The organism is Dolichospermum compactum NIES-806, assembly GCF_002368115.1.
In the GTDB taxonomy this organism is placed as follows: domain Bacteria; phylum Cyanobacteriota; class Cyanobacteriia; order Cyanobacteriales; family Nostocaceae; genus Dolichospermum; species Dolichospermum compactum.
Genome location: NZ_AP018316.1, coordinates 268,522 through 383,864, shown reverse-complemented (window position 1 = coordinate 383,864; position 115,343 = coordinate 268,522). Strand labels below are relative to the sequence as shown.

Sequence of the window (115,343 nt, the reverse complement as noted above, 5' to 3'; positions counted from 1 at the left end):
CCCAAGTCCACTCAGAAGCTAATCCTTCAGAAAATCCACTAAATGTTCCAACTTTGTCCAAGGGCTACCGCTTTGTAAAATTTCTTTAGCTACAGTCACCCCTTGACCATGATTTAGCCAGGGAACAGCACCTGCCACCTGCAATGCCAGGGAAGCATTTAACGCCACTATATCCTGTTGCGCTTCTGTGCCTTTCCCTTGCAAAACTTTTTTAAGAATCACCGCATTTTCTTGTGCGTCACCACCCTTAACAGCGGTAATGGGAGCAGGAATCACACCAACTTCCTGGGGATCAACAGTAGTTAACAATACTTTACCATCTTTTAAAGCTGCCAAATCGGTAATATCGCCCAAACCAGCTTCATCTAATTTTTCTCGTCCATGCAGAACCATTGCTGTTTGTGTCCCCAAGAGATTTAAAGCTTCAGCAACGGTTTCTATCAGTTGAGGATCAAAAACACCAATTACCTGACCAGTAGGATTCAGGGGATTTACCAGGGGTCCTAGTAAATTAAACACAGTCCGCACTTTGAGATTTCGCCGTAATGGGGCAACTGCTTTCAGGGCTGGATGCCACCCAGGGGCGAATAAAAATGTAATTCCTACCTCTTGTACTGCTGCTTGTACCTTATCACTCGCAGCAGTCAAATTTACTCCCAAGGCTTCTAAAACATCCGCGCTTCCCGTGAGACTGGAGGCTGAACGACTACCATGTTTAGCCACAGGTACACCAGCAGCAGCCACTACAAAGGCTACAGCAGTGGAAATATTAAAGGTTGATGCCCCATCACCACCTGTACCACAAGTATCAATTAACCGTAGGGGCGGGGTCTCCCCGCCCTTGTTTATGGGTACGGAAGACAAGGATTTTAATACTTCTGCCATTCCTGTTAATTCTTCAGCACATACGCCTTTAAAGTTCAACGCCATTAAAATTGCCCCTGACAGTTCTAGAGGAATCGTTTCATTTATCCATCCTTGCATCAATTCTGCGGCTTGAGTCCGGGATAATGATTGCCGTTCTAATAATTGTTTGAGTAAGTTAGACCAAATAGTAGAATCCATTGTTCGGCTTTTTTATGATGTTGAATGTGATTTTATCAGGTTTAGAGGTTTAGATCACCGACTTCTTAAAGAAGTCGGGGATCTGATAATTACTAATAAATAGTTCTTTCCCTTTTTCGGCTTTTTTTTGTTTATAATTATTCATGCCATATTGTAATTCCCATTCAATGATATTTGCCCATTTAAAGTTTTCTCTGATTTCTAGGCAATCATCATAGGTAATTAACCAGTTATGGGGGCATTGTTTTAAATTTGAAGCAAATCTTTGATGATCAAATCCTGTATGTAAATCTCCTTTTCTACCATATAATTTAGATTTTTCAGCTTTAACATAAGGAGGATCTAAAAATATGAATACTTCTTTTCCTGGTTCATTAATCAGATGGCTATAATCTAAATTGGTAACTTTGATATCTTGTGTTAGTATATTTTCTAATTTCTCTAGTCTATCTATTGATGAATTTGTAAATCTTTTATGAAAAGATTCTAAAGAAAATCCACCGGATTCTATAGTTCCAGAAAATGTAATTCTATTCAGAACAAAAAACCGGACTGCTCTTTCTAAATCTGACAATGTATTAACATTTACATGAGCTAATTCGGCAAAAAGTAATTTTCCATCTTGAGAATTTTCTTTAACTTGACGAACTGCGGAAACTAATTTTGATAAATCAGATTTTGCCAAATACCAAAATAAAAATAATTCTGGATTTAAATCGTTAATGGAAATCTTTAAATCGGGAAATTGTTGTTTGAGATAAATGAAAACTGAACCACCACCAACAAAAGGTTCTCTAAATTCGGAAAACTTTTCTGGAAGACATTCAGCAATGCTTTTAATTGCTTTTGATTTTCCACCAGGATAACGGAGAGGACTTTTGATCATAAAAAAATTATACCTTGGAATTTCCTGACACTTGTATTTTTAATTTTTGATTATTTTGGGCTTCTAAAGCCAATTTTCTGATAATTTCTTTTTGCTTTTTCGTAAAAATTGTCTTGTTAATTTGTAAAAAATTATCTAATTCTTCAACTGTTGCATCAGGAAAAATAATAGAACTAACTACATTTTTACCAGTAAGCTTTAATTTTGTTAGAAAATTAACTGATTCTCCATTTAGCTTTAATGAATCTAAGTTGGAAAATAAAATCAACTTAAATAAACTATCTTGAATATCAGGAAGTTTAGGTAAAGATTCCTTTGAAGAATTTTTTGATTCTTGAATTATGTACTCATTATTATAAACAAATATTTCATCAGCAGTCAAGTGATAAACTCCTCCTAAATAATTCTCAATACTAAAAGTTGCTTTTAGTCCATCTTCTAAATATTCCATTTTATGAGAAGTCATCGCTTCTCGTTTACTGGCACTTAGAGAACCTTTAAGAGAAATATTTTTAAATTCTTCAAACTCAAGAATGATTTTTCGTAAATAGTTATCCATGCTTACTCGTGAGTGAATAGCCACTCCAGTTTGACTAGCAATAAAATCGTAAGAATTCAGTGCTTTCTCAAAAATTGATAAAAACCTTTCTTCAAATAAATTTTTATTCCAATGTAAAGCACTTTGCCGATATGCTAGTATTTCGTTGATTTGAGATTGTACAAATTCATTATTGAACTTTTGATTGGAAAGTTTATCTTTGTTTATCTGTCTTTTTTTATGACTTTTCTGGGCTGTTTCATAATAAGCAAGCACAATATAAATATTTAATAAGTTCATCCAGGAAATTGTAGAATATTGAATTATATCTCTATCTCCATCTTTACCTTCATCTTTAATTACCGGAATAATGGTGATAATTTTAGATGAGTTGTATGTAGTATATATTCTAGCGAAAGGATAGCTTCTAGTTCTTTTAGGTGAAACCCATTTAGAATAAGCAATCTCAGTTATAGATGACTTGATTAATCCATAACCACTTGCTTGATTGACATCAAAACTATCTATATTAATTTCATTTAATTTGTCACCTAAATAGGTTTTATAGGTTACGCCTTTAATAAATCCTGTAAAATGTACAACTTCAACCACTAATGCACTCTTCCTTAATCACTGTTTAGGATATTATATATTTTTATGGCGTAGTTACAGAAAAATTAGCCTTTTTGGAAACTTACTATATCAACTTATGAATCGTTCAGCCCCCTATCAACCATTAATATTCCGAATCCTGCATGGTATAAGCGGGATTTTAGGAATTGGTGCAATTATTAGCGGATTCCTAGTTTACAATACTTTTGATAAAAGATTTGGATATATCCCAATTCCCAAAATCAATCCTATACAGGATATTCATGGGACATTGGCAGTATTTTTCTTGATTTTACTACCATTTTTTGCTGTTTATAGTTTTCATGCTGGAAAAAGACGACTATTACAACCAGACTCTATCCAAAACCTAACTCAATTTGGTAAACCAATTTGGTGGGTAAGTCTACAACGTTTAGTGAATACTAAAATGTTGCTTGCTGCTGTTTTGGCGGTAGTATCTGGGAGAATGATGAAGGAGGAATGGCTACCACTAGGAGAACTTGATCATGTTTGGTATTATGCTCATCTCATAGCATGGGTAATCATAATTTTTTGTTTAGCAATTCATGTTTTGATGTCGGCTAAAGTTGGTGGTGCGCCATTATTATTATCAATATTATCCTGGAAGTTACGCCCAGAAGATAGTCCTACTAAGTGGTATAGTCGTCTCTGTGTTTGGTTGGGTAATTTTTCCCATAATCTTCGGGAAGAAATTAATCAGTTTATGAAGGGTGGTTTATTATTGCAAATTATTGAGGTAATTGTCTTAGGGGGAATTATCTCAGCATTTATTTTACCTTTGTTTTTTTCTGGTGGTCAATAATTGACAAATTGAACAAAATTAAGAGTTCTCCAATTAAAAAAATATCTCAAAATTTCTTGTGGTGCGGGCATCTTGCCCGCTAATAATACAAGGACGGATAAGATGTCCATCCCACAACATTTGTTAACATTTTGTAGGGTTGTCTAAATAACATTATCTTCTTCTTTAACAAGTCGTGTATGTTTCTTGTTAAAGATTATTTGTAAACCATTGCCTTAACCGAACAGTATGATCTTGCGTCTTATCTGTTATCGTTGTACGAATGGTGGTGGTTTCTGGGTTTTGTGTTATAACCCAGTTGTGACAATGAACTCAAACGAAAGACTACTCTATGGAACCAGATAAGCTGGCGCGATTGAAAGAGTACGGTGAATTTATCCTCCGCCAAATTGACTCAGTTCCCCAACGCCCTTCCCAAGAGGAAGATTGGGTTCCCACTAGCCTTGATGATTGTCTGTTGCGGCTGCGAGAGGCGGCACAGAAAACTGTTGAACTAGCCAACTCACCGGTAAAAATTGGCGTAATGGGGGAATTTAGTAGTGGAAAAAGTTTGCTGCTAGGAAGTTTGATTGGTTATGCGGACGCTTTACCTGTGAGTGAAAATCCGACGACAGGTAATGTCACAGCTATTCATATTAAACCCCAGGATGATTTTGCGACTACCCAAGTAAATAATTATACGGTGGAATATTTATCCCATGAAGGGGTAAATGAGTGCTTACACTTCATTCTCAAAGAAGCAAACCGTCGCGCTGCGTCTGCTGGGGTGACACCTTTACAGGTAGCTAAAATTAAAACTGGTAAGGATATCAGTATTTGGTGTGAGGAAGTTTGGAAAAGCTCAAATAATTTAGAGTTGCGTTATTTGGTGCGGGAGTTAGTGTTATTTTTGCGGGCTTATCAGGCTTATGGTGAGGCTTTATGCGGTCGCTTTTACCAAATTGATGGTCTTACTGCTCGTGAGGGTTTACAACTGGCAGAAATGCCAATGGCGATTCAATATCTCATGTTTGAGGATTTACCAGCGGCAAATGTTCGCTTACCAAATGCGCCACAACGATTAGGAACGCAATTATTACAAACCAGTTTTCCCTTAATTCGTCGCGTTGATATTGAAGTGAAAATATCACGGGAAATTTGGGATGTTACGGGTGCAGAAGAGTTTGTGCTGTTGGATTTTCCTGGGTTGGGTGCTGCTAATTCTGGGGCTAGGGATACATTTTTATCGTTGCGAGAATTGGCACAGGTACAGACAATTCTAGTCTTACTGAATGGTAAATCGCCGGGGAGCGATCGCGCCAATAAAATTTTCACAATGATGCAGCAACAACGTCCAGGACAAGACCTCAAGGATTTAATTCTTGTCGGTGTGGGACGTTTTGATCAACTGCCTTTAGAAAGTGAAGGTGGAGAAAGAGAACTAGATTTATTAATTAATAATCAATCTGATTCTCAACCGTTACAAACAAATACAGTTTTCCAAAAATTAAAAGTTCTCAAAACCATTATTGATGGAGCGGAAGCATTTACCAGTCAAAAAGACAGAATTGTTTTATTATCACCCCTGTTAGGATTAGCTGAATTAGCCAAACGTTCGGGTCAAGTGAAAGCAGGTTCCGAGGAATTTCTCGCTAATTTAGATTATCCAGAATATCTGGAAAGACCGAAAAAATTACAACAGAAATGGGGTGATTTAAGTGAAGCTTTATTAGCAGCAGATGGCAGAAATCAATTAGGTAAACAGCTGGGTTATTTTGCTCAGGATGGTGGGATTAGTAAATTAAGAGAACTAATTCAAACTCATGTTGCTAATCACGGCTTAAAGCAATTGTATGAAGATACTCGTCGGGCTGCTGATGGTATCCGTCAACAACAAGAATATCTCAAAGAAATTATTGCCGAGATTCACGAACAAGGTATACCCACAGTTGATACTCCGGCTTTACTAGAATTGAGAACAGCCATAGAGAGTTTAGATAGAACCTACAGAAACTTTCAGAAAAATTTAGGTAAAGAACAACTGAAAGATCGTCGAGGAATTGTCGTTAGTGATGTCATTAAAGATGAACTAACTTTAAAGATTTTGAATTGGAGTCAGTGGACATTATTATTTAATAAAATCCAAAATGGCACAATTACCTTAGCGGAATTTAAAGGTGCAGCGGGGAAATTATTTGATAGAGGAAATCGGGTCAATACCTCCATACCGACTAAGAGTGATGACTTTTATCCAGCCTTTGAGAAAACAGTCAGAGAACTGGAAAACTTTGCGAGCGATCGCATTCGTCAAGCCGTGATAGACTTATTAAGCTCATTGGCACATCAAATCACACTAGAACGGGAAAAACTGCAAGCCATTCTTCAGCCAGAAATAGAACAAGAAATTGAATCAAAATTTGGACTTGAAGAAGCAGATTTATTTTATAAACTGTTATTAGGATCAGATCCTCGTCAATGGAAAGAAGCAATTATTGCCGAAATCAATAACCATAATCAAACCATCAAACCAGAAAGTATTTTTCCCCTAGCTAAACAAGACGAAAAACACAGTGTAGGGCAAATTTTTGATTGGTCACCAGAAAGAAATCAAAACCCATCAAGAAGTGCCAATCATCAACTTTTCGTATTACGACTGCGAGATGAAATCACTGCTAGTGCTAGTCTTCACCTTGTGCAATATGTCAGTGAAAGCAATCAGCAAGTAAATATAGAAATCAATGGAATTTTAGATCAAATTATTCCCAGCTTGCAAAACCTTTCCAAAAAAGAAGCACTACTAAGATATATTGCTGCTAGAGATTCACAAGCTGAACTAGCCATTCCAGCTTGGTTAGATATCTTGACTGATATTGCCACAATTAATGAAGAAGAATTATTTACCTACATTTAATTGGTACTTCCTTCTTCCTTCTTCCTTCGTGTTCTTCGCTTCTTCGTGGTTCATTTAATCCATATTCTTCTATTAACAAGACAGTAAACCTTTAGTTATCAAATAAATTTAGGGAAACGCACTATCAATGAATTATTAACAAACAAAAAAAGGAACATCAAAAATGCCTGTGGAAATTCAGCTTCTACCTAGCTTTAAATTAGGTGTGAAAGAAAACACACAGTTGCATCTACCCACCATCCAAATTGTCCCTATTAAAAGCAACATTCCCCACATTTCTCGGATAACCTGCATAGTCAGAGGTACACCATATCAATTAGCAGCAAAAATTCAAAGCAGCTATAGACAATTTCACTCAGATACACCCAAAAAAATTTATAATATTTCTCAACTAGGACAAAACCCCTGTCAGTTAGATACACCTTTAATCACCATAGTGGATTGTACCTTAAAGGTAATTGTCGAATATTTTGACTCTGACCCTGCGGGAAAACCAAATTTGTCCATATCTAATCATGTATGTGCTGAATGTGATCTTTGGTTTATACCCAATTTACAAACATCATCAAGTTCATCTACAAAAAATCATCCACCCATGAATACTTCACAATTTGATCACTATTTGCATAATTTAAGTCAACAACTCAGTGAAAAACTCAACGAAAAACAAAGAAAAAGATTTCCTGGTTGGTTAGCTTTAGATTTTGGTACTTCCAATTCTACAGTAACACTTTTTGACCCCATAGAAGTTCCTATTGCTGAAGTTTTACCTAGAGAACAAGAATTAAGATTAAGAGAACGCATGGCGGAATGGTTCAATTCATCACCAGATTTAGCCTTACCAGATGTTAGTAGTGGTGAGTGGGAAAAATTCCTAGTTGACATTAGCAAAAGCTTAGAAATTGAATCAGATCAATTAAGTGAAATTTTTGAAAGCGATAACAAAGAATTATTTTTAGAAGCAATTCGGCAAATTGAATTATGTCTAGGAACAAGTGATAGATTTCGGCGGGCTGTTAGCAAAAAACTTTATGCCATATATCATGAAGTTTTTCGTGTTCCCACATTAGAATCACAAAATTTAATTCCCGTAGTTTTAGATATTGACCGACGCAGTACCGAAATTCCTAGTGAAATGGAAGTATCGCAATTAATCCCCTTAAAACTACGCATGGGTAGAGACGCAAGAGATAATAGAAAAAAAGCCATAGCCCAAGGAACAACTGTTTCAGTTAAAGAAATTATTAGCAGATTTCACCATTCACCCAAACGCTATTTTGGACAAGATCGATCTTTCCCCATTATCTTAGAAGAAGATGAAGAAAATATTCAAGTTAATCGCCTCATTCAAGCGGCTTGGGCGCAATTAATTGAATTAACAGAAGATTATCGGCAACGGGCTAGACGCAGATTTTCAGAAGGAGATTTTTTAACAGCAGTTGTTACCTATCCTACCGTTGCCCCTCCCGTAGTTCGCAAAGAAATCAAGCAATTGGTACAGGAATTAGGCATTGATGATGTACAAACAGCCTATGATGAAGCTGTGTCTGTGGCTATCTTTTTCCTGTGGCGAGAATTTGGCGGAAATCTGAATATTGGCATTGAATCTTTTAAAACTCGCTGTCGTCAAAAAGGGAATAAATGGTCACAAAATGTCCTAGTTTTAGATATTGGTGGGGGAACAACAGATTTAGCTTTAATTGAACTAACTCTAGAAGATAAAACTCCCTTCTTTGCAGATCATGAAGATCGAGGTTTAGGCGGACGTTACTATAAACTGACCCCTAAATTATTAGGTTCTTCAGGACATTTACAATTAGGTGGTGAATTAATTACTTTACGAATTTTCCGCTTGTTAAAAGTAGCAATTTCTGATTTTCTCCTTACCGCAGTCACCACAGGTGACATCGAAAGCGATAAATTAGAAGACTTAATTAACTCTGAATTAAACGACCGTTTTTTAGAAGATGGAAAATTCAAAACTGGTAGTTTGCTAAAATGCATAGATAAAGAAAATCCTGAAGGTGACGTTGCTTTTAAAGATGCCTTGGATACTGCTGAAAAAGTCTTACCAACTCGTTGGCAACAAGCACCCCAACGCCTACAAACCTTTTATACATTATGGGATCATGCGGAAGCTGCCAAACTCAAATTAGGACAAAAAACAACCACAGATGGTTCTTTATTAACTTTCACTTTAAATGAACAACAAATTGGCGAACTGCTTGCCCAAAGTGCTGTTAAATTTCAAGTTAGAAGTTCTGAATCTATTTATTTAACTTTAGATCATCAGCAATTTGAACGGGCAGCAACTTCGTCAATTAAAGAAGCAATTGGTATTGCTAAAGGTTTAATAGAAAGCCGTCTCAGTTCAGAACCTAATCAAAAAGTAGATTGGTTAATTCTTTCTGGAAAAACCTGTAGTCTTGATCTTGTGCAACAACAAATTTACGAAGAATTTAGTCAAGCACCATATTTTGTTTGGAATCCCGAACGAATTACTTTTGTTTTAGAATTTACTAAACTTGCCACTTCCGCAGGTGCTTGTTATGCCGAAAAACTCCGCCGCTTTCGATTTGATCCTGAAGAATCTAAAAGTCTATTACGCAAAGGTGCAAATCAATTAGAAATTGATGTCAAAAACCTGTTTTATTATCTTCCTTGCAACTTTAAACGCAAAACTCAAAGTAACGACCCATTAGCCATTTTTAGTGCTGGACAAGAACTATATCAGCTTGCACCTTGGGATACGGTTGCTAAGGTGCGGACACCTTGGCAGGGGATACAATTAACTAATATTATCCATCGTCAAGATTACGAAAATGGAACTTTTCGACTATGGGGTAGTTTCGACGGTAAGATATTGATGGATAAATTGGGTATGGAAGAACAGGAATTTCTCAAAAAGATCAAAATCCAATTTGAAATAGATCAAGCTTTACAATTTAGTGTTTTACTATGTCGAGGTAATCCCCATTATTTAATAGATGTGGTTGGTATTGATATGAATTCAGTCATATCTAAATCTACTGAAAATGCCTTGTTTGCTGATGGTAATTTAAAATGGAATATTGCTGTTAAAAACCATCAAAACAACTTAAATGATGGTGATATTGCTATTAATGTTTTAGAATCTGCCACAGTTGATCAACCTCATGCTTATCATTTAGTATTTGCTGTTGATAATAATGAAAGTAAATCAATGGAAACATTTCATTATTTACAAGATGGTGTGAAGCAACCAGGCACAGGATTAATTAGTAAACCTTTGCCACCATTTCCTCAAAGTGGTCAACATACTTTCTACATTTACCAAACTGATAGTGATACAAATACCAAAAAATGGCTTCGGATTGGTACACTCAGTAAACCGGATATCATCACAGATTATCCTTGTCAATATCATGTCACTCTTGATAATACAGGCATATTAAGAATGCACGCTGGTGCAGTTCCTTATTGGACATCTAATAATCAAGAATGTCTGGAACAAGAAGGATGTGTTTATCGCGCAGAATTGGAACTACAACCCAATGAAGTTGATAAAGAACGTGATCCTTTTTGCGGTATTCATTAAGTTCAAGATCCCCGAATTCTTCAAGAAGTCGGGGATATAAAATCTTTTATTTTTATCCTGATAAAATTATGCAGAATCTACATAAACTATTAACTATAGAAAACTCAGAATTAGCCAAAATATTGCGGTTTAATTTATATGGATTAGCTGCAACTTTAACAAAAGCAAATCAAGAATATCCATTTGATGCCGGATATCAGGTATGCGAAGAACTGTTGCAAGAAATTCATCAATTATTAGAACTATCATCCCCAGATTCTCAAATTATTGAAGAAGTCGGGGATATAAAACAACCTGAATTAATAAATGAATTAAAACTATTAAAATTAAAAGATATTTTCAATAACAATCCAGAATTAAATTCTTATTTAGGCAATTCTCATATTCAAGGTCAAACTGATGCGGAAATATGGAACGAGATTCATAGAAAATTATTGCGAGTTCCTGAAGATGTAGCGACACTTTGGCGACATAAAGCTTTAGAATTAGCCCAGGAAGTAGGTGCAATTGCAGATCATAATAATCTGGATGAATTACCATTTGTACGTGATGAAATTATTTATCCAGGGCTGAGTGGTACAATTAAAGCCAAAGGACTATGTTTATCTCAACAAGCTTTGATAAATTCAGAAATTGCCCAAACTAATCTTTCTGAAAGTTTATATTTAGTCGCTGGATTTTTACTTTTATATATTAAGTTTATAGAAATAGGTCCAGACTTGCATCATGCTTTAAAAAGTGTTTTTAGCTTTGATGTAGTTTCTTTATCTGCCAAATTAGAACAACGTTATCAATATATTGATGCTTTAAGCGATCGCTTTCACCGCATCCAAAAAATAGATGAAAATACTGATGAAATTCTTAATTTATGTGCTTGGATCGACATGGATGAAGCCATTCATTCCCTAGTATTTATCCCCCCTGCGGAACGTTATTCTTGGTGGGGAAAATTACAAAAAGAATCCCGACATCTGTTAAAAAAAGCCGCCGATAAAGCTATTAAAGCAGGTAATAACGTCCGACTCAAGCAATTATCAGGACTGTATGCTGATGTTTGTGAATTTTCTAAGGATGACCTGCAATTAGACTGTGGTGGTAATCCTGGCGAAGTATTAACCTGTTTGCGAGTGTATGCCAAAATTAATCAGCAACAGTATCCAGGAAGAGTGATATTTCGGACTTTACGCTAGAAGAAGAACTTTGTCCAAATTTCCCTTGTATTTGCCCATGTAAAATATAGGCATTAAACATTCTATTTCAGGTTCTACCGTTACCTTTATGTAAAACTCAGTACCTGCTTAGTAGTCAAATCAACTATACAATCACTAATTTAGCATAACATTTGAAAAATATTGAATTATTAGAATGGAGTAATGAGGATTTAGAATGTGGTAAAATCATAGAAATCAAAGCGTTCCCCGCTGACATCAAGCACAATTTACTGTCTAATTATTTAATTCAGCAACTAAAAGTCCAGATGTTCAAATGTATTTGGTCTGATTGAAAATGACCCAAATTATTACTATTACTCAAGTAGACGCTTTCACTAATACTCCATTTAAAGGAAATCCTGCGGCTGTATGTGTTTTAGATAGTCCACAATCTGAATTATGGATGCAAAATATCGCCCAGGAAATGAATTTATCGGAAACCGCTTTTTTAGTTAAACAAGATGACGGTTTTAATTTGCGCTGGTTTACTCCAACGGTAGAAGTTCCCCTGTGTGGACACGCTACCTTAGCGAGCGCTCATGTATTATGGTTACAAGGGCATTTATTACCAAATCAAGAGGCGCGTTTCTATACAAAAAGTGGTATACTGATAGCTAGACTAGAAAATAATTGGATTCAGTTGGATTTTCCGGTGAATCTATCTCAATCTGTGGAATCACCTCCAGAATTAAGTCAAGTTTTAGGAGTAACTTGTAAGTCTGTTGTGCAAAATTCTCTTGGCTATTTAGTAGAATTAGAATCTGAGCAATTGGTCAGAGAAATGCAGCCGAATTTCCAGCAGATGAAAACCTTAATAAAGGCGGATATTATCGTTACTAGCATTGCTGATTCTGGTTCAGAATATGATTTTGTCTCTCGCTTTTTTGCCCCCATGTTAGGGATTAATGAAGATCCGGTAACGGGTGCGGCACATTGTTGTTTAGCCCCATTTTGGCGGGATAAATTGGGAAAAGATGCATTTTTAGCCTATCAAGCTTCTAGTCGGGGTGGAGTGGTGAAACTATACTATCCAGGTAAAAACCGCGTCTTTATATCTGGACAAGCTGTAACAGTAATGCAAGGAAAATTAACTTTAGGTTAAGGATTGATAATAAGGCGTTGCTGATTAAGGGTATGAATTTTAGTCTCACGCAGAGGCGCAAAGACGCACTGAGGTTTGAGTTTTAAATATTCAATTTGGGAATTTCATACCTCAATTCAGCAACGCCGATAATAACAGATCACATCCCCGATTTATGAGAGCATTCGTGGATCTCAGACAGGTATTAAGTTAATATTTGTAATTAAATTTTTAGATTTAAGATGACACTTATCGGGCATTATTGACTGTAAACCTCCTTTAATGTAGGAAGTTGAGCAGTAAATACATTGGAGTTTCCATTTTTTATAGGTGATAATGTTAGTAATACCTCCCTAAAGAGGGATGGCGATTTGATAAGAGTGTTAGAATTCAGGAAGTGAAATCCTAGTAGATTCTGAATTTTTACATAAATTAACCCATACTAAAAACTCAAAAAATGACCATTAACCGTGCAACTAATAGAAATTTACTTCAAAAATCCGATTGGCCTGTCAAAGATTTACCAGGATTAAGTGCAGAAGATCAAGCTCAACTCAAAAATTGTGGCATTAATACCACAGAAGAACTAATTAAAAGAGGAAAAACTCCAGAAGAGAGAATAGTATTAGCAGGTAAATTACAGGTAAATATCCATTCTGTGAATAAATGGGTTGTTTTAGCAGGTTTAGCCCGTGTTCCCAGTGTGGGAACTCAGTATTGCGGTGTACTACTTCACTCTGGGGTTATTTCCATAGCTCAACTAGCCCAAACTCCTACTCACAGATTGCATAGACAAGTTATGCGCTTGCAAGTAGCGACATTGCATAACCGGGATTTGTGTCCAGCAGTTGAATTAGTACAACAGTGGAGTCATCAAGCGCAAGCAATGGGTAATTAGTCGGTTGTCAGTGGTGAGTGAGTATTGGGTAGTGAATAGTAAAATTTTTGTCCATTCCCTTTGTTCTTCTTAACTGTCACCTGTCACCTATTCCTTCGCTAGGACACCGTTAAGGAAGATATCCGCTAACCCCTCCGCCATTTTTTGCATTTCTTGGGGGGAGGCGTTGGGGTCTATGAGGGTATGATCAGAGAAACCGGCGATCGCAAATAAACCTAAAAATACTTTAGCTCCAAGCTTGGCATCCATCTGACGATAGATGCCTTTGTCTATTGCGGTTTGAAAAAATGCTTCAGCAACATCTGTCATTTTATCAATAACTTCTGTTTGAATGCGATCGCGTAAATCTGGATGAAATTGTACTTCCATGAAGCAAACGCGCATAATATCGGCGTTTTTTTGTAAATTCCACATCCGTCGCTGCATAACTTGAGCGATCGCCTTATAGCTACCCATTTCGCTCAGTTCTGTCAGTAAATCCGTGAGAATATCCACCCAACCGCTAGTAGCCACTTCCACCAAAATTGCTTTTTTATTGGCAAAATGACGAAAGAGAGTTCCTTCAGCTACCCCTGCGGTTTGTGCTAAATCACGGGTTGTAGTTCCCTCGAACCCTTTGGCTGCAAATAATCTTTGTGCTGCTTGTAAAATGCGTGTACGCGCCTGTACTTCTGATGATGGAGGAGAACTAAAAATTCGCATAGTAGTTATTTTGATATCTTTAAAACAAGATTCGTAGCCCTATTGTGCAACATCAAATGCTAAAAATACAAAAAGCTTAATAGAAGATAACTCTCTTGTTGTTAAGTAATCTATTTCTCAAGTAATGTAAATTTACTTTAACTTTTGCTTATGCACCAGACAATTTTAAATTTCTTCATGGGTAACGTTAAAAAATTCCCATTCCGTCGTCTATTAGCCACCACTTTGGCATTAATAGTATTTGGTTGGGGATGGATACCGGAAACAGCTTTAGCCCTGCAAAAAGCCCCAAATTCCATTCAACCTTACCTAGAACAAGTAATTAATCGTCTCACCGAATTTCGCCTGGATAATGGGCTAAAATTCATCGTTTTAGAAAGACATCAAGCCCCAGTAGTTTCCTTTCTCACCTATGCTGATGTCGGTGGCATTGATGAACCAGATGGACAAACAGGGGTAGCCCACTTTCTCGAACATCTAGCATTTAAAGGCACAAAGCGCATCGGGACTACAGACTATCAAGCCGAAGCACCACTTTTAGCCAAGTTAGAAAATTTAGATAACCAAATCAAAACCGCAAAAACTAGTGGAAAAAAAGATGAAATAGCCCGGTTAGAAACTGAATTTAAATCAGTAGAATCTCAAGCCCTGAAATTAGTTAAACAAAACGAAATGGGGCAAATAGTTGAACAAGCTGGAGGTGTGGGTTTAAATGCAACTACTTCTTCGGAAGCTACTCGCTATTTTTATAGTTTTCCCTCGAATAAATTAGAATTATGGATGTCCTTAGAATCAGATCGGTTTTTAGATCCTGTATTTCGAGAATTCTATAAAGAAAAAGAAGTAATTTTGGAAGAAAGGCGCTTACGAGTTGAAAATTCTCCTATCGGTCAGATGGTAGAAAAATTCATAGATGCTGCTTTCAAGGTTCATCCTTACCGCCGACCAGTAATTGGTTATGATCAAGATATTCGCAACTTAACACCGGAGAATGTTAAAAACTTTTTTGATGCTTATTATGCTCCTAGCAATTTAACAATTGCGATTGTCGGCGATGTCAATCCGGCTGAAGTCAAAAAACTGGCACAAACTTATTTTGGCCGTTATCAAGCTAAACCGAAACCTCAACAAAAACTACCCATAGAACCCCAGCAAACCGCCACCAGAGAAGTTACCTTAGAACTACCTACCCAACCTTGGTATTTAGAAGGTTATCATCGTCCGGCTGTTACTCATCCTGATAATGCAGTTTATGAAATAATTGGCAGTTTATTGAGTGATGGGAGAACATCAAGACTTTATAAGTCTTTAGTAGAAAAACAAAGTTTAGCTCTAAATGCTCAAGGTTCTAGTGGCTTTCCAGGAGACAAGTATCCTAATCTTATCTTCTTTTATGCTCTCACATCTCCAGGGAAAACAGTAGATGAAGTGGCGATCGCCTTACGCCAAGAAATTGATAAACTGAAAACTGAACCTGTATCTGCGGTGGAATTAGAAAGACTGAAAACCCAAGCTAGAGCCGGTTTATTACGCAGCCTTGATTCTAATTCCGGTATGGCAGCACAGTTGTTAGAATATGAAGTCAAAACCGGTTCTTGGCGCAACTTATTTCAGCAATTGGATAAAATTGCCGCTGTAACTCCTGAAGATATTAAAAGAGTAGCCCAAGCCACATTTACACCAGAAAATCGCATAGTTGGGAAGTTGTTGTCAAAACAACCAGGATAGTACCGCAGGGCGGAATTCAAAAGTCAAAAGTCAAAAGTCAAAAGTAATATTTAGCAAAATTTTTGGCGATTAAAAATAGTTGGTTTATTTGCGTCATGCTGTACTAAAAATCCAAAATCCAAACAGGATTAAAGATTAATCCTATCAATCCTTTAATCTTGATAGCAAAGCGTGGCGTTAGCCATAAATCCTGATCCAAAGTTGAAGATAGATATGTTGAGGTTAGATTTGAAAAGCAAAAAATTCCACTTTTTTAAGGGACAAAGATTTGTTTTTACATTGGTGATTGTTGCTGCTTGTTTGCTCGTAAATTTGAATTTTTCTTGGGCAGCAACCACAGCAAAGCATTACGATGAATTACAATTTCCGCCAGTATCGGCAATCAAATTACCCAAGTATGAAAGGTATGTCCTCAAAAATGGTTTAGTAGTTTATTTGATGGAAGATCATGAACTACCATTGGTAAATGGTACAGCACTAATCAGAACAGGTAGCCGTTGGGAACAATCCGAAAAAGCAGGTTTAGCAACTTTAGTGGGTTCGACATTGCGAAGTGGTGGTACTCAAAAACATTCCGCAGATAAATTAAATGAAATTCTAGAACAACGGGCTGCCTCTGTGGAAACAGATATGGGTGAAGCGGCTGGAAGTGCTAGTTTTGAAGCTTTGACTGAAGACGTAGACATGGTATTTGGGTTATTTACAGAGGTACTCCGAGAACCGGCTTTTGCACAGGAAAAGTTGGATGTGGATAAAACTCAAATTCGCGGTAGTATTGCTCGACGCAATGATAATCCTAATAGTATTGCCAGTCGAGAGTTGAGAAAATTAATTTATGGGCAAGAAAGTCCTTATGCCCGGACAGTTGAATATGCAACGCTCGATAAAATTTCCCGTGATGATTTGCAGAAATTTTATCAACAGTATTTTCACCCCAATAAGATCATTTTAGGGATTGTGGGTGATTTTAATGCTCAAAAAATGCGATCGCTCATTCAAGCTAAATTAGGTGACTGGAAACCAAATCCGCAAATTGCCAAAACCCAACTACCACAAGTCACCCAAGCTAATTTAGGTGGTGTATATTTCGTTAATCAACCCCACCTCACCCAAAGTAGTGTTTTAATTGGTCATTTAGGCGGAAAATTCGACAATCCCGATTATCCAGCCTTAGATGTCATGAATAGCGTATTAAATGGCTTTGGGGGACGCTTATTTAATGAATTGCGATCGCGTCAAGGATTAGCTTATTCTGTATATGGAATGTGGAGTCCCCGTTTCGACTACCCAGGAACATTCGTCGCTGGAGGACAAACCCGCACCGAAACCACAGTTCAGTTTATCAAATCCCTGGAAACAGAAATTAAACGGCTACAAACCGCAAATATCACAGTCCAAGAATTAAATAAAGCCAAAGACTCCACCTTAAACTCCTTTGTCTTCAACTTTCAAGATCCTAGCCAAACATTATCCAGATTAATGCGATACGAATATTATGGTTATCCTGCCGATTTCCTCTTTCGCTATCAAAAAGCCATCACTAGCACCACAACCGCAGACGTGAAACGAGTAGCGCAGAAATACTTAAAACCAGAAAATTTAGTCACCTTAGTAGTCGGAAACCAAGCTGATATGAAACAACCCTTAACCAATTTAGCCGCCAAAGTCACTACCATAGACATTACCATTCCCAGCGCTCAACCAGCAGCCAAAAATTAAATACACCCCTAGGGGCGGGGTTTCCCCGCCTCAAATATTACTCCTGCTGTATGTACCAATTTAAGAGGTTGTTTGAAAACTTTTTCGTGTGGGATCTGACACCCGCAGATCCCCATAAATCCCCCTTTTCAAGGGGGACTTTGAGGAATTTAGCCCCCCTTTGTAAGGGGGGTTGGGGGGATCTCGATTAATTCTGATACTTTTCAAACATCCTCTAAGGATTATTGGCGTTGCTGATTAAGGGTATGAATTTTAGTCTCAAGCAAAGGCGCAAAGACGCACTGAGGTTTGAGTTTTAAAGATTCAATTTGGGAATTTCATACCTCAATTCAGCAACGCCGGATTATTTATTAGAGTAACTTTTTTCCTGCTCTACAAACTCCTCAACAGCATAAACATCAGGCCAGACAGTTGCACCATGTTCATAGTTATCAATCCCCACCTTATCAGCTTCAGAATTAACACGCAGCTTACCAATAGCATTGAGTCCAGTAAACATTAAAAAGGCAAAACCAATAGTGAAAACTGATACTGCGACTAGGCCCAAAATCTGCACACCCAGCAAATCAAAACCACCACCTAATAAAAATCCAGCTTTTTGATTCAAAGTCAGTTCTGGTTGACCTAAAAAACCAACTGCAAGTGTACCCATCATGCCATTAATACCATGAACAGCAAATGCTCCTGCCGGATCATCAATTTTGCATGATTCAATAATATCAATTCCTAAAACTACTAAAATTCCCCCAGTTAAACCAATCACCACCGCCGCCCAAGGCGCTATGAAAGCACAACCAGCGGTAATCCCTACCAAACCTGCCAAAGAACCATTCAGACAATAGACTAAATCCCATTTACGTGAACGACTATATTGATAAAACATCGCCGCTAACGCCCCAGCACCAGCCCCCAGGGTCGTATTCAGGGTGATTAAACCAATTAAGCCAGGATTACCAGTACCGAGGGTTGAACCGGGGTTAAAGCCATACCAGCCAAACCAGAGAATCATAGTTCCCAAAGCTGCCAAACCTAAGTTATGGGCTGGAGGAATCTGCCCCCAAGGAGTTCGTCCAGGGCGTGGACCAAGTAAAAAAGCACCAACTAAAGCTGTCCAACCACCAACGGTATGAACCACTGTACTACCAGCAAAATCATGAAAACCTATTTTCGATAACCAGCCGCTGGAGTTCCATACCCAATGCACAATCACGGGATAGCTGAACGCAGCCATGACAGCGCTGTAGATTAAATCACCGATAAAGTCCGTTCTCCCAGCCATTGCCCCAGTAGTAATTGTACTGGCAGTAGCCGCAAAAGCAAACTGAAAGAAGAACAAAGTATAAGCATTGAGTCCTGAAGCTATTCCTGGCACACCACCATTAGTAAAAGTACCGTTAACTGGTAATTGACTTAAGAAAAAAGTGTCTGTACCAATAAACCCACCAGCACTTGTACCAAAAGCGATGCCAAAGCCCACACCCCACCAGATTAGAATGGTGACAGCCGCATCAATAAAGTTTTCTAATAAGGCATTAACTACACCTCTTTGGCGTAGCAAACCTGCCTCTAACATGGAAAAACCAGTCTGCATGAAAAATACTAAAAAGCCTGTGAGTAGTACCCAGGTAGTATCAATGGAAATTTGTAATTGCTCAGTTGTGGCATTTAAAGATTCCAGTGTCACAGGATCTGCAGCTTGGACAACTGTGGGAGCAAAAATTGCCAAAACCATTGCACCTATAGCTAGTGCTAAAAGACGATATAAAGGACGAATACGTTTGTTCATGGTTGTTGTTCTTATTGCTGACTCAGTAATTCCTGATCTCTTTATGTTTGCTGAATAAAATTAATCTGGTAATTTTATAGTTGATTAAAAAAATATTCTGTATTGAAGATTACATTTTTTTTGGTAGTTATGTGAATTATTCACTCTGCAATAAGTACCGCGATAAAATTAATTATACATTGATGATTTACGAATTCTTTGCCATTTAAGGATTTCAGCCCAGATTTCTGTGTAATTAATTTTGTTCGATTACTTACGGCGGTACTAGGATACGCATATTTAATTTCTGGAGATGTCCATTGAACATCCTTTATTTATTACGTAAACCGGCATTCCGCACTTCAAAGTGTCACATACTTATGCTTCAAAAAATGTTACTAAATTAGGATAGTTTTATTAAATATTAATCCTGATTTTTCCTGGTGGTAATGCGATAGCGAAGCGCTCCGTAGGAATCGCTATCTGACTATTATTAGCCCTATATTGGTAATCTTGGTGTATTACAAAATGAAGTTCGGAATGTGGGTTACATCCTTTCTAAAACCTTAATTCCCAACAAAGATAATCCCAACTTCAGAGTTTTTGCAGTTAAATCACATAACATTAACCGCGAAGTTCTAGCAGGTTCTTCAGATTTGAGAACAGGGCAATTTTCATAGAACTTGTTAAACTTATCGCTGAGTTGATACAAATAATCACACAAACGATTTGGTAATAAATCCTGTTCTACTTCCTTAATTACCTCATCAAGTTGCAGTAGATGTTTAGCTAAAGTTAATTCTGCATCTTCTTTCAGCAAGATTTGGCGATTTATTCCCAAGTTAGTAAAATCAATATTCCCTTGACGACTAATACCTTGAATTCTCACATAAGCATAGAGAAGATAAGGGGCTGTATTGCCCTTTAGAGATAACATTTTGTCATAACTAAAGACATAACTACTGGTGCGATTTTGGCTTAAATCTGCATATTTAACCGCACTAATTCCCACAACTTCTGCGACATTTTGAATAAATTCTTCTGTTTCTGTGCGTCCATCTTCTTGTAATCTATTTTCTATGTCTGCACGAGCGCGGTTAATTGCTTCATCTAACAAATCGCGTAACCGCACAGTATCCCCAGAACGAGTTTTAAATTTTTTCCCATCTTCACCTAACACTAACCCAAAAGGAACATGAACTAATTCCACATCATCAGGAATCCAATTTGCCTTTCTTGCGACTTGGAAAAATTGGGCAAAGTGGTTAGATTGTCCTTCGTCTGTCACATAAACAATTCGCTTGGCTTTATCTTCTTGAATGCGATAACCTAGTGCAGCTAAATCTGTAGTTGCGTAGTTATAACCACCGTCAGTTTTTTGGACAATTAAGGGTAAAGGATCACCTTCTCTATTAGTAAAACCATCCAAGAAAACACATTTTGCCCCTTGACTTTCTTCTAATAATCCCGTTGTTGCTAAATCTTCCACAACCTTTGGTAATAAGGGATTATAAAAAGATTCACCTCTTTCTATTAATTTGATATTCAGTAAATCATAAATGATTTTAAATTCTTGTCGAGAAGCCTCACAAAGAAGATCCCATGCGTCTTTTGTGAATTTATCCCCGGATTGTAGGCTTACTACTGCTTTTCGGGATCTTTCTCGAAATTCTTCATCGTTATCAAATTTCTTCTTAGACTCTCTATAGAACTCAACCAAGTCTCCTATATTTACATCACCAAGTAAATAGTTGCCTAGAGGAGTTTCCATAAAGATAATACCCTGTAGATCGGGATAACAATCAACAAGATGAGTAATTAACATCCCAAATTGTGTACCCCAATCACCAACATGATTTAACCGCAAAACATCATGACCACAAAATTCTAAAATCCGGGCAATAGAATCACCAATAATAGTAGAACGTAAATGGCCAACGTGCATTTCTTTAGCAATATTCGGACTGGAAAAATCAACAATTTGCTTTTGGGGATTTTTCGCTGTGGGTATTCCCAATCTAGCATCTATTTGAATCGCGTTAAGTTGTGCTTCTAAGTAGGACGTTTGTAATTTGAGGTTAATAAAACCAGGACCAGCGATTTCTGGAGGTTCACAAATATCAGATACATCTAATTTACTGACGATTTCCGCAGCGATAATTCTGGGTTGCTTTCCTAACTTTTTACTCAGGGATAAAGCCACATTAGCTTGATAGTCACCAAATTTAGGATTACTGGCAGAAACCAAAATTGGATCTGTATTAGTATAATCTGTACCAAAAGCAGCCACTAAAGCCTGTGTTAATTTGAGTTTTAGTTGTTCTTGTGTAAGGTTCATTATATCAATTGTATCTGTCTCTGCTGTTGAATACTGTGATATTTAATCATTTGAGATGTCATTCGGAAACCAGTTGTCATCTAGGGCTTGCAAGAGGCTAATGTGAGCATCTGGGGGAAGTGGACATAACTTAGAAACGGACTTGATAGCGACGGGATGAGCTTTTTCGTAGAACGTTTGTAATTGAGAATAAAGGCTAGGACTATCTTCCAAACGCCCTTGAATTTGGGCGCGAAAGTTGACAATTTCCGCAGCCCAGTGATTACCGGATCTTGTTTTTTCAGATTCCCAGTAAGACAATTTTAGTAGATGTTCTAGAACACGGGTCAACAGACTAATTATGGCGCGTTTGTCGTTTTTTCCCATAATTTCTAGTTCTTCGATTAAGCTATCCCAATCTATGCTGTCAAAATTACGGTTTTGAATGTATTGGATAGTATCTTGTGTCCATTGGTTGTGATCTGTTTCATAAAGAGATGATGTCATGGTTTTTTCTCTAGTATTTGTTTGGAGAGATTTACTTATTGATCATCTAACTTAAAATTAATTATAACATCGAAGAGATAATTTAGATGGAAATAATATTTGATTTTTGCAATATTATGTAAGAGGATGTTTGAAAAGTTTTTAATGTATAAACAAACCCCTCTCCAAACCTCTCCCCGAAGCGGAGAGAGGCTTTGAAACCCCCCTTCCTTCGGCACGCTGCGCTAACGTAGGGAAGGGGGCAGGGTAGTTAGGTTTTTGGAGATTATCGGTTTCATCTAAATACTTTTCAAACACCTTCTAACGTGGGTGTTGCCCACCAAAAAATTTTCTACTCTGTTCACTATTGTTTACCCGCTGGTATAGAACTTTTAAATCTTTTTCCACGCATGAAGTGTATCTTCCGCACCCGCTTGTAATCTGACAACTTCTTGACGGGAAGTTTCTTGAAAAACCGCATATTGGCCAATGCACATAGACAGAGACCGCAGAGGTAGAGAAAAAGAGGTGTTCATATCTTATTTAGGATTGCTGTATATGAGTTCTATACGTAACAGTTGTGTTTATTTATTTTCTCGTTGTTCTTGCAGTTTTAGTATCATTTCTGCATGAATCTCACGAGTAATAGGATAGAAGTAAACTAAAATCAAACCTGCAATTAAACAAACAGTTGGTATGGGTCCAACGGCGATACGAATGGCTAAAAGTGCAGATTCAGGTTGTATGGGTAAAGAACTTTGTCCAGCCACAGCTTCTTTAAAACCATAGGCTTGTAAAGTATTACCGACCAAAAATAGCCCAAAAGCTAAACCAAATTTTTGCAATAACACCATGAAACCATAGAAAATACCTTCGCGGCGTTGTCCTGTTTGCAATTCATCTAATTCAATCACATCAGGTATCATAGACCAAGGAATTAGATAAGCTGTGGAAACTCCCACACCTGCCATTATAGCCATAACATACATCAAACCAATTTGATTTGGCTGTAGGAAAAATAATCCAGCAGCAGCAATAATCCAGGAACTCATTCCTAAGAAATAAACGATTTTTTTGCCAATCTTTTTACTTAAATAACTCCAAATAAATAACATAAACAAAGCCGTTCCCTGAACTGCAATCATGACTGTGGGAACATCTCCCTCTTTCAGTTTCATGCAGTTAACGACAAAATAAGGAATAATGCTGGCTGTGATTTGCACACCTAACCAAGAAAAAAGATAAATAGCAATTACAAACAGAAAAGGTTTATTACTAAAGACAATTTTTAGCTGTTCTAGAAAGGGAATTTCTGCTTCTTGTGGTAAAGAAATCCGTTTAGCTTCAAAAGCCAAAATGCGATCGCGCACCCCATAAACGCACCAATACAAGGATAAAACCGAAATCACGGTACACACAGCCGCTAAAATTAGATACTGTTGTTGGCGATCGCTAATTTGTGAGAAAATAATTTTTGATAAAATCAACGATAAAATACTGCCACCAATGGAAAACGTAAACCGAAAACTATTTAAACTAGTCCGTTCATCGTAATCCTGAGTTAATTCAGGAGTCATGGCTGTATAGGGCAAATTCACAACAGTAAAAAATGCCTGAGAGACAATGCCAATTACTACATAATACCAAAATAAACACCAAATATTAACACTTTTATCGGCACTAAATTGGGGGACAATCCACTGCAAGAAAAAGAAAAAACCAAAAGGAATTGCCCCATATAAAAGCCAAGGTAAACGACGACCCCAGCGGCGGGATTGGGTTTTATCAGTCAGCATTCCCACCATAGGATCATTGATACCATCCCAAATTTTGCCAATCATCAAAATACTACCTGCCAAACCCGCTGGAATTCCTGCCACATTGGTAAAGAAAACCAGCAGATAAAATACAGCAATATTGGCAGTAATCGCCGGACCCAAATCTCCAGCCCCATAAGCTAATTTAGTTTTAAAATCTAATTTTTCACTGGTCAGAGATTGGTAAAAACCGTTATTATGAGAATTATCTTTAACCATAAATTACACCCTTATGAATTGACAATTGACAACAGATAATTAACAATTATTAACACACTTATTTTAGTCTTATGTCAGACCTTTACATTTCTTGGTCAGATTATCACCACAAAATTGAACAACTGGCTGTAAAGATTTATCAATCAGGTTGGGAATTTAACCAAATTGTCTGTTTAGCCAGAGGAGGACTGCGAGTAGGAGATATTCTCTCCCGCATATACAATCAACCCTTGGCAATTTTATCTACTTCATCTTACAGCGGCGCGGGTAAACATGAAAGGAGTAATTTAATTATTTCTCATCAATTAACCATGACTAGCGGAAATTTAGGTTCACGGATTTTGCTAGTAGATGATTTAGTAGACTCTGGTATCACTATTCAACAAACAGTTCCCTGGCTACAGAAACATGATGATTTTCCCATTCAAGAAATTCGCACCGCTGTAATTTGGTATAAAGCTTGTTCAGTTGTTGTTCCTGACTACCACGTTGATTATCTGGCTGATAATCCTTGGATTCATCAACCTTTTGAACATTACGAATCTATCAGTCCTTCCGAACTAGCAAAAAAGATGAGTCAACGATGATAATTCTTATCACCTGTTACTTTGTTTGAAAGCGATAGCTGCGCTCGCCGAAGGCATCGCCTAATCCTTTGAGAGTCATATTTTGGGCGATCGCATCATGGGGTATCAACACATAAACCCAAGGCTTTCCATTGTGTTGTAGCATATAATTAGAGGCATTTTGACACCATTTAACGGCTACATTCTTCTTAGCAACTACTTGAGGATGATCTATTTCCTCTCGATTTTTGGGTTCAAGCATATAGATAATTTCTGCTGTTTCTGCTACAAAATCGGGTTGATATTCTAAATAATTTCCATCCCATTGGTAATAAATCTGAAATTGTCCTCTTGCTGGTTTAAACCATTTTATTGCATCTCGTTCTAAAATTATAGATAATACTCTTTCTGCTTCTGATTGAAATTTTTGTTCTTTATAGAGGCATTTAGAAAACCCTGTAAACAGATATTTGGACATATTGCTTTTATCTGGAGGCGAGGTTCTATAATTTAAATAATTCTTCGCATTTGTGGTATATGCACTCTCTTTTAAGGTTGTAAAACCTTTGCTAATTTCGTATTTGTACTCAACCTTATCATCTTCCCAGAAATGTTTTATCATCTGGTTATGGACAAAGTTAGCAATTTCGATTTGGTTATCAGATAAAACTTTCTGTGTCTCTTCTTCTGATAAGTAAGTGAGAAAATGACTAATAACCTGACTTGCTAAATCATAAAGTAAATCAGCATTTTCATCATAACAAATATCATCAAAATTGACTAAATTTTTGACAATATAGTTTTCTAACTGAAATTCTTCAAAATCGTCTGTTTTGATTTCTAAAGATGTAGAATCATCCGTTGCTAACGATTGGATATATAATTCTTTTTTGGATGGAACACGATAATTTAAACCTGTCACATCTAAAGCAAAAGACCTAAAACCTGATTTTACTTCCCTTTGGGGAACAACAATAATTTTGGGAATATCAATGGTTTGTTGAATAACTAAATTAGTGGTTTTAGCCACAATATCTGCAATATCTGGTGGTGTGCTTACACCTTCAATTTCCAGTTGTTCCGGCTGATATTCTCTAGCTACAGCTTCCCGCACTATTGATTGAACTTTTGGTGTTGAAAGATAGGATGTAGTTGGTACTTTTTCCGGCTGACTTTCTAACTTTTGAATCTCTTGGTAAGTCAGGTTTGCAATTTTTTGTTCTATGGTAGATGCAAATATAGACGTTTGAATATTTTGGCTTTCTGTTTCTGGGACAGTTATATTTTTTTCACTCTTTTGTTCCGTCGTCATTCCTAAAGTTTGGGCAAGTTTTGACTGTGAAACTACTGTTTTGTTTTTTTCTTCTAACTCTTCAGATGTGAGAATAATTTGTTGCAATCTAATTTCTGATTCTGGGCGTTTTGCTTCTTCCACAATTTCTTGAAATTTGTCATGGGCAACAATATTTAAACGATCTACAATGGTGATACCTGTACGCTTTCCATAAGGTAAACGTAATCCTCTACCAATAGATTGTTTAATCAAAATTTCCGAATTTGCGGCTCTTAATGGTACGATTGTATAAAGGTTAGTAACATCCCAACCTTCTTTTAACATATTCACATGAATAACTATTTCCGTTGGTTCATCTGGATGTTCTACTTTTAGCAATCTTTCTACCATTTCATCTTCTTGAGTGCCTGTTTTACTAGAATCAACTTGTATGACTTTATCTTTATAGAACCCTGCTGCAAATTCATCAGATTTAATCATTTCTAAAAGTTGTGTAGCATGGGTAGTGTCACGGGCAATTACTAGCATAAAAGGTTTAACAATTGGCTTTACTGTTTGCAAAGCATAGGTTTTTAATTCAGCCTTAATATTTTCGTGTAAATAAATTCCATCTTCTAATTTGATTTGTTCAATTGCTGCTGGTGATAAACTGGCAGGATTAAAGTCTTTACGAGTAACAACCGCAGGATCTTTCACAAAACCATCTGTAATTGCTTTTCCTAAAGAATATTCATAGATAACATTTTTAAAATATACAGGTTTTTTACTGGTTTCTACAGAAGGTGTAGCTGTGAGTTCTAAACCCATTAATGGTTTTAATTCATTAATTGCTCTAATTCCTGCTGATGCTCGATATCGGTGGGATTCATCCATTAAAATTACTAAGTCTTTTAACTGGGAAAGATAATCAAAATAACTTTCACCAATATATTCAGATAGTCGTTTGATTTTGGGACTTTTACCACCGCGCACTTCAGAATTAATTTTTGATATGTTAAAAATATTGATTTTACAAGTAATTTGTGGATCTAAAATTGTTCTCGCATTGGTTTCATAGTTTTCACCTGTGATAATAATTGGTGAATTGATTGCAAATTCAGAAATACCTGTAAATACATATTTGGGATTATTAGGTGTAAAATCTGTAATTAGTTTATTATAAATTGTTAAATTAGGTGCTAAAACAAAGAAATTCTTGATCCCGTGTACTAGATTTAAGTAGCTGATAAAAGCCCCCATTAATCGCGTTTTACCCACACCTGTAGCTAGTGCAAAACATAGTGATGGAAATTCCCTTTCAAAATCTGTAACTGTGTAGAATTGTTGATGAATTTTCGCTAAACTTGTTTCTATATCTGATTGTCCATTGATAGGCAAAATATCACAAACCCGATCCAAAATTTCTAATGATTGTCTTTGCGGAGGGCGCAAACTGAGACGATTAGCAATGTTATTAACGATGTTATTCATTGTATGTTATCCATCTAAAATAATGATTGTTGTATATGCTGTTGTTGTGGTTTTTGTGGTGATGGTTGTTCAATTTTTGGAGTTGCTTTAGGCAGGTTTTCAGTTTTTAAACTGTAATCATCGTGTCCCCATTCACAACGTGAAAGAATTTGTTGAGGAATTTTTTTAATGGTCAGATTTGGGAATGTATCAACTTTGCCACGAAAAGCACTACATAAAACTAATAATGTGCGTTCTTGTCCTACTTCATCAGCAAGTTGAGATAATTGTTCATGACTGAGATTTTGGGTAGTGACATAAATAAAATCTCGTTCTGTAGAATAACCATGTTGCCAATAAAATGTATCTGATGGTGAGTATGTAAAGCCTTCAATTTTGCAGAGTGCTTCGGCTAACATGGCGGGGTTATATTCTTTATTAATAATCCAGTTACCCCATTTGTCTTTTTCTAACAGTGATGGTGCAAGGCGATAATAACGAAATCCGCCGCCAGCTTTCCAGTTTACTGCTTTGCTAATGCCACCTTGATCTTCGCCATCAATTACTTTTTTAAGTCGGGGAATGATATGGGTATGACAATGTTCTCCTAGTTCAATCATGATCCAGCGTCTTCCCATTTTGTGTGCAACTGCACCTGTTGTTCCTGAACCTGCAAAGGAATCTAATACTAAATCACCGCTTTCTGTAGACATTTGTAAAATACGGCAAATGAGATTTTCTGGTTTTGGTGTATCAAATACTTGATTTTCTCCAAACAACGTCTTTTGGTGTGCTTTTGTTTGTCTTGTAGTATCCAAATCATTCCAAATTGTTGGATATGGACGAGAAGGGTTGTCTGGTGCAAATTCTCTTGTGTATGGAATCCATCGCTTTATACCGTTTTGTTCACGCTGTTTCCAAATTAAATTTCCTTTGGCTACTAAATCTTCAACCCCTTTTTTCCCCATTGCCCAGCAAGCTTCTCTACCATCATCATGAATTGGGAAAACTTCTGTGCCATCAGGTGCAATAACAGGGAAAAACATTGATGGTCTATCTGATCTAAGACTGCTTTTGCCATTCTTTTTTAATAATCGATCTTTGTAGGGACGATCTGACTCTGAATCAAGGTTTCTATAAGCTTCGAGAATTGAGTCATCAGGTTTCTGTTTAAATTTAACTAAGTTGGGATTTTTAGCGAAACAGAGAACGTATTCATGATCAGGTGTAATTGGAACTTTATTATCATTAGGGCTATCCACCTTTTTCCATATAAATGAAGTGATGAAACAGTTCCTTCCAAAAATTTCATCACACATTACTTTTAAATAATGTGCTTCATTATCATCAATTGTTATCCATAAAGATCCATCTTCTGATAATAACTTATAGATAATTTCTAAACGATCTTTCATTAAAGAAAGCCAACGGGAATGCTCTAAACCATCATCATAGTAGTTGGGAAATGCGTTACCAGTATTATAGGGAGGATCAATAAAAATACATTTAACTTTTCCTGTAAATTCCTGTTCTAAAGCCTTGAGAGCTAATAAGTTATCTCCACGAATTAAACGATTATCAAAAATATCATTTTCACAGACTCGATGTGTAGCATGATAAGATTTTTCAGAATCTTCCAGCAAAATTCGCGGTTCTAATTTGGGGCGAATTTCTTTACCAATCCATGTAAGTTCTAGTCTCTGTTTTTTAGTCATAATTAGTTTAGCTTTTATCTCAAATGTTAAATATTAAAAAACCTCTCCCTTACCCTCTCCTACAAGGAGAGGGAAAAAGAATAAAAATGAATACTCAATATTTTTTGGTAATCCCCCTTCCCTTGTAGGGAAGGGGGGTAGGGGGGTTAGGTTTTTCATATCTACTAATTTCCCAACATCTTCTAAGCATCCTTGTTAGCCAATTCTTGCATCACCGCACTGGTTAGAGACTTAACATCAGTTAAACTTCTAAAAATAGCAAGATAGCCCTTTTCATCACTAGCAAACTGAGATTCAGCAAGAGTATAAATTAACTCAGCAATTTCTATACCAATTCTGGAAAACTCAGTCAAGTAATCTTGAGATAAATTAACTTCTGGTTTATTGATTAGAGATTTATAGCGTCTTGATAAAATATCTAATATAAACAATCTACCATGTTGATAGAAATTTTTACGTCGAGTTTCTGTTTCTGCTTTGCGAGAATCTTCAAAAATCTGATCAAGATATTGAAATATACGCACATAACGACAAAGTGTAATTCCTGAAAGTTCATTACTAAAAAGTGTAGAATAATGATCCTTATACAAAAGATTCAAGTTTTTCTTAGCTGCAACAATTATTTCAGCATTACCACTAAAACAAGCAAGTGCTATTGCAGCTTGTTCAATGGTAATAGCATCTTGATTATCTGCTGATGGACGATATTGATAAACAATATTTGATACCATACATTCTTGCCGCAACCGTTCCTGATTGGGATCTAATGCTGCAAAATAAATATCACGGACTGTATTTTGTGTATTTCTCGCTTTGGTAATTTCTATACCTATAGTATCTGATTGTGTGCCTACTTCAATGATGGTAACTAATAATTTTGCATTGGGAGATATTGCACGATTGTCATTGGGAGATATTGCACGATTGTCATTAAATACAGATGCAATAGATCCCACTGTTTGCGCTCCATTGACTATCGAAAACCCCTCTAAAGTAAATTGAGTTGAGTCCTGATTGTGTCCAGATGGTAAACTAACTTTTGCACAAGTAATAGTTAATCCATTATTGAGATAAAAAAGTTCTGATGGTTGTTCTTTAACAGTTTCAGCAATTGCTAGGTTAACATCTTCTGTACCCAGGTAATAACGGATATTTCTCTCGAATAATAATTTATTATGCTGTTTATATAAATCTGCTAGTTCAGCAGCATTCACTAATCCATAAAAAGCTTTTCTGGGCTGTTCTAAACAATTCCATTTTTCTAAAGTCAATTTAACCTCAATAGGTACATTTTCTTGTTTTGCTGTCAACCATCCATAAATATTTTTAATATTCAAATCTTGCCATTGAAAACGCGAATCAAACTTATTTAGTTCATTTTCTAATTGATTGAGATCATTAACTACATGAGAACCCAAACTTTCATCTAAATATATATTACAACCAACTATTTTGACTCCATTTCTGTCTAAAGCATCTTCAACATCATGCTGTAAGCGTGAAAAACTGGAATTAAATTTTTGAAACCGTTTATGGACAAGATCCCTAATTCCATCACAGAATTTCTTATTATCACCCATATTTGGGGCTTTCCCCGCTTTAGCCTGTACTAACCAAAGCCGATTATTAACCCGATCAAAATAAACTGCATCAATACCATTATCATCTCCTCCATTGATAATCGAGTGAGCAGCTTGAGAAGGAGTAAGATCAGCAAGATTAGCGATCGCAAATGCAGCCAAAGAACGACTTAAACGATTTTTATAATGTTGTTCTGGTGTCCAATTTCTCTGAAGTTGAGGGATCATCGGAAAATAATCCCGTGTCAAAACTTCAATGATTTGAGTCTTTTGGGCTGTGGTATTCGGCTTAGGCATTGAGCGATTAGAATTGTTTTTAATACATCATCCCAGAATTGGGTACAGGTAAGATACTTATTTTCAAAACAACCATAACCAAACAGGAAGAGTAAACAACAAAACTATCATCCCCATAGCTAAAGCAGTAACAGCCAAATCTCTATCCAAATCAAAGGTTTCTGCTATTACCAAAGTAGCCAAAGCTGGAGGCATACCCATTTGCAAAACTATCACCTGTGCTGCATTACCTGTCACCCCAAACAGCGATAGCATACTACCTAAAATCATCGGCACTAATAGCATTTTAATGAACACACTACTTCCTGCTTCTGGTAATTTTCGCCAAGATTTTAGTTGGGAAAGTCTCATACCAATTAACATCAAAGATAAGGCAACTGCACCCCAAGCCAATTTCTCCAAACAAAATACCACTGGGGAGGGAAGGGTAACTTGATGCAATAATAAGCCAAATCCAAAACTCCATAAAGCCGGATTAATCAAAATTACCTTTGCTATTTGCATCTGATTTTGGATATTATTACCAAACTTAGCAGCAAGAAACACACCTAAACCATAAGCTCCAAACAGCGAACCCAACATATCGTAAAATAAAGCCCAGGCAAAATATTCTTTACCTACCATTGCTAAAGTAATGGGAAAACCCAGATAACCTGTATTACCTACCATTGCTGCTAGAATCAAACTACCTTGAGTTGTAGCGGGGGGAACTGAATGAGTAAGATAGGCTTGGGCTTTGATTCTTAACCAAGCTAATAATGCCCCCAAAAAGATGGCAAAATGAGCTATTATCGGTGCAATCCAAATCTGTCCTGATAAATCTGTTTGTATTAAAAAACCAATAATACTGATGGGTACTCCCACGCAATAGAGAAACTGACCTACGTAAGTCGAAGTATTATTAGGCAGTTTACGTCCCAGTATAAATCCCACTAGGATTAATCCCACTAACTTGATATATAGTTCTAAAAGATTTATCAAAATTACACCATAATTCAAAATTAAGAATTAAAAAAACTCTTTTCTTCTTTAATAACTATTAAACACAAACAGGAGCAAAAACTTGAATAAAGCTGGGTTTCCTAAAAAACCGCACAATTCCTACCCTCTCTCTGGTGATGATATCCCAGTAGCTTTACGCGATACAAATGATGCAGGAAGTAAGATCAAAGTCCAACCTGTGATTTTCATTATAGGTGGATTAACAGGATTTTTGCTGCTGGCTGTGACTAGTGGTTTTTTGTTCTCGTTGACGACACCTAAGCCAACTGCTAATTCTCTAGCTACACCAATTAGTTCTACACCTGTAGCTACCAATACTCCAGTTAGTGATAATGATAATGATACAGTGTTGGGACATTTTCCTTACTCAGAAGCACCAGCATCAGAATTAGCCCCAATTACTAGTGACGGTAGAATCAAAATGCGAAAAGCTGCTGCTGTTAAGTTTCAAGCAATGGTACAAGCTGCTAGAAGTGCAGGTGTAAATTTAGTGCCACTTTCTGGTTTTCGTTCTGTACAGGAGCAAAAGCAGTTGTTTTTCGGTGTAAGCGCACAGCGTAATCAAACTCCGGCAGAAAGAGCCGCCCTGAGCGCACCACCAAATCATAGTGAACATCATACAGGTTATGCGGTGGATATTGGCGATCGCACAGTCCCAGCCACAAACCTTCAAGCGAATTTTGATAATACCAAAGCTTATCAGTGGTTACAAGCTAATGCGGCCAAGTTTAGTTTTGAAATTTCCTTTCCTAAAGATAATCTTCAAGGTGTCAGTTATGAACCTTGGCATTGGCGTTTTGTAGGCGATACTGATAGTTTAGAAACATTTTATAAAGCCAAAAATATCAAACCTGTGCAAACAAAACAATGATAGTCAGAGAATATCAACCATCTGACACTCAGGCAATCATGAAACTTGATTTCCAAGTTCCACCATAAACATAAAATAAATTATTGTTGCTTACAGAAGACCAAGATTGAGAATAAACAAAAATCCAGTCCCCCCTTCTAGTACCGCTTCGCGTTCGTCAAAAGTCAAAAGTCAAAAGTCAAAAGTCAAAACGAATATACAATGAGCTTTCCAGTAGTTTGGAATGGTCTATTTATTTCCGCCGACCTGTACTAGATATTTAACCCTATATAAGATCGGTGCAGTTTCCCCACACCGATTACATAGTTTAACTCGATTTTTCCGTGCCATATTCCTTACGCTAAGGCGGAAGCTTGGGGTTTGGCAAAAATCATCCTCCCAGCGGAGGTTTGTAAGGCGCTGGTAACTACTACTCGCAATTCACCACCGACATAACCTCTACCTTCTTCAACTACTACCATTGTTCCATCATCTAAATAGCCAATGCCTTGAGTTGGTTCTTTTCCTTCTTTGAGAATTTTCAAATCCAGATTATCACCAGGTAAATAGGTCGGACGGACGGCATTTACTAAATCGTGAACATTCAAAACTGGGACTTTTTGTACACTGGCGACTTTAGATAAATTGTAATCATTGGTAAGTAATGTCCCATTGATTTCTTGAGCAAAACGGACTAATTTAGCATCAACAGTAGGAGTGTCTTCATAGTCTACAGGGTTAATTAAAATGCGTTCTGGATAAATTTCCCGAATGCGGTTGAGAATTTCTAGTCCTCTTCTTCCTCTCACCCGCTTTTGATCCTTACTCGCATCAGCCACTTGTTGTAATTCTTGTAAAACAAATTGAGGGACAAGAATTAAACCTTCTAAAAATCCTGTTTCTAGTAATGTTTCAATGCGTCCATCTATAATGCAGCTAGTATCTAAAACTTTGGTGTTGGCAGGTTTGAGAGTTCCTTCCACCACCATGCTTTCAACAGTATTGGGGTTAATTAACCTTAACAAACCTCGTCCGTGAGTATCTGCCAAATTCATCCCTGTCACAGAGAGGATGATACTACCAACAACAGCGACAAGAGGTTTGATAAAGCCAAAATCTGAGGGAATGGGTAATAAAAATAGCGGCGCTAACATGAGATTGGCGAGTAATAGCCCAATTACTAAACCAATGGCACGGGTTAAAATAACTTCTAGAGGCATTTCCCGAACTTGCGACTCTAGACGACGGTATGTAGTCTGGAAACTCAGCCCGACTGCACCACCAATAATGGCAGCAAACACGGCTAGAATTAAGCGTAAGGCATCTAAATTGGTAACTCCAGTGAGAGTACCTGGGGGGAGTAGATCAGTGCTGAAATAACCTATCCCCGCCACTGCCAAGATAAATGAGAGAATAATAATGACATCCAGCATGGTTGTGTTATGTTCCTACAACGATATTTATTCGATAAAGTAAAGTATGCTTGCTTGAGTCCTTTTTAGTGATGGAATCATTTTAGCTGTTCAGGCAGACAGAATATGCCAACATTATAACTAAAGGGTTTTTACTGCATATTATTTTTATTTTTAGGGAAAAAGGATAAAAAGTTGTAAACTAACTCCTCATTTTCATTATTTTTAACAGTCAGATTAAATTAACTTCACTATTTTTCAGAATGAGTCAAAAAGATGTTGGTTGGGGGATTCCCCGTTCTGCTTATGTGCATATTCCCTTTTGTCGGCGACGGTGTTTTTATTGCGATTTTCCGGTATTTGTGGTGGGCGATCGCTCACGGGGAGAAAATTCTGGGACAATTGGCGAATATGTTGAAGTTTTATGTCAAGAAATCAGGATTGCACCAACTTATGGTCAACCTTTAGAAACAATTTTTTTTGGTGGTGGGACTCCTTCGTTATTATCAACAGCACAGTTGCAATCTATATTGACAACCTTAGAACAGCGATTTGGCATTGCCTCTAAGGTAGAAACTTCTATGGAAATTGACCCAGGGACTTTTGATTTCGCACATATCGCCGGTTATCGTAACTCAGGAGTAAATCGGGTCAGTTTAGGTGTTCAAGCCTTTCAAGAAGAATTGTTAAAAACTGCTGGGCGATCGCATTCCCTTGTAGATATATTTACAGCTATAGAGTTAATTCACAAGGTCGAGATTCCCGAATTTAGCTTAGACTTAATTTCTGGCTTACCGCATCAATCTTTAGAACAATGGCAAGATTCCTTAACCCAAGCTGTAGCAGCCACACCAACTCACATTTCCATCTATGACCTGACCATTGAACCGGGAACAGCCTTCAATCGTTATTACAAACCGGGAGATCATCCTTTACCCACAGATGAAACCACAGTCAAAATGTATCAAATGGGGCAAAAAACCTTAACAGATGCTGGGTACGAACATTACGAAATTTCCAACTATGCCCAACCAGGACACCAATGCCAGCATAATCGAGTTTATTGGCAAAATCGCCCTTATTATGGTTTTGGTATGGGTGCAGCCAGCTATATTCATGGTAAACGCTTCACCCGTCCCCGCAAAACCCAGGAATATTACCAATGGTTAAAAAACGGTGCTGTGATTGATTGTGAAGTCACCCCACAGGCAGATGTTTTATTGGAAACTCTCATGTTAGGGTTACGGTTAGCCGAAGGAATCAGTTTAAATTCCCTAGCCGCAAACTTTGGCAATCATCAAGTAGAGAAAATTCAAAGCTCTTTGCAACCATACTTTGTTCACGGTTGGGTAAAGATTGTTGGGGATAGGTTGCGTTTTAGCGATCCCGATGGTTTTATATTTTCTAATGTGATGTTAGCGAAGTTGTTTGAAAAGTTAGGAGAATGATGAATTTTATTTCGCGCAAAGGCGCAAAGAAGCAAAGTTTTATATCCGGCTTGTCCATATCTGCGGCTGGATACGCCTTTTAGGGCATTTACTATTTGAGAAACGGATAATTTAGCAGGATATTCAATCAGTGCATGGACGTGATTCCCTTCACCATTAAACTCAAGCACCAAAAAATTCATTTTTTCACCCACCTCACGAAATGTTTTTTCGGCGTTGCTGAATTGAGGTATGAAATTCCCAAATTGAATCTTTAAAACTCAAACCTCAGTGCGTCTTTGCTACGGCAGTCGCTCATGGGGGAAACCCCCAAGACCGCGCTGCCTCGCCTTTGCGTGAGACTAAAATTCATACCCTTAATCAGCAACGCCCAATATTTGCTTGTCAAGTGATTTTATTTATAGTACATTAATACCTATCACATAAGAAATCCCCCACCTTCACCAGTGGGGCTTTATTAACTATCAGATTTTGTTAAAATCGCATTCATTAGTTTAGATTGGTTAAAGGTATTCGCTGTTTTGGCAACTATAATAAATTTTGTCTTAGCTGCAACCACCCAATCATCTATCCACTTTGACGATTAAGTAAGTCTATAACAAACATGATAAAACCTGCCCTTACGAAAATTGGCGCTCAGATGTCTAACTTAACTGGCGTAAGAGCGATTATGAAAGATATTAACGAAACCCTCAGAGCTAGTAAGGGACAGGAATTATATAATTTGAGCGCTGGCAATCCGTTGATTTTACCAGAGGTAGAAAAGTTATGGCGGGATTGTACGGCAGATTTATTAGCTAGTTCTGAATATGGTGAAGTTGTTTGTCGTTATGGTTCAAGTCAAGGTTATTCACCATTAATTGAGGCAATTGTCAAGGACTTTAACCAGCGTTATGGGTTAAGTTTAACTGAGCGGAACATTTTAATTACTGCGGGTAGTCAAACTATCTATTTTTATGCCGCTAACGCTTTTGGTGGCTATACTGGTAATGGCGGTTTGAAAGAAATTGTCCTGCCGTTAAGTCCAGATTATACTGGTTATGGTGGAGTTTGTTTGTTTCCAGAGGCTTTAGTTGCTTATAAGCCTACTCTAGATATTGATACAGCCGCACACAGATTTAAATATCGCCCTGATTTTAACCAACTTTCAATTACAGAAAATACTGGTTGTGTGATTTTTTCCCGTCCTTGTAATCCGACGGGTAATGTTTTAACTAATGATGAGGTGAATAAGATTACCGCTTTAGCTGCACCTTATAATGTGCCTGTGCTGATTGATTCTGCTTATGCACCTCCTTTCCCAGCGTTGAACTTTACAGAAATGACTCCGGTATTTGGGGAAAATATTCTCCACTGTATGAGTTTATCAAAAGCAGGTTTGCCTGGGGAACGGATTGGGGTGGCTATTGGGGATGAAAACCTAATTCAAGTTTTGGAATGTTTCCAAACCAATGTGGGGATTCATTCTTCTCGATATGGTCAAGCGATCGCCGCCCGCGCGATAGAATCAGGGATATTAGCCCATATTGCGGAAAATGTGATTCGTCCTTTCTATCAACAAAAGTTTGATGTTTTAGAAAGTACATTGGAAGCGGCTATTCCGAAAAGTATACCTTGGTTCTTACATCGCGGTGAAGGAGCTATTTTTGGATGGTTGTGGTTGCAAGATCTACCCATGACTGATTGGGAATTTTACCAGGAATTAAAGAAGGTGGGTGTGATTGTTGTTCCTGGTAGTAGTTTCTTTCCCGGTTTAAAGGAGGATTGGGAACACAAACACCAATGTCTGCGAATTAGTTTGACTGGTAGTGATGAGGAAATTACTGTCGGTATGCAGCGTTTAGCGAAAGTTGCTGAACAGGTTTATCAAGTTGCGGCTGTAAGTGTGTAAGAGAAATGAACCACGAAGACGGGAAAAAGAAGCAAGGGGGCAGGGGGCAGGGTGCAGAGGGAAAGGTCAAAAAGTCACCTGTTCCTAGTCCCCAATCACCAATCACCAATCACCAATCACCAAGCCCTAATCTTGATGATTGGTTGGAAATTGGCAAAATTGTCTCTCCTCAAGGTTTAACTGGGGAGTTGCGAGTTTATCCTAATACTGATTTTCCTGAACGCTTTGAGAAACCAGGAAAACGCTGGTTGTTGCGTCCTGGGGAAACGGAACTTGAATCTGTGGAGTTGTTACATGGACGGTATCTTGATGGGAAGAATCTCTATGTGATTAAATTAAAGGGAGTGAGCGATCGCCATCAAGCTGAAAATATGCGTGATTGTCGGTTTTTTGTGCCGGTGAGCGATCGCCCAGAATTGGCAGCAGGTGAATTTCATGTGTTAGATTTGCTAGGGTTGCAAGTCTTTATGCAATCATCTGGGGAATTTGTGGGAACGGTGGTGGATATATTGCCTTCAGGTCATGATTTATTAGAAGTTAAATTTGATCCTGATTTTGTCACTAACCATGAAGAATTTAAAACTGATAAAAAACAAAAAACAGTTTTAATTCCTTTTGTCATGGAAATTGTTCCTGTTGTTGATTTAGCAACCCGTCGAGTTGAAATTACTCCTCCCCCCGGTTTATTGTCAGTTAATGATTAGAAATTTATCTACTTTCAAAAAACACAGGAAAAGTAGGTTGAGGTAAAATTGAAAATTGATATCCCCAATTTCTTCAAGAATTTGGGGATTTGGATATTAACTATGAATTATCATCAGATTCATCAGGATTAATACCTAACTGACGTAACCTTTCTGCTAGTTTTTCGGCTTTTCTTTTAGCTTCAGTTGCTTCTTGTTGAGCTTCTTTAGCATTCTTCTCAGCAAGAATAGCCCTTTCTGTCGCAGCAACAACTTTTTCTGTTGGTTCAGGAATTAATTCTCCTGCGAGAGTAAACCACCTTAACCCCAATTTAGAGGTTGAAAGGTCAGATATAAAAGTAAAGGTTGTAAAAAATGAAATTCGTCTGGCAAACCTTTTTCCTCTGGGTTTTCATTAGGTAAATCATACATTGTCGGCAGATTTTCCCAAGGGGGAAGGGGAGGATCTGATTGAGAAATCAACGGAGGGGAGAAAGTCATAAATAAATAAAATAAATTTTGCTTTTCTCAATCTTAGTTTAACAAATATTATGGTCTAGCAACGACAAAATCCCCGACTTCTTTGAGAAATGGGGGATTTATGTATGTTGATAATTATCTTCTAAATTTCCGTTCTAAAAAAGCAATAATTTGTGACCATGCGGAAGTAGCAGCAACAGGATCATAACGATAACCGTCATCTCTCATAAAAGTATGTTCGGCTTCATAAGCGAAAAATTGATGATGGATTTTGGCGTTTTCCAAAGCATTGATTATAGTATGCCGATCATGTTCAGAAATATGTGGATCTTCAGTTCCAAATATTAACAATATTTCTGTTTTAATTTCCTCAAATCTGTGAATAGTATCTGCCACACCTTTACCTAATTTACCAATAGGAATACCTGTAGGATAACAAGCAACACAAGCTTCAATTTCACTTTCAAAAGCAGCACGCATAGCTAAATGTCCACCAATACAAAAACCCAATGTTCCGATTTGATCAGCAATAACTGAACTTTCATGTTTGAGAAAATCAATTACCGCACGAGTATCAGCATCATATTCAGAAATTAATGTCCGTCGGGCATCATCATTACCGCGCATTCTGCCAAGATCATTAGGTTCAATAACAGAACCTATCGGTTCAATGCGGTGAAAAATTTCCGGCGCTGCGACAACATAACCAAATCCAGCCAAATAATTAATTAACCGAATTATGGCATCACCTAATTGATAAATATCACTGTAAAAAACAATTCCTGGATATTTACCTGCTGGTTTGGGAGATGCCACATAAACCCGCATTAAACTATCATCAACTTTTAACTCAATATTGCGTTTCAGGATTTGCATTTCTCATATTTTAGTAATGTGGTAATTTGTAATTCTGCGGATTTAATAATCATCAGTAAATTTTGATTAAATAATATGTTCAGGCAAAAGGAATACAGAGATTTCTGTTTATTAAAAAAATGTGCAATTAATTTTGTTCAGGTACTTACAGCGATTTCCAATCATATAAGGTACATCTTAGCCCCCTCATCGCTTGCGGGGAGGGGGTTGGGGGTGGGGTTCTTGTTCCGGGTTTGATGACAATTTGCTGTAATAACAGTTATCGCGCTTGATGCAATACAATCAAGGGCGGGGAAACCCCTACTGAATCTCACCAAGAGTGCATACCGCTATAAGTAATTGGACAAAATTAATTACACAAAAATCTGGGCTGAAATCCTTAACTGGCAAAGAATTGGTAAATAACCAATATGTAATTAATTCTGTCGTGGTACTTAATAACGGTTAAAAAAACCCACCCTTACTAAGTTGAGGGGTGGGTAATTTATAAATTATGGATTTGGGAAAGTGGCAAATTAGAACATACCCATGCCACCCATGCCACCCATGCCACCCATACCGCCCATACCACCCATACCACCCATACCGCCCATGCCACCCATACCGCCCATACCACCATCAGGGGCCCCAGCGGATTGTTTTTCAGGTTTTTCGGCAATAATGGCTTCGGTGGTTAGAACCATACCGGCAATAGAAGAGGCGTTTTGTAAGGCGGAACGAACCACTTTTGCGGGATCAATAATACCAGCAGCAATTAAGTCTTCAAATACCCCTGTAGCTGCGTTATAACCGATATTCAAATCAGTTTCCCGCACTCTGGCAACAATCACAGAACCTTCTGCCCCAGCGTTCTCTGCGATTTGCCGCAAGGGAGCTTCTAAAGCTTTTTTAAGAATATCAGCGCCAATTCTTTCTTCGGGGGTGAGGCTATTTTTAATTGCTTCTATCTTGGTAGATAAATAAATTAGGGTTGCACCACCACCGGGAACAATACCTTCTTCTACTGCGGCTTTAGTAGCGTTGAGTGCGTCTTCAATCCGCAAGGTTCTGTCCTTGAGTTCGGTTTCTGTGGCTGCACCGACTTTAATCACGGCAATCCCACCGGCTAACTTAGCAATGCGTTCTTGCAGTTTTTCGGTATCATAGTCGGAATCAGTTGCAGCTAATTGTTTGCGAATTTGCTCAATCCGAATTTGGATTTCTGGTTTAGCAGCATTACCAGCGACAATGGTGGTATTTTCCTTGTCAATGTTGATTTTTTCCGCTGTTCCCAACATTTCCAAAGTGGCGGTATCTAAGCTTAAGCCAATGTCTTCAGAAATCATTTGTCCATCGGTGAGAATGGCAATGTCTTCTAACATAGCTTTGCGACGTTCGCCAAAACCAGGAGCTTTAATTGCGGCGATCGCTAATACACCACGCGCTTTATTCACAACCAAGGTTGCTAAAGCATCACCGTCTACATCTTCGGCAATAATCAATAAAGGTTGACCGGAACGGGCAACTTTTTCCAAAATGGGGACTAAATCTTGAATGCTGCTGATTTTTTTATCGGTAATCAGGATGCGAGCATTTTCAAACTCCACTGTCATCCGTTCGTTGTTGGTGATGAAGTAGGGAGAAATATAACCTCTATCAACCTGCATTCCTTCTACTACTTCTAGTTCAGTGGTGAAGGATTTAGATTCTTCAACGGTAATCACACCGTCTTTGGTCACTTTCTCCATCGCCAGCGCGATCATTTGTCCAACTTCCCCATCATTACCAGCGGAAACTGTGGCAACTTGGGAAATGGCACTTCCTTCTACGGGTTTAGCGATATTGGCAATTTCTTTTACCAGCGCCTCAACGGTTTTATCAATACCCCGTTTTAAACTAATAGGATTTGTCCCCGCAGCTACATTCTTCAAACCTTCATTAATCAAGGCTTGTGCTAGAACTGTGGCAGTGGTAGTCCCATCGCCAGCTATATCCTTAGTTTTTGATGCTACTTCCTGAATTAGTCTAGCACCAGTATTTTCTAGAGGATCTTCTAATTCAATTTCTTTAGCAACAGTGATACCATCGTTAACAATTTGGGGAATACCAAATTTTTTCTCTAATAGGACGTTACGACCTCTTGGTCCTAAAGTGATTTTCACTGCATCTGCCAGAGCGTTAATACCCCTCTCTAATGCACGTCGTGATTCTTCCTTAAATGCAATAATCTTAGTCATGTTTTATTTTTCTATTGCTTCCATTAGACAATTTAGCACTCACTGACCAAGAGTGCTAATCCCTTTTCCCAATTTAGATTAACAATCAAAATCCCAAAATTGGTTAATATTAACAATTGATACTTATGTTTGACCATAAAACTAATGATTATATTGGGAGCAAATGAACTTAGCCAACTCCCTTAAATCCCTTGGCATTGCTGACCCTAGCGGCTCCGGCTGGTTAGCTGTATTATTTACGTTTCTATTAGCTTTAATTGTTACCTGGCGTTTAATTCCCACAATTCGGAAATTTGCCTTAGAGGTAGGTTGGGCAGATCAACCCAACGCTCGACGACTGAATCAAGAACCTTTACCTAATGCGGGAGGTTTGGCAATCTACGCGGGGGTAATTGCGGCTTTGGTCTTAGCTAGTCTCTTGCGGCCGATTGAACTGCAAGGCGTTTTAGCTCAGGTTTTAACGATTCTCCTCGGTGGTTCAATTTTAGTTCTCGTCGGCTTTATTGATGACCAATTTGGCTTACCCCCGTCCGTGCGGTTATGGGCGCAGGTAACAACAGCACTTTTGTTGGTTGGTAACGGAATTAGCATCCAAGTTGCCTTTGGTACACCCATTGATTCCCTCTTGTCTATGGCCTTAACAGTGCTGTGGGTGGTGGGGATTACTAATGCTGTTAACCTCATGGATGGGATGGATGGTTTGGCTGGTGGGATTAGCTTTATCACTGCTATCAGTTTGTTAGGAGTTTCTGCCCAGTTTGATAATCGCGCAGCTGCTACTCTAGTTTTAGCAGCTTTGGGAGGGGCAGCACTGGGCTTTTTACGCCATAATTTTCACCCCTCACACATCATTATGGGTGATGCTGGAGCATACTTTTTTGGCTATGTGTTAGCAGCAACCAGCATTTTAGGTAAACTCCAACTAAATACAATCTATGCCCTGATACCGACAGTTTTATTTCTGCTCTTGCCAGTTATTGACACTACTCAAGTATTTGTGCGCCGGCTCATGGCAGGAAAAAACCCTCTGAGTACACCAGGTAAAGACCACATCCATCATCGTTTGTTGGCTTGGGGACTATCCCAACGCAATGCAGCTTTTATCCTCTGGTCAATTACTTTAGGTTGTAATTTGCTGGCGATGAAAGTTCAGGGTATGAGTTTACCAGTAATGCTGGCTACTGCTGCCGGTATTATTTTGCTGTTAGGCTTTACCGTTTGGCAAAGAATAATCCGTGAACAGGGAACAGGGAACAGGGAATAGGGGGCAGGGGAGCAGGGGAGCAGGGGACAATGTTTGTCTTTTTCTTCCCAATCACCAATCACCAATTACATCACCATACCACCATCAACGTTAAATACTTGTCCTGTGATGTACGCTGCGGCGGGATCTGATGCTAAAAAGCGCACCATGCCGGCAATTTCTTCTGGTTTACCAAACCGCCCCAGGGGGATATATTGCAGGATACCATCAGCTTTGATATCGCTAGTCATGTCAGTGGTAATAAACCCAGGGGCAACCGCATTTACAGTAATCCCACGAGAAGAGAGTTCTTTAGCTACCGTTTTGGTAAAGCCAATTACTCCGGCTTTGGCGGCACTGTAGTTGGCTTGTCCTGGGTTGCCCATTTGTCCCGCGACGGAAGCAATGTTAATAATCCGCCCAGAACGTTGTTTGAGCATAATTTTACTGACGGCTTTTGTACATAGAAATACACCAGTCAAGTTAAGGTCTATGACTGCTTGCCATTCTTCTAATTTCATTCTTAATAGGAGGGTGTCACGGGTAATTCCTGCATTGTTGACTAAGATATCCACGCGCTGGAATTTCTCTAAGGTGGTTTTAATGAGTGTATCTACTTGATTTTCTTGAGAAACATCTGCTTGGAGAGCGATCGCTTCTCCTCCTGCTGCTGTAATTTCTGCGACTACTTGATCTGCTGCTGTGCTGGAACTAGCGTAGTTAACTACTACTTTTGCACCTTGGGATGCTAGTTGAATAGCGATCGCTCTGCCAATTCCCCGTGATGCACCTGTGACAATTGCAACCTGATCTTTTAATGAACTCATCTGATTTTCCTCAATTTTGTGGAGATACCGCGCTAATTATCTTAGAATAATTTGGTAAGGACATGACTTGAAGACAACCAGAAAGTTTATGGTTAGAAGAAACAGTTATGGTGGTCAAAACTCAAATTTTTTTTTACGTACTTTTTCTCCAACTCCAACCAAAATAGTTGATACAATCATCTCCATTTGCTCTTGACTTAATCAATCCTCAACATTTAAAAACTGGTTTACTAATTGCTGTTGTTGCACCTTATAGCAGCGAGAAGTCCTGTATTTAACAATACCTTTGCTAAATTGAGAGCCGACAAAAATTTTGTCAATTTGTCCAAAACAACTCATAAATCAGTGTTACTTTACAAGATAGTAGACTCTTAAAGCCTCTATACAGCAAGCAATATGCTAAAAAATACCTTGTGAGAAACCTTCAGGGAATTTTTAGGACTTATTGTTTTGCTTTAGAGAACAGCGAGTTATTAGTGAAGGCTTTATAAACTTACCCTCGTAAATTGGCGAAGGTATTAAAATAGAGAAATAAATTTATGATCAACAATAATTTTTTTGGCAGAATTGTAAAAAATAAAGGAACTGAATTAGACCTTGGAGATTTACAGCTAACTAGTCCAAATCTTCAAAAAAATATTCATAAGATTTTAGAACATCCTCTAAAAAAACTAGATATTGGGGAAAATAGACTAAAAATATTACCTACTGAAATTGGGCAGTTGGTTAGCTTAAAAATATTAGCTGTTAGCAACAATCAACTTAGATATTTACCTAGTGAAATTGGAGAACTTACTAATTTAGAGACCTTAGACCTTAGCAATAATTACTTAGAGTCACTGCCACCTGAAATCGGCAGATTGAAAAAACTTAAAAATCTTTACTTAAAAGGTAATAGTCTGAGTTTAATGCCATCTGAGATTTTAAGACAAGGAACTAAAGTAATTTTGCTTTATTTAGAAGAGCAACTTCAGATACAAGGTGTAACTAATGGTTTAGAACTCACTCTGGATAGTTATCCCGGACTCAATATCACTCGTTTGCGTCCCTGTTCTGATTCTACAAGAAAAATTGATTACGTTTGACAATACCTTGTCCAAATTGAAAAAAGTCTTGATTTGTAGGTTGGGTTGAGGCACGTTCACGTTCGCGGAGCGTGGCGTTAGCCATAGTGTGGCGATAGCCATAACCCAAAAAATGCGTCGGGTTGCGCTGTCGCTTAACCCGACCTACAAAAAATGGACAAGGTATTGGTTTGATCAAAAACTTATTTAGTCCGCTTGCGCGGACTTTGTTTGTGTAGCCGCAAATTCTATTCGCCTAACTATTATGATTAGTAGATTCAGCTTTAGGAACTACAGAATTAGAAAGCGGTGGAGGTGTAGGGATTTTCGATTCTAGATGGGTTTTGCTATTAGTTTGATTCAAAAGAATCATAGATAACAAACCATCTGCTAAACCATTATTACTACCATTATTACCACCAACAATGATATCAGGAATAATGCGGACATTGCGATCGCCCACAATTTGCATTAACTGCATTGCTGTGTAACCTTGCAGACCTAAAGCTTGTACACCTGTCCGGTAGGTTTCCGCCTTAGCGTTACCTGTCGCCCGGATACCTTCAGCTTCAGCTATGGCTTTAAGTTTAGTGGCTTCAGCTTCACCTGTTGCTTGCTGAATTTGTGCGTTAGCTTGCAACTCGGCAATTGTGACACCTTGTTCCGATTTTACCAACTCTTGCTGAATATCTGCGATCGCTGTTTCCCGGACTAACATTTGTCGTTGGGTTTCTGCCATTTGCTGAACTTCGTAAGTTTTGCGTTGTTCCTCAGCAATTTTCCGGTCTGTCAGCGTGTGCATTAATTCATTCGGTGGCGTAATCAAACCAATCAACGAATCCACTGCTTGCACATCATAAGCACGTAAGGCAGATTTAACGTATTCAGAGGCTTCAACTTGACGCTCACTTCTGGCAATCAAGAAATCCAGGATAGTATATTCTTGAGCCGAGTTGCGGAAATAATTCCCCACAATGGGACGCAAAACCTGATCAATGACATTTTGCATCGAACCCAAGCGGGAAATCACTTTCGGAGCATCTGACGCACCAATGTGAATAATTTGGAATATCTCCAAATCAAAGCTAAAACCATCAAATGACAGAAGTTTCAGCGCCGTTAAATTCGTATCATACCCATGCTGACCGCTAATTCTATCAGTAAAGTTTAAGACAATGTTTGTTGTCGGCACTAGCTCAACTTTCATCACTTTAGTATTGAGCGGGTGCTTCCCAGGATATAAAGGCTCAACCCAAACACCCTTATGTCCTTGATTAACCAAATTTCCGTGAGTGAAAGATGCCCCGCTCACATCTTCCTGTTCTTCACCAACAAAAGAAATCACCACACCCACATAGCCGATAGGGATTTGAGTCATCGGTACTTGTTCAATACTTACCAACCAAGGATTGAGATTCCACGAACCCGATAATAACACCTGTTCTTGTAAACCCCGTTGTCCTCCAGCGTCAATAAATTTTTGACCATTCTGAAAATTATTATGTCCGGTAATAGCACGCCCAGCAATTTCACCTGCGGCAATTGGTGAACCATCCAAAGTAGTCACAATACCAACTTTTTCCGCTGCTATTTCATAGATTTGTAACTGTTCTGGACGCATACCCTCTTTACTGGCATTTGCTGCTGTAATCACTTTAAACAGCGCTGTATTGATGCGGTAAGTACCTGCGGTGATAAAAGCAATTTGCCGTCCTTTCTCCCCACCTTTGGTTAAGAATTTCCGAGCATCTTGAAAATTATCACATTCGACAATTTTGCCCAAAATCCGTTCTGGAGGGTTAGAAGCCCCATCAGCGGCGACAATCAGAGCGATTTGACCTTGGGGGACAACAATTACCGACTCTTTTTTCACTGCATATTGCCAAGGCCAATAACCCCAGTGCCAACCAGGGGCGAGGGTATCGGCTTGTAAACCCGCTTCACCATTGAGGGCTATTAATCTACCAGGAGGTAATCCTTTACCGGAAAGGGTGAATTTTTTCACCACAATTCCCACTTCCCGTTCACCGATAACTACCAGTCCCCCAAATAAGAAACAACCACCAATAATAATGGCAGGAATAATGATTAAAGGCTCAATTCCCATTGATTGATAGGGGATTGGACGAGTTACTGATTGAGTAACTACGGGTTGAGTTTGGGTAGAGGGAATAGAAACAGAAGTAAATTCTTTTGCTGTCAGTGTTTTTATGGGAGTGGCATTAGCAGCATTAACACCACCTGCTAAAGCTAAGGCTGCAATTGCAGATGTAGCCACGCTGACAAACTTATTTTGCTTACTTTTACCAAGAGAAAACGGAAAGCTTTTCATATATGTGCCTCTTTGGGCAACTAATCATCTAAGGTATCACTTCATCAGGAGGGAATGATTTTTCTTAAACTTAATGTAATTTTTTAACCCAATGTTAGCACCCCAGCGGTAAAATCTGCTACTAGTCGCTTACTTTGTAGCCAACGTACACCTAAAAGAATATCTTGCAGTTCATTTCCACCCAACACTGGGATGATCAACTCTTCTTCATCACCTTGTCCAAATTGAAAAAAGTCTTGATTTGTAGGTTGGGTTGAGGCACGTTCACCTTCGCGGAGCGTGGCGTTAGCCATAGTGTGGCGATAGCCATAACCCAAAAAATGCGTCGGGTTGCGCTGTCGCTTAACCCGACCTACAAAAAATGGACAAGGTATTGTTGATAAAGATTAAACTGAGCTTCTCCGTATGCTGTCTGCATATCTTCTTTCTGGTTTTCCTGTTCGATGCGTGATAGCGTAGCGTGCCGTAGGTATACATTGTAAGAGTCATATCCCCGATTTCTTTAAGAAGTTAGATATTTTATGGCTTAAGTTTTGTTAGAAAATATTACAATATATTTCTTGATTTTAATTTGATGCTACAATGTGAGGCTGAATATTAAGGGGTTGGTGAATTGGGGTATGAAAGTCGAAAATTCCATCTCTCAAACTCTTACTCTCTGCGCCTGGAGCGTCTCTGCGTGAAATAAAATTATAATTTTTGGTAATTCAATATGATTGACAATAAAATTAAACCTAGACAAGCATTAAGCAAAACATTTCTGAGAATTAAACCAATTAGAAATGAGTTTGAGATATTTAAAAGGAATCTGATTACACTACTTAATCAAATTGATGAAAACGAAAGAGAGGAATTTCATAAAAATATTCTTACTGATTTTTTGAAAAATACCTATTATGGTGCTGATTACTTAATAAATATTAAAGCCAGTAATGACTTAGTAATTTATAATGGAAAAGATACTAAAAGCAATGTTGGTGTGATTTTAGAGGCTAAAAAGGTAAATAACAATGAAATGCTCAAGGTTAATAATTTAAATACTAAAGCATTACAACAATTAGTTTTATACTTTTTACGAGAACGGATTACAAATAAAAATCCAGAAATTAAATATTTAATTGCTACTAATATTCATGAATGGTTCATTTTTGATGCAACACTTTTTGACAATTTGTTTGCTCAGAATAAACAATTAGTCAAGCAATTTACTGATTTTGAAGAAAAACGTCTATCTAATTCTCGCACGGATTTCTTTTATAACGAAATTGCTCAACCTGCAATAGATAAAATTCAAAATGAACTAATTTTCACACATTTTGATATTAGAGATTATGAACAGTATTTAATTAATCAAAATCCTGAAAATGATCAAAAACTGATTCCTTTATTTAAGCTGTTTTCACCACAACATTTATTAAAGTTACCTACTATTAATGATAGCAATAGTTTAAATAGAAACTTTTATAGTGAATTACTACACATTCTTGGTTTAACGGAAATTAAAGAAGGTAGTAAAAAATTAATTCAGCGTAAATCAATTAATGAAAGGGAACAGGGTTCATTAATTGAAAATACTATTACTCGTTTGCAAGAATTACGCAAAATTGACAGATTAGAAAATTTAGAACAATTTGGAGAAAATACCGAAGAGAGACTTTTTAATGTTAGTTTAGAATTAGCTATTACTTGGATTAATCGCATTCTCTTTTTGAAACTTTTAGAATCCCAATTAATTAACTATCATCAAGGTGATAAATCTCTTGGATTTCTCAATATAGCAAAGATTCAAGATTTTGGTAATCTCAACCGTTTATTTTTTGGTGTTTTATCTCGTAAACCAGATGAAAGAGACGAACATATAAAAAATATTGTTGCTAATATTCCTTATTTGAATAGTTCTTTATTTGAAGTATCAGAAATCGAACATAAAACCATAGTTATTAGTAATTTAATCAATGATGAAAAACTTTCTATTTTTAACAAAACAGTTCTTAAAGATAATGGTAATACACGGACAGGGAAATTAAAAGCACTAGAATATATTTTTGCATTTCTTGATGCTTACGACTTTAGCAGTGAAGGTGCAGAGGAAATTCAAGAAGAAAATAAAACTTTAATTAATGCTTCTGTTTTAGGTTTAATTTTTGAGAAAATTAACGGTTATCAAGATGGTTCTTTCTTCACTCCTGGCTTTATTACTATGTATATGTGTCGGGAAACTATTCGCAGAGCAGTTTTACAAAAATTCAGGGAAATTAAAGGTTGGAACTGTGCAAATATTGACGAATTGTATGATAAAATAACAGATAAAAAAGAAGCTAATCAGATTATCAATAGTTTAAAAATTTGTGATCCAGCAGTAGGTTCTGGACATTTTTTGGTTTCAGCTTTAAATGAAATTATTACTATTAAAAGTGACTTGAAGGTTTTACTTGATAGACAAGGAAAAACTTTAAGAGATTATGATGTAAAAATTGAAAATGATGAGTTAAATATTACAGATGACGATGGTAATTTTTTCAAATATAATCCTAAAAATTCAGAAAGTAGACGCATACAAGAAACACTTTTTCATGAAAAACAGACAATTATTGAAAACTGTTTATTTGGTGTAGATATAAATCCTAATTCAGTTAATATTTGTCGGTTACGTTTATGGATTGAGCTTTTAAAGAATGCTTATTATAAGACATCATCCCTAACTCCTCTCCTACCAGGAGAGGGGAATATAGGAGAATTGGAAACTTTACCAAATATTGATATTAATATTAAAACTGGTAATTCTTTAATCAGTCGTTTTCCTTTAAATTGGGATTTACGGACAATTTTGAAAAAAAGCAATTGGAATATTGAAAGTTATAGAAATGCTATAACAACCTATCATAATACTGATAACAAGGATAAAAAACAGGAAATAGAGAGGTTAATTAATGATATTAAAAGTAAAATACGTACAGAAATTAGTAGCAATGATCCGAATATAGAAAAGCGAAATCAAAAAGTTGCAGAACTTCGTCATTTACGAGATCAGAAGTCATTATTTGCAGAAAGTAAAGCAGAAGCAAAAAGTCGTCAAAAAAAGCAAGAAGAGTTAGAACAGCAAATTAATCAACTTAATAGTGAAATTGAGGATAAAAAAAGTGGTAAATTGTATCAAAATGCTTTTGAATGGCGGTTTGAATTTCCTGAAGTTTTGAATGATGAAGGTGATTTTATCGGTTTTGATGTCGTAATTGGCAATCCTCCTTATTTTTCACTATCTAAAATTAAAGAAAAAAATCAAACTGCTTATTTTGAAAATAATTATCAAACTTATACAAGGGGTTCAGATATTTATTGCTTGTTTTACGAAAAAGGAAGTTGTTTGTTAAGAAAAGCAGGATTTTTAACTTACATTACTTCTAATTCTTGGTTAAAAACTATTTATGGTGATTTACTGAAAAAATATTTAATTGAAAATCTCCAACCTCAAACTTTATTAAATATTGAAGATATGCAAATTTTTGAGGAAGCAACTGTAGAATCAAATATTTTCATCTTGAAAAAAGATAAAGTTAATGAATTTTTTGATGTTGCTAGTTTAACGAATAATTATCTGATTGGTTCTTCATTAGAAGAGTATTTTGATAAAAACTATTTTCAATTTACAATACCTAATACATCAGAATGGATTATAGGTAATGAAGAAACCGTAAGTTTGAAACAAAAAATAGAGCAATCCTCTAAACTTTTAAAAGAATTTGATATTAATATTAATAGAGGTTTGCTTACTGGACTAAATGCAGCTTTTATTATCAATGAGGAAACTAAACATCAATTAATTGCTGAAAGTTCTAATTCTGCTGAAATAATTCAGCCAATTTTAAGAGGTAGAGACTTAAAAAAATATAGTTATGAATTTTCTGGATTTTATCTAATTAATACACATAATGGAGTGGCAAAAAATAACATCGAGAGAATAAAAGTTAAAGAAAATTACCCATCTATTTATAATTATTTAATTTCTTTTCTTCCTCAAATTGAACAAAGACAAGATCAGGGTAAAGATTGGACAAATTTAAGAAACTGTGCTTATTTAGATGATTTTAATAAACCTAAAATTGTTTGGGGTGAAATTTCTGATAAACCTAAATTTGCTTTTGATGACTCTAGCTATTATGCTGAAGCTACTACATTTTTAATGACTGGTGAAAAACTTAAATATTTGTTAGCAATTTTAAATTCAAAACTATCAGAATGGTATTTTAACCAGATTTCAACTACCACAGGAATGGGTACAAATAGATGGAAAAAGTATAAAATTGAAATGTTACCCATTAAAGAAACTACGGAAACTGAAGAATTGTTATTAGAAAAAATGGTTAATCAGATTCTCACCGCTAAAAAATTAGATCCAAAAGCAGATACAACCACATTAGAAACAGAAATAGATCAGTTAGTTTATCAACTTTACGAACTAACAACAGAAGAGATAAAAATTATAGAAGGATAAAATAAGGGTGGACAAAATAGCCCACCCTCATTAGTCTTTGATACTCTACACAATTTAAACCGAACCACCAGCAGCTTGAAAACGAGCGCGAGCGCGTTTAAAGGCTTGATTTGCCTGGAATTGTGCTTTCCGGTCATCTGCGCTAACTTGATTTAAGCCAGATTGTGCTGTATTAAAAGCAGTGCGGGCTTCTTCAAGGTTTATTTTGTCGCCACGTTCAGCACTATTGACTAGAATTGTGACTTCATCTTGATCAACTTCAGCAAAACCACCTAAAAGAGCGATCGCTTGCCAACCAGCACTTTTATTAGCCCGAACACGCATTACACCTATGTCCAAGGCTGTCAGCATGGGAGCGTGTCCACTGAGAACACCTAACTGACCAGTAGTGCTAGGTAAAATTACTTCATCAGCTTCAGAATCCCAAACAGTTTTGTCTGGGGAAATTACACGAACAGTTAATGTCATTTGTCAGTTGTCCTTTGTCATTTGCCTTTTGTCAATTGTCAGTTGTCAGTTGTCAGTTGCATAAAAAACCACTGACCACTGACTAATGACTAATGACTAACCCTTGAGCTTTTCAGCTTTAGCCTTAGCTTCGGTGATATCGCCTACTAAGTAGAAAGCTTGCTCAGGTAAAGCATCCAACTCACCAGAAAGAATTTGTTGGAATCCTTTAATGGTGTCTTCCAACTTCACATACTTACCAGGAGAACCAGTAAATACTTCAGCTACGAAGAAAGGTTGAGACAAGAACCGTTCAACTTTCCGCGCCCTTGCCACAATTAAACGATCTTCTTCAGACAATTCATCTAAACCTAAAATGGCGATGATGTCTTGGAGTTCTTTATAACGTTGCAGGGTGGATTGTACAGCCCGTGCAGTGTTGTAGTGTTCATCACCAACGATGTTGGGTTGCAACATGGTGGAAGTAGAACCCAAAGGATCAACCGCAGGATAGATACCTTTAGAAGCCAAACCACGAGACAATACTGTTGTACCGTCTAAGTGAGCAAATGTGGTTGCAGGTGCGGGGTCAGTCAAGTCATCGGCAGGTACATATACAGCTTGAATAGAAGTAATAGAACCTTCGGTGGTGGAGGTAATCCGTTCTTGTAAAGCACCCACGTCAGTACCCAAAGTAGGCTGATATCCTACTGCAGAAGGCATCCGACCCAAGAGCGCGGACACTTCAGAACCAGCTTGTACAAACCGGAAAATGTTATCAACAAATAGTAATACGTCTTGCTTGTTGACATCACGGAAATACTCAGCCATTGTCAAACCAGACAAACCAACCCGCATTCTAGCTCCGGGTGGCTCGTTCATTTGACCATAAACTAGAGCAATTTTGGATTCGTTGAGGTTATCTTTGTTGATAACTCCAGATTCCATCATTTCGTTGTAAAGGTCATTTCCTTCGCGTGTGCGTTCACCCACACCCGCAAATACAGATACACCACCGTGTTGGGTAGCAATGTTGTTTATCAATTCCATCATGATCACGGTTTTACCAACACCAGCACCGCCGAACAGACCGATTTTACCACCGCGTTTGTAGGGAGTTAGCAAGTCAACAACTTTAATCCCTGTTTCAAACACAGAAGGTTTGGTTTCTAAATCTGTGAATTTAGGAGCATCACGGTGAATAGGTAGAGATGCTTCCGCGTTTACGGGACCTTGGTTGTCTACAGGTTCGCCTAAAACGTTGAAAATCCGTCCTAATGTGGCTTTACCAACGGGGACGCTGATAGGAGATCCAGTATCAACTACTTCTAAACCACGAACTAAACCGTCGGTGGTACTCATAGCAACTGCGCGAACTTGGTTGTCGCCTAGCAATTGCTGTACTTCAACGGTCAAGCTGATGTTTTGTCCAGCTTCATTTGTACCTGTGATGGTTAAAGCGTTGTAGATTTGGGGTAATTTACCGCCGGGGAATTTAACGTCTACAACCGGACCAATTACTTGGGTAATGTAACCAATGTTTGTTTTTTCTGCGGTGGTGACCATGCTGCGCCTAAATGAATGAAGCTATTTTTCACAAGTGGGTTCGTTTAAAACCCTAGATCAAGCGATATCATCTTTTAGGTTAGCACTTAACGACTCCACCTTTGCCTTAAATTCATTATTAAGAAGAGATCCCCGATTTTGTGAAAATCCTGGAACTGCAAAATAAATTACTTCCACAAAAAAGCGCAAAAAGAGAGTATTGGGGATTGACAACGGATTTTATATTTGTTACAATGGGCTTGATAAGGAAGATATATCAAACAAATATAAATAACCCGGTAGGGGTTTAGGATTGCTAAACCCTCATATTATAAGGGTTTCAAGAGTGTCAAGAAAGATATGGCTAACGCATAGTGCCGGGAGAGGTTTGGAGAGGGGTCAAATTCTTTTCGTCAGTCTCCCCACTTCAAAACCCCTAAAATCCGGTTTTAGTTCCCCAGCTTAGAAACTGACTCTGTATGCACAAAAATAATTAATTCTGACGAAGACTCCACCAGTTTTCAGCTTGTTGATGGATAGAGTGCAATTCTTCTGAAGACATTTTATCTAGATGTTTTAAAATTAAGCTCATTCGTCCTTGAGTTTGCAGTTTTTCTCTGTGTCTATTCAGAAAATCCCAATAGAAAAAATTGAATGGACAGCCATTTTCACCTATCCGTTCTTTGTGATTATAAACACAGCTTTTACAATAGTCACTCATCTTATTTATATAGTTAGCAGAAGCAGCATAGGGTTTAGATGCTAATACTCCTCCGTCTGCGAATAAACCCATACCAATAACATTAGTTTGCATCACCCAATCATAAGCATCAATAAATACTGCATGAAACCAATTTTCTACAGCTTGGGGTGAAATTCCTGCAATTAAAGCAAAGTTACTCAATACCATTAACCGCTGGATATGATGAGCGTAACCTGTACTTTTGATCTGGGTGATAGTTTGGTGTAAACAATTCATGTTTGTTTCACCTGTCCAGAAAAATTCGGGTAATGATTGGGTGTGACCAAACCAATTCTTTTCGGCATATTCTGTATCTACAAAATGATAGATGCCATACATATATTCTCGCCAACCCAATACTTGACGAATAAAACCTTCCACACTATTTAAACGTAGTTGGTGTTGTTTATATGCTGCTTCAGCGGCTTGAATTACTTCCAATGGTTGGAGTAAGCCAATATTCAAATAAGGAGAAATTAATGCGTGCCACATTGTCTGTTCTCCGGTAATCATCACATCTTGGTAAGTACCGAAATCTGATAAACGATGTTGAATAAACCAGTCTAATACTTGAAGTGCTTGTTGACGATTTACTCCCCAATCAAAGGGTTCTATTTCTCCATAAGTTAAATGAGAAAGAGAGTTAACTTTGTCTATAACATCGAGAGTAATTGCGTCTGGTGTAAACCATTGGGCTGGGGGTGGATGTAATTTACCTTTAGGTGGTTGACGATTTTCTTTATCTAAATTCCACTGTCCTCCAATTGGTTGTTTGTCCTCCATTAAAATTTGAAAACTTCGTCTTCCTTCTCGATAAAAATCTTCCATTAATAGGCGTTTGCGACTTTTCGCCCAAGCAGTAAATTTTTCTGTACTCCATAAAAATTGATTATTAGGAATTAAGGTGATTAGACAAGGTAATTGTAAATTTTGAATTATTTGGATGAATGGTTTATCATTGGGTGTCATTACCCGCAATTCGGTAATTTGATTAACTTGAATCCATGCTTGGAGTGATGTTTGAAAATCTGTGGCTATTTTGTATGTGACTGCATATTTCAGTTGTGCTAATTCTGCTGCAAAATGGCGCATTGCTGACCAAATTAACACTAATTTTTGGCGATGATATGGTCTGATTTGGATATGCTGTAATGATTCGATGAAAATTACAGGTGTATTTATTTGATGATTACAGCTTTTTAAGGCTGATTGTTGTAGGGAAAGTTGATCGCCTAATATCCAAATTCCAATCATAGATAATTTTAGATTTTATGTCAATTTAAGTTTTTTGATTTTGGGATTTAAATCTACCGGCAATAAATTCTCTCTTTTCTAAATGTTTGGTTTTACGTTTGGTAACTCTTTCTCTCCACATTTGAAAACTAGATAATTTCATTTCCCTTCTCATCAGAGCAATTACCTGTTTTTCCAAAAGTCCAAATTGTTTTTCTATAACATCAAATGGTGTCCGATCTTCCCAAGCCATTTCGATAATCCGATCTATACTTTCAGGATCTAAGTCAGGTAGTTTCATGTTGGAACTGGTTTGAAAAGTTTAATAAGGCGGTAACAATTATAAATCTATATTGATTATACTACAATGATGCTCTTTTTTCTTGTTTTCAGGTTCTAGAACGGATATATCCAGTCCATGTTCCATAAATCTCTTGAATAATCTAAAATGGGAGGAGACACAAAAAACTCTGTACTTTCCTCTAATCGCTTCATCCTGATTGCTTATGAACTTCTCGTCAGCACGACAGTATTTTTACCAAGAGATTCAACAACCTGACGAGGATATCAATCTCGCAAGGGCAGCTTTATATATCGCCCAGGAAGAATATCCAGAGATTGATACTGAAGAATATTTAAATGCTATTGATACAATGTCAATGGAGTTAGAGGAACGTTTGCCTTCTTTTCGCTATCCTCTACGGGTTATTCAAAGTATTAATCAATATTTATACGAAGAATTGGGCTTTGATGGTAATAAGCTTGATTATTATGACCCCCGCAATAGTTTTTTAAATGATGTCATTGAACGGAAAACGGGTATTCCGATTACTTTGGCACTGGTTTATATGGAGGTAGCCAAACGGATTGATTTTCCGATGGTTGGGGTAGGAATGCCGGGACATTTTTTGATTCGTCCAGACGTGGAAGATATAGGGATTTTTGTGGATGCTTTTAATGGTGGTGAGGTGATGTTTGCCCAAGACTGTCAAGAAAGACTTTCACAAATTTATCAGCAAGAAGTGACACTCAAACCTGAATTTTTAGCGGTTGTGAGTAATCGGCAATTTTTAACACGAATGTTGACTAATTTAAAATATATTTATCTTCAAAAGCAGGATTTAGAAAGGAGTTTAAGAACTGTAGAACGGATTTTATTGTTGTTTCCAGAAGCAAGTTTTGAATTAAGAGATCGGGGATTACTGTATTATCAATTGGGGCAGTTTTCTCAAGCTGCGGAAGACTTACAGATTTATTTAATCAAAGTTCCTGATGCTAGAGATGGAGATGTAATTCGTCAATTACTTGCTAAGTTGAATTAGTTAGTTGTATAATTTCTTAGGAGTCTATCGAGTCAGGAGATGTTGTTATGCTGACCATTGATACTAATAAAACATTATATGAGCAAGATTTTTATCTGTGGATACAAACTACACTTACACTTTTGAGAGAAAGAAAATTAGAACAATTAGATATTGGGAATTTGATTGAAGAAATTGATAGTATAGGAAGGAGTGAAAAGAAAGAACTAAAAACTCGCCTAGTTGTCCTAATTGAACAGTTATTAAAACTACAATATTTGACAGAGGAAAAAGATTACAATGCTAGGGGCTGGCGTAATACTGTCGTTGAACAAAGACGACAAATAGCCTATACTCTAGCAGATAGTCCGAGTTTAAAAGGTATTTTAAATGATGTATTTATAGGTTGTTATACAGATGCTAGAAATGATACAATAAATAAATATCAACTTCCCGCAACTTTATTCCCGGAAGAGCCATCTTTTTCTTTAGTTGAGGTTCTCAATGCAGATTTTATGCCCTAAGTCTGAGTATAGTTAAACAATAAAGATGGTGCTTTACGCTGTCTCTAACACACCCTACTAAAAATTTGATCAGAATTCATATTTTTTTTCTGAGTCTAACTTTAATCAGCAATTCATCTTTAATTCGGTTCAAAATTGAAGTTTCATTTAAAGTTGATAGAATTTGACTAACTACTGCTTTTGGTCCATCTGGTCCCCAAGTTGCACCATTGGCTAAATAGGCTTTGGTAACTTGACCGATACTGTATGAAGATACTCCAGCTACACCTGCTTGGGTTATAGCTATGGATAAATAGGGTCCAATTGTCATGCCGGCGGTTGCTGTTGCAGAGATACCCAGTAGGGTTTTTAAACTACTTAAACCCAAATTTGCTAATAGTTCACTAGCACCGATACCACCCATACTCAGGGCGATTTTTTGGAGTAATTTGACTGCACCGGTTTCGGTCATGGGGATACCGTAAAGCTTGGATAAGCCTAAAATTAAGGAGATATCTATAATTACGGCGCTGAGTATATCCACTACTGTAACAGGATTGAGTGCGATCGCTAATGCTTTAGTAATGACTGCTTTCCAAATTAACTGATTAGCATTTTCTTCTCTAATTATTAGTTTACGTTGTACCAATTGCTGATTAACATCATCAGCATAAAGCATAGTATTTAAAGCTACTAATGCCTTACCTTCATGGTGCAGAATTTCCAATATTTTCAATTTTAATTCGTCAACTTGTGATTGTCCTTTTTGGAGTTTTATACCTCTAGTCCCATCAGGATTTTGTACCGCAATTCTGACTAATGGTGAAGCTGCGGACATAACGATTTCTGCTGGTGAAAGTAATTCCCGCACTCTATCATCTCGAATTTTTTCATAAATTGTAATTCTGTCAGTTTCGGGATATTGATCAACTTTATTAAAGACTAAAATAATCGGTTTACCTACTTCTCGTAATTGCGATAATGCTATTTGTTCAATCTTCGTCATATCTCCCGAAATTACAAATAAAATTAAATCTACTTGCCTGGCAATTTGTTCAGCTAAAGCTGCGCGAGTTTCACCGTCTACTTCATCTAATCCAGGAGTATCAATTAATTCAACTTGGGATTGACCATTGCTGGGTAATGTGGCTTTTAAAGTCCCTAAAGCTGCTTCAGTAATACTCCAATTTACTGTTTGTGCATCACGAGTAACACCATGTAGGGGACCTGTAACAAAGACTTCTTGACCGACTAAAGCATTGAGAAGGGAAGATTTACCCCGTCCTACCATCCCAAAAGCAGCAATTTGGACTACCATGCTTTCTAGTTTATCTAGCATGGTTTCTAAATCATGAATTTCTGCTTCTAACCCTGATTTTTCCACAGGGGAAAGATCAAGATTTTTAACTAAGTTTCGGAGTGCGTTTTTGGCTTGTTTGTAGTTAAGTTCGGCTTGGATATCGTCAAAGGTAAAAATGGCATTATCCAATTCTTCTTCCCAATTGGGGATGGATTCGGGTATAGTGTTCATTTGAGAAAGCGAAAAACAGGGAGTAATTAAAAGTTACACTAGCACAAATACAGTATATGGGATTTTTTAAGCAAGACATATTAATCAGATTTTACTCTGTGGGTGCAGGTTATTTCCAAATTTATGCCTTTAGAAGATGTCGAAGCAGCCATGAAGCTGATCACGGTTAAGTTTAAGGTGTAAAATATTGTAAAGTCTAGTGATGGGTAATGCCCACCCTAAATGAATTATGATTAGGTTAGCCGTGATTCAGTGTTAACGGTATAATTCCAATATGTAATATTTCTCAAGGAAGAAAATTCACATGAAGTTACTACAAGTTCAAGTACCCGATTTCCGCGTTTTGAAAGATGTTGATATTAAGTTTGATAGAAAGTTTGTCCCTAATATCTTTCCTTTAGGAAGCCTCAATGGAGGTGGTAAAAGTACACTTTTACAATTAGTTTTTGTGTTATTACATTGCTGCACAAATCCAGAAAGAAAAATTTTTATAAAGAATTTACTACATGGCTTTACACTTAATGATGACTCTAGTGATAGAGTATTAGCTATCATCAAAATTTGGGATGGTGAAAAAGAAGTTGAAATTAAATTTCTAGCTTGTCATAACACTTATATCGAAAATATATTAAAACAAGATCATAAATACAAAAACAATGAAGACTGGAAATTATCTAATTTTGAAAAACTAGAAAATATCACTAAGAATATTTATAAAACAGAACAAGATATTGAACAACTAGAAAAAGCAATTAATAAATTAGAAATTCATGAAAAGCTAGAAAATGATGATATTAAGCACAGACGATTCCAACAAGTAATGCGTGAATTATTCTATAATAATATAATATCCTCTAGAATAAGAAGATTGCCAGTTGCAGATTTTAAAGAAGAAGTTGAAGAAATGCTTGATTCATATCAACTAAATCTTGATGAACTTTCGCAGGAAAAAGAAAAAATAGATATTGTATTGCAAAAAATATCCACATACTTGCATGAAAAAAACATTATATATATATGTAATTATTCTTCAGGAATTAATACTGAAGAAAATGAATTTGTATTATGCCAAATTGGTGATAATTTAGATATCAATAAAGCAGAAGCCTGGTTAGATGAAATATCAAATAAAGTATTCTTAGCTGCTCCTATTAGTCAAGTTTTTCTATTTACTCATCACGAATACAGAAGACGATTCTTTGAACAAAATGGTGATAAAAATTATGATTCAGAATTAAAAATGTCTAAATTGAAACTACCAGGATTTTTTACTTATGATTTTGCTCAACCGATGATTACAGTATTCACAAATGCTATAAATGAAGATTACAGAGATGCTATAAAAACTGAAGGTGAGTATGGTAAGCGATATAAAGCATTATTAGATGATTTGAATTCATTCTTGGTTTATAAAAAAGTAAATATTTCTACAGATTTATCCACAATCATCTTCCAGTTAGACACAAATGATGAAAATATTAAACTTTATCCTGAAGATTTAAGTCATGGTGAATTAAAAAGATTGAGCATTTACTTATGGATAAAGTATAATAAAATCGAAGATGCTATTGTTCTCATGGATGAAATTGAAATAGGATTTCATCCAGATTGGCAATATGAAATAATTAGAGATTTAGAAGAATGGTCTCCTAGTAATCAATATATTTTAGCAACTCATTCTTATCAATTATGTCGAGCGCTTACACCGGCTCATGTCAGGGAACTAAAACCAAAGCTTATCAAATCAGATAATAATATTCCACTATGAATACTTATCAAAAAAAACTAATGCAACATTGTAACGAAATTCTGGGAAATCCAAACATTAGACAGAGAATTGTTGTTTTGTGTGAAGGTCAAGGTAGTATTTTAAATTTAAGTGATGAAACAACAGTAAATTACGGAAAAATGAAGCAAATGCCAGATGCAGATTTTTACATAAAATGCATTCCAAAGACATGGAAAACATACAAACCAGAATTTTTTAATTGTCAAGGTAGAACAGGTGTTATAGATACTTATTTTAAGCTTTTAGAATTACATGAAGAAGGTAGTAGAGAGTCATACTTAAATCCTGATAAGCTTTTTGCTATAGTTGATTTAGATTTACAGTCCCAAAATATTGATAATTACGGTTTCTCTAATACAGAAGAAATTTTCTTAAATCTTTATCACCAAGGTCAAATTAATGAGGAAAATGCCAGAAACCATCGCATTTGGGTGACGGGATTAATTCACAAAGAAGCATATTTCATCATACCTGAACTGCAAGAAGTTTTTGATGATTATATTAATGTTCCTATGTATAATAGTCAAAAACTTATTCTTGAAGATGTTTATATTACTATGGCAAATGCTATTATTAATAGTAATGACTTATAAAATAACTTATCAAAGGTTTCTAATCGCATTAGTCATTGTTCAGGATTAGATTGTACAGCAGAAGTGTTGAATGTTAGGAAAAGATTAAAAAAAAGTACCATAATTTGATACAATCTAAAAAAATATAGATAAAGAATTATCAAATTATGCGCTTAAAGAATTTCCCAGAAGTGGTCAAAACAATATTGAAACCATTGCCCAAAAAAGATTATCCAGTTCTGGACACATTTTCATTTGTATCAGTGTGGTTACAGTATGTCATGGATAAAAGTATAGTGAGTATGAGAGATTTATTTCAAAGACTAAATAATCAAGGGATAGATTTAAAAATATCAAATTTTTCCAAGGCAAGTAAAAAGAGAGATACTCAAGTATTTTTGGAGATAATAACTGAATTAAACAATCAACTGAGAAAGAAAAAAGGAAAGGAAGAAACCCAAGCATTATTTCCTATAGATTCAACAATTATTACATTAACAAGTAAATTATTATGGAGTCAAGGATATCATCAAGTAAAACTATTTTGTGGGTTAGATAGTTTGACATCAGAAGTTGGTGGAATGGTGATTCATTTTGGGCAAGGACATGACCATAAATATGGACAAGAAACAGTAGAAGCAATTCCGTCAAAAGGAGTAGGGATAATGGATAGAGGATTTGCATCCTCCGAAAGAATATCTGAATTAAAACAACAAAAAAATAAAGCTTTTGTCTTAAGAATTAAAAATAATGTCACTTTAGAAATGCTAGAAAATGGTAATTGTAAAGTTGGCAAAGATGAAAGAGAAGTGGAAATTAGAGTAGTAGCATTTTGTGATATAGAAACTAAGAGTGAATTTCGTTTAGCAACAAACTTATTAAATGAAGGAGAAGAGCAAGTTAGTAATCAAGAGATTATGGAAATTTACATACAAAGATGGCAAATTGAATTGTTATGGAAATTCTTAAAAATGCACCTCAAGTTAGACAGACTTATGACAAAGAATGAGAATGGAATTAGAATTCAGATAATGTGCTGTTTAATCGCTTATTTGATATTGCAACTAATAGAAATACCGCAAGAATTTGGCAAAACTTTATTAGATAAACTCCGTTATCTTCAGTCCTATATGTGTCAGGAAATAAGTTATGTTCATTGGTTTAGAAAACTTATTTGGATAAGATGAAAAATAGCACTTATAGGCTAAGTTTATTTCAATATGTAAAGTTTTATTACGCTATTCAACATTTCTGATTGTACAGATTTAGAAAAGTTACGTGATTCCTGGAAAGAACAGTTTGAAAATTCAGATGAAACACGCAGGAATGAGTTAATTTATGCCTTATTAATGCTTAAAAAAGTTAAGGATAAAAACACTAAAGAGGACTATTGGGAAGACATTAAACCACCAAGTGATTGGACTAATACAGAGGAGGTATTTAGGGATGAACTATTAAGGCAAATAGCTAAATTTTACTCAGAACAGAGTAATTATGCTAAATATCATATTCCTGCTTTTATGCAATTTTTAAAACATTTTTCTACTTTGAATTGATTTCACCCTATTCTCTCCTTTCCCCCGCAGTTCTAATCAATTCCCCTATCAAAGCCACAATCGCAGTCATAGAAATCAACATCACACTTAAAGCATTAATATCCGGTTTAACTCCCGTTCTAATGCGGCTAAAGATTTCCATTGGTAAGGTATTAGTCCCACTTCCCGCAGTAAAACTAGCAATTAAAAAATCATCCAAACTCAATACAAAAGCCAATAAACACCCAGAAATAATTCCTGGCATTAATTGAGGTAATAAAACTAAAATAAAGGCTTGTGTTGGTGTCGCACCTAAATCTAAAGCTGCTTCTTCCAAATGGGGATTAATATTATTCATCCGCGCAGACACTACCAAACCAACATAGGATAGACAAAATACGATATGGGCGGCGATAATAGTCCATATACTCAAAGGAATAGCAAAGGCTGCTAAACATACTAGGGTAGAAACTGCGATCGCAATATCAGGAATTAATAACGGTAAATAAGCAATTCCCTGATATAATTTCTTACCAGGAAAGTCATAACGTGCCAACCCCACAGCCATTAATGTTCCCATAACAGCAGAAACCCCCACAGCACAAAAAGCCACCACCAAACTATTATATAACCCCGATAAAATCCGGTCGTCATTAAATAATTTTCCGTACCATTCCAGGGTGAAACCTTGCCATGTAGCACTGTAGGGAGACTGATTAAAACTATAAAAAGCCAGTACCAGGATAGGTAAGTACATAAACACAAATATAATCAGTGCAAAAATCACCTGCCATGAAACACGCGGTTTATTTATTTTTTTGTATATATTCATGCTACTTAATCAATGCAAATATTTGGTTATCGTGTCATACTATACTGATTTTTTTGTTCTCAGTCAAGTTAAAAATTACAACCATGATGATTATATTCTGTCTAATTTATTTCTTAAGTATCAGGCATTTACATTACCTCAGATAGACAAAAAATATCAAATATAAAACATAAGATTTGGTAGTAATCATAAAGAAGGGTGGTTTTTATATTTTTAGCTATTTCTGCGTTAGTTATTTCATTTATTCATCAACTAACTAGAAATAGAAATCTGATATCTTAGGAGATTGACATGAAAATTGCTCAGGTTTCCCCACAGTGGGAGAGAGTACCCCCACCAGCTTATGGTGGCATAGAATTAGTAGTGGGGTTATTAACTGATGAACTAGTCCGTCGAGGACATGAAGTGACATTATTTGCATCAGGAGATTCTTTAAGTTTAGCCAAATTAGTATCAGTGCATCCCCGCGCTTTAAGGCTAGATCCTACAATTAAAGAGCCGGCTATTTATGAAATGCTGCTATTAGCTTCAGTTTATGAACAAGCAGAAAATTTTGATATCATCCATTCTCATGTAGGACTAGGAGCGCTAGTTTATGCCAATTTAGTCAAAACTCCTACAGTTCACACTTTACATGGAATTTTTACTCCCGATAATGAAAAAATCTTTAAATATGGCAAAAAACAGCCTTATATTAGTATTTCTAATTCTCAAAAAGAACCCCGGCTAGGATTAAACTACGTAGACACTGTTTATAATGGCATTGATGTTAGTAGTTATGAATTTTATCCCCAACCAAATGAACCATCTTATTTAGCTTTTTTAGGGAGAATGTCCCCAGAAAAAGGACCACATTTAGCAATTGAAATTGCTAAAAAAACTGGTCGGAAGTTAAAAATAGCAGGTAAGGTAGATTTAGTAGACTTGGAATATTTTGACCAAAAAATTAAACCACATATTGATGGTAAACAAATTGAATATTTAGGTGAAGCCAATCATCTACAAAAAAATGCCCTTATGGGGGGTGCTTATGCAACTTTATTCCCCATTACTTGGCGAGAACCCTTTGGATTAGTCATGGTAGAATCAATGGCATCAGGTACACCTGTAATTGCCATGCGAATGGGTTCAGCAGAAGAAGTGATTGTTGATGGTGAAACAGGTTTCCTTTGTAATAATGTGGCAGAATGTATTCATTCTCTTGACAAAATAAGTAACTTAGATCGTTACGCTTGTCGTGAATATGTGGACAAAAATTTTAGCGTTCAGCACATGACTGATGGTTATGAAGCCGTTTATCGCCAGCTAATTGCCGAAAACTTAGCTCAACAAAATGGTTTTCCCCGCAATGCTTTAGTTACTTAGTAGGGGTGCTTGTCGGTTAAGGAAATGTAGGTTGGGTTGAGCGACAGCGAAACCCAACAAGATCCTTGATAATGTTGGGTTATGGCTAATAGACATCTCCGGTAAAGATTGTAGAGACGTTCCATGAAACCTCTCTACAGGGGTTTCATGTCACGCATATTTAATTTTCACCAGATGTCTAATGACAAAGAACCCAGATGTGTAGGGGTAAAGCAAAAGCTTAATGGTGTCAACTTAAGCCCTGGCGAATGGAATTCACGGCTACACAAACAAAGTCCGCCTGCGCGGACTAAGGAAAAATCAAGGATTGAAACCCACGCAGGTGGGTTTTGCCTGTGTAGACGCGGTTTCTAACCGCCCGTTTTACGTTAAGTTGACACCAATGAAGCTCTTGCTTTACCCCTACGTTTAGAATCAAACAATCAAGCCGTTTGCAGTATAGTTCCTGACTCCTGACTCCTACTCTAAACAGCTTTTTGATGTCTGACTTCAACAACTGTATGCACATTCCCACGAGGGGTAAAATCTGTTTTCACAGTAATTGCTAAAGGATCACAAGCTGCAACTAGATCATCTAAAATTTGATTGGCTGTTTCTTCATGGGAGATATAGCGATCGCGGTAGCTGTTAATATAAAGCTTGAGTGCCTTCAACTCTACTACCTTTTCATCGGGAATGTATGTAATATAAATAGTCGCAAAGTCAGGATAACCGGAAAAAGGACACTTACAAGTAAATTCCGGTAAAGTAATATTAACGTCATAGCGTCTGCCAATGCGGGGGTTAGGAAATGTAATTAATTTCCCCTCCGCAATTTCGCGTTCACCATATTTCATTTCTTGACTTGCTGGAGATACAGTTTCAGGTGCAAAGTTACTCATTATGTTAATAAAAAGAAATGCAGAGATTCACAATTATTAACTTAACAGTTTTTAACATTTCTCCCCAGCTTCATGAGTCACCTACTCAATTTCTTTTTCCCAATCTGGACAACTTTCATCATCCCAACCATGAGGGTGCATACCACAGACTAGCAAATTACCACTGTAAACTTGTCCGTGATAGTTACTACAACCAATACAAGCAGCATTTTTTTCTAGTGTAGCTTCTACTGCATAAGGAAAACCAGGATCTATATCTTCAGAAATGTCCCCGAATTCCCAATAAATTTCCAAAAATGGTTCGGTCAAGTCCTGTAAAAACTGTTCGTGCAAAGTAGCGAAGGTATCAATATCAGCCACCAATGCGTTTTGTACTTCTTCAGTAATCTCTTCCGTAATCTCAAAAAAAGCGTCTACCATATCATTTATTTCTAGGAAGAACTGCTCTACTTCATCAGTCACGGTTTCAATCATGCCTATTAAGTCTTTTTGCCACTGTTCCATAACTTATACTCTAAAAGGCTAAAAACATGACGCTTAACACCGTTTGACTGGAAGCTATGGAGTTTACGGTTGGTAATTGCAACTCAAACCATCTTGGGTACAGCGTCATTTTTTGAGAATTAAAAGAATTAAATGTTTCTGATACCCAAAATCAAAAATTGCTTTTTACGGTTCACGTTGCAGCCGTTTTAACTCTTCCTGTAGTTCTAACACTTGATTCCGTAGTTCATCTACATTATCGCCATTTTCTTTATTTTCTTTTTTCGCCTCTTTCACAGTTGGTTCTTCGTCAACCTCTAAAATTTCAATCCGACGAGGTTCAGAAGGGGCTGTTTTTTCAGGCGTTTGTTCAGATGTTGATTGCTGTTGGGCTTGCTTCATCATATCTTCGACAAAGCGGCGAGCTTCTTCCGTGTTCATCTCACCTTTGGCTACCATTTCATCTGCCAATTTTTGAAATTGCGATCGCAGTTCGGCTAACTTCCCCCCAGCTTTTTCGCCAGCGTAAGAGGCTAACCCCACACCAAGATAAAAAGCTTTTTGTACAATATCTCCAAAACCAGGCATTGCTGCTGAAAGCTCCTACAAATAAGGCGACCCGGAGACTACGCCTACCACAAGCATCCCTTATTGCTGCTACCTTCCGGTCCTGACAAAGTTTGGGCGTTGAAGTTGCATAGATCCAGGTCTTCCATCATCATAACACGAAAATTCAAAATTTGTGGATTATTCCACAACAATTCGCCATTCAAATAATTGGTAGCTGACACAATCGTTCTGTACCAAGGGGTCAGCCAATACTATTGCTTGTGCCTCATCCATTGATGCCGCCTCAAATAACATCATTCCACCACCCTTTTGCGCCCAATAACCTGTTTTAGCTTTGTGTCCTTTAGTAATCAACTCTTGTACATAGGCTCTATGGGCAGGTACATATTGGTCAAAGGTGGGTTTCTCAACCTTACCAGTTTCAATTTTGACAAACCAAGCCATATCTTCAGATGAGATTTTAAATGAATAATTTCTGATTTATCACAAAATATCATGATTTGTTATCATATTTGTGCTGATTCATATATTTTTATGATTTATGTAATATTCCATAGCCACACGCTACCCATTTACACATCCATACTGTATAATTATGTAGTAAAAGCAGGAGAATTAAATGAGTCGCTTTTTCGTTGCCCTCTTACCACCACAAAATATCCAAGAATATGCAAACGAAATTAAACAGTATTTTGCAGATAAATATGCCTCCTACAGTGCTAAAAAATCACCCCCCCATATTACCTTACAGCCGCCCTTTGAATGGGCAGATTATTCCCTATTGAGTCTAGAAACATCTTTGGAAACATTCGCTATTCAACAGCAATCAATTTCCATCACATTCAACGGGTTTGCTGCCTTTCCGCCTCGTGTTATATACATGGATGTAGTCAAAAGTCAACCACTTTTGAATTTACAAACAGATTTAGTTACACATCTACAAACCAACTTAGGGATTATTGATCAAGTCGGAAAAACTCGCCCCTTTATCCCCCATCTCACAGTAGCATTTCGGGATTTAACAATGGAAAGCTTTCGGACTGCTTGGCCAGAATTTGTCCAGCGTCAGTTTTATTCTGAATGCACAGTAACTCATTTAACTCTACTCCTGCATGATGGCAACTGCTGGAATATTAAATCAAAATTTCCGTTTCTACCATCCGGCAAATGATGCTAAAATTTGTGAGATTATCTAGAAATTTACTAATAATTTGTTAAGTTTTTAAAATTTGGTTGAATTAACTGGCAATGACTGCAATAATGATTCTACTGCTGAGAACAGACAACTAGTAAATATCAAAAATTCATTCACAAAAATGGATGGAAATTGTTTACTTATTGTTATAGGTAAAAAGTAAGTTTTAAATTTGCTTTTTCTTAATTATTAAACTGATTAAATCCAGTCCCCATAATAACACAATGCCTAGCAAATTAAATCTCAATAGCGGTGAAACTCTCCAGAAAGGTGCCACAGGATCACAAGTTCGACAACTCCAAGAAATCTTAAAAGCACTTAATCTAAACCCAGGAAAAATAGATGGTGATTTTGGTAATAACACTCTCAAAGCCATTAAACAATTTCAAAGTCAAAAAGGACTTGAAGCCGATGGTATCGTTGGGAAAAATACTCAAAATGCCTTAAATAATGCCCTGGGAGAAGCAACAACAAGCGCAGCATCATCTACATCATCCCCTACTGTAAGCGCCCCTAAAAAAGGTTTTGGTGGGACAACTGGAAAACTACCACTTCCAGGAATTCCTCTGATTAAAGAATTTGAAGGTTGTTATTTAAAAGCTTACCCAGATCCTCTCAGTGGTAATTTACCTATCACCATTGGTTGGGGTACTACTAAAAAAAGAGATGGTAGTAACTGGAAATTAGGTGAAAGCATCACTCAACAAGAAGCAGATGATTTATTGATGCTTCAACTAGAGAATAGCTATCTTCCACCTCTGCAAAAAATTCCGGTTTGGAATGAATTAAACGCCAATCAACAGGGTGCTTTATTGAGTTTTGGTTATAACTTGGGTGCTAACTTCTATGGCAGTTCCAACTTCTCAAGCATGACTAGAGTTTTGAGAGATAAGAAATGGAATGAGATTGAAGAAACTTTTCTGAAATACAGAAATCCCGGTAGCAATGTAGAAGCTGGATTAAGACGCAGAAGACAAGCAGAAGCTAATCTATTTTTAACTCCAGTTTAGTTAATATAGCAGTTATAGCGTTTTCTAATCATATCGAGTATATTATAGCCCCCTCCTCGCTTGCGGGGAGGGGGTTGGGGTTCTTGTACCTCACTGAATTGAAAAACGCTATATCTTTAGAATACAATACAATCCAGGGCAGGGAAACCCCGCCCCTACTAATTACTTACCATTGGGACGCTGAATAATTGTCTCTACTACCCGTCGTTTTGCTTGTGGGTCAATTCCTACTAAACGCACATATTCACCATTATATTCAGATAAACAAGATTCTAAAGTAGAAATAGCATCGGAATGGGCATCAATATTAAAAGAACCACAACTTTGCCAAGAACCTGTCCGAAACCGTCTTTCATCAACGTGTTCAATGCCAATTTTACAACCTTGAGATAAAATTTGGCGAACTTGTTCTTGAGTTTCTAAACTTAGATGAGTAGGTTGATTAACCGTAGGTTTGCTAACTGGACTTTCCACAACAGGTAAACTTGCTTGAGAAGCTTTACCGCGATTTAAACGATTATATTCATCTACTAAATGAGAAGTTTCTACCCGTTTTTGTTCACCAACCATAAATTTACCAGACTCAATTAAATGAGAGAGTGTAAAATCTGGCTTTTTAAATGCTGGTGGACCTTCTAAACTATTAACAACTCTTAAAGAGACATTTTCAAACCCAATTTGATGGATAAAACTACGAATTTGTTCATCATAAATCCGAGAACGCAAAGCACTAAAAAAGTCAATAGATTGATGAGGAAAAGTATCAACTAATTGGGTAATTTCTCGGTCTAAAAGTCCATCAGGTGCAAAAATTCCCCCCACAATTCCTATTTTATCATCGCGGTTTGGTTCCCAATAAAATTTATCCATTCTCCCATCACGAATTAATGGTGCATAGAGAGTAGAAAAATCATTTCCGGTGACAATAATGGGTACACGACATAAAGGATTGGAATCATAACTTCCCGGTAACTGCACATCTGTGGGATTATCAGCAATATTCATCAATGTGGCATTTACCAACTGAGTATTTACTGTATATTGAGTTCCTTCGTCAAAACGTCCCGCACCTGCATCTAAATCATTAATCATCAGTACGCACATTTTCCCCCGCACTTTGATTAATTCTGCTGTTTCCCGATAACGCAACCGAATTAACCGCGCTGGATCTCCTGCATCTGGACTTTCTAATTCTCCTCCAGATATTAAGGTGACTTCGATACCCATTTTCTCAAAGACTAATTCGCATTGAAAAGTTTTCCCCTCACCTTTGCGTCCATGAATACCTAAAATTAGAGGAACGCGAATCCCAGGAATATTTAAGAAGTTTTTGGTGATATGAACTGCAAGTTTATCAAGAAAACTAGGCGCAATGTAGTAACTCATAGAATGTATCCCTGGTTATGTTTTATTTGTTAGTTGTTAGTTGTTAATTATCTAAGTCACTTTCGAGAACAGAGGCTAAAACTTGTTTTGTGTTAGTTTGAAATTCTGTAACATTGACTCGATTCAAAAACCAAATTGATATCAACATTCCCACAGCTTCTAATAGAAATACCATGCCATAAGCTAAGACCAAATTATCGGGTAAAAACTTGCGTCCTAAATCTAAAACAGTACCACCAATTACCGTAGCAATGCCTCTAGATAAAGACTGGGCAAGTCCCCAAGCGCCAATGAATGTACCTGCGGCTTCAGCAATTGTTAAGTCTAACATTAAAGTAACGGCTGCGGTAGTGACAAAACCAGTAGATAAACCAAATAAAACTAAAGTTGATTTTAGGAGAGATGGATTTGCAGAAAATCCAGAAACACCTATTAATAAAGCGGCAACTGCTACTAAGATACAACCTAACTTTATAGTCCTTTTTTTACCCAAACGGGGAACAATGAAAAAACCTGTGATTCCATAGGAAATTAATATCCCTGTCCCGTAAAAAACGTTGAGTTTGGTACTTTCTGCTAAGGGCATTTTAAATACTTGCCCTGCATAAGGTTCTAAAATGGGATCTTGCATAAACAAGCTGATAGTCATCACTAATAAAAATGTGAAAAACAAGCCTGTTTGTGGACTAGCTGTTAAAATTTTCCAAGCAACTTTTAAGGTAATACCATCTTCCCGATTTCCTTTATTGGCACGGGTTAAGAAACGGGAATATTTGTTTTCAACTCCTACAGTTGCCACAATTGCTAAACTAAAAACGATGCTGGGAACAATTATAAATAGACGATTAATTGCCGCTTGTAAAGTTTCTAGAGGTGCGTCTGTGCTTAATTGCTTTAATAAGCTGGAACTGATAATTGCCCCTACTATAATCCCTACCATTAACATTGACCAAACAATCCCCACAACTTGGGAACGGTTGTCTTCTTCGGAGATATCCACTAATAAAGCTGCAAATGCTGTACCACTAGCACAAATTGCTAAACCGTAAATTGCGAACACTAACCCTAAAACTGCTGTCCAACCGATGGTTTGGGTAGTCCATGTCCACTTATCACCAATATTAGCCGCATTTAACTGCCACATTACTTGTACCGCTAAAAATGCAGCGATCGCAAATATTCCTGCTCCTCCCCATACATAAGCCGTACGATGATAACCTAATAAGGGTTTAGCGTCGGACATTTGCCCAAATAAAATCCTTGTCGGTGCGATAAAAGAAGGTATTGCTAATACTAAACTACCTATAGTTGCCGGAATTGCGATTTCCTGAATCATGACACGGTTAAGCACTCCCAGAGTCAAGATAGACATCATACTCAACCCCATTTGAAACAATCCTAGCCGAAACATCGTCAATATCTTGACTTTGGGGATAGATAAGGATTGATTTAGGGTGTCAAATGTATCATCCATTGCCATAGTTGCTTTTTTCTCTCGTTTTCTAAATAGTAGCACTCTCCGTATATTTCCAAAATCAAATATGAATTTTATATGATCTCAATTAAATGGTAAATTTATTTTATAATCATCAAATTTAATTTTCATTAGAATATAATTTTCTCTATGAATATTTCATCAATTACCATTACTCAGTTATTAGATACAAATTTGGCAGAACTCAGAAAAATCAGTCGAGAGATTTGGTATAGCCATTATTCGACAATTCTCAGCCATGCACAAATTGAGTATATGCTCAATAAAATGTATGGCATAGGAGTCATTGAACATGAAATTTATCACCAAGGCATCTTTTATGATCAAGTTTTACATAATTCTCAATTAGTTGGTTATTTATCTTATGGTTCAGAAACGATAAATACTACAAATTATTTAAAACTACATAAATGTTACTTATTACCATCATTACATGGTTTTGGCTATGGTCAAAAGATGTTATTTCATATTTGCCAAAAAGCCCAAGCAATGAACAGCAAAAAAATCATCCTCAATGTTAATAAAAGGAATGAAAAAGGAATTAAAGCCTATTCTCGATTTGGGTTTAAAATTATTGATAGTCAGATAAAAGATTTTGGTAGTGGATTTGTATTGGATGATTACATTATGGGTTATGATATTTGAATAATTCAATAATTTGTGATTCACTTCATATCAATAAATTATCCAAATTACAAAAAAGGGAACAGATAGGAAACTAAAACAATACAATTGAGAGGGCGGGGAAACCCTACAGCTTTTGCAATTTAATCACTGTATCTCATCCAAGTGCATACCGCCGTATCAGCTTTGCATAAATGAGAATGAAAAATTATTAATTTATTCTAAAGTTTTTTGATTCTCAAGATACTTCCTTGTACGGTTATCAACGCCAGAAATCTCTCCCTATTTCCACCCTAACAAAGAAAAGACGCGGTAGATTAGAGATAGTGTCACTTCTTCAAAACCGGAGAAGTGATCATAAAAATACAGTTGTCTCCATAAATGTGTTATGAGTAAAAAAATACAAGGATTCCTCAAACCCCTATTTAAAACCGTCTTTATCCTTAGCTTAGTGCTAACTTTGGCTTTTGGTCATGCTAATGATGCATTAGCAGCCCGTAGTGGTGGCAGAATTGGTGGTGGTTCTTTTAGAATGCCTTCTAGCCGAAGTTATGCACCCCGGACAAGTATGCCCGGTAATGGCGGCTACTATGCCCCTTATGGTGGTGGTTTTGGCTTTCCGTTTCTTTTACCCTTATGGGGTTTCGGCGGTGGTTTTGGTGGGTTGTTTGGGATTTTAATCTTTTTTGCAATGGCGAATTTTTTAGTCCAAACCTTTCGCCGTGTTACCAGTGGAGAATCAGAAGAAGTTAGCTATAGCAGCAATCCCTCCGTGTCTGTCACCCTGTTACAAGTTGGTTTATTAGCCCAAGCCAGAGATTTACAACCAGAACTCAATCGGATTGCGGAAACTGCTGATACCAACACCCCAGAGGGAAGAAGCGAAGTTTTACAAGAGGCTAGTTTGGCTTTATTGCGTCACCCTGAATACTGGGTATATGCAGGTAGTGGAACTCAACAAGCAAAGTTAAATTCTGCCGAATCCCAATTTAATCGTTTGTCTTTAGCTGAACGCAGTAAGTTTAGCGAAGAAACTCTCTCTAATGTCAATAATCAACTCAAGGCTGTTCTTAGTAAAGAAGCCTTACCAGGTGAAGTGGATAACCCCACTCGTTTGATTAGTGAAGGTCCTGGAGAATATATTATCGTCACTTTATTAGCAGCGACTTTGGGTAAATGTGAAATTCCTGCTATTAATAATGCTGATGATTTACGCCAAGCCTTACGTCAAATTGGTAGTCTTTCCGGTGAACAACTGTTAGCAATTGAATTGCTGTGGACTCCCCAAGCTGAAGGGGATACACTGACATCAGATGATTTGTTTGCTGAATATCCTGATTTGAAATTGGTTTAATTGGGGATTGGGGCTGAAAACAGTTAGAAGTGACTTGTAATCGAAAATTGGGACATTCGTTTTAAGATTATTTATGTCACAATTGAGGAAACTACCATTTTTAATTCTACTGCTGTACAAGCCCTAACCTGTCTCAGGGTTTGCCAGATGGTCTCTAACAGCTTTCTAGACATCCACTTAATTCGGTTTAATGAAATTAAGGGATATGTATACATTTTGGCAGGTGATGAAATGGAAATTCTAATCTTTCCTGAAGGAAATTGGAGGTTTATTTATGAAACCTAATTTTGATCAAATGCCGACAGATGATTTAAGAGCTTATGTACGGAGAAACCGTGATGACTGGGAGGCTTTAGATATTTTGGTTAGTCGTCGGACTCCTGATTCAGAAGCTACATGGTATGCGCCAATGGTGACGGCAGAAGGTGTACCAATAGAAGAAAATATCCAGTTAGCGGCAAAAGGTATTCAGGAACGAGTTACCTTAGAGCGAGAAAAAGAGTCCATTAGGACTGGGATTGAAGCACATGAGGCACTTTATAAGGGAATGATGAAAGCAGATGCTGAATGGAGGGAAGAAAAAAAGAAAATCAATCAATAATCTCGGAATCAATAGCCTTATGAAAGGCTATTCTTCCGGGAATATTAACTATTTAGGAAACTGTCTTTCTCGGACTTCAACAGCGTAATCTTGTACAGCGTTGGTAATTGTTTCTCGCAAATTTGTATAAACTTTGGCAAATGGTGGTTGTTTTTCCGAAAGTCCGAGAATATCAGAAGTCACTAATACTTGACCATCACAGCTAGAACCTGCCCCAATGCCGATAGTAGGAATACGGAGTTTTTGTGTAATTTGCAGTGCTAGTCTTGTGGGAATATGTTCTAATACTATCGCAAAAACACCAGCTTGTTCAAGAGCGATCGCTTCATTGAAAATTCTCTCTCCTGCTTCCTGGGTTTTTCCCTGTTGTCGTAACCCTAATTGATGGATTGATTGGGGTGTTAAACCCACATGACCCATAACCGGAATCCCAGATTGCACTAACCGAGTAATGGTTTCCACCATTGCGGGATAGCCACCTTCTAATTTTACCGCTTGCGCCCCCGTTTCCTTCAACACCCTACCGGCAGAATGCATAGCTTGGGAAATACTTTCTTGATAAGTCAAAAATGGTAAATCCACCACAACTAGAGCATTTTTGACCCCACGTCGTACAGCTTTAGCATGATGGATCATTTCATCCAAAGTTATTGGTAAAGTAGTTTCATAACCCAGGACAACGGCAAGAGAATCACCAACTAGGATCAAGTCTACAGCAGCTAGATCCAAAAGTTGAGCGATCGCATAATCCCAGGCAGTTAACGCAACAATCGCCCGTCCCTGTTGTTTCCATTGAGTTAATTGTTGGGTAGTAACTGCCATAAAGAATTGATCATTGATAATTGTCAATTGTTAATTGTCAACTGATAATTGTCAATTAAGTAAGTAGGTGGGCGTTAAAAATTGTGGTTGGGGCAAGGGAACAGGGAACAGGGAACAGGAAATACAGAATTGATACCTACTGAGTCTTATTCAAAAATCAAATAGGAGTCCTAATATTACTATTACTTTCTCAAATTCGAGACTATTCTTATCTCCTTCTAATTCTTCCTCCTGACTCCTGACTCCTAACTCCTGACTCCTGACTCCTGACTCCTATTTCACATACCGACCAAAACCAAAATGAGGTTGAGCCGTACCCACTGAAGGCATTAACCAAGCTAAACCCTCCGTTGTTCTGATAATATTTTCATCCTTTATACTCAAAACGGCTAGAAGCTGGACTTTTTTATCATACAAAGAACAAGGTTCAAAGCCTCTCCCTGCACCTCTCCCTAACCCTCTCCTCTTAGGAGAGGGAAAAGGAATAACATTTAATACTGGAAAGGTTTGGAGAGGGGTTTCATATTTGGTTAAACTATGAACTGTTTGCAGTATAGCTTAAGTGTAATAACCAACAGATAAGCGAGAGTCCTATAGATTTTAAGCCGTAGCAAACATTTCAAGTTAGTATTAAAAATTACATTAATTGACAACGAAGCCCTGACATCATTAGCTCTCTAGAGTTTAGATATACACATTTGCAAATAAATCTTAACAAAATGTTAAATCTTTATGTAATAACAAATTTAAATATATCAATTAACAAAATTTGCAAAATAACTTATTGAATTATTGATATATTGTGGGGTAAGCTACAAATTCCGTGATGTGCAGTTTCTTCTTTTCTTGCTCATCCCCTAACTAAACTTGTCTTCAGGAAAAATGCCTCATGATCGCTCCTTACCCGCTTTAGGTAAAGACATCAGGAAAAAAAAGAGAATTGCAGCAAACCAGCTTTATATTTGGAATGCGGCTTTCAGGCAAAATTCCCCAGACGGCTTGTAAAGCCAATTTAGTCGGGTATGCAAACTCAAGATGAAAAGATTTTGTATTTCTGGGACGAAAAATAACAGCGTCAAACAGTACGTCTGAAACATGGTAAACAACTTGTTGCGGTGATTGTGACTGCAACCTAATTTGTGCAGCAGTAATACTGCCACCATAGAAATTGATCGCCCCTAACCATAAGCAAAACTTATAATTTCATTAAGAATGAATTAAGAGTAGGAATGAGAAGAAGTGGCACATAACGTGATTTGATAGTAAAAAGAAAGACTTCTTGGAAGAAAAATATGTCTTACGCGCAAACTAAGACTCAGGCTAAGTCTGGGTACCAAGCTGGGGTTAAAGATTACAGACTAACTTATTACACACCTGATTACACTCCTAAAGATACAGATTTATTGGCAGCTTTCCGGATGACTCCCCAACCCGGAGTTCCTCCTGAAGAAGCTGGTGCGGCAGTAGCTGCTGAGTCTTCCACTGGTACTTGGACAACAGTTTGGACAGACTTGCTGACCGACCTAGATCGCTACAAAGGTCGTTGTTACGACATCGAACCAGTTCCCGGCGAAGATAACCAATATATTTGTTATGTTGCTTATCCTTTGGACTTGTTTGAAGAGGGTTCTATCACCAACGTACTAACCTCTATCGTAGGTAACGTATTTGGTTTTAAAGCTTTACGGGCATTACGTTTGGAAGACATTCGTTTCCCTGTAGCTTACATCAAGACTTTCCAAGGACCTCCTCACGGTATCCAAGTAGAGCGCGACAAATTGAACAAATATGGTCGTCCTCTGTTGGGTTGTACAATCAAACCCAAATTAGGTCTTTCCGCTAAGAACTACGGACGTGCAGTATACGAATGTTTACGTGGTGGTTTAGACTTCACCAAAGACGACGAAAACATCAACTCTGCACCATTCCAAAGATGGCGCGATCGCTTCTTGTTTGTATCCGAAGCTATTAACAAAGCACAAGCAGAAACTGGCGAAATCAAGGGTCACTACTTAAACGTTACCGCTCCTACCTGCGAGCAAATGATTCAACGGGCTGAGTACGCTAAAGAACTCAAACAGCCCATCATCATGCACGATTACCTCACCGCAGGTTTCACCGCTAACACCACCCTGGCTCGCTGGTGTCGTGACAACGGTATTCTGTTGCACATTCACCGGGCGATGCACGCTGTAATTGACCGTCAAAAGAATCACGGTATCCACTTCCGTGTATTAGCTAAAGCCCTCCGCTTGTCTGGTGGTGATCACATCCACACCGGTACAGTAGTTGGTAAATTAGAAGGTGAACGGGGAATCACAATGGGCTTCGTTGACCTATTGCGTGAAAACTACATCGAACAAGACAAGTCTCGTGGTATTTACTTTACCCAAGACTGGGCTTCTTTACCCGGTGTAATGGCCGTTGCTTCCGGTGGTATCCACGTATGGCATATGCCCGCGTTGGTAGAAATCTTTGGTGACGACTCCGTACTACAATTCGGTGGTGGTACTCTCGGACATCCTTGGGGTAACGCTCCTGGTGCTACAGCTAACCGCGTAGCTCTAGAAGCAGTTGTTCAAGCTCGTAACGAAGGTCGTAACTTGGCTCGTGAAGGTAACGATATTATCCGCGAAGCTGCTAAGTGGTCTCCTGAGTTGGCTGTTGCTTGCGAACTGTGGAAAGAAATTAAGTTCGAGTTTGAAGCAATGGATACCGTCTGATAATTGAGGATTTGGGATTTTGGATTCATAAACAATCCAAAATCTAATAATCTAAAGGGCTGGGTCAAGCATGGATTTAAAGCAAATTGCGAAAGACACAGCCAAAACTCTCCAAAGCTACCTGACTTATCAGGCTCTGAGGACTGTATTGGCACAGCTAGGCGAAACAAATCCTCCTCTAGCACATTGGTTGCAAAACTTCTCCGCTGGCAAAATCCAAGACGGAGAAGCTTATATAGAGGAACTGTTTCTAGTCAAGTCAGATTTGGCTTTGCGAATTATGACTGTCAGGGAACACATAGCGGCAGAAGTGACGGAGTTTTTACCAGAAATGGTGATAACTGGGATTCAGCAAGCCAATATGGAACAGCGTCGCCAGCATCTCGAACGCATTACGCAACTAAGTTTATCAAGTCCCAGCCTCGAAATTGAAAGACAGACAATATCTGATGCTAATTTAGATAATTTATCTAATTAGTCAGTCAACCAAGTCATAAAAAATCTCCCCCACTTATCAAAAACTATGCAAACTTTACCTAAAGAGCGTCGTTACGAAACCCTTTCTTATCTTCCCCCTCTGTCTGACGCGCAAATTGCCAAGCAAGTTCAGTACATTATTTCACAAGGTTTTATTCCTGCAATTGAATTCAACGAAACTTCTGAACCTACAGAACTTTATTGGACAATGTGGAAGTTGCCTTTGTTCGGCGCTAAAACTGCTCAAGAAGTATTGAGTGAAGTTCAAAGTTGCCGTTCTCAGTATGGTAACTGCTACGTCCGTGTTGTTGGTTTTGACAACATTAAGCAGTGTCAAGTTATGAGCTTCCTTGTTCACAAACCCAGCAGATACTAAGAGCTAATTAGCTAATAGTAATTTGATCAATTAAAAAGAGAGGTAGAGTTTTCTATCTCTCTTTTTTAGGTTTTGATAGAGAATAGAATTATCCGTTGAGTCGCACACACAAAGCTAAAGGTGGTAATTATGCAACAAATTACCGTTAATGAAGCATCTCAACACGTATCTGATTTAATTGAAGTAGCACTTGGTGGTGATGAAATTATCATCATGAAAGATAATCAACCTGTGGTGAAATTAATTCCTGTATTACCAGTTAAACACCGTCGTCAACCTGGTAGTGCTAAAGAAATGGTAACAATGGCTGATGATTTTGATGCACCTTTAGAAGATTTTCAGGAATATATGTGATGATGTTTTTGATAGATACACATACATTTATTTGGTATGTAACAGATAACTCTCGACTTAGTAATCAAGTTTTAGAATTGATTAACGATGAGAATAATCAGATTTTTTTGAGTATAGCTAGTGTTTGGGAAATGGGAATTAAACACGGGTTAGGAAAGCTAACGTTTAATCTTCCATTTCAGACATTTATGACGCAGCAAATTAGTATTAAGATTAAAAAACCACCTGCATAATCAATACCTTGTCCAAATCGAAAAAAGTCTTGATTTGTAGGTTGGGTTGAGGTACGTTTACGAAGTGTGGCGATAGCTTGCGTGGCGACGTAGGAGCCATAGCCATAACCCAACAAATGCGTCGGGTTGCGCTGTCGCTTAACCCGACCTACAAAAAATGGACAAGGTATTGATAATTATAAGGTATTCTAGAGGCTTTTGGTGCTTTACGCGATCGCTAACACACCCTATTAAAGTAAACTAGAGTTGGAGGTAATAATACCTGAGTTAGACATAAGATAATTTGCGGAAAACTCGCCCCAAGTACGAGTCTCAAACCCTTATTCTATCCTTAAAAAAATCATAACACCGAACACCCAACTCAGGTCTTGTCAGTTTTTTATATTACTATTTTTGCTACTAACTAATTTTTTCCGGATAGAGATGAAATATTCAGCACTTATATTTTAGGGGGTTTTACTTTTTATAAGTGATGTAAGCGCAGTGAGAATTATAAATTTTACACTTACTATTGATCAATTGTTGAGTTAGATTAAAAAATGAGCCTTGAACATAGGCTTGATTGTGCCAAATATATCCATGATTACCATTTAAAGGTATTCAAGTTTAAAGTTAGCTAAATGCAATAATTGATACTCTAATAAACGAGAATGATTATGTAATCAACAAACGTGGAAATAATGAGCGTCATTAAATCATTATTTGGAAGTAAATGCTATGACTCAGATTACAAAAGCACTAATATTTTCTGGCGTTTTGGCACTAAAATAGCCAGTATTTAGGGTATTCTAAAGGAAATAGTTAGATTTAACAATTTCCCAAGCAGTTTCTGAGTAATCTCTTGGCAGTATTAGTGATAAATCATGACTATCTTTAATTATGCAGATAAATTATCCAGCATTAATCAACCTGGGCAAATCAAACAATGATCAGCGGTAAAATAGGTTAATAATTTGTAGTTTTGTCAGTCAGGTGTTTGATAATATTAATAATAATTCAGGAGCCATAATACTTGGTAATTTGGGAATATAGAGGATAAATATTTGATGAAAATAATCTCATATAACTCTAAAATCCATTATTATTTTGGCTAATCTGAATGCTCACAAATTTAATAAAGGTATTGCATTTTTTTTGAATTAGCAACATCTAAAAACTTTATTTCTATATCCGGCAAAATTCAGCAAGAATTTAGTAGTGCTACAACCGAATAGAAGTAATAGTTTTTTATTGAATTTAAGATAATGCCCTAATTCCAGTTAATTTATCAAGCTTAATTATGGAAAATATATCACAACTAGGGTCACAAGTTAGAGATAAAACAGCTTACCCAGATATCCTCGTTATTTCCCGAATATTTCGCCCAGATGAGGGTATAATTGGTGAATATGTCTATAATCGCTGTTTACAAGATCCAGATCGGGTAATTGTCTTAGCTGGTGGTTGTGCTGGAGATAAGAAATTTGATAAATCCCAACAATTTCCTGTTTATCGTTGGTTTAATTTGCCGGTTTGGTGTAATCACTGGCTGGGAAATATAATCCAATCTGGCTTTAATATTATTGCTGCTTTTTTATTAGCTATTAAATTATATTTTCGCTATCATTACCGCTACATTGAATGGTGCCACGGTTATGATTTTCCAGCGTTATTGCTACTCAGTTATATTTTACCAATTCGCTTTTTTATCTATTTACATGGTAATGATCTAATAAGTGTGGCTAGTAATCCGTTATGGCGATGGCTATTAAAAGTAACTCTCAACCGTGCCGATGGAATTGTTTGTAATAGTTCTTATATTCGCAATTCTTTAAGAAATACTTTTCGGTTAGATACACCCACTCATATCATTAATCCGGTAGTGAGGCCAGAAAGATTTGGCAATCCCACTAGTTTGAGTCATATTGATGATTTACGTAATCGTATCCGTCAGATTTATAATATTCCTGAAACAGCGATAGTTATTCTTTCTGTGGGTGATTTAGTTAAATATAAAAACCTTAATCGGGTAATAGATAATATTCCCGTATTGCTAAATTTTGGTGTGGATGTTCATTGCATTATTTGCGGTGAAGGATCTTGTGAAATTCAGCTAAAATCTCAAGCGGAAAGGTTACGAATTGATCAACGGGTACATTTTGCTGGGTATGTACCAGAACGGGATTTAGCTGGTTATTATGCAGCTTGTGAGATTTTCGCTATGTTAAATTCAAATAATTATGAAGATCAAACTATAGATAATTTTGGTATGGTTTATTTAGAAGCTGGTTATTTTGGTAAACCTGTAATTGCTTCTCGTTTAGGTAGTGTTTTAGATGCAGTTCATCATGAAGAAAATGGCCTGTTAGTAAATCCCGATTCTGGATATGAGGTTTTGCAAACTTTTAATCGGTTGTGTCAAGATTCACAGCTTCGGGAAAAACTCGGCCGTCAAGGTAAGGAATTAGCGAAACGGAAGACCTATCATCGTTGGTTATATAGTCCTGAATCTTGTTCCTCTTGCTTGTTAAATTAACCACCACCAACGATGGTGACTACTTCCAAGCGATCGCCATTTTTGATTTGAGTTTCAGTCCAAAATTGATTATGTAATATTTCACCATTGTATTCTACTGCAACTAAACGCGGATTAAAACCTAACTGTTGCAGTAATTTGGGTAAAGTAATTGGGGATAAACAATTACGAGTTTCTCCATTGACTTGGAGATTAATTTGATTAGACATAAAACTGGGAGAAATTGTGAATTTAGGAATTATGAAATTTATAGTAGTTTGGGTTACATCTATTGAGAATAGACTTGTCCAAAAACAATGAAAAGCCTCTATTTTTCCACATAATTTATTTTAAAGATAGGTTTAATACCTGATAGGGAGAGAAGAAGGACAAAAACTCATGTAGCCAGAGATACATAATGTAGGATAAAAAAAGATAGGTCATATATATTCTTTTGCAGAATGCCAAACTAATTCAATTAAATTATAATCTGGACTATACCGTGGTAAAAACTCCAAAATAATATTTGGCATTTCTGACTCAATAAGAGCTAGAACCCACATTCCGCACCCCCCGGTGTCACAATCGGTTTTTTCTGATTTTTATCCCCATTTAATGTTGTATTTTGTACCAAAACCAAGAAATATTGGTAGGCGATAGCGAAGCGCTGCTGCAAGCAGTTCGCTAAAACCAAATCTCCAAACGACCAATTTTCGTTGTGTGACAGTTTAGGGTGCGGAAGGTAGGCTAGAATGTCTTTTATTTTATGAAAACTAAACAAAGCCCCCTCTAAACTAATAGAGGAGGCATTGTTGTATTAAAAAAATAGACCTGGCATCGAGCTATTTTCACGTGGGGCTACCCCCAAACTATCGTCGCCGCAGCAGCGTTTCACCTCTGAGTTCGGGAAGGGATCAGTGTGGTTCCACCGCGCCATAGACACCAGGAAAGACTGTAGTTGCTAATTCGTAATTCGTAATTCGTAATTCGTAATTTGGAATTCGTAATTTGGAATTCGTAGTTTGGAATTCGTAATTTGGAATTTGGAATTCGTAATTACAGCAACCCTGAAGACTGCATTTGAGAAAGAGAAATCACAATAACTTGATTGAATAGAGGTCAAGCCCTCGGTCTATTAGTACCCCTCAGCTTCATACATTACTGCACTTCCACTTAGAGCCTATTAACGGGTGTTCTGCCCGTGACCTTACCTACAAAACGTAGTGAGAGTACTCATCTTGAGGTGGGCTTCCCACTTAGATGCTTTCAGCGGTTATCCTCTCCGCACTTGGCTACCCAGCGTTTACTGTTGGTACAATAACTGGTACACCAGCGGTGCGTTCCTCCCGGTCCTCTCGTACTAAGGAGGACTCCTCTCAATACTCTTGCGCCTGCACCGGATATGGACCGAACTGTCTCACGACGTTCTGAACCCAGCTCACGTACCGCTTTAATGGGCGAACAGCCCAACCCTTGGGACGTACTTCCGCCCCAGGTTGCGATGAGCCGACATCGAGGTGCCAAACCTCCCCGTCGATGTGGACTCTTGGGGGAGATCAGCCTGTTATCCCTAGAGTAACTTTTATCCGTTGAGCGACGGCCATTCCACTCTGCGCCGTCGGATCACTAAGGCCTACTTTCGTACCTGCTCGACTTGTCGGTCTTGCAGTCAAGCTCCCTTCTGCCTTTACACTCTTCGCACGGTTTCCAAGCGTGCTGAGGGAACCTTTGCGCGCCTCCGTTACCTTTTAGGAGGCGACCGCCCCAGTCAAACTGCCCACCTGAAACTGTTCCCTCTCCGGCTGACGGAGATGGGTTAGAATTCTAGCTTCGCCAGAGTGGTATCTCACCGTTAGCTCCTTATTCCCCAAAAGGAATAACTCACCGCTTCCCACCTATCCTGCGCAAGCGAAGCCCGAACACAATTCCAGGCTACAGTAAAGCTTCATAGGGTCTTTCTGTCCAGGTGCAGGCAGTCCGTATCTTCACAGACATTCCTATTTCGCCGAGTCTCTCTCTGAGACACCATCCAAATCGTTACGCCTTTCGTGCGGGTCGGAACTTACCCGACAAGGAATTTCGCTACCTTAGGACCGTTATAGTTACGGCCGCCGTTCACCGGGGCTTCGGTCGCCAGCTTCACTTTCGCTGACCAGCTTCCTTAACCTTCCGGCACTGGGCAGGCGTCAGCCCCCATACGTCCTCTTTCGAGTTGGCGGAGACCTGTGTTTTTGGTAAACAGTCGCTTGGATCTCTTCACTGCGACCCACTTATACAGTGGGCACCCCTTCTTCCGAAGTTACGGGGCCATTTTGCCGAGTTCCTTAGAGAGAGTTATCTCGCGCCCCTTGGTATTCTCAACCTCCCTACCTGTGTCGGTTTCGGGTACGGGTGTTCTATCTTCATCACATATATAGCTTTTCTTGGCACTATCCTTCACCACTCGGAGTTCGTAAACTCCTCCCAAACCAATCAGGGTATGGCTATCTTTCATGCGTCCCTATCTATGCTCCCACAGAACAGTAAGTGACTATTGACACTTTGTCCATCGACTACGCCTTTCGGCCTCGCCTTAGGTCCCGACTAACCCAGAGTGGACGAACCTGGCTCTGGAACCCTTAGGGTTTCGGGGTGTATGATTCTCACATACATTTGCGCTACTCAAGCCGACATTCTCACTTCCGTTTCGTCCACAGCTGCTCGCCGCTACTGCTTCTACCTACGACGGAACGCTCCCCTACCGATTATTTTTAGTAATCCCACAGCTTCGGTACATCACTTAGCCCCGTTCATTTTCGGCGCAAGATCGCTTGACTAGTGAGCTATTACGCACTCTTTCAAGGGTGGCTGCTTCTAGGCAAACCTCCTAGTTGTCTAGGCAATCTCACCTCCTTTATCACTTAGTGATGATTTGGGGACCTTAGCTGGTGGTCTGGGCTGTTTCCCTCTTGACAATGAAGCTTATCCCCCACTGTCTCACTGGCTGTGTGTTCTCTGGGTATTCTGAGTTTGTCTCGATTTGGTACCGGTCTCCCAGCCCGCACCGAAACAGTGCTTTACCCCCCAGATTTAATCACAACCGCTGCGCCTCAACACATTTCGGGGAGAACCAGCTAGCTCCTGGTTCGATTGGTATTTCACCCCTAACCACACCTCATCCGCCGATTTTTCAACATCGGTCGGTTCGGACCTCCACTTGGTGTTACCCAAGCTTCATCCTGGACATGGTTAGATCACCAGGGTTCGGGTCTATAAACACTGATTTTCGCCCTCTTCAGACTCGGTTTCCCTTTGGCTCCAGCATTTTCGCTTTAACCTACCAGTGCCTATAAGTCGCCGGCTCATTCTTCAACAGGCACGCGGTCATCCGTTAAATCGGACTCCCACTGCTTGTAAGCTTATGGTTTCATGTTCTATTTCACTCCCCTTCCGGGGTTCTTTTCACCTTTCCCTCGCGGTACTTGTTCACTATCGGTCACACAGTAGTATTTAGCCTTACGAGGTGGTCCTCGCTGATTCACATGGAATTCCTCGTGCTCCATGCTACTCGGGATTCAGCTACTATCCTTTGGTTTTTGACTACAAGACTTTCACTTCCTCTGGTACAGTATTTAGCTGTTTCGTCTAACCTCAGTGATTCGATATTGCTGTCCCACGACCCCAAAGGATAAATCCCTTGGTTTAGGCTCTTCCCCTTTCGCTCACCACTACTTAGGGAATCTCTAGTTTGATTTCTCTTCCTCCAGCTACTAAGATGTTTCAGTTCGCTGGGTTGGCTCTTTCCTGTCTATATATTCAACAGGTAGTACATAGGGTTGCCCCATTCGGATATTTCCGGCTCATAGTTTGCTTCCAACTCCCCGGAACATTTCGTCGGTAACCACGTCCTTCTTCGCCTCTGTGTGCCTAGGTATCCACCATTAGCCCTTATTAGCTTGACCACAATTTTTTCTTGTTTGCTTTCACATCCATTCAATGTCTGTGTCTGCCTGCTATTTCTCTTTCTCTTATGCAGTTTTCAAGGTTCTGGCTGGAATTTCACCCAGCAGTCTAACTGTTATGGTTAGGTGCTGACTTTGATTCAGTGATGATCCAAAATTCAATTTTTGAACTAAGCCGAATAATACTTTGAAAGATATCTACCAATCTCGACCGACCTAGGTTAGACCAATTTAGTTTCTATTAGCAATTGACATTGCTCTCGACAATCTAAATGGATTAGGTCTCCCTAAAAGGAGGTGATCCAGCCACACCTTCCGGTACGGCTACCTTGTTACGACTTCACCCCAGTCATCAGTCCTACCTTAGGCATCCCCCTCCAAAAGGTTGGGGTAACGACTTCGGGCGTGACCAACTTCCATGGTGTGACGGGCGGTGTGTACAAGGCCCGGGAACGAATTCACTGCAGTATGCTGACCTGCAATTACTAGCGATTCCTCCTTCACGAAGGCGAGTTGCAGCCTTCGATCTGAACTGAGCTACGGTTTCTGAGATTCGCATCACATCGCTGTGTAGCTGCCCTTTGTCCGTAGCATTGTAGTACGTGTGTAGCCCAAGACGTAAGGGGCATGCTGACTTGACGTCATCCCCACCTTCCTCCGGTTTGTCACCGGCAGTCTCTCTAGAGTGCCCAACTTAATGCTGGCAACTAAAAACGAGGGTTGCGCTCGTTGCGGGACTTAACCCAACATCTCACGACACGAGCTGACGACAGCCATGCACCACCTGTGTTCACGCTCCCTAAGGCACTCCTATATTTCTACAGGATTCGTGACATGTCAAGCCTTGGTAAGGTTCTTCGCGTTGCATCGAATTAAACCACATACTCCACCGCTTGTGCGGGCCCCCGTCAATTCCTTTGAGTTTCACAGTTGCCTGCGTACTCCCCAGGCGGGATACTTAACGCGTCAGCTACGGCACAGCTCGGGTCGATACGAGCTACGCCTAGTATCCATCGTTTACGGCTAGGACTACTGGGGTATCTAATCCCATTCGCTCCCCTAGCTTTCGTCCCTCAGTGTCAGTTTTGGCCTAGCAGAGCGCCTTCGCCACCGGTGTTCTTCCTGATATCTACGCATTTCACCGCTACACCAGGAATTCCCTCTGCCCCGACCATACTCTAGCTTTGTAGTTTCCACTGCTCTTATCACGTTGAGCGTGACTCTTTAACAGCAGACTTACTATGCCACCTGCGGACCCTTTACGCCCAATCATTCCGGATAACGCTTGCATCCTCCGTATTACCGCGGCTGCTGGCACGGAGTTAGCCGATGCTTATTCCTCAGGTACCGTCATTCTGTTCTTCCCTGAGAAAAGAGGTTTACAACCCAAGAGCCTTCCTCCCTCACGCGGTATTGCTCCGTCAGGCTTTCGCCCATTGCGGAAAATTCCCCACTGCTGCCTCCCGTAGGAGTCTGGGCCGTGTCTCAGTCCCAGTGTGGCTGATCATCCTCTCAGACCAGCTACTGATCGTCGCCTTGGTAGGCTCTTACCCCACCAACTAGCTAATCAGACGCAAGCTCTTCTTCAGGCAGCAAGCCTTTCACCTCTCGGCACATCCGGTATTAGCCACCGTTTCCAGTGGTTGTCCCCGACCTGAAGGTAGATTCTTACGCGTTACTCACCCGTCCGCCACTATCTCCGAAAAGACCGTTCGACTTGCATGTGTTAAGCATACCGCCAGCGTTCATCCTGAGCCAGGATCAAACTCTCCATTTTGTTTCTTTCGAGTTTGTTGGCTCCGAAATTAGTTAAAATCTCGAATCCTCTTTCAATTATCTTTACGACGAGGATTGGTTTAATCTATTCTTTCAAAGTATTATTTTTTCTCGGTTCAGTTGCCGGAAGTTGTTTCTCTTTTCGGCACTCATCTAATATAACAATCCTTTCTCTTTCTGTCAAGGGGTTTGATAAATATTTTTTAGCGGTGGGTAAAACCAGAGGCTATTTCCAGTTAAGGGCTTTATATGGCAAGGGTTAAACGGATTTCGATAACTTCAAATATCTACTGGGTGTTGCCCATAATAAGGTAGAGCTTCTGACCAATGGGGATTTTTTCCTTGCTGCCAATCTAAATAGGCTAATTCCAAAATGCTGTTGACGGTGGCTGCTAAGTGAGATGTGGCTGATATTAACCGATTGGTATGCCAATTAGTTAGGATTTCTTGCCATGCAGACGGGGTGAATAATGTATCTGATAATAGGGCTGTAATGCCCGAATTATCAGGGTTGGGTTGATAAATAGCACCAAAAATTTGTCCCCGTTGTGCTGGCATTTCTACGGCAATTATTGGATGTTGGCAGTTTTTTTGGGATTTATGGGCTTGCCAAGCTACTGCGGCTAGGGTGGAAACTGTAAATGCTGGAATGTTTAGCTGTTGTGCTAGTGTGCGCGCAGTGACAACTCCGATGCGAGTTCCTGTGAAACCACCAGGTCCTTGGGCTACGGCGATAAGTTCTAGGTCTGCCCAGGTTCGTGGTTTAATTACTTCAACTAGATATTGATGAATGTGACTGGATAGGTCACGCCCTAAGTTCCAAACTTGAGATTGGGGATAGTCTGCAAAGTTGCTAATTGCTAAACCGAGTTCTGGTGTGGTGGTGTGCAATGCTAGAGCGTATTTATCTGGTGGAAGATGTTTAATTATGGTTGTCAAGGTAAATGCAAATATATTTTTCTGATAAATAATACAGCATAATTCAGATGTTAAAGGTGAAACAACCTTAATTTTGGGCTTTTACTCTTTTTCTGCTAGAAAATACCAAATGTGAATGAACCACGAAGAAGCGAAGGACACGAAGAAAGAAAGAAAGAAAGAAAGAAAGAAAGAGAATAATTGGAAGTTAATGGAGTTTGTGAGAATTGGTGTTGCTGATTTTGGCTGTGAATACTCAGCAACATCCCAAAATCTAGCCTAATTAGGTGGGGACTAATTCACCTGGACGCAATTTAGACCATTTACCTGTTTCTTGTTTGAAGCTGAGACAACCAACAACGTCCCATTCCATTTCAATTATTTCGCCTTGTGTGCGAATATTGACGTTGATGGAGGGTTCGTTGGGGTCAAAATCTGGTGTTTCTGTCAGGTGTGGCTGTTGGTGCTGGGTTTCTACGGCGTTGTAGGTGACGCAGCGGTCTACATAGCGGCAATTCACGCAAATACACATAATAGATCCAACTTTGGGAAGCTTTATAGTTAATGTAGCTTAATGCAAAATAATCGGCATTAGTTACTAGGTTGATTTTTATGACAATGGATGAATTAGTTGCTGCTCGTTTAGCTGCCAAAAATTGGCCTTTTAGTCTGGAATATTTGCCACAACCTGTTTATATGGTGGGTGGTGCGGTGCGTGATGCGATTTTGGGTAGGGTTCGGGAATATGTGGATTTAGATTTTATTATCCCAGTGGATGCGGTGAAGGTAGCGCGAAAGATTGCTCAACGTTATCAAGCTGGTTTTGTGTTACTTGATGCCCAAAGAAAAATTGCCCGTGTGGTGTTTCCTGAGGCTACGGCTGATTTTGCTCAACAGGAGGGGGAAAGTTTAATTACGGATTTGCATAGAAGGGATTTTACTATTAATGCGATCGCCTATAATCCCCATACTCAAGAAATTATTGATCCTTTGCAAGGCTATAAGGATATAGAATCTGGACTTTTACGGATGATATCACTTATAAATCTACAAAATGATCCTTTGCGGTTAATGCGGGCTTATCGTCAAGCTGCCCAACTTGGTTTTACTATTGAACCAGCTACTCAAGAGACAATTCGCAGTTTAGTAACAAGCATTGTTCAGGTAGCAACGGAACGGATACGGGTAGAAATTGGTTATTTGTTAGCAAGTTATCACGGGACATTTTGGCTAAATACTGCTTGGAAAGATGGTGTTTTGACTAGTTTTTTTAAGAACGCAACTGATGAAAGTTTTATTAAGTTAGCTGCTGTTGATCAAGCTGCCGCTTTAATTAGCCAAGGTTGGCAGGAGTTAGGAGAAGAATTAGCAAATTATGTGCGAGAAACTGTGAAAACTTCTTGGTTAGCTACTGCTAAACTAGCTTGTCTTGTGGACTTAAGCCCGGAAATTGCCGAAGTTGAATTACAGGAACTTACCTATAGTCGAGCAGAAATTAGAGCGGTGACAACGGGATTAAGACTGTTTGCGGAAATAAAGGCGATAAATATGCCTTTGCGAAAACAGTATTTTCTGTTTCGGGAAATGGGAATTTTATTTCCGGCTGTGTTGGTATTAGCTTTAGCAAATGATATTGTGGCGAAGGGGATGTTTGAAGAAAGTATGTTAGTTAGTTATGAACCTTTAATTAAGCGCTATCTTGACAAAAACGATGTGGTTGCACACCCTATTCCTTTACTCAATGGTAAGGACATGATGAGGGCGTTAAACATTCCAGCTTCACCATTTGTAGGTGAGTTATTAATGGAGGTTGGTGTTGCTCAAGCTGAGGGGAAAATTTCTACAGTAGAAGCAGCGATAGAATTTGCCAGAAGTTTAGTCAAAAACTAAATTTGCTATATTCACTTTTGAGTTGTTTAATTTTTATGGAGTCGGGAATGAGTCTGATTTGGCAGGCTGATTTTTATCGTAGTCCGCTAAAAAATGTTGAAGGGCAGGTGTTATGGGAGTTGTTAGTTTGTGATGAAACTCGCAGTTTTGCGTTTACAGCAAGTTGTCTCCAATCCCAGGCTAATTCTACTTGGCTTGTCCAACAATTACAATTAGCGGGTGAGGACAAGTTACCAGATTTAATTCAAGTATTTCGTCCTCAGTCTTTAAGTTTAATGACAATTGCGGCAAATAATTTAGGGATTCGGGTTGAAGCTACTCGGAGAACTTTGGCTCTAAAACAGTGGTTAGCAGCGAAACAATATCCTGTAATTGTAGATAAACTACCTCCATTACCATTACCGGAAAATCTATGGGGGGAGGAATGGCGGTTTGCGACGATTCCATCGGGTGATATTGTGGATGAGTTTATAGAACGGCCAATTCCTTTTTTGCAAATACCAGAATTTCTCAAACCGATTAATCTGGGTTTAGCTTCAATATTACCTATACCTGGTGTGGTGATTTACGGTGGGAGACAATCTATGCGGTTGGCGCAATGGTTAAAGGAAAGTCAGCCTGTTTCATTAAACTACATCGCTGGTGCGCCCGATGGGTTAGTATTAGAATCTGGTTTAGTAGATAGGTGGGTGTTGGCGACTTTTAGCGATGAGGAGGTTACTGCTGCGGGTAAATTGTACCAAGATAGAAAACAACTAAGTCAGGGATTGCATTTCTTATTAGTGCAACCAGATGATTCGGGAATGACTTATAGTGGTTTGTGGTTATTGCAAGATGAAGATTAAAAACTGATGCTTGTTATATTTTGTTACCGAGGACAAGCCTACTTAAACATGAAAATTAATGTATAATAAGAGTCTTGGGTGTTAGTAATTATTTATATAGGAACTTGGCAAGTTAACCAAATGTCATCATAATGATTAAAGAAATCATAACTTAGTCAAGTTTTCTTGACCTTTTAAACGAAAATTAGATCAATCAAAGTTTAGTCGAGATATTCAGCTAATTCATGTAAGCTAGAAGCAAATGAGCGAAATTAGTCAGCGCAGGGTTGTTATTGGTGATGTGCATGGACACTATGAATGTTTGATGTTGCTGTTGGAGAAAATAGCCCCTACATCAGAGGATCAAGTATATTTTTTGGGAGATTTAATTGATCGTGGTCCAAAAAGTGCCGATGTTGTTGAGTTTGTTAAAGAAAATGATTACCATTGTTTGCTAGGTAATCATGAGCAGATGTTATTGAATATAATGACTGGTAAGAATGGTGCGTCCACAAATATGCAAACGTGGTTATATAGTGGAGGACAGGCTACCATTGCTAGTTACCAATCGGCAACAATTCCGAAACAACATCTAGATTGGTTTGAGAGTTTGCCCACATATTTAGATTTGGGAGATTTTTGGTTAACTCATGCGGGTGTTGATCCAAAAAAGAGTGTCCAAGAACAGACTGCGGAAGAACTATGCTGGATTAGGGATGAGTTTCATCGGATAGAGCAACCATATTTTGCAGATAAGTTGATTATAGTTGGTCATACTATAACTTTTACCTTACCTGGTGTAGCTCCTGGTAATTTGGCGCAAGGGCAGGGATGGTTAGATATTGATACTGGTGCTTATCATCCCCGTAGTGGTTGGTTGACGGGGCTGGATATTACGAATAAATTGGTTTATCAGGCTAATGTGTTTAGTAGGTCTGTGCGGACTGTGGCTTGGGAAGAGGTGATGACAATTGTTCAGCCACAAGAGTTCGCAGGTAGCCGCCGTCATAGAAAACGAGAATAATTATGGCAAAAATGCTCTCATTTTGCTTTGATACAAGGGATTATCTAAACCATAATTTTGACGGCTGGGTTGATTATTAATCTGATTTTGCAGAGAGATGACGCGATCGCTCGCTCCTGGATGTGTACTTAAAAATGTAGGTACGGAACTACTTCCTTGTAGCTTTTTCATGAAAGAAACCATTGCTGACTGAGCATAACCAGTGCGGGTTATGTTTGCTAATCCTCTTTTATCAGCATCAAATTCGTCTTGGCGACTGCGGGGAAGATTAAGGGCGAGTTGCACACCAATTCCTACAGCTTTACTTTTATCTAAACCGGATACGGTAGCTACACCACTGGTTATAGCTCGTTGTCGCATTTGCTTAATTAAATGTTTGCCTTCGATATGTCCCATTTCATGAGCTAATACACTGGCGACTTCGGCTTCATTATCTGCTGTTTTTAACAAACCTGTATTTACATAAATAAAACCACCGGCGGTTGCAAAAGCATTAATAGCAGGATCTTCGACTACTTGGAAAGTATAAGGAATATTTGGGCGAGTGCTATTAGCTGCTAAACGTCTACCTATTTGTTCAACATAGCTGTTTAGTTGTGAGTTACGAGAAATTCTGACTTCTTGCTGTATTTCTTGATTCATTTGCTGCCCAAAATCAACTTCCTGGCGATCGGATATATTAGATAGGTTAAATATTTGGGTTACTTGTGGGACTATACGGATCAGATCGCTAAAACCTATAGCTTTACTTGATAATGGTGTACTCAGGCACACAGTTAGAGCAACGCTTACAGAAATGAACGGATACAAACAACGACGCTGCCACAAACGATAATTTGTCCAAATTCCTTGAGAGTTAATCATAATCCATTTATATGAGATTGGTGTGAGAACTTAAAATTAGAGGACGAATTTTCAGTTTACTAAGTTGCATTTTCAACTCCAGATAGTGCAAATAACCAATTCAAATAACTTGCTGCTACTATGACACTGAAGCTCCTGCAATCATGATAAACTGTCGCATAACCATAATGTCTAGTTTCTGTCAATTCTGATTCAGTGATCAAGATTGTGGATCACTTGAAAAAACTTGACGGTACAATCAATTACTTCACTGAAAACTTAACTGCAACTTAACCAAACCTGATTATGGCTATTTTAGATTCTAAAGGTCGCTTGTTCGGTAAAATCAACCTATTAGATTTAGGGGCTGCATTAGTAATTTTGCTAGTGATAGTCGGTATCTTTATTTTCCCTGGTACTTCTGGTTCTGTGGCTCAAGTGGGTGCGAAAACAGTACCTATTGAGGTAGACTTACTGGTACGTGGACTCAATGTTCGTAATCCTCAACAATTAATGAAAGAAGGATTCACAAAAGGCGGTAAAACTAATGTGATTATCCGTAATCAACCCTATGGTCAAATTGGGATTAAATCGGTTGAGCAGTTAGAGAGAACACTGACAATTGGTCAACCAGATGGTTCTGTGAAAGAATTACCAGATCCTAGAAAAATTAACTTTAGTACAGATTTTCTCTTGACTTTAGAAGGACAAGCTAGAGTCACTAAGGATGGGCCTGTCCTTGGTAATAACAAAGTGAAAATTGGAATGCCTTTTGAATTAGAAGGTTTTAACTATAACTTTAATGCGTCTGTAGTTGATATTCGATTACAGAATAAATAGTATTTTGTTTAAGGATAAAATTCTCCTGGTTTCATCCTTAAAATTAGTAAAAACTATCCATTTATATTTTTGTAATCAAGTAGGTAAATACTGTGGCACAGGCTTCGTCTTCTTGGCGACAATTGATTAATCAAGTTTCAGAAATTCAGATCAAGATTCCCAAACATCAAGTGTTTAAACATCTCTCTGAACCTGGTGTTTTGCTGGGATTACTGACAATTATTGTGGCTATGCTGCTTTGGAGTTGGCAATTGCTGTTAGCTCTAGTTGTGGGTATTGGGATGATGGTATTTACTTACTCAGTGCAAAAATGGAATTGGCAATTGCGCTGGTTAGAAATACGTAAGTTGATGAGTAGCACTAATAGTAGGTTAGCTTATGCGATCGCTAGTGGTGGTATTGCGACTGTGATAACTTACATGGCTTCGGCAATTTGGGTTGATGCTCCTAGTCATTGGTTGGCTGCTGGTGCTATTGTTCAAGGCATGGGAACGCTATTAACTTTAATTTTGCTGGTGTGGCAAATATTCAGTGTTCAAGGAAATCGAGAGGAAGATTATCTTGATCAATTGTTAAACAATTTAACGGAAAAGGATTCTTTAAAACGGTTACTTTCCATCCGTCAACTCAATAAACTGATTACCCGTCAGCGAGTTGATACGTCAATACAACAAGATATCGGGGAATGTTTACAACTATTACTGAGTCAGGAACAAGAAGTCATGATTCGGGAAGCTGCCTTGGATTGTTTGCAAAATTTAACTGGGTTGCAAGTGCTAAAGCCTATTCAAACAAAGGTATTTATACCTGTATCAGCCAAATTGAAGAGCAAAGTTATTGTAGATTGAGCTAATTGTTCTATTTTGTATTTTTAGTTTGGTTATTTTGCTTTAATTCTTCTTTGAGGACTTGCTGGTAAATCTTGGGTAAGGAACTACTAACAGAATTATTTTCTATCCCGTACCCTAAACTTGTCCATGTAGGGGAGAGTTTTCGGAGAACGTCATTTAATTTTTGTTGCTGCAATAGTTTAGGGATATCTACACCCCAAACTTTTGCATCATTTAACCAACGGTAAACTACTACATCTTGATACTCTGCTTCAAAGCTATAATTAGTCCAAAACATCATTTTTGTAGGTTTTGGATGATAGCGGGTGGCAATTTGATCCCACGTAGTATTAATAATTTGATATCTACCTGCGGCTGTGGAACAATTACCTGTATTCGGTCCTGTGATGATAGTGACACATTTTTGAGGATGATGAGTGAGATCGTGAACTTGTTCACCACCATACAAGAGAGAGTAGGGACGATTACCACTGGCTTCGCTGGCGGATATAGTTCTCATTAATGCCCGAATATAAGGATCTCCACCTTTCATGACTAGGGGAGGCTGTTTTCTGGTAAATATAGGTTCGGGGGATAATTGTATATCCCCAAGAATATACCACTGAAACAGGTAAACAAAGCCCAAAAGTGAGGCTATGGGAGCGATGAGTTTTTCTACACCTTTCAGTTCAAAGTTTTTCAGAAATTTAACTCCTTTTAGTTATTTCTTTGGACTAATAAGCAAAAATTAACTTTTTTTTAATTCGGAAGATTACTCGGCTCGGTAATATTGCTATGATGACTGCATTTTGGTATTTAGCTACAATATCAATTATTGAATGACTGTCAGTAACCCAGCCCTAAAGGGACTGAGCTTGGAAGAAATTGCAATCTGTACTGACCACACCACCCTAAGCGTAGTCTAAGGGTAGCCGTTATTTGAGTCACGACACCTCGAAATGCGTAGCTAGTTTCCCGCTCTGTCGCTGTAAGTTAAACAGTTCTAAGGTAACAGGAACAGTGTTTTCAGCCTAACAAGCTCTTATAACAGGTCAAGGCTAACATCACCCCAGAAATGGGAGTTGGTTTCCAGATTCCAATCAAAAATCTGGGTTCAATTTTAACATCCACAGCGGTTAAAACCCCTCCTGTCGCGGCTGGTGATCTGCCTCGAACCATCCATTTCAGCGTCTTTAGACACGCTCGGTTCCCACTTACCGCGAGGTTTTATGAATTGCTTACACCTAAATTTACCATTTTTCTCGTTGTTGACTGACCTACATAATTAGTTCATGCTGTTTGTGTAAAGTTAATGACAATTTGTTGAAATTTTCGTGAAAATTGGATTTTGATGCGAAAAAGCTTCCCTGAAGCGGGAATGATGAATATAGACAACTTTCCAGATATAGAAAAAACAAATTTATGGTTACAAACAATAGTAAATATCAATCATGGGAAGTAGTAGATGAGACTGTATTACAGGAGGCTCATCTAAGCGCAACTAAATTTTATGGTAATTATCAAGATGCTATGGAAATGTATGCTCCTGTGGAGCAGGTAGAGAAGTATTTTAGTACTCACTCTTCCTGGTTTGGTCGTTGTGCAGAACCGATGAAGGTAAGCCGGATAGGTGAAAATAGTTATGCTTTGGCGGTAGGTAAATTTGGTGCTTTTGGTTACGATGTAGAACCGAAGATTGGCTTGGAGTTGTTAAAACCTGAAGATAATGAATTCCAAATCCGAACTATTCCTGTACCTGATTATCAGTCACCTGGTTATGAGGTAGATTATAAATCATCAACACGATTGATAGGTGATTTAGATGGGGTTACGCGGGTGGAGTGGGAGTTGGATTTGGTTGTTGAGTTGCAGTTTCCCAGATTTATTCAGCGATTACCCTATTCGTTAATTCAGTCTACTGGCGATCGCATCCTGAATCAAATTGTCCGTCAAGTTTCCCATCGTCTCACACACAAGGTACAAAAAGATTTTCATCAATCTCTGAATATTCCTTTTCCGCAAAAGAAACAGAAGAAACAGAAGAAATAGGGAACAGGGAACAGGGAACAGAAAAATCAATTGTGTAATTTATTGTGTCCTATTACTTAATAACGGTCTCAGGTAATGTTGTCCGTATTTAGTATACTTCCTAACTTTATGGTCGGCGATACCTTCGCTTAGGACTGTGTTAAACTATAAAAAATAAATTAAGGTGATGAAGTTGCTATGGTATTAACAAAACCAATCATTGCACCACCAACTACATCTGAAGACGATCAAATCACACTCCCCGACCATACACAATTGCCAGATTCAGATGGAACTTTTGTGAAAAACTTTCAAGAACTACCACAAAGTATAATTCTCACAACTTCTATAGAACCAATTTTACAAAAACTACACCCTGACGGACGATATTGTATTGGACAGGATAGCGGTATTTATTGGCGAATTACAGAACCACCAGTCAGAGGAGCAGAAGCGCCAGATTGGTTTTATGTTCCCCATGTTGCTCCTTTATTAGCAGGAGTATATCGCCGTTCTTATGTAATGTGGAAGGAAATTGTTGCTCCATTAATTGCTATTGAATTTGTCTCTGGTGATGGTTCAGAAGAAAGAGATAGGACATCATTGTATGATATTGATGAACAAACTGGAGAACCAAAGAAAGCTGGTAAATTTTGGGTATATGAACAAGCAATTCGCATTCCTTTTTATGCTATTTATGAGGTAGAAAAATCATCGGTTGAAGTCTATCATCTTGTAGATGGCAAGTATGAGAAAATGCCAGCTAATGAACGAGGGCATTATCCGATTCCACCCATGGGAGTGGAGTTGGGGATTCAACAAGATACGGAAATACCTTGGTTACGTTGGTGGACTGAAGATGGTGAGATGTTGTTGACTGGCAATGAACGAGCAGATCAACAACAGCGAAGGGCAGATGAGCAACAACAAAGAGCAGATGAGGAACAACGAAGAGCAGATGAGGAACAACGAAGGGCAGATGAGGAGCGCCAACAAAAAGAAAAATTAGAGGCTTATTTGAAATCTATCGGTGTTAATCCTGATGAAATTCCGTAGAGGATGTTTTAAAAGTTGATGGCGACTAGAAGTCGCTACTACACAAACAAAGTCCACCTACGTGGACTAATGAGAAATAAAAGGTTTCAAACGCAGGTGGGTTTCGTCTATATAGCCGCGACTTCTAGTCGCCAGGGTTGGTTATATAACAACTGACAATCTATGCTTTAGTGAGGATTCTTTGGATGATTTGGACACCAGAGAGTGCTTGCCAGATAAAAAGCCCTAAAATAGCAAAATTTAACAATATATGAGTTATTCGCGCCCAATTTGCGCCTTTTTGCATGAAAGGAGATAGAGATGCGGAAAAAGCTATTAAACCTGTCATCCCTAATCCGGCTAATAGATGAGGTCCGACAAACAACTTACCATTATTAATGTAGGTAACAGCCATACCACCGATTGAACCTGCTACCATTAAAGCTAACATAATAGAACCAATTTGGTGATGTTTAATGGTATAACGCCCTTTAATTAGTTCTTTCTTTTCTTCTCCCTGAGCATTTCTGGTACGCTGTACTTGTAATCCTAAATATGCAGCATACAAGGAAAGTGCTAATAGTACCCACATAGTAACTGGGTGAGCGAAGTTCAACCAGAATCTGATTGTTGGAGTTAGTTCAAAAGCCATATTTTTTACTTCCGATTATTAAATCTTCATAAAACTTAGCATACATTTATTTTTCTTCCGTAGCAATTTTTCAATCTTGCCAAAGTGTAATCTGGAGTTGGAATCAGTCACATCTACCAAAACAGGATATAACCAAATGATAGAAAATCAAGATACTTCGTTGTTGAAGGCTGTGAAAACTGGTGATATACAGGGAGTGTTTACGCTGCTGTCGGACGGTGCTAATGTGGATATTAGCGATATGAATGGGACTACAGCATTGATGTTTGCGGCGAATTTGGGTTATACAGAAATTGTGCGATCGCTCTTAGATGCTGGCGCTAACATTAACTTAACCAGAAAAACCTATAATTTAACAGCACTAATGCTGGCTGCTAGTGCTAATCAAATAGATGTTGTCAAATTGTTAGTCTCTAACGAGGCAAATGTCAATGCTACCAATGATGATGGTAGTACCGCATTAATGATAGCAGCTCTGAAAGGTCATCTTGAGGTTGTGCAAATTTTATTAGCCGCCGGTGCTGACATAAACATTACCGATAAAGATGATGATACCGCGTTAAAACTAGCAGTAAAACATAAACATCCAGCAGTAGTTAAAGAAATATCACAAAATAACCATATTGTCAATAGTCAAAATCTAGAAGGTGATACAGGATTAATAATTGCCGCAGATTTAGGCTATTTAGAAATAGTCCAAGCATTGTTATCATCTGGTGCTGATGTTAACATCAAAAACGTTGATCATGGAACAGCATTATTAGCAGCCACAGCAACGGGAAACACTGCTATTATCACCGCTTTATTAGATGCTGGTGCAGAAATTAATCATCAAGATAAAGAAGGTGAAACAGCCTTACATCTTGCCGTTGTCGAAGAATATATAGATGTAGTCAAAATATTAATCCAACGAGGCGCAGATGTGCAAATTAGAAACCATCTGGGAGATACACCCTTATTAATAGCCGCATTCCAGGGATATAGCGACATAGTAGCAGTTTTACTAGACGCAGGAGCGGATATGGAAAAGAAAAACTTTGGCGAAGTTGCACTCACCTTAGCAGTATCCCAAGGACATTTTCAAACAGTGAAACTCTTACTTAAACATGGAGCAGATATTAATAAATTAGCAGATGATGGTAAAACCGCTTTAGTCAAAGCCATAGCTGCCAACTATCCCGAAATATTCCAATTACTATTAGAAACAGGAGCAAATGTGAATCTGCAAAACTCCGCCGGCGCAACTGCTTTAATGTTAGCTGTAGCAGAAGGTTATAGTCAAGCAGTGGCAATGCTGTTACAAGCTGGGGCAGATGTAAATTTAAAAAATCAAGGGGGTTATACAGCCTTAATGATTGCCGAATTTAATAATTATCGTGGTATTTGTAATATGTTAAGACAAGCTGGAGCGCAAGAGTGAAAATTGCAGTTTAAATAACTGTGATTAAACGATTAAATTCATCCCCAAACCATGATTATTTTCACCGGATTGCAGTAAATTTAGATCTTGCCCAGAATTCAACCAGCCAGATATACGATTTTTAGAATACAAGCAAATAGAAGTACAAGTTTCATCAATTCTGACTGCTGTTAACCCTGCTAATCCTGCTTGTTCTAATTTATCATAAATCCAAGCAGCGATCGCCTCACTAGTTGGTGATTCTAAACCCATAGATTCATTTAAATAATAGTGATCTAAATAATTCTCAAGCAAGGGTTGGAGATATTTTTTGATTTCTGAATAGTCCATGACCATACCCTGTTTAGCACCTTCTGTCACCAAGGTATCACCAGCTACATAAACAACCCCACGCCAACTATGTCCATGCAGCCGGGAACATTTACCATCATGGTAAGGCAATTTATGTGCTGCTTCAAAGCGGAATTCCTTAGCTAGTAGCCACTGCTGATTAGTCATTGTACCCCGATATACTTGTGTGTTTGCAAAGATAGTCTATAGTCAGGTTTTTGTTGTAATATCTGCAAAATCAGCGGTAGTGATTTCGACGAACTGTTCCACTCAGGTTGTAAATAGACAAGCAAATTAGGGTGAGTAGATAGATATTTTTCATAAAAATCAATTTCTCTCCCAGTTTCTATGATTATTTTAACTTCATTAGCTCGACTCCAAAACTGACTTTGCACCGGGTATTTAGCGTTAAGATGTTCCTTGGGGGATAGAGTAATCCAAGCTGGGGGGGAAACTTCTTGCCAAAAAGAGCCTGATGTTTCAATGCTAACCAACTTATCTGCGACTAACAAAGCTTGTACTAATTCCGGTAAATGCTTATGAATAAATGGTTCTCCACCAGTTATTACCACTCTGGGAGATTTTATTTCCCCTAGAAGTTCAGCAATAGGACGTTCTATTCGGGGTAAATTTGCTCTTGGGTCAGCATAACCCGTATCACACCAAGGACAAGCAACTGGACAACCAGATAAGCGAATAAAGTCTACTAAGCAACCAGTCCAGTATCCTTCTCCCTGAACTGTACTTTGAAAAGTTTCATGAATTGGTAGCTTGATTTCTGAAAACGACATTTTTTAAATCCATAACCTCTTTGACTACCAGCTTGCCATAGAAAAAGTAAAAATCTGTAGGACTTACGCAAGAGATGCAAGGTGCGTCAGACTGCGTAAATCCTGCAAATAAACAGATTGTTGATATCTGACGCACCCTACCAATGTGCCAATTGCGTAAGTCATGCTCTTTTATTGTATGGGGTTTTTATGTAAAATTTATACTTTACTTAAGTAAATATTGTTGGATTTAAGAATAATTAATCAAATAAGATTTTGATAAAAATCAACAATTTATCAATTATTAAAAAAGAGAAACATCAAGATAAAATTCTTACACGACAAGGGTAGAAAGAAGTAAATTCATCTTTCACCGTTACCTTGTTTCTGCCTTGATGTTTCCTACTGTGCTAGATTTGAACAATATACATTTTTTTATTTGAAGGGGAAGTATTGGAATTATCAATTTTTATGTAATAAAAACTACGTGGATTATAAATCAATCTATCTTAGGTGTGGTTTTCTCAGCATTTGTGGCACTTTCGAGTAATCATAAAGAAAAAATTAATTTTTTTGAACAATAAGATCCCCGACTTCTTAGAGAAGTCGGGGATCTTAGTCTTGCAATGTTCAAAAATCAAATATGATGACTATATATTTTAACAAAACAAAAAAATGCAAATTATACAGAGTCTTCATACTGCTGTTCTAGTGACTGATTTAGAACAGACTGAATATTTTTATAGTCAGGTATTAGGACTAAACAAAGTAGAACGTCCTCTAAAATATCCCGGTGTCTGGTATCAAATTGGTAATTATCAACTTCATCTCATAGTTGCGCCTACTGTACCAACCGATAAGCAACAGGAAAAATGGGGACAAAATCCTCACATTGCTTTTGCTGTGGTTGATTTGCAGGTTGCGAAAGATGAGTTAATCGCTAAAAATTATCCTTTTCAGGCTAGTGCTTCCGGTCGGGCAGCAATTTTTATTCAAGATCCAGATCGCAATATTATTGAACTTAGTCAACAATGAGATTATTCTCCATAACAAAAGTTAAAATGGATGGATTGTGAAAAGATAAATAGCAAATGTTTTGGGCTGATAAAATCGCTGCTGATGCAGTAGGCTACCAGGTAGTTAATGATTCTAAGACTCCATCAGGACGGGTACACGTTGGGTCTTTGCGGGGTGTGGTTATCCATGATGTGATTTACCGGGCATTGAAACACGCAGGTAAACCTGTTAAGTTCTTATATGGTGTGGATGACTATGACGCACTGGATACAGTTCCAAAATACTTAGATCAGGAAAAGTTTTCTCCTTATTTGGGCTTTCCGCTGTGTAATGTGCCTTCTCCTGGTGATGATGCTAGTGATTATGCTAAATATTTCATTGGTGAATTTTTTGAAGTTTTCGAGTATTTAGGAATTAAACCAGAAACTTATTTTCTCCGCGATTTATATCGTTATGGAAAACTTAATTCCTATATTGACACTTTCTTAAAAAATGCCCATTTGGTGAGAGAAGCTTATAAGGAAGTAAGTAAAGCTGATCGTCCAAATAACTGGTATCCTTTTCAAGTTGTTTGTGAAAATTGCGGTAAGATTGCCACAACTGTCACGACAGATTATAACGGTTCAGAAGTATTTTACACCTGCAAACCTGATGCAACTGATTATGTAAAAGGTTGTGGACATTCTGGCTGGGTTTCTCCTTTTAATGGTAATGGTAAATTACCTTGGAAAGTTGAATGGGTGGCTAAGTGGGATGTGTTGGGTGTAACTATTGAAATGGCTGGGAAGGATCATTCTCAAAAAGGTGGTTCTCGTGATGTTGCTAATGCGATTAGTCGTAAGGTTTTACAAAAGCAACCTCCTTTTCATTCTCCCTATGAATTCATTCTTGTGAATGGGACAAAGATGAGTTCTTCTAAGGGAGTTGGTTCGAGTGCAGAAGAAATTGCGGCTTTACTTCCACCGGAATTACTGCGCTTTTTAATGTTGCGAACTCAGCCAAGAACGGTAATTAATTTTGCGCCAAATTATGAAACTACTACTCGTTTATTTAGAGATTACGATACTTTAATTAACAAGTATTCTAAATCTCCTGAATTAACGGAGGAATTAATGCCGTTATTTTACGCACAGCTAGGGGATGAAGTTAAAACTTTCCAACCTTTTGATTTTAGTACGCTGATTTCTTTGTTGCAAGTTCCGCGTTTAAATATTCAGGATGAGGTTGTCCAACGTAGTTTACAGCCTTTAACTGAGTATGATCAGGAAATTATTAATCAAAGAATTGCTGCTGCACAATTGTGGTTACAAGATTATGCAGATGAGGAAGAAAAGTTAGTTCTTTATTTGGAACAAGTTCCAGAGAAAGCTAATGATTTGAACTCTGAACAAGTTGCTTATTTGCAAAAGTTGATGGAGAATTTGCAAAATATTCCTCATTGGGAAGCTGAGGCATTGCAAACTATCATTTTCTCCACTACTAAGGAGTTAGGGATTCAACAACCAATTGCTTTTAAGGCTTTGTATCTATCTTTCTTGAACAAAGAAAAGGGTCCAAAGGCTGGTGGTTTGTTTTCTTATCTGGAGAAGTCTTTTGTGATTTCGAGGTTGCAAGATGTTGTGGCTTTGAATGGAGAAACATTGATTCCTACCTATGCAGAAGAGAAAGTTTTACAGCCTGTTGAAGAACTGACAAGTTTACCTGACGTAGTCTAAGCACTTATTGTCAAAAAGTAGCTAGTTATAAAGGGTTCAGATGATTATCTTTTTATCTGTCTCTTGATAAAAGTATTTGTGTTCCCTGTCTGTGACAGGGAATATAGATTGTCAAAAGAAAGAACCTTTTTAATTGCATTCCCACATAGAACTTGGGAACGAGGAAAAATCAATCAATATGACAGTAACTTGTTTTAGGTGATTGAGTTTCTATGATAATATCTGTATAACCAGATACTGATAAAATATTCTCTACTATCTCTTGGGCATTTCTATTTGCAGCTTCAAGAATGCCATTTTCACAAGCTTCTAATCTAATTTTTTCAATTGCATCTTTTTGGGCTTTTTCTTGTAAATCAATTTCAGTATTTGGTCCAAACCAATTACGATGATGATCTAAAAGTTCCGATCTTTCAACATCAAGAACAGTCTCAATAATGTATGGAGGAGGCAAAATAATTTTAACTTTATGATTATCTGCGTCTACCTCTTTAGCTTCTAATCCTCGCATATCTATACCAGCACGAATAATCCCCACACCTTCATAAATAACTTTTGTATTTCCCAAAGTTAGAGAAAATAATCTATTCTCTTCCGTTTCCACTACTGTAGCTTTACTCGACATCTTTACCGTGTTGAGTTCACTTATATTTTTAAGTCCACCAAGAATAACGGTTTTAATCTCTGTAGTGCTATTGGTGGTAATCCAAGGCAAACTCAAACCACGCCAAGTGAAGAATAATAGAGCTAAAAGCAATAATGCAATGCCAATACCAATAGATTTCAGAGATAACTTATCTTGTATTGTCTGTTTAAATGCACTGAAAGAAGTCATTTTTATGCTCCTGGTTAATTATAAGTATATACTCTGGGAGAGCATAAACAGTTATATGTTATTGTACAACCGTACTTATACTTAGGATAGCTGGTATTTGCGTAACATACCAAATATTAAATCCCTCGACGAAATTGTTTAATTGCTTCTAAGGGAGAAGATAATAATAAACAACGATTCAATAAAGATAAATCTAATTTCGGCAACAATTCACTATTATTAACTTTCTCATATTCTTCTTGTCGCAAACAGTAAATTCCCAGTGTTCCATCTTCCCAAAACCAAACTTCGGGAACTTGCATTAATTTATATTTCTTCAGTTTGATAGGACTACCACTTGTAATAACTATTTCAATACATAAATCTGGTCTAGGTTTATCAGCTTGAAAACAATAGGATAAATCGGCTTGATACTCAACTATACCAGGCAGAATTTGTGAATAACTACCACTGGGGAAAAATTCAATCTCCTCTATTTCAAAGTGTCTGGTTAGTAATGCAGCCATTAAACTACTAATTGCTTCATGTGGTTTACTGATAGTCACAATTTCTAAAACTCCTTCACAATAGAATAAACGCACTCCTGGTACATTTTCAAATGCTTTTTGAATTGCTTGGAACTTTTCCCAAGTTACTCCACGACGGTAGAAGTGTTGTTCTTCTTCTACTAAATTAAGAGAATTTTCTAAAGTTTGAGTCATGATATCTCTCACTTTCCTTAGTTATTAGGTTGATGTTATTAACCAATTATCAAAAGAAGTAAATTTTTAAGGTGCGTCAGATATCAAAAATCTATTTATGGCTGGCTGAGTTATCGAATCTGACGCACCCTACAATAGGTTGGTGATTTCACCGTTTAGCTAATTCTGGAGTTTTTCCTTTTAAGCCAATCATTAATTTCAGGGCGAATATTTTAACTATGGGAACTCGCTGCATAATCCACAAACCTAAACGGCGAATTATGACTATTGGTAAGAAGTTGTTAGAAAAAACTCGATCTAATAAGTCGGTGAAACCTAATATGGCGAGGTTTTCTTTTTTTCTCCAGCTTTCATATTGCTTGAGTATGGAAATATTACCAATATCTTGACGATTTTGATGGGCGGTTTGGATGATTTCGGCTAATGCGGCTGCGTCCCGAATCCCTAAATTTAAACCTTGTCCACCAACGGGATGACAGTTATGGGCAGCATCACCTATTAATGCTAATCTGGGGAGAACATAGCGATCGCTCTGCATTAACTGTACCTGAAAAATAAATCTGTCTCCCAATAATTCCAATTTTCCCATTTGTTGACCATAGCGTTTCGTCAGTTCCGCTAAAAATTCCTCATCATTCAACGCACACAAGGCTTTTGCTTCTTCATGGGGTGCAGTCCAAACAATGCGACAACGGTTTCCTGGTAAGGGTAAAATTGCAAAGGGACCACTTGACCAAAACTTTTCATAAGCGGTGTTATTGTGAGATTTTTCTGGTTTGACAAAAGCCACAATACAGGATTGCCAATATTTCCAACCTTTAGTTTTAATGCCCGCAGCTTGACGAATGGGAGACTTTGAACCATCAGCAGCGACTAACAATTTACTGCGAATTATCTGATTTTCGTCGCCAATTTTGATATTAATAGTAACTATATCTCTTTCATTTTGTGTACTTACCACTTCCGCTGGACACAAAATAGTTACATTTGCACAACTTTGGACAAATTCCTGTAAAGGTGCTAATAGTGCATAGTGTTCTGCTACATAACCTAATTCTGGTGTCCCTAAATCATCGGTTTGGAAGTTCACCACATCAGGATAATCAGCATCGGAGAGGCGCACTTGGTTATATTTAGCAATGTTGGGGAGAATTTTGTCCCATAAACCAATTCCTTGGAAAATTTGGGCAGACAGCAGATGTACAGCATAAGCCTGTCCTTTAGCCACTGCGGCTGATGCAACTCTAGCTTCAATGAGGAGAATCTTTAAACCAGAATCTTTTAAAGCTGCGGCTAGGGTTAAGCCGACAATGCCACCACCGACTATGACCAAATCATAATCATATCCCCAGTAGGTTTCTGTGGGGGCGTGGGGGCATGAAAGGGTAGGAGTAAGCGGGGATATGGACATTGTGAAAATAAATTACATAGTTTTAATTATTATTGTGACGCGATCGCCACTGATGATCAAGATAAATGGAAAAAACAATCACGGATTACACAGATTACACAGATTGAATGATCATGAAATCCTTAATTAGGTTCTGCTGTGACAGACTCGATAGAGAGATTGATGTTATTTTGTTTTTGCACAAATTCTTTTATCCCCATCGCCATACAAATTATGACACTCAATTTATATTTACTGCGGCATGGCGAAACTACTTTTAGTCAAAGTGGTAATTTCTGTGGTGAAACTGATGCAGATTTGACAAAAGAAGGGATGCAAATGGCATCTAGTTTTGCTGATGTATATCAAAAATTGGACTGGTCAGCGGTTTATGTTAGTCCAATGAAACGCGCTATTTCCACTGCCAAGCCATTTTGTGATGCTACTGGTATGAAGATGCAGGTGCGGGAAGGACTTAGAGAAGGTAGTTATGGACAATGGGAAACTAAGAGTAAATCGTTTGCTCAAGAAAATTACTCAGAAAACTATGTAAAATGGTTGACAGAACCGGCTTGGAATGCACCCATTGGTGGAGAAACTGCGGTAGAGATTGCTAACCGTTCTATGCCTGTAATTGCGGAAATTCAAGAAAAATATCCCCAAGGTAATGTTTTAGTCGTTTCCCATAAAGCCACGATTCGGATTATGCTTTGCAGTTTACTGGGGATTGATTTGGGACGCTATCGTTATCGGGTGAATATTTTGGTCGCTTCAGTAAGTATGGTTAAATTTGATGTGCATGGACCTTTGTTGGAAATATTAGGCGATCGCCATCATATACCAGATCATATCCGCTCTCGTCCAGGAACATAATATAGCAGGAGTCACCGAGTCACCGAGTCAGGAGTAAAAACCTCTTGTAGACGGAGTTTCATGAATACCTACGGTACGTTGACACGAACAATTCATGTCCTAAGCGCCTTGACCGTTGCTATAAATCAAGACTCTTTCAACACCCCCTTATTCACCTTAAAGCCAAAATATTTCCATTAACTCTACTTTAGGTAGTAGCAATATTTCTTGAGGCTGAGTAATCTTAAACTTATTAATGCCTGAAAAACGTGTAAGTACCCTGGAGATCATTTCAGGGTCTTTTTTTATCGAAAGCAAGAAGCAGGGGTAGAGATTAAGGGGAAAATTATTATTACCAATTACCTATTTTCGAGCAAAATGTTTTTCCATGATTTCTAAAATCATAGGTGCAGCGACACTACCACCACCACCACCGGAATGTTCAGCAAAGGCCACTATTAAAATTTCGGGTTTATCCGCAGGCGCATAAGCACCAAACCAGGCGTGATTTTCTTTAACTCTTCCTCTCCAAGCTTCTGCTGTACCACTCTTACCAGCTACAGGAGGAAGATTGGGGACATTTAATACCTTACCTGTACCTTCACTAATTACCTTCCGCAATCCTTCACGGAGAACTTTGAGGGTGGTGGGTTTAAGATATAATGATTCTCTCCAGCTTTTAGCTTCTTCATTATCCTTTAATAAATGGGGTTGAACTCGATAACCACCATTGGCAGGTACAGCAAACATCACAGCGGTTTGTAAAGGAGTAGCTTGTAAAGCCCCTTGGCCAATGGACATATTGATAGTATCACCCACACTCCAAGGTATCTTCCAGGCTTTCTGTTTCCAATTTTCATCGGGAACTAAACCTTTAGATTCTTCTGTAGTAAATTCAAACCCGGTTCTTTGACCAAATCCATATTTACGAGTCCATTCAATCAATGTTGGTCCACCGAGTCGCTTACCAATTTGATAAAAGAAAGTATCGCTACTCCACTGCATAGCCCCTACAAAACCTAAAGGACCAAAACCAGCGTGATTCCATTCACCAAACCTAGTTCCACCAATAGTTAAAGAACCGTAGGTTTGTAATACTGTATCAGGAGAAAATTTACCTGATTCTAGTGCAGCGGTTGTGGTGACGATTTTAAATGTACTGGCTGGAGGAAAGGCGCTAATGGCCCGATTAACTAAAGGATGACCAGAACCTTGAACGGTTTCCCAATCTTTTTGAGAAAGTTTTTGTTTAGAAAATATATTCGGGTCAAAAGTAGGATGAGACACCATTGCTAAGACAGCCCCATTTTTGGGGTCAATGGCGACTATTGCGCCATTGCGTTGACCTAAAGCTTTTTCTGCGGCTATTTGCATATCTAAATCTATGGTTAAGTGCAGATCGTTTCCAGCTTTTGCTTGCTTACTTCCCAAGACTCGTAAAGGTCTACCGCTACCATCTACTTCTACCTGCTGACCGCCCCATTCACCTCTTAACAATTTTTCATAAGCTTTTTCTACCCCCATTTGACCCATGACATCTCCTAAGCGGTAGCCTTCAGCTTTCCTTTTTTCCAACTGTTCAGCAGTAACTTCACGGGTATATCCAAGTATGTGAGCCAACTCTTGACCATGAGGGTAATAACGCACAGCTTCCGTATTTATTTCTACTCCGGGTAGTTCATTTTCATACTCCTTTAATGCTGTTACCTGTGCTTCGTTTAAATTTCGAGCAATGCGAATTAGTGATGAAGGATTGACAGCAGATTGTTCAAGTATTTTCTCGATATCTGTTTGGGGAGTGTCGAGAATTTTGGCTAAACGTGGACCAACTACCGACCAAGAGGGTTTGGTATGTGCCATTGGCCATAAGTACACAGATCGGGGATAACGGGTGCTGGCTAATAATTTACCATTTCTGTCAAAAATATTACCTCTTTCTGGTTGTTTGGGAATAATCCGAATGCGGTTGGATTCTGCGCGGATGCGGTGGTTTTTTCCTTCGATAATTTGTAAATATATTAATCTAGCGCCGATTCCAGATAACATTAATAATGTGAATAAAATTACAAATGTGGATTGGACACCACGTCCAACTGTGCGTGTATTTTTTGTTATACTAAGTAATGATGGTAAAATAGTCATAGACCAAAATAATTTTGATAACTAGGTAACAACTGACAACTGACAAGATTAAATATCAGGGTATTTTACTGAAGATTATGGCTCAAACTGCGATGCAGAATCAAAGAGGTTTAAAACCATTACAGCCACTTGATGTTGAATTGCGTAATGTATTCAAGTTTTTCAATCAAGAACCCGCAGTCCACGGAGTGGATTTGGATGTTAGACAGGGAGAGTTCTTTAGCATTTTGGGTCCTTCTGGTTGTGGAAAGACAACTACGCTCCGCTTGATTGCTGGATTTGAAAGGGTGGATGCTGGTAAGTTACTCATTCAAGGTCAGTTAATGACTGATGTTCCTCCTTATCGGCGACCTGTGAATACTGTATTTCAAAGTTATGCTTTATTTAACCACTTGAATGTGTGGGAAAATATTGCTTTTGGATTGCGATTAAAAAAAATATCCAAATCGGAAATTGCTAGTCGCGTTACAGATGCTTTGAGGCTAGTAAAGATGGAAAGTTTGCGATTGCGTGTTCCTGGTCAACTCTCTGGTGGTCAACAACAGCGGGTAGCCTTAGCAAGAGCTTTGGTGAATCGTCCCGCAGTTATCCTCCTTGATGAACCTTTGGGAGCATTAGACTTAAAACTTCGCAAGGAGATGCAGGTTGAGTTATCCAATCTTCATAAGGATTTAGGGTTAACTTTTGTGATGGTGACACATGATCAGGAAGAAGCATTATGTTTATCCGATCGCATTGCGGTGATGAATCAAGGCAAAATAGAACAAATTGGTAATCCTAGCGAAATTTACGAACGTCCGCAAACACCTTTTGTGGCTGACTTTATTGGTGATACTAATCTATTTAGCGGTGAAATTGTGGAAGTAGATGCAGAATCTATGAAAATTTCTACTAAAACCGGATTAACCATGATTGTTAGTCGTCACGAACAAACTCCTCTAGAAATAGCTCAAAGTGTTGTTGTTAGTGTCCGTCCTGAAAAAATCCAACTTTCCCTTTATCCCACTAATATACTCACAAATTGTTTTGAGGGACGGCTAATTAATGTCATGTATTTAGGGACTCATGTTAATTATGTTGTGGAATTAATCAATGGTGTTCACCTCAATGTTTTACAACCTAATACTTATGCTAGTTTACCAGATAGGAATACACCCATTTATGCTTGGTGGGAAAAATTTGACTGTTTAGCTATTAGTCAAGATGTAAATTAAATGACTAACAGACGTAATTTTCTCAAAAAAATGGCGGCATTTTCTACCTTATCTTTAGGTAGTTGTGGTTGGCGACTAGCTAATGTGGGGTCAAACTATGTTAGCTCTAATCAAAGTGACAAACTATATATTTATACCTGGACTCAATATACAGATAAAGAATTACTAACTACCTTCACGATCCAAACAGGGATGAAAGTAATAGCCGATGTATATGAATCCAATGATGTCATGTTAGCTAAGTTGCAAGCTGGAGGTGGTGGTACTTATAGCATTATTTACCCCTCTGACTATATGGTACAAAAGATGGCGGAAAAAGGGTTATTAATAGAAATAGATCATAGCCGTTTAATTGGCTTAGATAATTTATTTCCCCAATTTAATAATCCTACTTATGACCCGAATAATCGTTATAGTCTTCCTTTTAATTGGGGAACAACAGGTTTATTATACAACTCAGAACAACTGGTAAATGCCCCGGAAGATTGGGAGTATCTTTGGCAAAATCAAGATCAACTAAATAAACGGTTTACCTTACTCAATGATGTACGAGAGGTAATGGGTGCAACCTTGCGAATGTTAGGTTATTCCTATAATTCCCAAAATGAAACTGAGGTTAAACAAGCATATCAGAAATTGCAGATATTAAAACCTGCGATCGCCGCTTTTGATACAGACGCTTGGCAAAATAAGATTCTGGCGGGAGATTTAGCGATCGCTATGTGTTATTCTGCTGATGCCGTCAAAATTTGCAAAGAAAATCCCAAGCTCAAATTTGTAATTCCTCGTAGTGGTTCTTCATTATGGACTGATACAATTGTCATTCCCAAATCTAATCCTAATATAGCTGGTGCTTATGCCTGGATTAACTTAATTTTGCAACCAGAAGTAGCAGCAAAAATTTCCGAACGTTTGTATATTTCTACTCCTAATCAGGCAGCATTTGAACAATTACCAAAAGCAATTCAAAAAAACACTAATTTATTTCCTCCTGAATCACTTTTAGCCAAGTGTGAACGTCTAACCTCTTTAGGAAAATTTGAAGAGATTTATGAACGTTATTGGACTCAATTACTAACTTAAAAAATGATTAAGGAAGTAGGGGTGCATGGCTTGCGCCATTCAGTAGTCAGAAGAAAAAAGAAGAAGTAAACTATTTTGCCGTATGGCTTTTACCGTAAATCTTAATATCTCATTCAAGTGCATACCGCTATATAATCACTAATTTACAAATGGAATCTTCTAGCGAACTGAAAAAAATAGAGAAATTACAACCTGATTGGAAAAATTGTCTACCAACCTGGGGATTACTAGCACCATCTGGTATTTGGTTATTAATGTTGCTAGTTTTGCCAACAGTAATAATTTTTGAATTAAGTTTAGTCCCAGATATTAGACCAGGTGATTTAGTAAATCCTAGTGGATTAGGTAACTATATTCGCATTTTTGAACCGCTTTATTTAAAGGTAATATTTAATTCACTTCTTCTGGCATTTGGAACTACTATTATCACCTTAATTTTAGGCTTTCCCGTTGCTTATTGGATTGCTTTGATAGCACCAAAACGGTGGCAAAATTTGTTATTATTAGCCTTTGTTTTGCCTTTGTGGACTTCTTCCTTATTGCGTTCTTACGCATGGATTACAATCTTACGTCCCACCGGATTATTAAATAGTTTATTAACCAGTTTTGGTTTACCTGCTGTGAATATTTTGAACAGTAATTCAGCAGTATTAATTGGTATGAGTTACAGCTTATTACCTTATATGGTGTTAATTTTATATGCTTCTTTAGAAAAGTTAGATAAACAGTTATTAGAAGCTGCTGCTGATTTGGGTGCAAATCCAGTACAAACCTTTTGGAAAGTGACTGTACCTCAAGTTTTACCAGGAATCACTGCTGGTTCGCTGCTAGTTTTTATTACTGGGTTAGGGGATTTTATAGACCCAGAATTACTGGGTGGTGCTTCGAGTATGACCGCTGCGCGGTTAGTTTATAATCAGTTTCTGGGACATAGTCAAAATTGGGGTTTTGGTTCAGCATTGAGTATGGCATTGATTTTGATGGTGAGTATTGCCATTTCTTTAGTGATTAAATTTGATCAAACTAAATAATTGTTGACTTGATCAGAATTTAGTAAGCCTCAAATCTCTTGCTATCATAGTAAAAAGTGAAAAATTTCGGTTCTTCCGTACCTGTTATGCCAAATATGAGTTTATTTACCCCATAACCCATATAAATAAAGGGTTTCATTGTTTTTGATGCCAAATTTATATCAAATTCACCGATGAATTAACGTAAAATCCTTACGGTATCAGGATTTTAGGGGTTGACAAAATTATTTAGCATAGTGAGTACCGAAGAACCCCATTGCGATTTGTGCAGTAATATGTGGAGTAGATAGTTGGGTATTAGTGGAGGGCTTATGGAAAAAAGAAAGAAAAATGGCTAAAACGATTTTTAGAACTTCCAAACGGGATTCCATCTCATGATACAAATGCACCGCAAAATTTTGTAGTTCTTCGTCATATAGCAGTTAATCTTTTAGGAAAAGAAAAAAGCCAAAAACTAGGAACTAAAAGTAAGCAGTTTTGTGCAGGATGGGATGATGAATATTTAGAGAAGATTTTAGAATGTATCTGATAAAAATCAGAAAAGATAGACAACCATAAATATAAACAATTTATTTTTCTGTTGATTAGACAATAGAATCTAGATTTTTAATCTCAAAAAATATAGATATTAATATATAGAAATGAACCAAATAAATCTATCATCAAAAATAAATAATTACTCTAAATTTCTTAAATCTTTAGCATATTAATAAAGGAATTAATCAGATTTTGAATGGAATTAGATATTTTTCTGTCTTGATTCACTAATATGGTATTTTGTCAAAAAAAAATTAGATGCGTTTTCCCTGGGGCAATCCCCCTGTGGTTGCCCCAAATAACGGGGTAGGCACGGGGGCGCTACCCCTACATTAAATGCAAATTTTAGGGATAGGGATCAATTCCGGGGTTTTTAGCCTATCTTCTTTATATAGCGGTATGCACTTGCATGAGATACATCATAGCCCCCTAATCGCTTGCGGGGAGGGGGTTGGGGGTGGGGTTCTTGTATCTCACTCAATCGAGAACCGCTATAATATTAAAGTTTAATGGTTACAGTTTTTAATAGATACCCAACTAGACTCTGCTATTAGAGAACCATCTTCACCCAGTAGGCTGTAGTGTTCCTTTTTCCAAATTGGCGCATTATGTTTTAATGTATCAATAGCATACTCACAAGCGGCAAAAGCCTCACCACGATGGGGACAACCTACAGCCACAACCACACTAATTTCCCCAACTAATAATCTACCAATGCGATGATATATCACCACCCGATTCACATCAGGCCATTGATCACGAATATCATCAGCAATTTGATAAAATACCTGTAAAGCCATTGGTTCATAAGCTTGATATTCTAAAGCTACCACAGACTTACCATCAGTTTGATTACGAACCATACCACTCATCAGCACCACAGCGCCATTAGCAGGATTATCTGCTTTACTGTAGATTTCTTCCACAGACAATGGTGCTAATGTAATCCCGAAACTATCTTCAACCCTGGGTTTCAGGGGAATAGCAGATTTAGTTGTGATCATGTTAGTGAGATATTTTAAGTTATTAATTAATACACCAAATCTAATCTAATTCAGTATTAACATTATCGAAATTCTCTTCCGTTTCAATTTCATTTAATTCCTCATCTGAAACATCTAGTAGACTGCGGCGTAAGTGAATTAACCATTTTCAAGCCTTGTTAGGACTTACGCAAGTGT

99 protein-coding genes, 3 rRNA genes, 1 other RNA gene and 4 pseudogenes (1 of these 107 running past the window's edge) are annotated in these 115,343 nt (G+C 37.9%); 53 read left to right on the top strand and 54 right to left on the bottom strand.

Going from position 1 to position 115,343, the window contains the following annotated elements:
- Positions 1-89: the final stretch of a retropepsin-like aspartic protease family protein gene (locus CA730_RS01645; protein ID WP_096663161.1), read on the top strand. It extends 964 nt beyond the left edge of the window; 89 of the gene's 1,053 nt are visible here — the last part of the coding sequence; the start codon falls outside the window, past its left edge; it ends in the stop codon at positions 87-89.
- Here the strand turns inward: CA730_RS01645 and trpD are convergent.
- The 3 genes from trpD to CA730_RS01630 are packed head-to-tail and all read right to left on the bottom strand — an operon-like array spanning position 19 to position 3,101.
- Complete coding sequence (gene trpD / locus CA730_RS01640; protein WP_096663158.1) at positions 19-1,065, bottom strand: anthranilate phosphoribosyltransferase; 1,047 nt, start codon at positions 1,063-1,065, stop codon at positions 19-21. The two genes, CA730_RS01645 and trpD, sit on opposite strands and share 71 nt — an antisense overlap.
- Before the next feature lie 49 nt (positions 1,066-1,114).
- Positions 1,115-1,951: a DNA adenine methylase gene (locus CA730_RS01635; RefSeq protein ID WP_096663155.1), complete on the bottom strand. Its 837-nt coding sequence runs from the start codon at positions 1,949-1,951 to the stop codon at positions 1,115-1,117.
- Positions 1,952-1,958: 7 nt separating this feature from the next.
- The gene (locus CA730_RS01630; protein ID WP_096663152.1) at positions 1,959-3,101 is read right to left on the bottom strand and encodes a hypothetical protein; all 1,143 of its coding nucleotides are present in this window, start codon (positions 3,099-3,101) and stop codon (positions 1,959-1,961) included.
- A gap of 97 nt (positions 3,102-3,198) precedes the next feature.
- Here CA730_RS01630 and CA730_RS01625 point away from each other — a divergent pair, with 97 nt between their 5' ends.
- The 6 genes from CA730_RS01625 (at position 3,199) to CA730_RS01600 (ending at position 13,581) form a co-directional block, all read left to right on the top strand.
- Positions 3,199-3,924, top strand: coding sequence for a cytochrome b/b6 domain-containing protein (locus tag CA730_RS01625; RefSeq protein ID WP_096663149.1), 726 nt, complete (start codon positions 3,199-3,201; stop codon positions 3,922-3,924).
- 331 nt (positions 3,925-4,255) lie between these two features.
- On the top strand, positions 4,256-6,814 hold the full coding sequence (locus tag CA730_RS01620; RefSeq protein ID WP_096663146.1) for a dynamin family protein: 2,559 nt from the start codon (positions 4,256-4,258) through the stop codon (positions 6,812-6,814).
- Positions 6,815-6,977: 163 nt separating this feature from the next.
- Positions 6,978-10,391 carry an acetate and sugar kinases/Hsc70/actin family protein gene (locus CA730_RS01615; RefSeq protein WP_096663143.1) on the top strand — a complete coding sequence of 1,138 codons (3,414 nt, stop codon included), beginning with the start codon at positions 6,978-6,980 and terminating at the stop codon, positions 10,389-10,391.
- Between the two features lie 68 nt (positions 10,392-10,459).
- Positions 10,460-11,581 (top strand): hypothetical protein, encoded by a 1,122-nt coding sequence (locus tag CA730_RS01610; RefSeq protein WP_096663140.1) that lies wholly within the window; start codon positions 10,460-10,462, stop codon positions 11,579-11,581.
- 316 nt (positions 11,582-11,897) lie between these two features.
- A complete protein-coding gene (locus tag CA730_RS01605) occupies positions 11,898-12,704 on the top strand; it encodes a PhzF family phenazine biosynthesis protein (protein WP_096663137.1) in 807 nt (268 codons plus the stop codon).
- 436 nt (positions 12,705-13,140) lie between these two features.
- Entirely contained in the window at positions 13,141-13,581 is a 441-nt protein-coding gene (locus CA730_RS01600; protein WP_096663134.1) for a DUF4332 domain-containing protein, read from the top strand.
- A gap of 87 nt (positions 13,582-13,668) precedes the next feature.
- Here the strand turns inward: CA730_RS01600 and CA730_RS01595 are convergent, their stop codons facing one another.
- Positions 13,669-14,283, bottom strand: coding sequence for a TetR/AcrR family transcriptional regulator (locus CA730_RS01595; protein WP_096663131.1), 615 nt, complete (start codon positions 14,281-14,283; stop codon positions 13,669-13,671).
- A 150-nt stretch (positions 14,284-14,433) separates the two neighbouring features.
- On the opposite strand from CA730_RS01595, the gene CA730_RS01590 reads away from it, so the two are divergent.
- Together CA730_RS01590 and CA730_RS01585 are read left to right on the top strand one after the other, a co-directional pair.
- Positions 14,434-16,011, top strand: a complete 1,578-nt coding sequence (locus tag CA730_RS01590) for a M16 family metallopeptidase (protein ID WP_096663127.1) — start codon at positions 14,434-14,436, stop codon at positions 16,009-16,011.
- 213 nt (positions 16,012-16,224) lie between these two features.
- Positions 16,225-17,730, top strand: coding sequence for a M16 family metallopeptidase (locus CA730_RS01585; protein WP_096663124.1), 1,506 nt, complete (start codon positions 16,225-16,227; stop codon positions 17,728-17,730).
- A gap of 343 nt (positions 17,731-18,073) precedes the next feature.
- Here the strand turns inward: CA730_RS01585 and CA730_RS01580 are convergent, their stop codons facing one another.
- The 5 genes from CA730_RS01580 to CA730_RS01565 form a co-directional block, all read right to left on the bottom strand.
- Entirely contained in the window at positions 18,074-19,516 is a 1,443-nt protein-coding gene (locus CA730_RS01580) for an ammonium transporter (RefSeq protein WP_096663121.1), read from the bottom strand.
- A 526-nt stretch (positions 19,517-20,042) separates the two neighbouring features.
- A complete protein-coding gene (argS, locus tag CA730_RS01575; protein WP_096663118.1) occupies positions 20,043-21,833 on the bottom strand; it encodes an arginine--tRNA ligase in 1,791 nt (596 codons plus the stop codon).
- Between the two features lie 42 nt (positions 21,834-21,875).
- Positions 21,876-22,319 (bottom strand): DUF29 domain-containing protein, encoded by a 444-nt coding sequence (locus tag CA730_RS01570; protein WP_096663115.1) that lies wholly within the window; start codon positions 22,317-22,319, stop codon positions 21,876-21,878.
- Positions 22,320-22,690: 371 nt separating this feature from the next.
- Positions 22,691-22,834: a hypothetical protein gene (locus CA730_RS24010; RefSeq protein ID WP_157749893.1), complete on the bottom strand. Its 144-nt coding sequence runs from the start codon at positions 22,832-22,834 to the stop codon at positions 22,691-22,693.
- Positions 22,835-22,882: 48 nt separating this feature from the next.
- Positions 22,883-24,334 carry an MFS transporter gene (locus CA730_RS01565; protein WP_096663111.1) on the bottom strand — a complete coding sequence of 484 codons (1,452 nt, stop codon included), beginning with the start codon at positions 24,332-24,334 and terminating at the stop codon, positions 22,883-22,885.
- A 71-nt stretch (positions 24,335-24,405) separates the two neighbouring features.
- On the opposite strand from CA730_RS01565, the gene CA730_RS01560 reads away from it, so the two are divergent.
- Positions 24,406-24,921, top strand: a complete 516-nt coding sequence (locus tag CA730_RS01560; RefSeq protein WP_096663108.1) for a phosphoribosyltransferase — start codon at positions 24,406-24,408, stop codon at positions 24,919-24,921.
- Between the two features lie 16 nt (positions 24,922-24,937).
- Here CA730_RS01560 and CA730_RS01555 read toward each other — a convergent pair whose 3' ends face one another.
- The 4 genes from CA730_RS01555 to CA730_RS01540 form a co-directional block, all read right to left on the bottom strand.
- Positions 24,938-27,664 carry a DEAD/DEAH box helicase gene (locus CA730_RS01555; RefSeq protein WP_096663105.1) on the bottom strand — a complete coding sequence of 909 codons (2,727 nt, stop codon included), beginning with the start codon at positions 27,662-27,664 and terminating at the stop codon, positions 24,938-24,940.
- A gap of 14 nt (positions 27,665-27,678) precedes the next feature.
- Positions 27,679-29,358: a site-specific DNA-methyltransferase gene (locus tag CA730_RS01550; protein WP_096663102.1), complete on the bottom strand. Its 1,680-nt coding sequence runs from the start codon at positions 29,356-29,358 to the stop codon at positions 27,679-27,681.
- A 182-nt stretch (positions 29,359-29,540) separates the two neighbouring features.
- Positions 29,541-31,235: an AIPR family protein gene (locus tag CA730_RS01545; RefSeq protein WP_096663099.1), complete on the bottom strand. Its 1,695-nt coding sequence runs from the start codon at positions 31,233-31,235 to the stop codon at positions 29,541-29,543.
- 63 nt (positions 31,236-31,298) lie between these two features.
- Positions 31,299-32,216 (bottom strand): AEC family transporter, encoded by a 918-nt coding sequence (locus CA730_RS01540; RefSeq protein ID WP_096671201.1) that lies wholly within the window; start codon positions 32,214-32,216, stop codon positions 31,299-31,301.
- Between the two features lie 82 nt (positions 32,217-32,298).
- On the opposite strand from CA730_RS01540, the gene CA730_RS01535 reads away from it, so the two are divergent.
- Positions 32,299-33,108, top strand: a complete 810-nt coding sequence (locus CA730_RS01535; RefSeq protein WP_096663097.1) for a M15 family metallopeptidase — start codon at positions 32,299-32,301, stop codon at positions 33,106-33,108.
- A gap of 335 nt (positions 33,109-33,443) precedes the next feature.
- Here CA730_RS01535 and CA730_RS01530 read toward each other — a convergent pair whose 3' ends face one another.
- Positions 33,444-34,520, bottom strand: a complete 1,077-nt coding sequence (locus CA730_RS01530) for a PIN/TRAM domain-containing protein (protein WP_096663094.1) — start codon at positions 34,518-34,520, stop codon at positions 33,444-33,446.
- A 242-nt stretch (positions 34,521-34,762) separates the two neighbouring features.
- Here CA730_RS01530 and hemW point away from each other — a divergent pair, with 242 nt between their 5' ends.
- Positions 34,763-35,947, top strand: a complete 1,185-nt coding sequence (hemW, locus tag CA730_RS01525) for a radical SAM family heme chaperone HemW (RefSeq protein ID WP_096663091.1) — start codon at positions 34,763-34,765, stop codon at positions 35,945-35,947.
- A gap of 47 nt (positions 35,948-35,994) precedes the next feature.
- Here hemW and CA730_RS01520 read toward each other — a convergent pair.
- A pseudogene (locus CA730_RS01520) lies at positions 35,995-36,159 on the bottom strand (IS200/IS605 family transposase); the annotation flags it as partial.
- A 395-nt stretch (positions 36,160-36,554) separates the two neighbouring features.
- Here CA730_RS01520 and CA730_RS01515 point away from each other — a divergent pair.
- Both CA730_RS01515 and rimM read left to right on the top strand, forming a co-directional pair.
- Positions 36,555-37,838, top strand: a complete 1,284-nt coding sequence (locus CA730_RS01515) for a valine--pyruvate transaminase (protein ID WP_096671199.1) — start codon at positions 36,555-36,557, stop codon at positions 37,836-37,838.
- Between the two features lie 5 nt (positions 37,839-37,843).
- Positions 37,844-38,542, top strand: a complete 699-nt coding sequence (gene rimM / locus CA730_RS01510) for a ribosome maturation factor RimM (RefSeq protein ID WP_096663088.1) — start codon at positions 37,844-37,846, stop codon at positions 38,540-38,542.
- Between the two features lie 100 nt (positions 38,543-38,642).
- On the opposite strand, the gene CA730_RS26555 is transcribed toward rimM, so the two are convergent.
- From CA730_RS26555 to groL, 4 genes are all read right to left on the bottom strand, one after another.
- A complete protein-coding gene (locus tag CA730_RS26555) occupies positions 38,643-38,852 on the bottom strand; it encodes a hypothetical protein (RefSeq protein WP_353123244.1) in 210 nt (69 codons plus the stop codon).
- Complete coding sequence (locus CA730_RS26550) at positions 38,843-39,022, bottom strand: hypothetical protein (protein ID WP_353123246.1); 180 nt, start codon at positions 39,020-39,022, stop codon at positions 38,843-38,845. The genes CA730_RS26555 and CA730_RS26550 overlap by 10 nt, the downstream gene beginning before the upstream one ends.
- A 114-nt stretch (positions 39,023-39,136) precedes the next feature.
- Positions 39,137-39,877, bottom strand: coding sequence for a dienelactone hydrolase family protein (locus CA730_RS01500; protein WP_096663085.1), 741 nt, complete (start codon positions 39,875-39,877; stop codon positions 39,137-39,139).
- A 515-nt stretch (positions 39,878-40,392) separates the two neighbouring features.
- Positions 40,393-42,093 (bottom strand): chaperonin GroEL, encoded by a 1,701-nt coding sequence (gene groL / locus CA730_RS01495; RefSeq protein WP_096663082.1) that lies wholly within the window; start codon positions 42,091-42,093, stop codon positions 40,393-40,395.
- A 163-nt stretch (positions 42,094-42,256) separates the two neighbouring features.
- On the opposite strand from groL, the gene CA730_RS01490 reads away from it, so the two are divergent.
- The gene (locus tag CA730_RS01490) at positions 42,257-43,357 is read left to right on the top strand and encodes an MraY family glycosyltransferase (RefSeq protein ID WP_096663079.1); all 1,101 of its coding nucleotides are present in this window, start codon (positions 42,257-42,259) and stop codon (positions 43,355-43,357) included.
- Between the two features lie 65 nt (positions 43,358-43,422).
- Here CA730_RS01490 and fabG read toward each other — a convergent pair whose 3' ends face one another.
- Entirely contained in the window at positions 43,423-44,163 is a 741-nt protein-coding gene (gene fabG, locus CA730_RS01485; RefSeq protein WP_096663076.1) for a 3-oxoacyl-[acyl-carrier-protein] reductase, read from the bottom strand.
- Between the two features lie 539 nt (positions 44,164-44,702).
- On the opposite strand from fabG, the gene CA730_RS01480 reads away from it, so the two are divergent.
- Positions 44,703-45,248 carry a leucine-rich repeat domain-containing protein gene (locus CA730_RS01480; protein ID WP_096663073.1) on the top strand — a complete coding sequence of 182 codons (546 nt, stop codon included), beginning with the start codon at positions 44,703-44,705 and terminating at the stop codon, positions 45,246-45,248.
- 235 nt (positions 45,249-45,483) lie between these two features.
- Here the strand turns inward: CA730_RS01480 and CA730_RS01475 are convergent, their stop codons facing one another.
- On the bottom strand, positions 45,484-47,559 hold the full coding sequence (locus CA730_RS01475; protein ID WP_096663070.1) for an SPFH domain-containing protein: 2,076 nt from the start codon (positions 47,557-47,559) through the stop codon (positions 45,484-45,486).
- A gap of 83 nt (positions 47,560-47,642) precedes the next feature.
- Complete coding sequence (locus tag CA730_RS25060) at positions 47,643-47,852, bottom strand: hypothetical protein (protein ID WP_197705485.1); 210 nt, start codon at positions 47,850-47,852, stop codon at positions 47,643-47,645.
- A 419-nt stretch (positions 47,853-48,271) separates the two neighbouring features.
- Here CA730_RS25060 and CA730_RS01465 point away from each other — a divergent pair, with 419 nt between their 5' ends.
- On the top strand, positions 48,272-52,051 hold the full coding sequence (locus CA730_RS01465; RefSeq protein WP_096663067.1) for a DUF7149 domain-containing protein: 3,780 nt from the start codon (positions 48,272-48,274) through the stop codon (positions 52,049-52,051).
- A gap of 54 nt (positions 52,052-52,105) precedes the next feature.
- On the opposite strand, the gene atpC is transcribed toward CA730_RS01465, so the two are convergent.
- From atpC to CA730_RS01445, 4 genes are all read right to left on the bottom strand, one after another.
- Positions 52,106-52,519: an ATP synthase F1 subunit epsilon gene (gene atpC / locus CA730_RS01460; protein WP_096663064.1), complete on the bottom strand. Its 414-nt coding sequence runs from the start codon at positions 52,517-52,519 to the stop codon at positions 52,106-52,108.
- Positions 52,520-52,615: 96 nt separating this feature from the next.
- Entirely contained in the window at positions 52,616-54,064 is a 1,449-nt protein-coding gene (gene atpD, locus CA730_RS01455; protein WP_096663061.1) for a F0F1 ATP synthase subunit beta, read from the bottom strand.
- Positions 54,065-54,536: 472 nt separating this feature from the next.
- A complete protein-coding gene (locus tag CA730_RS01450; protein ID WP_096663058.1) occupies positions 54,537-56,039 on the bottom strand; it encodes a cryptochrome/photolyase family protein in 1,503 nt (500 codons plus the stop codon).
- Positions 56,040-56,064: 25 nt separating this feature from the next.
- The gene (locus CA730_RS01445; RefSeq protein WP_096663055.1) at positions 56,065-56,319 is read right to left on the bottom strand and encodes a TIGR03643 family protein; all 255 of its coding nucleotides are present in this window, start codon (positions 56,317-56,319) and stop codon (positions 56,065-56,067) included.
- 205 nt (positions 56,320-56,524) lie between these two features.
- Between CA730_RS01445 and CA730_RS01440 the strand changes: the two genes are divergently transcribed.
- Positions 56,525-57,340 carry a SirB1 family protein gene (locus CA730_RS01440; protein ID WP_096663052.1) on the top strand — a complete coding sequence of 272 codons (816 nt, stop codon included), beginning with the start codon at positions 56,525-56,527 and terminating at the stop codon, positions 57,338-57,340.
- A 47-nt stretch (positions 57,341-57,387) separates the two neighbouring features.
- On the top strand, positions 57,388-57,843 hold the full coding sequence (locus CA730_RS01435; RefSeq protein WP_096663049.1) for a DUF29 domain-containing protein: 456 nt from the start codon (positions 57,388-57,390) through the stop codon (positions 57,841-57,843).
- Between the two features lie 76 nt (positions 57,844-57,919).
- Here CA730_RS01435 and CA730_RS01430 read toward each other — a convergent pair whose 3' ends face one another.
- Complete coding sequence (locus CA730_RS01430) at positions 57,920-59,353, bottom strand: GTP-binding protein (RefSeq protein ID WP_096663047.1); 1,434 nt, start codon at positions 59,351-59,353, stop codon at positions 57,920-57,922.
- 304 nt (positions 59,354-59,657) lie between these two features.
- Between CA730_RS01430 and CA730_RS01425 the strand changes: the two genes are divergently transcribed.
- The 4 genes from CA730_RS01425 (at position 59,658) to CA730_RS01410 (ending at position 63,270) form a co-directional block, all read left to right on the top strand.
- On the top strand, positions 59,658-61,121 hold the full coding sequence (locus tag CA730_RS01425; RefSeq protein WP_096663044.1) for an AAA family ATPase: 1,464 nt from the start codon (positions 59,658-59,660) through the stop codon (positions 61,119-61,121).
- Entirely contained in the window at positions 61,118-61,735 is a 618-nt protein-coding gene (locus CA730_RS01420; RefSeq protein ID WP_197705484.1) for a hypothetical protein, read from the top strand. The genes CA730_RS01425 and CA730_RS01420 overlap by 4 nt, the downstream gene beginning before the upstream one ends.
- Positions 61,736-61,881: 146 nt before the next feature.
- A complete protein-coding gene (locus tag CA730_RS01415) occupies positions 61,882-62,901 on the top strand; it encodes a transposase (RefSeq protein ID WP_053537527.1) in 1,020 nt (339 codons plus the stop codon).
- Between the two features lie 162 nt (positions 62,902-63,063).
- Positions 63,064-63,270 (top strand): hypothetical protein, encoded by a 207-nt coding sequence (locus CA730_RS01410; protein WP_197705483.1) that lies wholly within the window; start codon positions 63,064-63,066, stop codon positions 63,268-63,270.
- A 7-nt stretch (positions 63,271-63,277) separates the two neighbouring features.
- On the opposite strand, the gene CA730_RS01405 is transcribed toward CA730_RS01410, so the two are convergent.
- Positions 63,278-64,006 carry an ABC transporter permease gene (locus CA730_RS01405; protein WP_027404007.1) on the bottom strand — a complete coding sequence of 243 codons (729 nt, stop codon included), beginning with the start codon at positions 64,004-64,006 and terminating at the stop codon, positions 63,278-63,280.
- A 366-nt stretch (positions 64,007-64,372) separates the two neighbouring features.
- On the opposite strand from CA730_RS01405, the gene CA730_RS01400 reads away from it, so the two are divergent.
- The gene (locus CA730_RS01400) at positions 64,373-65,446 is read left to right on the top strand and encodes a glycosyltransferase family 4 protein (protein WP_027404006.1); all 1,074 of its coding nucleotides are present in this window, start codon (positions 64,373-64,375) and stop codon (positions 65,444-65,446) included.
- 464 nt (positions 65,447-65,910) lie between these two features.
- On the opposite strand, the gene queF is transcribed toward CA730_RS01400, so the two are convergent.
- The 5 genes from queF to CA730_RS01375 all read right to left on the bottom strand — a co-directional run bounded on the left by queF (position 65,911) and on the right by CA730_RS01375 (position 67,824).
- A complete protein-coding gene (queF, locus tag CA730_RS01395; protein ID WP_096663041.1) occupies positions 65,911-66,327 on the bottom strand; it encodes a preQ(1) synthase in 417 nt (138 codons plus the stop codon).
- Positions 66,328-66,408: 81 nt separating this feature from the next.
- Positions 66,409-66,831, bottom strand: a complete 423-nt coding sequence (locus CA730_RS01390) for a hypothetical protein (RefSeq protein WP_096663038.1) — start codon at positions 66,829-66,831, stop codon at positions 66,409-66,411.
- A 165-nt stretch (positions 66,832-66,996) separates the two neighbouring features.
- Positions 66,997-67,398, bottom strand: coding sequence for a phasin family protein (locus CA730_RS01385; RefSeq protein ID WP_096663035.1), 402 nt, complete (start codon positions 67,396-67,398; stop codon positions 66,997-66,999).
- A 25-nt stretch (positions 67,399-67,423) separates the two neighbouring features.
- An RNA gene (gene ffs, locus CA730_RS01380) (signal recognition particle sRNA small type) lies at positions 67,424-67,520 on the bottom strand.
- 37 nt (positions 67,521-67,557) lie between these two features.
- Positions 67,558-67,824: a YciI family protein gene (locus tag CA730_RS01375; protein WP_027404002.1), complete on the bottom strand. Its 267-nt coding sequence runs from the start codon at positions 67,822-67,824 to the stop codon at positions 67,558-67,560.
- Positions 67,825-67,999: 175 nt separating this feature from the next.
- On the opposite strand from CA730_RS01375, the gene CA730_RS01370 reads away from it, so the two are divergent.
- Both CA730_RS01370 and CA730_RS01365 read left to right on the top strand, forming a co-directional pair.
- Positions 68,000-68,551: a 2'-5' RNA ligase family protein gene (locus CA730_RS01370; RefSeq protein ID WP_096663032.1), complete on the top strand. Its 552-nt coding sequence runs from the start codon at positions 68,000-68,002 to the stop codon at positions 68,549-68,551.
- A gap of 248 nt (positions 68,552-68,799) precedes the next feature.
- A complete protein-coding gene (locus tag CA730_RS01365; RefSeq protein ID WP_096663029.1) occupies positions 68,800-69,585 on the top strand; it encodes a glycoside hydrolase family protein in 786 nt (261 codons plus the stop codon).
- 162 nt (positions 69,586-69,747) lie between these two features.
- Here CA730_RS01365 and CA730_RS01360 read toward each other — a convergent pair whose 3' ends face one another.
- Both CA730_RS01360 and CA730_RS01355 read right to left on the bottom strand, forming a co-directional pair.
- Positions 69,748-70,971 carry a ribulose bisphosphate carboxylase small subunit gene (locus CA730_RS01360; protein ID WP_096663026.1) on the bottom strand — a complete coding sequence of 408 codons (1,224 nt, stop codon included), beginning with the start codon at positions 70,969-70,971 and terminating at the stop codon, positions 69,748-69,750.
- Between the two features lie 43 nt (positions 70,972-71,014).
- Positions 71,015-72,451, bottom strand: coding sequence for a BCD family MFS transporter (locus CA730_RS01355; protein ID WP_096663022.1), 1,437 nt, complete (start codon positions 72,449-72,451; stop codon positions 71,015-71,017).
- Between the two features lie 144 nt (positions 72,452-72,595).
- Here CA730_RS01355 and CA730_RS01350 point away from each other — a divergent pair, with 144 nt between their 5' ends.
- The 4 genes from CA730_RS01350 to CA730_RS01335 all read left to right on the top strand — a co-directional run bounded on the left by CA730_RS01350 (position 72,596) and on the right by CA730_RS01335 (position 75,045).
- On the top strand, positions 72,596-73,111 hold the full coding sequence (locus tag CA730_RS01350; RefSeq protein WP_096663019.1) for a GNAT family N-acetyltransferase: 516 nt from the start codon (positions 72,596-72,598) through the stop codon (positions 73,109-73,111).
- A 367-nt stretch (positions 73,112-73,478) separates the two neighbouring features.
- Positions 73,479-74,444: a DUF1517 domain-containing protein gene (locus CA730_RS01345; RefSeq protein ID WP_096663016.1), complete on the top strand. Its 966-nt coding sequence runs from the start codon at positions 73,479-73,481 to the stop codon at positions 74,442-74,444.
- 39 nt (positions 74,445-74,483) lie between these two features.
- Positions 74,484-74,729 (top strand): DUF6888 family protein, encoded by a 246-nt coding sequence (locus CA730_RS26325; RefSeq protein ID WP_407919791.1) that lies wholly within the window; start codon positions 74,484-74,486, stop codon positions 74,727-74,729.
- Positions 74,719-75,045, top strand: coding sequence for a DUF6887 family protein (locus tag CA730_RS01335; protein ID WP_197705482.1), 327 nt, complete (start codon positions 74,719-74,721; stop codon positions 75,043-75,045). The genes CA730_RS26325 and CA730_RS01335 overlap by 11 nt, the downstream gene beginning before the upstream one ends.
- Before the next feature lie 48 nt (positions 75,046-75,093).
- Here CA730_RS01335 and panB read toward each other — a convergent pair whose 3' ends face one another.
- On the bottom strand, positions 75,094-75,867 hold the full coding sequence (panB, locus tag CA730_RS01330) for a 3-methyl-2-oxobutanoate hydroxymethyltransferase (RefSeq protein WP_096663010.1): 774 nt from the start codon (positions 75,865-75,867) through the stop codon (positions 75,094-75,096).
- Positions 75,868-77,159: 1,292 nt separating this feature from the next.
- Between panB and CA730_RS01325 the strand changes: the two genes are divergently transcribed.
- The 6 genes from CA730_RS01325 to CA730_RS01300 all read left to right on the top strand — a co-directional run bounded on the left by CA730_RS01325 (position 77,160) and on the right by CA730_RS01300 (position 82,545).
- Positions 77,160-78,590, top strand: a complete 1,431-nt coding sequence (locus tag CA730_RS01325) for a form I ribulose bisphosphate carboxylase large subunit (protein WP_096663007.1) — start codon at positions 77,160-77,162, stop codon at positions 78,588-78,590.
- Between the two features lie 70 nt (positions 78,591-78,660).
- Positions 78,661-79,068, top strand: coding sequence for a RuBisCO chaperone RbcX (gene rcbX / locus CA730_RS01320; RefSeq protein ID WP_096663004.1), 408 nt, complete (start codon positions 78,661-78,663; stop codon positions 79,066-79,068).
- A gap of 45 nt (positions 79,069-79,113) precedes the next feature.
- The gene (locus CA730_RS01315; RefSeq protein ID WP_039200136.1) at positions 79,114-79,443 is read left to right on the top strand and encodes a ribulose bisphosphate carboxylase small subunit; all 330 of its coding nucleotides are present in this window, start codon (positions 79,114-79,116) and stop codon (positions 79,441-79,443) included.
- Between the two features lie 129 nt (positions 79,444-79,572).
- The gene (locus CA730_RS01310; RefSeq protein ID WP_096663001.1) at positions 79,573-79,797 is read left to right on the top strand and encodes a type II toxin-antitoxin system Phd/YefM family antitoxin; all 225 of its coding nucleotides are present in this window, start codon (positions 79,573-79,575) and stop codon (positions 79,795-79,797) included.
- Complete coding sequence (locus tag CA730_RS01305; protein WP_231939944.1) at positions 79,797-80,030, top strand: type II toxin-antitoxin system VapC family toxin; 234 nt, start codon at positions 79,797-79,799, stop codon at positions 80,028-80,030. The genes CA730_RS01310 and CA730_RS01305 overlap by 1 nt, the downstream gene beginning before the upstream one ends.
- A gap of 1,279 nt (positions 80,031-81,309) precedes the next feature.
- Positions 81,310-82,545, top strand: coding sequence for a glycosyltransferase family 4 protein (locus CA730_RS01300; RefSeq protein WP_096662998.1), 1,236 nt, complete (start codon positions 81,310-81,312; stop codon positions 82,543-82,545).
- Here CA730_RS01300 and thiS read toward each other — a convergent pair.
- The 7 genes and pseudogenes from thiS to tsaB all read right to left on the bottom strand — a co-directional run bounded on the left by thiS (position 82,542) and on the right by tsaB (position 89,180).
- A complete protein-coding gene (gene thiS, locus CA730_RS01295) occupies positions 82,542-82,754 on the bottom strand; it encodes a sulfur carrier protein ThiS (RefSeq protein ID WP_096662995.1) in 213 nt (70 codons plus the stop codon). The two genes, CA730_RS01300 and thiS, sit on opposite strands and share 4 nt — an antisense overlap.
- A gap of 213 nt (positions 82,755-82,967) precedes the next feature.
- Positions 82,968-83,066 (bottom strand): annotated as a pseudogene (locus CA730_RS01290) (transposase); the annotation flags it as partial.
- Between the two features lie 8 nt (positions 83,067-83,074).
- Positions 83,075-83,200: a hypothetical protein gene (locus tag CA730_RS25910; RefSeq protein WP_269076490.1), complete on the bottom strand. Its 126-nt coding sequence runs from the start codon at positions 83,198-83,200 to the stop codon at positions 83,075-83,077.
- 153 nt (positions 83,201-83,353) lie between these two features.
- A 5S ribosomal RNA gene (gene rrf, locus CA730_RS01285) occupies positions 83,354-83,471 on the bottom strand.
- Between the two features lie 168 nt (positions 83,472-83,639).
- Positions 83,640-86,465 (bottom strand): 23S ribosomal RNA (locus tag CA730_RS01280).
- A gap of 290 nt (positions 86,466-86,755) precedes the next feature.
- Positions 86,756-88,242 (bottom strand): 16S ribosomal RNA (locus CA730_RS01275).
- Together the 16S, 23S and 5S rRNA genes form the textbook arrangement of a ribosomal RNA operon.
- A 278-nt stretch (positions 88,243-88,520) precedes the next feature.
- Entirely contained in the window at positions 88,521-89,180 is a 660-nt protein-coding gene (gene tsaB, locus CA730_RS01270) for a tRNA (adenosine(37)-N6)-threonylcarbamoyltransferase complex dimerization subunit type 1 TsaB (RefSeq protein ID WP_096662992.1), read from the bottom strand.
- Between the two features lie 115 nt (positions 89,181-89,295).
- On the opposite strand from tsaB, the gene CA730_RS24005 reads away from it, so the two are divergent.
- A complete protein-coding gene (locus tag CA730_RS24005; protein WP_157749892.1) occupies positions 89,296-89,442 on the top strand; it encodes a hypothetical protein in 147 nt (48 codons plus the stop codon).
- Here CA730_RS24005 and CA730_RS01265 read toward each other — a convergent pair whose 3' ends face one another.
- The gene (locus tag CA730_RS01265; protein ID WP_096662989.1) at positions 89,443-89,691 is read right to left on the bottom strand and encodes a Ycf34 family protein; all 249 of its coding nucleotides are present in this window, start codon (positions 89,689-89,691) and stop codon (positions 89,443-89,445) included.
- Between the two features lie 86 nt (positions 89,692-89,777).
- Between CA730_RS01265 and CA730_RS01260 the strand changes: the two genes are divergently transcribed.
- The 3 genes from CA730_RS01260 to CA730_RS01250 all read left to right on the top strand — a co-directional run bounded on the left by CA730_RS01260 (position 89,778) and on the right by CA730_RS01250 (position 92,897).
- Positions 89,778-91,049 carry a CCA tRNA nucleotidyltransferase gene (locus CA730_RS01260; protein WP_172891245.1) on the top strand — a complete coding sequence of 424 codons (1,272 nt, stop codon included), beginning with the start codon at positions 89,778-89,780 and terminating at the stop codon, positions 91,047-91,049.
- Positions 91,050-91,096: 47 nt separating this feature from the next.
- Positions 91,097-91,894: a Tab2/Atab2 family RNA-binding protein gene (locus tag CA730_RS01255; protein ID WP_096662983.1), complete on the top strand. Its 798-nt coding sequence runs from the start codon at positions 91,097-91,099 to the stop codon at positions 91,892-91,894.
- A 241-nt stretch (positions 91,895-92,135) separates the two neighbouring features.
- Positions 92,136-92,897, top strand: coding sequence for a metallophosphoesterase family protein (locus tag CA730_RS01250; RefSeq protein WP_096662980.1), 762 nt, complete (start codon positions 92,136-92,138; stop codon positions 92,895-92,897).
- On the opposite strand, the gene CA730_RS01245 is transcribed toward CA730_RS01250, so the two are convergent.
- The gene (locus tag CA730_RS01245; RefSeq protein ID WP_096662977.1) at positions 92,898-93,761 is read right to left on the bottom strand and encodes a M48 family metallopeptidase; all 864 of its coding nucleotides are present in this window, start codon (positions 93,759-93,761) and stop codon (positions 92,898-92,900) included.
- A gap of 285 nt (positions 93,762-94,046) precedes the next feature.
- Between CA730_RS01245 and CA730_RS01240 the strand changes: the two genes are divergently transcribed.
- Positions 94,047-94,580 (top strand): DUF4330 domain-containing protein, encoded by a 534-nt coding sequence (locus tag CA730_RS01240; protein WP_096662974.1) that lies wholly within the window; start codon positions 94,047-94,049, stop codon positions 94,578-94,580.
- Between the two features lie 92 nt (positions 94,581-94,672).
- On the top strand, positions 94,673-95,428 hold the full coding sequence (locus CA730_RS01235) for an armadillo-type fold-containing protein (RefSeq protein ID WP_096662970.1): 756 nt from the start codon (positions 94,673-94,675) through the stop codon (positions 95,426-95,428).
- A gap of 10 nt (positions 95,429-95,438) precedes the next feature.
- Here CA730_RS01235 and CA730_RS01230 read toward each other — a convergent pair whose 3' ends face one another.
- On the bottom strand, positions 95,439-96,113 hold the full coding sequence (locus CA730_RS01230) for a glycoside hydrolase family 24 protein (protein WP_096662968.1): 675 nt from the start codon (positions 96,111-96,113) through the stop codon (positions 95,439-95,441).
- A 719-nt stretch (positions 96,114-96,832) separates the two neighbouring features.
- Between CA730_RS01230 and CA730_RS01225 the strand changes: the two genes are divergently transcribed.
- Together CA730_RS01225 and CA730_RS01220 are read left to right on the top strand one after the other, a co-directional pair.
- Positions 96,833-97,459 carry a DUF1997 domain-containing protein gene (locus CA730_RS01225; RefSeq protein WP_096662965.1) on the top strand — a complete coding sequence of 209 codons (627 nt, stop codon included), beginning with the start codon at positions 96,833-96,835 and terminating at the stop codon, positions 97,457-97,459.
- Positions 97,460-97,636: 177 nt separating this feature from the next.
- A complete protein-coding gene (locus tag CA730_RS01220) occupies positions 97,637-98,494 on the top strand; it encodes a Uma2 family endonuclease (RefSeq protein WP_096662962.1) in 858 nt (285 codons plus the stop codon).
- 160 nt (positions 98,495-98,654) lie between these two features.
- Here CA730_RS01220 and CA730_RS01215 read toward each other — a convergent pair whose 3' ends face one another.
- Entirely contained in the window at positions 98,655-99,125 is a 471-nt protein-coding gene (locus CA730_RS01215; RefSeq protein WP_096662959.1) for a DUF4079 domain-containing protein, read from the bottom strand.
- A gap of 136 nt (positions 99,126-99,261) precedes the next feature.
- Between CA730_RS01215 and CA730_RS01210 the strand changes: the two genes are divergently transcribed.
- Positions 99,262-100,545, top strand: a complete 1,284-nt coding sequence (locus tag CA730_RS01210) for an ankyrin repeat domain-containing protein (protein ID WP_096662956.1) — start codon at positions 99,262-99,264, stop codon at positions 100,543-100,545.
- 24 nt (positions 100,546-100,569) lie between these two features.
- Here the strand turns inward: CA730_RS01210 and queD are convergent, their stop codons facing one another.
- Together queD and CA730_RS01200 are read right to left on the bottom strand one after the other, a co-directional pair.
- Positions 100,570-101,043, bottom strand: a complete 474-nt coding sequence (queD, locus tag CA730_RS01205) for a 6-carboxytetrahydropterin synthase QueD (RefSeq protein WP_096662953.1) — start codon at positions 101,041-101,043, stop codon at positions 100,570-100,572.
- The gene (locus CA730_RS01200) at positions 101,040-101,666 is read right to left on the bottom strand and encodes a 7-carboxy-7-deazaguanine synthase QueE (RefSeq protein ID WP_096662950.1); all 627 of its coding nucleotides are present in this window, start codon (positions 101,664-101,666) and stop codon (positions 101,040-101,042) included. Before CA730_RS01200 ends, queD begins: the two co-directional genes overlap by 4 nt.
- A 654-nt stretch (positions 101,667-102,320) precedes the next feature.
- Here CA730_RS01200 and CA730_RS01195 point away from each other — a divergent pair.
- Positions 102,321-102,680: a VOC family protein gene (locus CA730_RS01195; protein ID WP_096662947.1), complete on the top strand. Its 360-nt coding sequence runs from the start codon at positions 102,321-102,323 to the stop codon at positions 102,678-102,680.
- Positions 102,681-102,736: 56 nt separating this feature from the next.
- Positions 102,737-104,377 (top strand): lysine--tRNA ligase, encoded by a 1,641-nt coding sequence (lysS, locus tag CA730_RS01190; RefSeq protein ID WP_096662944.1) that lies wholly within the window; start codon positions 102,737-102,739, stop codon positions 104,375-104,377.
- A 169-nt stretch (positions 104,378-104,546) separates the two neighbouring features.
- On the opposite strand, the gene CA730_RS01185 is transcribed toward lysS, so the two are convergent.
- The 3 genes from CA730_RS01185 to CA730_RS01175 form a co-directional block, all read right to left on the bottom strand.
- Positions 104,547-105,212: a DUF4230 domain-containing protein gene (locus tag CA730_RS01185; protein WP_096662941.1), complete on the bottom strand. Its 666-nt coding sequence runs from the start codon at positions 105,210-105,212 to the stop codon at positions 104,547-104,549.
- 116 nt (positions 105,213-105,328) lie between these two features.
- Positions 105,329-105,913 (bottom strand): Uma2 family endonuclease, encoded by a 585-nt coding sequence (locus tag CA730_RS01180; protein ID WP_096662939.1) that lies wholly within the window; start codon positions 105,911-105,913, stop codon positions 105,329-105,331.
- 148 nt (positions 105,914-106,061) lie between these two features.
- Entirely contained in the window at positions 106,062-107,324 is a 1,263-nt protein-coding gene (locus CA730_RS01175; protein ID WP_096662936.1) for an FAD-dependent hydroxylase, read from the bottom strand.
- Between the two features lie 213 nt (positions 107,325-107,537).
- On the opposite strand from CA730_RS01175, the gene CA730_RS01170 reads away from it, so the two are divergent.
- Positions 107,538-108,176 (top strand): histidine phosphatase family protein, encoded by a 639-nt coding sequence (locus CA730_RS01170; RefSeq protein ID WP_096671197.1) that lies wholly within the window; start codon positions 107,538-107,540, stop codon positions 108,174-108,176.
- A 342-nt stretch (positions 108,177-108,518) separates the two neighbouring features.
- Here CA730_RS01170 and mrdA read toward each other — a convergent pair whose 3' ends face one another.
- Positions 108,519-110,297 carry a penicillin-binding protein 2 gene (gene mrdA, locus CA730_RS01165; RefSeq protein WP_096662933.1) on the bottom strand — a complete coding sequence of 593 codons (1,779 nt, stop codon included), beginning with the start codon at positions 110,295-110,297 and terminating at the stop codon, positions 108,519-108,521.
- A gap of 77 nt (positions 110,298-110,374) precedes the next feature.
- Here mrdA and CA730_RS01160 point away from each other — a divergent pair, with 77 nt between their 5' ends.
- From CA730_RS01160 to CA730_RS24000, 5 genes and pseudogenes are all read left to right on the top strand, one after another.
- Complete coding sequence (locus CA730_RS01160) at positions 110,375-111,511, top strand: ABC transporter ATP-binding protein (RefSeq protein ID WP_096662931.1); 1,137 nt, start codon at positions 110,375-110,377, stop codon at positions 111,509-111,511.
- The gene (locus CA730_RS01155) at positions 111,512-112,594 is read left to right on the top strand and encodes a polyamine ABC transporter substrate-binding protein (protein WP_096662929.1); all 1,083 of its coding nucleotides are present in this window, start codon (positions 111,512-111,514) and stop codon (positions 112,592-112,594) included. It abuts the gene before it with no gap.
- A 149-nt stretch (positions 112,595-112,743) separates the two neighbouring features.
- Entirely contained in the window at positions 112,744-113,625 is an 882-nt protein-coding gene (locus tag CA730_RS01150) for an ABC transporter permease (protein ID WP_096662927.1), read from the top strand.
- Positions 113,626-113,880: 255 nt separating this feature from the next.
- Positions 113,881-114,007: pseudogene (locus CA730_RS26320) on the top strand (transposase family protein); the annotation flags it as partial.
- A pseudogene (locus CA730_RS24000) lies at positions 114,008-114,154 on the top strand (ISAs1 family transposase); the annotation flags it as partial. It abuts the pseudogene before it with no gap.
- Between the two features lie 514 nt (positions 114,155-114,668).
- On the opposite strand, the gene CA730_RS01140 reads toward CA730_RS24000, so the two are convergent.
- A complete protein-coding gene (locus CA730_RS01140) occupies positions 114,669-115,166 on the bottom strand; it encodes a molybdenum cofactor biosynthesis protein MoaE (RefSeq protein WP_096662924.1) in 498 nt (165 codons plus the stop codon).
- Between the last annotated feature and the right edge of the window lie 177 nt (positions 115,167-115,343).

Excerpts from the sequence above, each read along its gene's own strand:
- CA730_RS01260 (WP_172891245.1), top strand. The coding sequence starts at position 89,778 with ATGGATGAATTAGTTGCTGCTCGTTTAGCTGCCAAAAATTGGCCTTTT.
- CA730_RS01140 (WP_096662924.1), bottom strand. The coding sequence starts at position 115,166 with ATGATCACAACTAAATCTGCTATTCCCCTGAAACCCAGGGTTGAAGAT.
- lysS (WP_096662944.1), top strand. The coding sequence starts at position 102,737 with ATGTTTTGGGCTGATAAAATCGCTGCTGATGCAGTAGGCTACCAGGTA.
- CA730_RS01185 (WP_096662941.1), bottom strand. The coding sequence starts at position 105,212 with ATGACTTCTTTCAGTGCATTTAAACAGACAATACAAGATAAGTTATCT.
- queF (WP_096663041.1), bottom strand. The coding sequence starts at position 66,327 with ATGAGTAACTTTGCACCTGAAACTGTATCTCCAGCAAGTCAAGAAATG.
- CA730_RS01215 (WP_096662959.1), bottom strand. The coding sequence starts at position 99,125 with ATGGCTTTTGAACTAACTCCAACAATCAGATTCTGGTTGAACTTCGCT.
- CA730_RS01615 (WP_096663143.1), top strand. The coding sequence starts at position 6,978 with ATGCCTGTGGAAATTCAGCTTCTACCTAGCTTTAAATTAGGTGTGAAA.
- CA730_RS01315 (WP_039200136.1), top strand. The coding sequence starts at position 79,114 with ATGCAAACTTTACCTAAAGAGCGTCGTTACGAAACCCTTTCTTATCTT.
- CA730_RS01475 (WP_096663070.1), bottom strand. The coding sequence starts at position 47,559 with ATGAAAAGCTTTCCGTTTTCTCTTGGTAAAAGTAAGCAAAATAAGTTT.
- hemW (WP_096663091.1), top strand. The coding sequence starts at position 34,763 with ATGAGTCAAAAAGATGTTGGTTGGGGGATTCCCCGTTCTGCTTATGTG.
- CA730_RS01465 (WP_096663067.1), top strand. The coding sequence starts at position 48,272 with ATGATTGACAATAAAATTAAACCTAGACAAGCATTAAGCAAAACATTT.
- CA730_RS01300 (WP_096662998.1), top strand. The coding sequence starts at position 81,310 with ATGGAAAATATATCACAACTAGGGTCACAAGTTAGAGATAAAACAGCT.
- CA730_RS01490 (WP_096663079.1), top strand. The coding sequence starts at position 42,257 with ATGAACTTAGCCAACTCCCTTAAATCCCTTGGCATTGCTGACCCTAGC.
- CA730_RS01335 (WP_197705482.1), top strand. The coding sequence starts at position 74,719 with ATGAAACCTAATTTTGATCAAATGCCGACAGATGATTTAAGAGCTTAT.
- CA730_RS01220 (WP_096662962.1), top strand. The coding sequence starts at position 97,637 with ATGGTATTAACAAAACCAATCATTGCACCACCAACTACATCTGAAGAC.
- CA730_RS01195 (WP_096662947.1), top strand. The coding sequence starts at position 102,321 with ATGCAAATTATACAGAGTCTTCATACTGCTGTTCTAGTGACTGATTTA.
- thiS (WP_096662995.1), bottom strand. The coding sequence starts at position 82,754 with ATGTCTAATCAAATTAATCTCCAAGTCAATGGAGAAACTCGTAATTGT.
- CA730_RS01595 (WP_096663131.1), bottom strand. The coding sequence starts at position 14,283 with ATGCGAATTTTTAGTTCTCCTCCATCATCAGAAGTACAGGCGCGTACA.
- CA730_RS24005 (WP_157749892.1), top strand. The coding sequence starts at position 89,296 with ATGAACCACGAAGAAGCGAAGGACACGAAGAAAGAAAGAAAGAAAGAA.
- CA730_RS01200 (WP_096662950.1), bottom strand. The coding sequence starts at position 101,666 with ATGTCGTTTTCAGAAATCAAGCTACCAATTCATGAAACTTTTCAAAGT.
- CA730_RS01170 (WP_096671197.1), top strand. The coding sequence starts at position 107,538 with ATGACACTCAATTTATATTTACTGCGGCATGGCGAAACTACTTTTAGT.
- CA730_RS01250 (WP_096662980.1), top strand. The coding sequence starts at position 92,136 with ATGAGCGAAATTAGTCAGCGCAGGGTTGTTATTGGTGATGTGCATGGA.
- CA730_RS01425 (WP_096663044.1), top strand. The coding sequence starts at position 59,658 with ATGAAGTTACTACAAGTTCAAGTACCCGATTTCCGCGTTTTGAAAGAT.
- mrdA (WP_096662933.1), bottom strand. The coding sequence starts at position 110,297 with ATGACTATTTTACCATCATTACTTAGTATAACAAAAAATACACGCACA.
- CA730_RS01355 (WP_096663022.1), bottom strand. The coding sequence starts at position 72,451 with ATGGCAATGGATGATACATTTGACACCCTAAATCAATCCTTATCTATC.
- CA730_RS01155 (WP_096662929.1), top strand. The coding sequence starts at position 111,512 with ATGACTAACAGACGTAATTTTCTCAAAAAAATGGCGGCATTTTCTACC.
- CA730_RS01265 (WP_096662989.1), bottom strand. The coding sequence starts at position 89,691 with ATGTGTATTTGCGTGAATTGCCGCTATGTAGACCGCTGCGTCACCTAC.
- rimM (WP_096663088.1), top strand. The coding sequence starts at position 37,844 with ATGAACCACGAAGACGGGAAAAAGAAGCAAGGGGGCAGGGGGCAGGGT.
- CA730_RS01550 (WP_096663102.1), bottom strand. The coding sequence starts at position 29,358 with ATGACTAAAAAACAGAGACTAGAACTTACATGGATTGGTAAAGAAATT.
- CA730_RS26550 (WP_353123246.1), bottom strand. The coding sequence starts at position 39,022 with ATGACTTTCTCCCCTCCGTTGATTTCTCAATCAGATCCTCCCCTTCCC.
- CA730_RS01160 (WP_096662931.1), top strand. The coding sequence starts at position 110,375 with ATGGCTCAAACTGCGATGCAGAATCAAAGAGGTTTAAAACCATTACAG.
- CA730_RS01555 (WP_096663105.1), bottom strand. The coding sequence starts at position 27,664 with ATGAATAACATCGTTAATAACATTGCTAATCGTCTCAGTTTGCGCCCT.
- CA730_RS01600 (WP_096663134.1), top strand. The coding sequence starts at position 13,141 with ATGACCATTAACCGTGCAACTAATAGAAATTTACTTCAAAAATCCGAT.
- CA730_RS01350 (WP_096663019.1), top strand. The coding sequence starts at position 72,596 with ATGAATATTTCATCAATTACCATTACTCAGTTATTAGATACAAATTTG.
- CA730_RS01375 (WP_027404002.1), bottom strand. The coding sequence starts at position 67,824 with ATGGCTTGGTTTGTCAAAATTGAAACTGGTAAGGTTGAGAAACCCACC.
- CA730_RS01175 (WP_096662936.1), bottom strand. The coding sequence starts at position 107,324 with ATGTCCATATCCCCGCTTACTCCTACCCTTTCATGCCCCCACGCCCCC.
- CA730_RS01370 (WP_096663032.1), top strand. The coding sequence starts at position 68,000 with ATGAGTCGCTTTTTCGTTGCCCTCTTACCACCACAAAATATCCAAGAA.
- CA730_RS01390 (WP_096663038.1), bottom strand. The coding sequence starts at position 66,831 with ATGGAACAGTGGCAAAAAGACTTAATAGGCATGATTGAAACCGTGACT.
- queD (WP_096662953.1), bottom strand. The coding sequence starts at position 101,043 with ATGACTAATCAGCAGTGGCTACTAGCTAAGGAATTCCGCTTTGAAGCA.
- CA730_RS01360 (WP_096663026.1), bottom strand. The coding sequence starts at position 70,971 with ATGAGTTACTACATTGCGCCTAGTTTTCTTGATAAACTTGCAGTTCAT.
- CA730_RS01480 (WP_096663073.1), top strand. The coding sequence starts at position 44,703 with ATGATCAACAATAATTTTTTTGGCAGAATTGTAAAAAATAAAGGAACT.
- CA730_RS01225 (WP_096662965.1), top strand. The coding sequence starts at position 96,833 with ATGGTTACAAACAATAGTAAATATCAATCATGGGAAGTAGTAGATGAG.
- groL (WP_096663082.1), bottom strand. The coding sequence starts at position 42,093 with ATGACTAAGATTATTGCATTTAAGGAAGAATCACGACGTGCATTAGAG.
- CA730_RS01240 (WP_096662974.1), top strand. The coding sequence starts at position 94,047 with ATGGCTATTTTAGATTCTAAAGGTCGCTTGTTCGGTAAAATCAACCTA.
- CA730_RS01400 (WP_027404006.1), top strand. The coding sequence starts at position 64,373 with ATGAAAATTGCTCAGGTTTCCCCACAGTGGGAGAGAGTACCCCCACCA.
- CA730_RS01420 (WP_197705484.1), top strand. The coding sequence starts at position 61,118 with ATGAATACTTATCAAAAAAAACTAATGCAACATTGTAACGAAATTCTG.
- panB (WP_096663010.1), bottom strand. The coding sequence starts at position 75,867 with ATGGCAGTTACTACCCAACAATTAACTCAATGGAAACAACAGGGACGG.
- CA730_RS01305 (WP_231939944.1), top strand. The coding sequence starts at position 79,797 with ATGATGTTTTTGATAGATACACATACATTTATTTGGTATGTAACAGAT.
- CA730_RS01430 (WP_096663047.1), bottom strand. The coding sequence starts at position 59,353 with ATGAACACTATACCCGAATCCATCCCCAATTGGGAAGAAGAATTGGAT.
- CA730_RS01410 (WP_197705483.1), top strand. The coding sequence starts at position 63,064 with ATGCTTAAAAAAGTTAAGGATAAAAACACTAAAGAGGACTATTGGGAA.
- CA730_RS01325 (WP_096663007.1), top strand. The coding sequence starts at position 77,160 with ATGTCTTACGCGCAAACTAAGACTCAGGCTAAGTCTGGGTACCAAGCT.
- CA730_RS01310 (WP_096663001.1), top strand. The coding sequence starts at position 79,573 with ATGCAACAAATTACCGTTAATGAAGCATCTCAACACGTATCTGATTTA.
- CA730_RS01450 (WP_096663058.1), bottom strand. The coding sequence starts at position 56,039 with ATGATTGGAATTTGGATATTAGGCGATCAACTTTCCCTACAACAATCA.
- CA730_RS01150 (WP_096662927.1), top strand. The coding sequence starts at position 112,744 with ATGGAATCTTCTAGCGAACTGAAAAAAATAGAGAAATTACAACCTGAT.
- CA730_RS01565 (WP_096663111.1), bottom strand. The coding sequence starts at position 24,334 with ATGGTTAAAGATAATTCTCATAATAACGGTTTTTACCAATCTCTGACC.
- CA730_RS01405 (WP_027404007.1), bottom strand. The coding sequence starts at position 64,006 with ATGTACTTACCTATCCTGGTACTGGCTTTTTATAGTTTTAATCAGTCT.
- CA730_RS01365 (WP_096663029.1), top strand. The coding sequence starts at position 68,800 with ATGCCTAGCAAATTAAATCTCAATAGCGGTGAAACTCTCCAGAAAGGT.
- CA730_RS01415 (WP_053537527.1), top strand. The coding sequence starts at position 61,882 with ATGCGCTTAAAGAATTTCCCAGAAGTGGTCAAAACAATATTGAAACCA.
- CA730_RS01635 (WP_096663155.1), bottom strand. The coding sequence starts at position 1,951 with ATGATCAAAAGTCCTCTCCGTTATCCTGGTGGAAAATCAAAAGCAATT.
- argS (WP_096663118.1), bottom strand. The coding sequence starts at position 21,833 with ATGAACCTTACACAAGAACAACTAAAACTCAAATTAACACAGGCTTTA.
- CA730_RS01180 (WP_096662939.1), bottom strand. The coding sequence starts at position 105,913 with ATGACTCAAACTTTAGAAAATTCTCTTAATTTAGTAGAAGAAGAACAA.
- CA730_RS01590 (WP_096663127.1), top strand. The coding sequence starts at position 14,434 with ATGCACCAGACAATTTTAAATTTCTTCATGGGTAACGTTAAAAAATTC.
- CA730_RS01255 (WP_096662983.1), top strand. The coding sequence starts at position 91,097 with ATGAGTCTGATTTGGCAGGCTGATTTTTATCGTAGTCCGCTAAAAAAT.
- trpD (WP_096663158.1), bottom strand. The coding sequence starts at position 1,065 with ATGGATTCTACTATTTGGTCTAACTTACTCAAACAATTATTAGAACGG.
- atpC (WP_096663064.1), bottom strand. The coding sequence starts at position 52,519 with ATGACATTAACTGTTCGTGTAATTTCCCCAGACAAAACTGTTTGGGAT.
- CA730_RS01210 (WP_096662956.1), top strand. The coding sequence starts at position 99,262 with ATGATAGAAAATCAAGATACTTCGTTGTTGAAGGCTGTGAAAACTGGT.
- CA730_RS01245 (WP_096662977.1), bottom strand. The coding sequence starts at position 93,761 with ATGATTAACTCTCAAGGAATTTGGACAAATTATCGTTTGTGGCAGCGT.
- atpD (WP_096663061.1), bottom strand. The coding sequence starts at position 54,064 with ATGGTCACCACCGCAGAAAAAACAAACATTGGTTACATTACCCAAGTA.
- CA730_RS01620 (WP_096663146.1), top strand. The coding sequence starts at position 4,256 with ATGGAACCAGATAAGCTGGCGCGATTGAAAGAGTACGGTGAATTTATC.
- CA730_RS01585 (WP_096663124.1), top strand. The coding sequence starts at position 16,225 with ATGTTGAGGTTAGATTTGAAAAGCAAAAAATTCCACTTTTTTAAGGGA.
- CA730_RS01570 (WP_096663115.1), bottom strand. The coding sequence starts at position 22,319 with ATGACATCATCTCTTTATGAAACAGATCACAACCAATGGACACAAGAT.
- CA730_RS24010 (WP_157749893.1), bottom strand. The coding sequence starts at position 22,834 with ATGAACACCTCTTTTTCTCTACCTCTGCGGTCTCTGTCTATGTGCATT.
- CA730_RS01345 (WP_096663016.1), top strand. The coding sequence starts at position 73,479 with ATGAGTAAAAAAATACAAGGATTCCTCAAACCCCTATTTAAAACCGTC.
- fabG (WP_096663076.1), bottom strand. The coding sequence starts at position 44,163 with ATGAGTTCATTAAAAGATCAGGTTGCAATTGTCACAGGTGCATCACGG.
- CA730_RS01605 (WP_096663137.1), top strand. The coding sequence starts at position 11,898 with ATGACCCAAATTATTACTATTACTCAAGTAGACGCTTTCACTAATACT.
- CA730_RS01385 (WP_096663035.1), bottom strand. The coding sequence starts at position 67,398 with ATGCCTGGTTTTGGAGATATTGTACAAAAAGCTTTTTATCTTGGTGTG.
- CA730_RS01625 (WP_096663149.1), top strand. The coding sequence starts at position 3,199 with ATGAATCGTTCAGCCCCCTATCAACCATTAATATTCCGAATCCTGCAT.
- CA730_RS01500 (WP_096663085.1), bottom strand. The coding sequence starts at position 39,877 with ATGCAAATCCTGAAACGCAATATTGAGTTAAAAGTTGATGATAGTTTA.
- CA730_RS01560 (WP_096663108.1), top strand. The coding sequence starts at position 24,406 with ATGTCAGACCTTTACATTTCTTGGTCAGATTATCACCACAAAATTGAA.
- CA730_RS01580 (WP_096663121.1), bottom strand. The coding sequence starts at position 19,516 with ATGAACAAACGTATTCGTCCTTTATATCGTCTTTTAGCACTAGCTATA.
- CA730_RS25060 (WP_197705485.1), bottom strand. The coding sequence starts at position 47,852 with ATGGCTAACGCCACGCTCCGCGAAGGTGAACGTGCCTCAACCCAACCT.
- CA730_RS01545 (WP_096663099.1), bottom strand. The coding sequence starts at position 31,235 with ATGCCTAAGCCGAATACCACAGCCCAAAAGACTCAAATCATTGAAGTT.
- CA730_RS01610 (WP_096663140.1), top strand. The coding sequence starts at position 10,460 with ATGCAGAATCTACATAAACTATTAACTATAGAAAACTCAGAATTAGCC.
- CA730_RS01440 (WP_096663052.1), top strand. The coding sequence starts at position 56,525 with ATGAACTTCTCGTCAGCACGACAGTATTTTTACCAAGAGATTCAACAA.
- CA730_RS01530 (WP_096663094.1), bottom strand. The coding sequence starts at position 34,520 with ATGCTGGATGTCATTATTATTCTCTCATTTATCTTGGCAGTGGCGGGG.
- CA730_RS01445 (WP_096663055.1), bottom strand. The coding sequence starts at position 56,319 with ATGAAACTACCTGACTTAGATCCTGAAAGTATAGATCGGATTATCGAA.
- CA730_RS01435 (WP_096663049.1), top strand. The coding sequence starts at position 57,388 with ATGCTGACCATTGATACTAATAAAACATTATATGAGCAAGATTTTTAT.
- rcbX (WP_096663004.1), top strand. The coding sequence starts at position 78,661 with ATGGATTTAAAGCAAATTGCGAAAGACACAGCCAAAACTCTCCAAAGC.